At 37.9% G+C, this 102,572-nt stretch carries 101 protein-coding genes and 3 pseudogenes; 57 read left to right on the top strand and 47 right to left on the bottom strand.

Annotation, left to right across the window (positions count from 1 at the left end; translation table 11 throughout):
• Positions 1-198: 198 nt before the first annotated feature.
• Positions 199-1,005, bottom strand: a complete 807-nt coding sequence (locus HT99x_RS15915) for a TipAS antibiotic-recognition domain-containing protein (RefSeq protein WP_075067740.1) — start codon at positions 1,003-1,005, stop codon at positions 199-201.
• A gap of 151 nt (positions 1,006-1,156) precedes the next feature.
• Between HT99x_RS15915 and HT99x_RS15910 the strand changes: the two genes are divergently transcribed.
• The 7 genes from HT99x_RS15910 (at position 1,157) to HT99x_RS15880 (ending at position 7,453) form a co-directional block, all read left to right on the top strand.
• Positions 1,157-1,681: a methyltransferase domain-containing protein gene (locus tag HT99x_RS15910; RefSeq protein ID WP_075067741.1), complete on the top strand. Its 525-nt coding sequence runs from the start codon at positions 1,157-1,159 to the stop codon at positions 1,679-1,681.
• A 216-nt stretch (positions 1,682-1,897) separates the two neighbouring features.
• The gene (locus HT99x_RS15905; RefSeq protein ID WP_259567180.1) at positions 1,898-3,781 is read left to right on the top strand and encodes a serine hydrolase domain-containing protein; all 1,884 of its coding nucleotides are present in this window, start codon (positions 1,898-1,900) and stop codon (positions 3,779-3,781) included.
• 105 nt (positions 3,782-3,886) lie between these two features.
• Complete coding sequence (locus tag HT99x_RS15900) at positions 3,887-4,249, top strand: DUF2089 domain-containing protein (RefSeq protein ID WP_075067779.1); 363 nt, start codon at positions 3,887-3,889, stop codon at positions 4,247-4,249.
• Between the two features lie 8 nt (positions 4,250-4,257).
• Positions 4,258-4,968 (top strand): hypothetical protein, encoded by a 711-nt coding sequence (locus HT99x_RS15895; protein ID WP_075067778.1) that lies wholly within the window; start codon positions 4,258-4,260, stop codon positions 4,966-4,968.
• 89 nt (positions 4,969-5,057) lie between these two features.
• Positions 5,058-5,666: a GNAT family N-acetyltransferase gene (locus tag HT99x_RS15890; protein ID WP_075067777.1), complete on the top strand. Its 609-nt coding sequence runs from the start codon at positions 5,058-5,060 to the stop codon at positions 5,664-5,666.
• A gap of 21 nt (positions 5,667-5,687) precedes the next feature.
• Positions 5,688-7,166, top strand: coding sequence for an alpha/beta hydrolase-fold protein (locus HT99x_RS15885; RefSeq protein WP_075067776.1), 1,479 nt, complete (start codon positions 5,688-5,690; stop codon positions 7,164-7,166).
• Positions 7,167-7,195: 29 nt separating this feature from the next.
• On the top strand, positions 7,196-7,453 hold the full coding sequence (locus HT99x_RS15880; protein WP_139016672.1) for a hypothetical protein: 258 nt from the start codon (positions 7,196-7,198) through the stop codon (positions 7,451-7,453).
• On the opposite strand, the gene HT99x_RS15875 is transcribed toward HT99x_RS15880, so the two are convergent.
• Complete coding sequence (locus tag HT99x_RS15875) at positions 7,450-8,004, bottom strand: GNAT family N-acetyltransferase (protein ID WP_083483012.1); 555 nt, start codon at positions 8,002-8,004, stop codon at positions 7,450-7,452. The genes HT99x_RS15880 and HT99x_RS15875 overlap by 4 nt on opposite strands.
• A 123-nt stretch (positions 8,005-8,127) precedes the next feature.
• On the opposite strand from HT99x_RS15875, the gene HT99x_RS15870 reads away from it, so the two are divergent.
• The 18 genes from HT99x_RS15870 (at position 8,128) to HT99x_RS15785 (ending at position 21,395) form a co-directional block, all read left to right on the top strand.
• Positions 8,128-8,823 carry a cyclase family protein gene (locus HT99x_RS15870; RefSeq protein WP_259567175.1) on the top strand — a complete coding sequence of 232 codons (696 nt, stop codon included), beginning with the start codon at positions 8,128-8,130 and terminating at the stop codon, positions 8,821-8,823.
• Between the two features lies 1 nt (position 8,824).
• Positions 8,825-9,388: a DUF6933 domain-containing protein gene (locus HT99x_RS15865; protein ID WP_075067456.1), complete on the top strand. Its 564-nt coding sequence runs from the start codon at positions 8,825-8,827 to the stop codon at positions 9,386-9,388.
• A gap of 104 nt (positions 9,389-9,492) precedes the next feature.
• Entirely contained in the window at positions 9,493-9,897 is a 405-nt protein-coding gene (locus HT99x_RS15860) for a GNAT family N-acetyltransferase (RefSeq protein ID WP_075067455.1), read from the top strand.
• Between the two features lie 18 nt (positions 9,898-9,915).
• Positions 9,916-10,281 (top strand): VOC family protein, encoded by a 366-nt coding sequence (locus tag HT99x_RS15855; RefSeq protein WP_075067454.1) that lies wholly within the window; start codon positions 9,916-9,918, stop codon positions 10,279-10,281.
• A gap of 11 nt (positions 10,282-10,292) precedes the next feature.
• Entirely contained in the window at positions 10,293-10,859 is a 567-nt protein-coding gene (locus tag HT99x_RS15850) for a hypothetical protein (protein WP_075067453.1), read from the top strand.
• 7 nt (positions 10,860-10,866) lie between these two features.
• Entirely contained in the window at positions 10,867-11,292 is a 426-nt protein-coding gene (locus HT99x_RS15845; protein WP_083482987.1) for a GNAT family N-acetyltransferase, read from the top strand.
• A gap of 7 nt (positions 11,293-11,299) precedes the next feature.
• Positions 11,300-11,740: a GNAT family N-acetyltransferase gene (locus tag HT99x_RS15840; RefSeq protein WP_075067451.1), complete on the top strand. Its 441-nt coding sequence runs from the start codon at positions 11,300-11,302 to the stop codon at positions 11,738-11,740.
• A complete protein-coding gene (locus HT99x_RS15835) occupies positions 11,737-12,303 on the top strand; it encodes a hypothetical protein (RefSeq protein ID WP_083482985.1) in 567 nt (188 codons plus the stop codon). The genes HT99x_RS15840 and HT99x_RS15835 overlap by 4 nt, the downstream gene beginning before the upstream one ends.
• Before the next feature lie 21 nt (positions 12,304-12,324).
• Entirely contained in the window at positions 12,325-13,326 is a 1,002-nt protein-coding gene (locus tag HT99x_RS15830) for a phosphotransferase (protein ID WP_075067450.1), read from the top strand.
• On the top strand, positions 13,326-14,222 hold the full coding sequence (locus HT99x_RS15825) for a phosphotransferase (protein WP_075067449.1): 897 nt from the start codon (positions 13,326-13,328) through the stop codon (positions 14,220-14,222). The genes HT99x_RS15830 and HT99x_RS15825 overlap by 1 nt, the downstream gene beginning before the upstream one ends.
• On the top strand, positions 14,222-14,635 hold the full coding sequence (locus tag HT99x_RS15820; RefSeq protein WP_075067448.1) for a GNAT family N-acetyltransferase: 414 nt from the start codon (positions 14,222-14,224) through the stop codon (positions 14,633-14,635). Before HT99x_RS15825 ends, HT99x_RS15820 begins: the two co-directional genes overlap by 1 nt.
• A gap of 326 nt (positions 14,636-14,961) precedes the next feature.
• Positions 14,962-16,752, top strand: coding sequence for an ATP-binding cassette domain-containing protein (locus tag HT99x_RS15815; RefSeq protein ID WP_075067447.1), 1,791 nt, complete (start codon positions 14,962-14,964; stop codon positions 16,750-16,752).
• 1 nt (position 16,753) lies between these two features.
• A complete protein-coding gene (locus HT99x_RS15810; protein ID WP_075067446.1) occupies positions 16,754-17,221 on the top strand; it encodes an AAA family ATPase in 468 nt (155 codons plus the stop codon).
• Between the two features lie 17 nt (positions 17,222-17,238).
• On the top strand, positions 17,239-18,111 hold the full coding sequence (locus HT99x_RS15805) for a GNAT family N-acetyltransferase (protein WP_075067445.1): 873 nt from the start codon (positions 17,239-17,241) through the stop codon (positions 18,109-18,111).
• A 13-nt stretch (positions 18,112-18,124) separates the two neighbouring features.
• Entirely contained in the window at positions 18,125-18,544 is a 420-nt protein-coding gene (locus tag HT99x_RS15800; RefSeq protein WP_075067444.1) for a GNAT family N-acetyltransferase, read from the top strand.
• A gap of 217 nt (positions 18,545-18,761) precedes the next feature.
• Positions 18,762-20,138, top strand: coding sequence for a glycine--tRNA ligase (locus HT99x_RS15795; protein WP_075067443.1), 1,377 nt, complete (start codon positions 18,762-18,764; stop codon positions 20,136-20,138).
• A 107-nt stretch (positions 20,139-20,245) separates the two neighbouring features.
• On the top strand, positions 20,246-20,629 hold the full coding sequence (locus HT99x_RS15790; protein WP_139016647.1) for a hypothetical protein: 384 nt from the start codon (positions 20,246-20,248) through the stop codon (positions 20,627-20,629).
• A 112-nt stretch (positions 20,630-20,741) separates the two neighbouring features.
• The gene (locus HT99x_RS15785) at positions 20,742-21,395 is read left to right on the top strand and encodes a DJ-1/PfpI family protein (RefSeq protein WP_075067441.1); all 654 of its coding nucleotides are present in this window, start codon (positions 20,742-20,744) and stop codon (positions 21,393-21,395) included.
• A 53-nt stretch (positions 21,396-21,448) separates the two neighbouring features.
• Here the strand turns inward: HT99x_RS15785 and HT99x_RS15780 are convergent, their stop codons facing one another.
• The 7 genes and pseudogenes from HT99x_RS15780 to HT99x_RS15760 form a co-directional block, all read right to left on the bottom strand.
• Positions 21,449-22,711, bottom strand: a complete 1,263-nt coding sequence (locus HT99x_RS15780) for an Hsp70 family protein (RefSeq protein ID WP_075067440.1) — start codon at positions 22,709-22,711, stop codon at positions 21,449-21,451.
• 402 nt (positions 22,712-23,113) lie between these two features.
• Entirely contained in the window at positions 23,114-23,494 is a 381-nt protein-coding gene (locus HT99x_RS15775; RefSeq protein WP_075067439.1) for a DUF1232 domain-containing protein, read from the bottom strand.
• 63 nt (positions 23,495-23,557) lie between these two features.
• Positions 23,558-23,815, bottom strand: a pseudogene (locus tag HT99x_RS16025) (universal stress protein); the annotation flags it as partial.
• Between the two features lie 89 nt (positions 23,816-23,904).
• On the bottom strand, positions 23,905-24,030 hold the full coding sequence (locus tag HT99x_RS16020) for a DUF1289 domain-containing protein (RefSeq protein WP_083482982.1): 126 nt from the start codon (positions 24,028-24,030) through the stop codon (positions 23,905-23,907).
• Positions 24,031-24,068: 38 nt separating this feature from the next.
• The gene (locus HT99x_RS15770) at positions 24,069-26,024 is read right to left on the bottom strand and encodes a heavy metal translocating P-type ATPase (RefSeq protein WP_083482981.1); all 1,956 of its coding nucleotides are present in this window, start codon (positions 26,022-26,024) and stop codon (positions 24,069-24,071) included.
• Positions 26,025-26,040: 16 nt separating this feature from the next.
• A pseudogene (locus tag HT99x_RS15765) lies at positions 26,041-26,257 on the bottom strand (metal/formaldehyde-sensitive transcriptional repressor).
• Between the two features lie 345 nt (positions 26,258-26,602).
• Complete coding sequence (locus HT99x_RS15760; RefSeq protein WP_235528490.1) at positions 26,603-27,994, bottom strand: HlyD family type I secretion periplasmic adaptor subunit; 1,392 nt, start codon at positions 27,992-27,994, stop codon at positions 26,603-26,605.
• A 948-nt stretch (positions 27,995-28,942) separates the two neighbouring features.
• Between HT99x_RS15760 and HT99x_RS15755 the strand changes: the two genes are divergently transcribed.
• The 3 genes from HT99x_RS15755 (at position 28,943) to HT99x_RS15745 (ending at position 31,039) form a co-directional block, all read left to right on the top strand.
• Positions 28,943-29,296 (top strand): hypothetical protein, encoded by a 354-nt coding sequence (locus tag HT99x_RS15755; RefSeq protein WP_075067438.1) that lies wholly within the window; start codon positions 28,943-28,945, stop codon positions 29,294-29,296.
• Between the two features lie 31 nt (positions 29,297-29,327).
• Entirely contained in the window at positions 29,328-29,621 is a 294-nt protein-coding gene (locus HT99x_RS15750; RefSeq protein WP_075067437.1) for a hypothetical protein, read from the top strand.
• Between the two features lie 1,070 nt (positions 29,622-30,691).
• A complete protein-coding gene (locus tag HT99x_RS15745; protein ID WP_075067436.1) occupies positions 30,692-31,039 on the top strand; it encodes a four-helix bundle copper-binding protein in 348 nt (115 codons plus the stop codon).
• A 224-nt stretch (positions 31,040-31,263) separates the two neighbouring features.
• On the opposite strand, the pseudogene HT99x_RS16060 reads toward HT99x_RS15745, so the two are convergent.
• The 8 genes and pseudogenes from HT99x_RS16060 to HT99x_RS15710 form a co-directional block, all read right to left on the bottom strand.
• A pseudogene (locus HT99x_RS16060) lies at positions 31,264-31,384 on the bottom strand (multicopper oxidase domain-containing protein); the annotation flags it as partial.
• Positions 31,385-32,003: 619 nt separating this feature from the next.
• Positions 32,004-32,369, bottom strand: a complete 366-nt coding sequence (locus HT99x_RS15740; RefSeq protein WP_235528488.1) for a DUF305 domain-containing protein — start codon at positions 32,367-32,369, stop codon at positions 32,004-32,006.
• A gap of 307 nt (positions 32,370-32,676) precedes the next feature.
• On the bottom strand, positions 32,677-34,083 hold the full coding sequence (locus tag HT99x_RS15735) for a multicopper oxidase domain-containing protein (RefSeq protein ID WP_075067435.1): 1,407 nt from the start codon (positions 34,081-34,083) through the stop codon (positions 32,677-32,679).
• A 9-nt stretch (positions 34,084-34,092) separates the two neighbouring features.
• Positions 34,093-35,475 (bottom strand): TolC family protein, encoded by a 1,383-nt coding sequence (locus HT99x_RS15730; protein ID WP_075067434.1) that lies wholly within the window; start codon positions 35,473-35,475, stop codon positions 34,093-34,095.
• A gap of 6 nt (positions 35,476-35,481) precedes the next feature.
• The gene (locus HT99x_RS15725) at positions 35,482-35,790 is read right to left on the bottom strand and encodes a hypothetical protein (protein WP_075067433.1); all 309 of its coding nucleotides are present in this window, start codon (positions 35,788-35,790) and stop codon (positions 35,482-35,484) included.
• Positions 35,787-36,314 carry a DUF2231 domain-containing protein gene (locus HT99x_RS15720; protein ID WP_075067432.1) on the bottom strand — a complete coding sequence of 176 codons (528 nt, stop codon included), beginning with the start codon at positions 36,312-36,314 and terminating at the stop codon, positions 35,787-35,789. The genes HT99x_RS15725 and HT99x_RS15720 overlap by 4 nt, the downstream gene beginning before the upstream one ends.
• An 8-nt stretch (positions 36,315-36,322) precedes the next feature.
• Entirely contained in the window at positions 36,323-36,670 is a 348-nt protein-coding gene (locus HT99x_RS15715) for a DUF6488 family protein (protein WP_075067431.1), read from the bottom strand.
• A gap of 367 nt (positions 36,671-37,037) precedes the next feature.
• On the bottom strand, positions 37,038-37,184 hold the full coding sequence (locus HT99x_RS15710; protein ID WP_158003421.1) for a hypothetical protein: 147 nt from the start codon (positions 37,182-37,184) through the stop codon (positions 37,038-37,040).
• A 134-nt stretch (positions 37,185-37,318) separates the two neighbouring features.
• Between HT99x_RS15710 and HT99x_RS15705 the strand changes: the two genes are divergently transcribed.
• The 4 genes from HT99x_RS15705 (at position 37,319) to HT99x_RS15690 (ending at position 46,609) form a co-directional block, all read left to right on the top strand.
• Positions 37,319-38,590: an efflux RND transporter periplasmic adaptor subunit gene (locus HT99x_RS15705; RefSeq protein WP_075067430.1), complete on the top strand. Its 1,272-nt coding sequence runs from the start codon at positions 37,319-37,321 to the stop codon at positions 38,588-38,590.
• 12 nt (positions 38,591-38,602) lie between these two features.
• Positions 38,603-41,791: a CusA/CzcA family heavy metal efflux RND transporter gene (locus tag HT99x_RS15700; protein WP_075067429.1), complete on the top strand. Its 3,189-nt coding sequence runs from the start codon at positions 38,603-38,605 to the stop codon at positions 41,789-41,791.
• Positions 41,792-42,029: 238 nt separating this feature from the next.
• Positions 42,030-43,478: an efflux RND transporter periplasmic adaptor subunit gene (locus HT99x_RS15695; protein WP_075067428.1), complete on the top strand. Its 1,449-nt coding sequence runs from the start codon at positions 42,030-42,032 to the stop codon at positions 43,476-43,478.
• Entirely contained in the window at positions 43,475-46,609 is a 3,135-nt protein-coding gene (locus HT99x_RS15690) for a CusA/CzcA family heavy metal efflux RND transporter (RefSeq protein WP_075067427.1), read from the top strand. The genes HT99x_RS15695 and HT99x_RS15690 overlap by 4 nt, the downstream gene beginning before the upstream one ends.
• Positions 46,610-46,679: 70 nt before the next feature.
• On the opposite strand, the gene HT99x_RS15685 is transcribed toward HT99x_RS15690, so the two are convergent.
• A complete protein-coding gene (locus HT99x_RS15685) occupies positions 46,680-48,143 on the bottom strand; it encodes an AAA family ATPase (protein ID WP_083482979.1) in 1,464 nt (487 codons plus the stop codon).
• A 72-nt stretch (positions 48,144-48,215) separates the two neighbouring features.
• On the opposite strand from HT99x_RS15685, the gene HT99x_RS15680 reads away from it, so the two are divergent.
• Positions 48,216-49,360 (top strand): IS3 family transposase gene (locus tag HT99x_RS15680; RefSeq protein ID WP_164468483.1). Its coding sequence is split into 2 segments (ribosomal slippage): positions 48,216-48,468 and positions 48,468-49,360, totalling 1,146 coding nucleotides; the frame shifts between segments, so codons are not numbered across the junction.
• Positions 49,361-49,628: 268 nt separating this feature from the next.
• Here the strand turns inward: HT99x_RS15680 and HT99x_RS15675 are convergent.
• The 21 genes from HT99x_RS15675 to HT99x_RS15585 all read right to left on the bottom strand — a co-directional run bounded on the left by HT99x_RS15675 (position 49,629) and on the right by HT99x_RS15585 (position 71,300).
• Positions 49,629-50,657, bottom strand: coding sequence for a hypothetical protein (locus tag HT99x_RS15675; RefSeq protein ID WP_075067425.1), 1,029 nt, complete (start codon positions 50,655-50,657; stop codon positions 49,629-49,631).
• Positions 50,644-52,893, bottom strand: a complete 2,250-nt coding sequence (locus HT99x_RS15670; RefSeq protein WP_139016646.1) for a hypothetical protein — start codon at positions 52,891-52,893, stop codon at positions 50,644-50,646. Before HT99x_RS15670 ends, HT99x_RS15675 begins: the two co-directional genes overlap by 14 nt.
• 607 nt (positions 52,894-53,500) lie before the next feature.
• Positions 53,501-54,589 carry an ATP-binding protein gene (locus tag HT99x_RS15665; RefSeq protein ID WP_075067423.1) on the bottom strand — a complete coding sequence of 363 codons (1,089 nt, stop codon included), beginning with the start codon at positions 54,587-54,589 and terminating at the stop codon, positions 53,501-53,503.
• Between the two features lie 349 nt (positions 54,590-54,938).
• Positions 54,939-57,500: a conjugal transfer protein TraG N-terminal domain-containing protein gene (locus HT99x_RS15660; RefSeq protein WP_075067422.1), complete on the bottom strand. Its 2,562-nt coding sequence runs from the start codon at positions 57,498-57,500 to the stop codon at positions 54,939-54,941.
• Positions 57,501-57,507: 7 nt separating this feature from the next.
• Positions 57,508-58,866 (bottom strand): conjugal transfer protein TraH, encoded by a 1,359-nt coding sequence (locus HT99x_RS15655; protein ID WP_075067421.1) that lies wholly within the window; start codon positions 58,864-58,866, stop codon positions 57,508-57,510.
• Positions 58,838-59,641, bottom strand: a complete 804-nt coding sequence (locus HT99x_RS15650; protein ID WP_075067420.1) for a conjugal transfer protein TraF — start codon at positions 59,639-59,641, stop codon at positions 58,838-58,840. Before HT99x_RS15650 ends, HT99x_RS15655 begins: the two co-directional genes overlap by 29 nt.
• Entirely contained in the window at positions 59,607-60,245 is a 639-nt protein-coding gene (locus tag HT99x_RS15645; RefSeq protein WP_075067419.1) for a hypothetical protein, read from the bottom strand. Before HT99x_RS15645 ends, HT99x_RS15650 begins: the two co-directional genes overlap by 35 nt.
• On the bottom strand, positions 60,242-61,759 hold the full coding sequence (locus tag HT99x_RS15640) for a conjugal transfer protein TraN (RefSeq protein ID WP_158003420.1): 1,518 nt from the start codon (positions 61,757-61,759) through the stop codon (positions 60,242-60,244). Before HT99x_RS15640 ends, HT99x_RS15645 begins: the two co-directional genes overlap by 4 nt.
• 185 nt (positions 61,760-61,944) lie before the next feature.
• On the bottom strand, positions 61,945-62,382 hold the full coding sequence (gene trbC / locus HT99x_RS15635) for a type-F conjugative transfer system pilin assembly protein TrbC (protein WP_083482989.1): 438 nt from the start codon (positions 62,380-62,382) through the stop codon (positions 61,945-61,947).
• Positions 62,345-63,313, bottom strand: a complete 969-nt coding sequence (gene traU, locus HT99x_RS15630) for a conjugal transfer pilus assembly protein TraU (RefSeq protein WP_075067416.1) — start codon at positions 63,311-63,313, stop codon at positions 62,345-62,347. The genes trbC and traU overlap by 38 nt, the downstream gene beginning before the upstream one ends.
• Complete coding sequence (locus HT99x_RS15625; protein ID WP_259567148.1) at positions 63,298-63,897, bottom strand: hypothetical protein; 600 nt, start codon at positions 63,895-63,897, stop codon at positions 63,298-63,300. The genes traU and HT99x_RS15625 overlap by 16 nt, the downstream gene beginning before the upstream one ends.
• On the bottom strand, positions 63,887-66,358 hold the full coding sequence (gene traC, locus HT99x_RS15620; protein WP_075067792.1) for a type IV secretion system protein TraC: 2,472 nt from the start codon (positions 66,356-66,358) through the stop codon (positions 63,887-63,889). Before traC ends, HT99x_RS15625 begins: the two co-directional genes overlap by 11 nt.
• Before the next feature lie 2 nt (positions 66,359-66,360).
• Positions 66,361-66,633, bottom strand: a complete 273-nt coding sequence (locus HT99x_RS15615) for a hypothetical protein (RefSeq protein ID WP_075067791.1) — start codon at positions 66,631-66,633, stop codon at positions 66,361-66,363.
• Entirely contained in the window at positions 66,630-67,865 is a 1,236-nt protein-coding gene (locus HT99x_RS15610) for a TrbI/VirB10 family protein (protein WP_158003434.1), read from the bottom strand. The genes HT99x_RS15615 and HT99x_RS15610 overlap by 4 nt, the downstream gene beginning before the upstream one ends.
• A gap of 4 nt (positions 67,866-67,869) precedes the next feature.
• Positions 67,870-68,502: a TraK domain-containing protein gene (locus HT99x_RS15605; RefSeq protein WP_259567145.1), complete on the bottom strand. Its 633-nt coding sequence runs from the start codon at positions 68,500-68,502 to the stop codon at positions 67,870-67,872.
• A 19-nt stretch (positions 68,503-68,521) separates the two neighbouring features.
• The gene (gene traE, locus HT99x_RS15600; RefSeq protein WP_075067728.1) at positions 68,522-69,091 is read right to left on the bottom strand and encodes a type IV conjugative transfer system protein TraE; all 570 of its coding nucleotides are present in this window, start codon (positions 69,089-69,091) and stop codon (positions 68,522-68,524) included.
• Positions 69,088-69,369, bottom strand: a complete 282-nt coding sequence (traL, locus tag HT99x_RS16010) for a type IV conjugative transfer system protein TraL (RefSeq protein ID WP_075067727.1) — start codon at positions 69,367-69,369, stop codon at positions 69,088-69,090. The genes traE and traL overlap by 4 nt, the downstream gene beginning before the upstream one ends.
• 6 nt (positions 69,370-69,375) lie before the next feature.
• The gene (locus HT99x_RS15595; RefSeq protein WP_075067726.1) at positions 69,376-69,648 is read right to left on the bottom strand and encodes a hypothetical protein; all 273 of its coding nucleotides are present in this window, start codon (positions 69,646-69,648) and stop codon (positions 69,376-69,378) included.
• A gap of 16 nt (positions 69,649-69,664) precedes the next feature.
• Complete coding sequence (locus tag HT99x_RS15590; RefSeq protein ID WP_075067725.1) at positions 69,665-69,862, bottom strand: helix-turn-helix domain-containing protein; 198 nt, start codon at positions 69,860-69,862, stop codon at positions 69,665-69,667.
• Positions 69,863-69,959: 97 nt separating this feature from the next.
• Positions 69,960-70,160, bottom strand: a complete 201-nt coding sequence (locus tag HT99x_RS16005) for a helix-turn-helix domain-containing protein (RefSeq protein ID WP_375338930.1) — start codon at positions 70,158-70,160, stop codon at positions 69,960-69,962.
• A 33-nt stretch (positions 70,161-70,193) separates the two neighbouring features.
• Positions 70,194-71,300 (bottom strand): helix-turn-helix domain-containing protein, encoded by a 1,107-nt coding sequence (locus HT99x_RS15585; RefSeq protein ID WP_075067723.1) that lies wholly within the window; start codon positions 71,298-71,300, stop codon positions 70,194-70,196.
• A 471-nt stretch (positions 71,301-71,771) separates the two neighbouring features.
• On the opposite strand from HT99x_RS15585, the gene HT99x_RS15580 reads away from it, so the two are divergent.
• Positions 71,772-72,443: an XRE family transcriptional regulator gene (locus HT99x_RS15580; RefSeq protein WP_075067722.1), complete on the top strand. Its 672-nt coding sequence runs from the start codon at positions 71,772-71,774 to the stop codon at positions 72,441-72,443.
• A 30-nt stretch (positions 72,444-72,473) separates the two neighbouring features.
• On the opposite strand, the gene HT99x_RS15575 is transcribed toward HT99x_RS15580, so the two are convergent.
• Genes HT99x_RS15575 through HT99x_RS15565 form a run of 3 tightly spaced genes read right to left on the bottom strand, consistent with a single transcriptional unit; the run spans position 72,474 to position 75,055 of the window.
• Positions 72,474-72,974, bottom strand: coding sequence for a hypothetical protein (locus HT99x_RS15575; RefSeq protein ID WP_075067721.1), 501 nt, complete (start codon positions 72,972-72,974; stop codon positions 72,474-72,476).
• A 14-nt stretch (positions 72,975-72,988) separates the two neighbouring features.
• Complete coding sequence (locus HT99x_RS15570; RefSeq protein WP_075067720.1) at positions 72,989-74,287, bottom strand: MFS transporter; 1,299 nt, start codon at positions 74,285-74,287, stop codon at positions 72,989-72,991.
• A 15-nt stretch (positions 74,288-74,302) separates the two neighbouring features.
• The gene (locus tag HT99x_RS15565) at positions 74,303-75,055 is read right to left on the bottom strand and encodes a methyltransferase domain-containing protein (protein ID WP_075067719.1); all 753 of its coding nucleotides are present in this window, start codon (positions 75,053-75,055) and stop codon (positions 74,303-74,305) included.
• A gap of 173 nt (positions 75,056-75,228) precedes the next feature.
• On the opposite strand from HT99x_RS15565, the gene HT99x_RS15560 reads away from it, so the two are divergent.
• Complete coding sequence (locus HT99x_RS15560) at positions 75,229-76,110, top strand: polysaccharide deacetylase family protein (RefSeq protein ID WP_235528514.1); 882 nt, start codon at positions 75,229-75,231, stop codon at positions 76,108-76,110.
• A gap of 262 nt (positions 76,111-76,372) precedes the next feature.
• Here the strand turns inward: HT99x_RS15560 and HT99x_RS15555 are convergent, their stop codons facing one another.
• The gene (locus tag HT99x_RS15555) at positions 76,373-77,128 is read right to left on the bottom strand and encodes a hypothetical protein (protein WP_075067717.1); all 756 of its coding nucleotides are present in this window, start codon (positions 77,126-77,128) and stop codon (positions 76,373-76,375) included.
• 1,030 nt (positions 77,129-78,158) lie between these two features.
• On the opposite strand from HT99x_RS15555, the gene HT99x_RS15550 reads away from it, so the two are divergent.
• The 11 genes from HT99x_RS15550 (at position 78,159) to HT99x_RS15500 (ending at position 86,845) form a co-directional block, all read left to right on the top strand.
• Entirely contained in the window at positions 78,159-79,190 is a 1,032-nt protein-coding gene (locus HT99x_RS15550) for an AAA family ATPase (RefSeq protein ID WP_075067716.1), read from the top strand.
• A gap of 26 nt (positions 79,191-79,216) precedes the next feature.
• Positions 79,217-79,801 carry a hypothetical protein gene (locus HT99x_RS15545; protein ID WP_075067715.1) on the top strand — a complete coding sequence of 195 codons (585 nt, stop codon included), beginning with the start codon at positions 79,217-79,219 and terminating at the stop codon, positions 79,799-79,801.
• A gap of 138 nt (positions 79,802-79,939) precedes the next feature.
• On the top strand, positions 79,940-80,335 hold the full coding sequence (locus HT99x_RS15540; protein WP_075067714.1) for a type II toxin-antitoxin system RelE/ParE family toxin: 396 nt from the start codon (positions 79,940-79,942) through the stop codon (positions 80,333-80,335).
• On the top strand, positions 80,328-80,729 hold the full coding sequence (locus HT99x_RS15535) for a hypothetical protein (protein WP_075067713.1): 402 nt from the start codon (positions 80,328-80,330) through the stop codon (positions 80,727-80,729). Before HT99x_RS15540 ends, HT99x_RS15535 begins: the two co-directional genes overlap by 8 nt.
• A gap of 400 nt (positions 80,730-81,129) precedes the next feature.
• The gene (locus HT99x_RS15530; protein WP_075067712.1) at positions 81,130-82,266 is read left to right on the top strand and encodes an ATP-binding protein; all 1,137 of its coding nucleotides are present in this window, start codon (positions 81,130-81,132) and stop codon (positions 82,264-82,266) included.
• A 303-nt stretch (positions 82,267-82,569) separates the two neighbouring features.
• Complete coding sequence (locus HT99x_RS15525; protein ID WP_075067711.1) at positions 82,570-83,445, top strand: GNAT family N-acetyltransferase; 876 nt, start codon at positions 82,570-82,572, stop codon at positions 83,443-83,445.
• A 30-nt stretch (positions 83,446-83,475) separates the two neighbouring features.
• Complete coding sequence (locus tag HT99x_RS15520) at positions 83,476-84,018, top strand: C39 family peptidase (RefSeq protein WP_259567130.1); 543 nt, start codon at positions 83,476-83,478, stop codon at positions 84,016-84,018.
• A gap of 4 nt (positions 84,019-84,022) precedes the next feature.
• A complete protein-coding gene (locus tag HT99x_RS15515) occupies positions 84,023-84,487 on the top strand; it encodes a GNAT family N-acetyltransferase (protein WP_075067773.1) in 465 nt (154 codons plus the stop codon).
• An 89-nt stretch (positions 84,488-84,576) separates the two neighbouring features.
• The gene (locus HT99x_RS15510; RefSeq protein ID WP_075067772.1) at positions 84,577-84,885 is read left to right on the top strand and encodes a hypothetical protein; all 309 of its coding nucleotides are present in this window, start codon (positions 84,577-84,579) and stop codon (positions 84,883-84,885) included.
• A 56-nt stretch (positions 84,886-84,941) separates the two neighbouring features.
• Positions 84,942-85,700, top strand: coding sequence for a methyltransferase domain-containing protein (locus HT99x_RS15505; protein ID WP_075067771.1), 759 nt, complete (start codon positions 84,942-84,944; stop codon positions 85,698-85,700).
• A gap of 173 nt (positions 85,701-85,873) precedes the next feature.
• On the top strand, positions 85,874-86,845 hold the full coding sequence (locus HT99x_RS15500; RefSeq protein WP_075067770.1) for a GNAT family N-acetyltransferase: 972 nt from the start codon (positions 85,874-85,876) through the stop codon (positions 86,843-86,845).
• Between the two features lie 25 nt (positions 86,846-86,870).
• Here HT99x_RS15500 and HT99x_RS15495 read toward each other — a convergent pair whose 3' ends face one another.
• Genes HT99x_RS15495 through HT99x_RS15485 form a run of 3 tightly spaced genes read right to left on the bottom strand, consistent with a single transcriptional unit; the run spans position 86,871 to position 89,301 of the window.
• Positions 86,871-88,694 (bottom strand): type IV secretion system DNA-binding domain-containing protein, encoded by a 1,824-nt coding sequence (locus HT99x_RS15495; protein ID WP_075067769.1) that lies wholly within the window; start codon positions 88,692-88,694, stop codon positions 86,871-86,873.
• On the bottom strand, positions 88,679-89,002 hold the full coding sequence (locus tag HT99x_RS15490; protein WP_075067768.1) for a hypothetical protein: 324 nt from the start codon (positions 89,000-89,002) through the stop codon (positions 88,679-88,681). Before HT99x_RS15490 ends, HT99x_RS15495 begins: the two co-directional genes overlap by 16 nt.
• Before the next feature lie 8 nt (positions 89,003-89,010).
• The gene (locus HT99x_RS15485) at positions 89,011-89,301 is read right to left on the bottom strand and encodes a hypothetical protein (RefSeq protein WP_075067767.1); all 291 of its coding nucleotides are present in this window, start codon (positions 89,299-89,301) and stop codon (positions 89,011-89,013) included.
• A gap of 316 nt (positions 89,302-89,617) precedes the next feature.
• Here HT99x_RS15485 and traA point away from each other — a divergent pair, with 316 nt between their 5' ends.
• The 11 genes from traA to HT99x_RS15430 all read left to right on the top strand — a co-directional run bounded on the left by traA (position 89,618) and on the right by HT99x_RS15430 (position 101,112).
• Positions 89,618-92,230 carry a Ti-type conjugative transfer relaxase TraA gene (gene traA, locus HT99x_RS15480; RefSeq protein WP_075067766.1) on the top strand — a complete coding sequence of 871 codons (2,613 nt, stop codon included), beginning with the start codon at positions 89,618-89,620 and terminating at the stop codon, positions 92,228-92,230.
• Between the two features lie 6 nt (positions 92,231-92,236).
• Entirely contained in the window at positions 92,237-93,742 is a 1,506-nt protein-coding gene (locus HT99x_RS15475; RefSeq protein ID WP_075067730.1) for a hypothetical protein, read from the top strand.
• Positions 93,739-94,197 (top strand): GNAT family N-acetyltransferase, encoded by a 459-nt coding sequence (locus HT99x_RS15470; protein WP_075067731.1) that lies wholly within the window; start codon positions 93,739-93,741, stop codon positions 94,195-94,197. The genes HT99x_RS15475 and HT99x_RS15470 overlap by 4 nt, the downstream gene beginning before the upstream one ends.
• A gap of 42 nt (positions 94,198-94,239) precedes the next feature.
• Entirely contained in the window at positions 94,240-96,063 is a 1,824-nt protein-coding gene (locus HT99x_RS15465; protein WP_158003430.1) for an ATP-binding cassette domain-containing protein, read from the top strand.
• A gap of 72 nt (positions 96,064-96,135) precedes the next feature.
• Complete coding sequence (locus tag HT99x_RS15460) at positions 96,136-96,945, top strand: methyltransferase domain-containing protein (RefSeq protein WP_075067732.1); 810 nt, start codon at positions 96,136-96,138, stop codon at positions 96,943-96,945.
• A 13-nt stretch (positions 96,946-96,958) separates the two neighbouring features.
• Positions 96,959-97,975 carry a phosphotransferase gene (locus HT99x_RS15455; protein WP_075067733.1) on the top strand — a complete coding sequence of 339 codons (1,017 nt, stop codon included), beginning with the start codon at positions 96,959-96,961 and terminating at the stop codon, positions 97,973-97,975.
• A 9-nt stretch (positions 97,976-97,984) separates the two neighbouring features.
• A complete protein-coding gene (locus HT99x_RS15450) occupies positions 97,985-98,572 on the top strand; it encodes a methyltransferase domain-containing protein (RefSeq protein WP_075067734.1) in 588 nt (195 codons plus the stop codon).
• A gap of 12 nt (positions 98,573-98,584) precedes the next feature.
• Complete coding sequence (locus HT99x_RS15445) at positions 98,585-99,472, top strand: phosphotransferase (protein ID WP_075067735.1); 888 nt, start codon at positions 98,585-98,587, stop codon at positions 99,470-99,472.
• Positions 99,473-99,651: 179 nt separating this feature from the next.
• Positions 99,652-100,158, top strand: coding sequence for a shikimate kinase (locus tag HT99x_RS15440; protein WP_075067736.1), 507 nt, complete (start codon positions 99,652-99,654; stop codon positions 100,156-100,158).
• A 22-nt stretch (positions 100,159-100,180) separates the two neighbouring features.
• Positions 100,181-100,648: a GNAT family N-acetyltransferase gene (locus HT99x_RS15435; protein WP_158003431.1), complete on the top strand. Its 468-nt coding sequence runs from the start codon at positions 100,181-100,183 to the stop codon at positions 100,646-100,648.
• A complete protein-coding gene (locus HT99x_RS15430) occupies positions 100,645-101,112 on the top strand; it encodes a GNAT family N-acetyltransferase (protein WP_075067738.1) in 468 nt (155 codons plus the stop codon). Before HT99x_RS15435 ends, HT99x_RS15430 begins: the two co-directional genes overlap by 4 nt.
• 29 nt (positions 101,113-101,141) lie before the next feature.
• Here the strand turns inward: HT99x_RS15430 and HT99x_RS15425 are convergent.
• Positions 101,142-102,572: ABC-F family ATP-binding cassette domain-containing protein (locus tag HT99x_RS15425; protein WP_075067739.1), on the bottom strand; the 1,431-nt coding region annotated here is incomplete at its 5' end.

Genomic DNA, 102,572 nt, shown 5'->3' with positions numbered 1-102,572 from the left:
AATCAAACTCTCAAGTAGTCAGGGCGATAGACTCATGTGGCTGCCCTAATCAAGGGCTTATTGAGAGATGATTTTCATTGCGGTGTATACCTATTGAATAGCCTACACGTATATTTAGATTATTTTTTAACTTAAATCAAGTATTTTAATTATCAAAAGAGATGAGCGGTCATTTTGCACTCATGACCGCTCTTAGGCTTAAGTCAATTCTCTTTCGGCGTAGATTTTCATCGCTTGGGCCAAATATACTGCTAGCTGCGGATGATAAGCATCATAATACTTTTTAAAATCCGCATTATCACAGTACATTCTTCCTAAACCAGTATATTTTTCCTTGTTTGGGATCCAAAATTGCGTGAGCCATTGGCAGTGCCGCTGAACTAAATTTTGCACCTCTGGAGATTGGGGTAGTAGATTTTTTTGAATCGCCAAAACAAATGATTTATTTAAATCATCAATATCGTTTTTGATGGTTTTCCACTTATCTTTGTCCCAATCTTTAATCTTTTTCCAGCCTTTATCAATTTCTTGTTGTGATGTATAGCCTTTAGCAATTAGAAATTTTTCATATTCCTTCTGCTGGGCCATATCAAAACCCCAGATTTTTTCGATTTCTTCAGTCATACGATAACCCTCTATGAGTTGAATGATATTATTCCAAGGGATCCTCTGTTTACTTTCCAATTTAGCAATAAGCCTATGTAAAGATCGCTTGGCTTTTTGCATTTGCGTAATTTGTTGCTCTAACACTTTCATTTGAGCTTGAAAATGCGTCAAATCATCCATTTCTTTTGCTAAGATATTTTTGATTTGAGCAAGCTCAAAGCCAAAGAACTTTAGGGCAATAATTTGTTGTAATTTCAACAGATCGCCTTCAGAGTACAAACGATAGCCATTAGGCTGGCGAACAGTGGGTATGAGTAGACCAATTTCATCATAGTGATGAAGGGTTCTCACCGATACGCCTGTTAAGCGACTAAACGCTTTTGGGTGCCATTTGGCCATTGTTTTCCTCCTTAGTACTAGGCTAAGGTATAACGTTACGTGAAGATCAAGGCTTATATACGTTAGTCCAGAGAAAATGTCAATTAACTTACCTATTTGTTTATATACCTCAAAGATCTCATGGAAAGCTTAGAGAGGATGATTTAAAGGCATGATTGAATCAAAAGAATTAGTTTCATATTGGGATAATGCATGGAATTCAAATGATTCGATAGAAGTTAATACCTTTGCAGAAGCAGCGCTCAAAATTGTAAAAAGTGAAAACAAAAATACACTTCTTGATTTAGGATGTGGGAACGGGATCGATTCACTTTTTTTTCATCATATGGGGTTATCTGCTACCGCAATTGATTTGGCGCAAAAGACCATTGATTCTCTAAAAAACGAGCATCCAGAAATTGCTTGGTATTGCCAAGATATTAAAGATCCCATTCATCATATTTCTAAACAAGATGTAGTCTATGCCCATCTTAGCTTGCATTATTTTGAAGATGACGTAACAGCTAAAATATTTCGCAATATTGCTGAGATTTTAAATGAAGATGGATTGTTATTTGTAAAATGTAAATCGACAAAAGATCCGCTTTTTGGGATGGGTAATCACCTCGGAGGCAACCGTTATCACCATGGGCATACTCGAAATTTTTTCACGGTAGGCTACATGATGCAGAATTGAAAATGTTTTAGGATAATTTCGATTCGAGAAACCAGTCACCACTACCATGGCGAGGAAAGCGCTTTCGTAGAAGCGATTGCGCGAAAGAAGTAATTTGGATAACAAATAATATAATTAAATATATCTTTAATAAAATTAAAATTAATATTGATATTATTAAAATCATCATTATACTTTCGAGTATGAAACCAGATAGGTTAATGATGAGGTTAAAAAATGCCGCAAGTTCTTCTTAACAATGGCAGTACGTTTTCATACCCCGATACTTGGAAGTGTGAAGAACTTGAAGGGCGAGTAAAATTACTTGGCCCAGAATCGGATTTTAAAGTGAATTGTTTAGTCCTTCCCGCCGTTGAGGGCGCCTTAGCGCAAGCTTGGCAACAAATAAACCCCAATTTTGATTTAAAGATTGCTCAACAATTTTCTCTTCCACCAGCCTGGTTGGGTGGATTTTGGGAAAGTGGGCAGCAGATTGTTTATGACCTTCCACTCAGTGAATCTAGAACAGTGATGGCGCTTGTTCGAAATTATCAAAATCAAGCTTATATCTCTCTGATTGAAGCAACCAATTCAGCATTACAGCGCCGTGGTGCTGAATTAGGGCAAATGATGGAAAGCTGGAAACCAAAGGGTGCTCAAGAGCAAAATTTAAAGGATCAAGAAGTGCGACAATGGAGCGAAGAGCAATTCCAGGATTTTGATAAATTTATCGAATCAGGTATGGATAAATTAAAAATTCCAGGTTTTGCCATTGCAATTATGCATAGAAATGGCAAAACAATGTTGAGCAAGGGCTATGGGGTGAAAAAGTTAGGCTCATCAGAGTCCGTAACCCCTGATACGCCCTTTATGATTGGTTCAACAACCAAAGCTTTAACGACATTCATGATGGGTACGATGGTTGATCAAGGAACCATAAAATGGGATACACCTGTATGTGAAGTGCTAGATAGCTTTAAACTCAATGATCCTCTGCTTACACAACAAATGAATGCCAGATTAACGGTAAGTGCTTCAACGGGTATGCCACGTCGTGATTTTGATTTTATATTCAATTACAGTACCCCTGAAGAAAGGCTAAAACAAATGCAGGAAATGAAGCCTACAACAGCATTGGGTGAAACCTTCCAATATTCGAATTTACTATTTATGGTGGGTGGCTATATGGCAGCTCATGCCTATGCGCCGTCTAAATCCTTAACAGATGCTTATACCTATTCGATGGAAGAACTTGTCTTTAAACCATTAGAAATGAATCATACAACCCTCAAGGCAAGAGAGGCACAAGCAAATGGTGCTGCTTCTCCGCATTCATTTGATATTAATGGCGAACTTACTGAGATCCCAGTAAATATAGAGCAATCTTGTGGCAGTATTGCACCCAGTGGCGCAATTTGGTCCACCGTGAAGGATATGTCGCAATACTTGCTTGCAGAGCTTAATCATGGTGCCTTAAATGGCAAACGTGTTATTAGTGAAAAAGCACTTCTTGAGCGACGACGGCCCGGTATAAAAATGGGCGATAAGTCACATTATGGTTTAGGGCTTATCATAAACGAAGAACAAGGCTTACAAGTTATCAGCCATGGTGGTGGCACCATGGGCTTTGCTTGTGATCTCTTCTTTTATCCAGAAAAGGGGATTGGTGTGGTGATGATGGCAAATAGCCGTTACGGTCATACCTTTTTGAGTGCGGTTAAGCAACAGTTTTTAGAGTTAACCTTCGGGGCAAAGGTTCAAGCTGAAGAAATTATTAATATCAGCATGAGTCAACAGGCTGAAATATTAAGAAAAGTGAGAGCAGATGTGTCACTTGAATGTGATAAATTGCAATGGATCAAACCCTATGTAGGAGAATATTCTAATCCCCATCTTGGCAAGACGAAGATAACGCAAACACAAGAGGGTTTTGAAATAACCTGCAAAGAATGGAAATCACGCCTTGGGGCGCAAATAGATCAAAATGGGGCACGATATTTAGTCTTAATTGATCCGCCATTTCCAGGGTTATTGAAATTACAGGAAAAGGATTCGGGGGATCTATTTTTAGATGCGGGGCAGGAACAATACCAATTTAAAAAAAAATCTTGTAGAGAATGAATTTAGCCGGGGTATTTTGATTGCAAAACAACACTATGATAATGAAAAACAAATCAAAACTAAAAATAATGAAGAAAAAGATCATGAAAAACCAAGGAATAAAAGATGGGTAAAATAATCACCCAATGTCCTTCATGTGGTAGTGCCTCACCAGAAGTCGTCAAGATTTGTTGTGCTGATTGCCATACCACTTTTGAAGGCAAGTTTGAGATCCCCTCTCTATTGAAGCTTTCTGAAGAAGAACTTGCCTTTATTATCGATTTCGTGAAGTGTTCAGGTAGCCTCAAAGAAATGGCAGCGAGATTAAAGATTTCATATCCCACCTTACGCAATAGGCTAAATGAATTGATTGAAACTCTTGAAAATGTTGATATGAAACCCCATGGATCAAAAGAAGAGATCTTAAAGCTTTTAGAAGAAGGTAAAATTTCAGCGAAGGATGCAGCAAAAATGCTGCATAAACTATGAGGTTAATCATGACAAGTGAAAATGCAAGACTGGTAACTTTGCTGAAAGAGAATAAAATTACTCAAGATGAGTATAAGCTATTATCTAAAGCACTTGATAAACCATCTGGCCTTCGATTTGTTTTATCTTTGTTGATTAATCCTTATCAAAAAATAGCAGGGCTCTCGGCCTTTATCATAGGGATAGGGATCATTTTCACTATTAGCTACTTAGGCACTATCGCCAAAATATATTTTCCAGGATTGTTGGGGATTTTAAACGCATCCATGATCAAAAATCCGAAAATGGGCACGGATTTTCTCTTTTTGCTTTATCAAAATGCGGTGATCTGGGCTGTTTTGACGGGACTTTTTATCTTGACAGCCAAGTTGCTACAGCAAAAAGGAGTCAGAATCATTGATTTTATGGGAACAGTGGCTTTATCGCGGTTTCCTTACTTAATCTTAACGGGGTTTCTTGCACTGATGCGCACAGTCAACCCACGATTCATGGATGTAGGCATGGAGCAGGGGTTGCAACTGACGCCATCCATTCTTGCTGTTGTATTTAGCTCTGTTGTGATTATTTGTGCAGTTTGGCATATCGTTACCTATTTATATGCATTGAAAGAATCATCTGGCTTGAGTGGTAAAAAGTTATGGATAAGCTTCATTGCTTGTATTTTGATAGGGGAGATCATCACCAATTTTATTACGATGATGCCGGTTTCAAACTCATGATAAAAATGTGTATGCACGCGTATTAACCGGGCTTAAGAATGATAATATAATGGGTATGATAGCTAAAACAATTTTCAGGATTATGTGTAATGTCATCAATTATACTTGAAACTGATAGGGCTGTAGTAAGAAAGCTTGTATCCAGCGATGCCCAATCGCTAGCAGAACTAATGAAGTGCCCTTTAAAAGAAGCCAGCACTTATATCAATGAATGGTCTAAGCATGACGAAGAACATGGCTTTACCATATATGGTGTGATATTAAAGAAAAAAATGGCCTTGTTTGGTTATTGCGGTTGCAGGGAAATTATTCTTCATGATAGGCCGGAATATGAATTGGTATGGTGTATTCAAAGGGAATATCCAAATGATCCTAACGATGATTTAGATATTGAAACGGCCTTTTACATTCGCAATTTCCTTATAAAAAAATTTAATATCAAAAGCCTTTTTGCTTTCGTAAGTGATAAAAATGCAAGAGATCAGAATGTTGCTGAAGAAATTGATATGGTAACGGATGAAAGTTATCAACAAAATGGTGAGAAATGGCTTGTCTATTATGTTAATAAAGATTCCCCGAAATTATTAGGTTCATTAGGCAGTGATGACGTTGAACCAGTGAGGACATCGATTCGTAATCGAAGAGATGTGATGAATCCTGCAGCAAGAGGCCGAAAACCAAGATTGATGCCTGGTTAATGAAAGTTAATAGGATGATATATGTTAAAGTCAGGAACCAGTGTTACTAAAGATAGCGATGTTGAAGCAAAGCCACATCCCTTGTTACAGGAATTAAAAAGTAGTCAAGATGAAGAAATGTTTTGGGAAAATGTGTCTGCTAAGGGTGGTTCGCCTTTAATTCAAATGCAGGAAAATGGCCAATATCAAGTAACCTTCTTATATCGTTCTAAAGTTGCCAAAAGGGTGGAGTTAGAAAGCGAAGATTTATATGAAAGAATGCTTGACGAGAATGATAATCCTAAATGTTTTGAAAAAATATCTGGAACCGATACATTTGTGTTGCAATTGGATAATATACCCGCAGATGCTTTTTGTTTTTACAACATTAAGGTTGATGGAAAGGTAATATTTCCTGAGCATGAACCCAAAGGTATCTTGCCAGTCTATAGCATCGAAGATACAACTCAAGTAAGTGAAAAAGCAACTATAGTTTCTCATGAATCAAAGTATTTACAATTACCAGAAGCATCAGTTCCTAAATGGACAGTATTAAATCCTGCCGATGTAACACATGGCACAATAGAAAGAGATAGTATTGAAGATCCAACAAACGCATTAGCTAAGCGTGACATCTGGGTCTACAAACCACCTGGTTATAATGAAAATGATGCGAAAGTAATATTTATATTAGATGGCGAGCACTTTTTAAAATCATTAACTCCGTATATTGACTCATTGAATCAAGATGAAGCTAATCCATTAGCTAATGCAGCTATTGTTTTTGTTGACTCAAACATGAGAGCCTCAGGTCACTATGGCTCTTCCCCAATACCAGATAGAGTGCATGAATTTTATTATCAAACAGAAAAATTTTCCAAATTTATGACAGATGAAGTTATTCCTAAATATTGCCAAAAATTACAGGGAGAGAAATCAAATCCCAATAATGTGATCCTTGCGGCACATAGTTTGGCAGCTTATCCTGTAATCAATGTTGCTAAAGAAAATCCAGGCAAGATAGGTGGCGTTATTTTATTATCACCAGCGCTCAATCAAAAGAAAGAGCATGACTTACCTGAAAATCCGCCTATGGCACTTCGCGAGCTACCAATTTATATGCAAATAGGACAACTTGAAAGTGCAAAGCCTCCTGAAATTTGTCAAAGACCAGATTATAAAGATATGACGGACCAATCTCGAATAGATTCGAATCGTATATTTCATGAAAAGCTAGAAGATAAAGAGTACAAAGTATCACCTTTAAGAGTTCATTCATCTGGACATGGTGGTATACATGTCGTTGATGGATTGGTTGAAGGACTTCAATTTTTGAATTCTTGTCGTAAAGAAGAAACAGTAGTGTTTGAGCAGGAAGCGGAACAACAGCCTGTTAAAACACTTGTAAAGCAATATCAAACCTATATAGATCAAAATAAGCAGGATCAGCGTAAACAAAAGACCGAAGATGTTAGAGATGACATTCGACACGATACGGGCAGTAAAAGAAAATTTGATTAATAACCGAATTAATAGGGATTGAGTTACACATGGATCTCATAATGGTATTTAGTTTTGTAATGGCGATTTGTGCAGCGCTTTATATTTTTGATAAATTTTTTCTCTGGTTAGAAGAAAAAGGTCTTTTATATTATCGAAAGCGTAAACCCGATCGCTCTGGTCTTATTGGCAACACGCTGCTTGAGCTGCAAAATATCTTTAATCCAAGCACTCAAAATGTTATTGAAATGAAACAAAATAGTGAAGTTAGGCAAACCAAGAACGATAGAGATAAAAATGATAATTAAATGCCAGATTTAAATCGAAACATGATCATGGGATAGGGATCTGGATGCTCAGACGTTTTAAGTTGTTCCTTAGTCATTTTTAGTTCTTTAAAGTTGTTTTGCGTAAATTCGCTAATCACTTTTCGCCAAAATTCAACGGCTCTAGAATTTTGTGGGATAGCGCCAACCGACCATTCACCTTCGAAGCGATCAAAGATCTGCTTGGCAACTTTTGCGCCTATGCCACTGTGCTGATATTTGGCAACTATAAAAAATTGTCCCATATTCCAATCGGCTTCGGGTAAAACTTCCAATTGATCGATTAAAGCAAAGCCGACTAATTCTTCATTGATTTTAATTAGAAATGCATGATTATTCTTTGTTTCAAAATAAGACTTCAAATCGCGGCATTCATAGAGGCCATCTTTTGGGAATTCCCAGCCATCAAATGCTTGACCACAATAGCGGGACATATCATAGACATAAAAGCGTGCCATGTTTTGGATCACGGGATAATCTGCAATAGTTGCGGGAATAAGTTCAGGCTCAATTTTCGAATAATAATCAGTCATATAAGTTGAATAACTTCTTTTTGAACTGGTTGTTGAAAGCACGTTGTTAAATATTAGCCAAAATCAGTATATCATCGGCATAAAAATATCTAAATTTCAGAATTTGTAAGTAAGGCCAAGACTGTGTCTATTGCATTAAAGCAGATCCCATTTAAGTTGATAGACTTAACGCATTCCTTAAGTCCTGAGATCCCTAGCTGGGATGGCGGCTGCGGTTTTGAGCATCAACTACATCATGATTATGAACCTGAGAGTTTGTATCAATTTCGTACCCATAAAATCCAAATGAATGAGGGGATGGGAACCCATATTGACGCTCCTGCACATTGCATTGTCGGTGGAAGAACCATTTCTGATCTCGAAGTGAATGAACTTATTGCGCCATGTGCGGTAATTGATGTTTCAAAAGAGGCACATGAAACGTATATTGTATCTCTTGCGGATGTAAAAGCTTTCGAGGATAAGTACGGATTAATTGAAGATGGGAGCTTTGTCATCTTTTATACAGGGTGGGACAGATATTGGCAGCAACCAGAAAAATATAGAAATAGTTTATTGTTCCCAAGTATTTCTTTTGAAGCGGCACAGTTCTTATTAAATGAGCGGAAAATCGCTGGCCTTGGCATCGATACACTTTCACCTGACAATCCCAAAAATGGCTATCCTGTGCATAAAGCAGTTCTTGGTGCAAATAAATATATAGTCGAAAATGTTGCAAATGCAGCGAGTTTGCCGCCAAAAGGAAGCTATAGTTTGTGTTTGCCAATGAAGATTAAAGATGGCACGGAAGCACCGATGAGATTAATTGGAATTGTATAAAATGCCACAATTTAGGATAACTCAGAAATTTTCCAAAGATTTAAAGATCAAAACCCTTGAGGAGCCATCAAGCAATTTATCTTTTTTGGACGATTGGTTTATTGATGTTATCCGTATCGATCGAAAAAAGGTTGCATTTATTACCCATGCAAATACTTTGCTATCCTTTTTGATTCCTTATAGCCATGTTGGTGGTGCGAGTAAAGTAGCATTAGCAATAAAAGATAAATTAATTAAATTTATTTTTGATAATAAATTTCCTCAATATCAAGAACAAATAGAGGCGATTTTTGTTAAAGATACCCTATACTGCAAAACAAAAGATCGTAGTGTTTTGGGGCATATGAACGATTTTAAGGTTTTTATAGAAGGTTATACGTATAAAGTACCTTTTGATAAAATTGATTGGGATGCGATGATGGTTCAATTAAATAATACACTAGCCGGTGATTCAAAAGGTGGATATAACAGACCTATTGATTTGATGCTGGACTTTTTAAGAAGGAGTGTCAAATCACCTTATGATGCTTCTAATGTTATTATGTTCCCCAAAAAAGTGAAGTAAGGGCAAAACAAATTATGTTTTTCTATGCATCATCGAATTGATTCACTGGCAATTTAAAAATACAGCCATTTTCTGATACAAAAAATCCAAAATGGTTAGAACAAATGGCTAAGTGGGTAGAAGACAAGTGGGGCTATATCAGAGGATTCCCAGGTTTGGAGTATAGGAAGGATGCAATTGCCGCCATTCAAGATCATTTTTATGTAATTACCTATGGAAAGCCGCCACAATTAATAGGAATGTTTGCCTTATTTGATTATCACTCGTTTAACCCGAAAATAAATGCTAAAGAATTGATGTATGTTTACCTTGAGGAGAGCTTTAGAGGACTTGGGATTGGAAAACGCATTATTGAATCGGCCAAGAAAATAAGTGAAAGCCAAGGTGCAAGTATGGTAGTGCTGGACACATTGAATCCGAATCTCAATCACTTCTATGAAAAATGCGGTGCTAAAGTGATTTGTGATGGGCAATTGTTAAAGCATCCTACATCAGTATTAAGAATATAACCATAAGGAATATATAACATGTTTAAAAAGGTCGCTTTTACAATGTATCCCGTTGAAAACATCGATCGGGCCAGAACCTTTTATGAAAAGACGCTTGGTCTTACTTTAAGCAAAGTATCAGCAAATGGCGCATGGATTGAATATGATTTGCCAGGTGGGGGCTGTTTTGCGATTACCACGTTGGCGCAAGGCGTGAGCCCAAGCCATAATGCAGGCGGTAGTATTGCTTTTGAAGTAGAAGATCTGGATGGATTAGTCGCTCGGCTAAAAAACGAAGATGTTAAATTCAAACTAGATGTTTTTGCATCACCGGTATGTCGAATGGCAGTGATTATCGATTCCGAAGGCAATGCATTAACGCTACATCAGCTTAAAAAAGCTTAAGGGTAAATTTTGTGTATGATTTAAAGCTTGGTGATACTGAAATTGGCCAAAAAATAAAAAGGTATGGAGTCACCACTTACCAGGGTGCTTTAGACTTTGTTAACCAATTGCCATATGGTCGAAATCAAAGCTCAACGATCACCTGCGTGCTTGAAGAAAAGAGGGGCACATGCAGCACCAAACATGCGTTTTTAGCTGCGCTTGCTCAGGATAATGAATTGCCTGTTAAACTGATGTTTGGTTATTATCACATGAATAAGCAAAACACACCTGCAATAGGTAACACCTTAGACGATCATGGTTTACCTTTTATTTTAGAAGGACATTGCTATTTAAAATATCGGGAGCAAATTTTAGATGTCACATTCCCAGAATCAATAAAAACGGAATTGGGCTTTGATATTTTTGATGAGCAAGAAATTTCACCGTTTGAATTATATCAAAAGCCATTAAATCATAAGGGAAAGCTCAAGACTTGGCTTAAAAACAATCCAAGCTATCCAGTGCAAGATTTAGATCAGCTATGGAAAATTCGAGAAGCTTGTATTAAAGCGGCGGCTGATCACTACTTAAAATGAGAAAATTATGGACTATGAATGTGCACAGAGCACTAAAGAAGAGCAAGAATACCTTGATAATCGATTAGGTGACTATAATGCTGAACAAGTTCCTACCACACAACAACCTCTTGTTGTGCCGCTGAATTATTGCCTTAAAGATAATGGCAAAATCATCGCAGGTATCAATGCGGATATGTATATGTGGAATCTGTTATATATTGCGATTTTGTTTGTTGAAAAAGATTACCGGCACCAACAGTTAGGATCTTTTTTAATAAATAAAGTGGAATCAGAGGCCAAAGCATTAGGTGCTAAATTAGCTCATACCGATACCTTTGACTTCCAAGCAAAGGAATTTTATCTCAAGCATGGGTTTGATATCTTCGGTATTCTTGATGATTGTCCAGAAGGGCATAAACGGTATTTTTTAAAAAAGAAACTAAAGGATTAGGAAAATAGTGGCGAATTTAGCTTCACAAGACTACAAAATTATCGAAAGTACAAAAGATGAAATTGACTGGGTAGAATCTCAAATTAACAACTATAATAGATCGCTGCTCGCTTTTTCCGGTGAACCTGAAACATCCTTGAACTTTTACGTTAAAGATAATGACGGAATTATTGCAGGTATTAATTGCTGCTTCTATTTTGGAGAATTTCTTTACGTCAATGTGCTTTACGTCAAAGAAGAATACAGAGGAAAGGGGTTTGGTAGCATATTGTTATCGAAAGTGGAAGAAGAAGCTAGGAAAAAAGGTGCCAAACTTTCTCAAATGCATGCATTTGAATTTGATAATGTGAAAGATTTTTATTTGCGGCATGGATATGAGATTTATGGCGTTATGGACGATTGTCCAGCAAAGTTTAAACAATATTACTTTAAAAAGCATTTAATATGATTAATAACACAATAATATATTTAATTGGCTTTGCGGGCACTGGGAAGCTGACAATTGCTAAAGAAATTATTGCGCAAACCAATATGAAATTAGTTTCAAATCACTTAAGTAATAATCCGGTTTTAAGCCTTATTCATGCCGATGGTAAAACGCCTTTGCCCTCTGAAGTTTGGAAGAACATAGCGATAATTAGAGATGTTGTATTTGACACCATAACCAACATATCGCCGGCAGATTACAGCTTTATTTTTACAAATGAGCTGATTGAAGGAAATGAAACAGACATGTTGATTTATCGAAAAGTAGAGAACGTTGCGGCCAAAAGAGGTAGTAAATATTTGCCTGTTAGACTTATATGTGAAGTAGATGAGTTATGCAAAAGGGTGATATCTGATGAACGAAAGATAAATCATAAAATGATTGATGCTGATGCAGTGCGGCAGCAATTTATCAAGTCTAAGGTTTTGACACCAGAACATCAAAATACGCTTACATTAGACGTCACACATTTAACGGCAAAGCAGGCTAGCGATATTATATTGAAAAAATTGAACGAGTTATAAGAAAAATATTGAGTAATTTACATGAACCAAGCGCACCTCCTAAAGCTACTAGAGCATTTTAATCTTGGCCAGCTTGTTCATGAACCTCTAAGAGTTCATGGCGGATTACTGCATATCATGTGGCGTATTGATACATCAAATGGTTCTTATGCTGTGAAGCAATTGTCTAAGAATATTAATTTGAAAGATGAGAAAATTATTCGTAATTATGAGCTAACGGAGCGTATTGCTAATCAATTTGCAAATAAGGGGATCCCAGCCATTTATGCTATAAGCAAGAATGAAAAGTATCTTTTTATTGTTGATAATACAGGTTATTTAACTTATTCCTGGGGTAATGCCAAAGTACTCGACAAGGATGCTATAAATCAAAAACGGGCTTTAGAAATTGCTCGAATTTTAGCAATGATTCATCATATTAATCTAAATTTGGCTGAGTTAGAAGAGCCTGAGTTTGATATTCATAGTAAACAATCATTAATTGAACTGGTTGACGAAGCTAAAAGAAACGATGTCGTTTTTTCAACTGAACTTCTAAAAAATATAGATATTTTATTAGATATAAATGAAAATTATATCAATGCTATTGATATTCTCAGAGGCAACATCGTCATTAGCCATGGTGATCTCGATCAAAAAAATGTTATGTGGACGGATGAAAATCAGCCTTTGCTTATTGACTGGGAATCCGCTCGAAAACTTAATCCAACCTATGAAATTATTAATGCCGCATTAGACTGGTCTGGCATTACAACGGGGTTTAATAAAGAACTATTTTGTAGCATGATATATGCATATAAGGAAGCTGGCGGCATCATAGACATGAGATATATTGACGCAGCTTTTTGGGGTGTTTTGGGGAATTGGATCAATTGGATGGTGTACAATATTAAAAGGGTAATTGAACCGCAAAATTTTGAAGAGAAAAAACTAGGTGAAGCGCAAGTACACCAAGTGCTTCCCACCATTTTAAATATTTATAAAGTTAAACATGAGCTCATCAATGTAATTAATGGACTTTAATGAATAATATTCAGATAAACATAGATACTAATCTCGTACATCGACTTGTGACATCGCAATTTCCGCAATGGAAGGACTTGCTAATTCAGCCCGTAGCGAAAAGTGGATGGGATAACCGAACCTTTCATCTGGGCTCGGAAATGCTAATTCGTATGCCGAGCGATGAAGAGTATGCCTTCCAGGTTGAAAAGGAACAATATTGGTTACCAAAATTGGCTCCATTACTACCTTTGGAGATCCCGAGCCCTTTAGCGATGGGTGAGCCTGGGGAGGGTTACCCATGGAAATGGTCTATCTATCGCTGGATTGAGGGAGAATCGGCCTCAAAAGGCCAAATAGACGATATAACCAAGTTTGCAGCTACGCTTGCAGGTTTTCTTCTTGCGTTACATGCTATTGATTCAACAAATGGACCAAAGCCTGGGCCACATAATTTTTATCGCGGCGGGGATCTGTCGACCTATGATGCCGAGACCAAACAGGCTATAAATGTCTTGAAAGGCAAAATCGATGTTGGTTTGGCAACTGAAATTTGGGAAAGCGCTATTGAAACAAGCTGGCAGGGAATGCCAGTGTGGATCCACGGTGACGTTAGCGTTGGTAACTTATTGGTGAAGAAGGGGCGTTTGAGCGCTGTAATTGATTTCGGTCAATTAGGCGTTGGTGATCCTGCCTGCGATCTTGCCATTGCTTGGACTTTTTTTAAAGGTGAAAGTCGCGAAGTTTTTCGCAAGAAGCTACAACTTGATGTTAACACATGGGCTCGTGGTCGGGCTTGGACCTTATGGAAAGGTTTGATTGTTGCAGCTGGGATAACTGATTCAAACGCAGCTGAAGCTGCAGAACCGCTGCGGATTATTGATGAAATAATTGCAGATCATGTTCTGGAGAAATAATGGATATTGTATACACTATTGATCAAGCCCCGAAGCCAGAAGATGACAAGGTATTGCGAGAAGGTATCGTTAATTTCAACAGAGAAGTGATAAAGGAAAAGGCAACTCATTTTAATGTATATGCTAAAGAAAATAACCAGATTGTGGGCGGAGCGCTTGTTTGGGAACACAGCGATGCTCTTTACATTGATGTTTTATGGCTCAATGAAAGTTATCGTAAAAGAGGAATAGGGACCAAAATTATTTCCATGATTGATAGAGTAGCTTTAGATAAAGGGATTCCAAAGATCTTTGTTGACACTTATGCGTTTCAAGCCCAAGAATTCTATCAAAAACATGGATTTAATGAGATTGGGATAATTCCAGGGTATCTATTAGGTTATGATCGGATCTTTTTGAGAAAAGATGTTTAATCTTAGCATTTCGACTCAATAACAGATTCTGAGCTGTGTTATAGGGGGGCCGCTTTATAACCATTTGTCAGCTTAAATACAAGGATTATCAATCAAATACATTATAATACTGGTCAATAAGCAATTTTATTGCTAATATCGCTAAAAATCATTTCAACAGCAACTCTCCAAGGAGTTCATACATGTTTTTAATTATCAGCCACTAAAGTTTTCGCACAGGTCGTGTATAGCTTTTGCTGATAGTTATCAGATTTCTTAAAAAACCGAGCACTTGTGTGATTACTAATCATAAATCTAGGCTCGGTTTTTTTATTTGGAGATTTGATATGAACTTTAAAAAATCATCTAAAATACCTTACATTAGCCTAATTCAGACCGTTTGGCATTATGGTGCATCGTTCCGACTTGCGATAATTGGTTATTATGTAGCTTTTATTCTCGCTCAAGTGAGCTTAAGCTTAAGCCCCTACGCTTTTGGTCGTGCGATTGATGTGCTGCAAAATTTTGCTCCAAATAGACTTAATGAGGTTATTTATTGGCTTTGTTTTGGTGTTGGTGTCTTATTGCTGTTTTGGTTGTTTCATGGTCCCGCACGAGTTATAGAACGAAAGATTGCTTTAAAAATACAGCAGGCCTTTAAGTTAAAGCTCTATGAAGATATGACGCATTTACCACTTAAATGGCACCAAGATCACCATTCTGGTAATACTATTACACGAGTAAACCGTTCCGCAGCATCACTTTATCGCTTCGCAGGCGATCAATTTATTTATATTGAAACGATTGTTCGGTTTTTAACTTCAATTGGATTTTTACTATGGATATCATTACCTATAGGACTAATTAGTTTGTTTAGTTGCGCTCTTGTATTAACAATGATTGTATTTTTCGATCGTAGATTAATACCGCTATATGATACTGAAAATGAAATCGAGAATCATGTTGGTGCAGTACTTTTTGATTACATAAGCAACATGACTACGGTATTAACATTGCGTTTGGGTGAGCTTACACACAGCAACTTGTTTCAACGCATGATGTCAATTTGGCCATTTTTTAACAAAGAAGTCGTGTTAAATGAAGTAAAGTGGTTTGCTATGATGATTTTATTATCCATAGTGCAAGCCGGACTTCTAATTGGATATGTGATCCATTCTCTAAATGCGACAGGCGCAATCATGATAGGTCTGGTTGTCATGATTTTTCGCTATCAATGGGAAATTAACTCTGTGTTTCAAGACTTAAGTATGCACTTGGGTGAAATAGTTCGAATGGATACGGACGTAAAAGGAGTACAGCCAATCCTTGATGATATTCAACGTTTAGCGCATCTACCTCAAGGCAGCGCAACTGCTAGACAATGGCATACAATTGAGGTTAATGATCTCGCATTTCATCATGCAGTCGGTGTTGGACGCGGCCAAATTTTCAATAAAATAGATTTTAAAATAAAGCGCGGAGAAAAAATTGCGCTCATTGGTTCAAGCGGAGGCGGTAAAAGTACTTTATTAAACCTATTATGTGGTCTTTATACGCCGTCTAGTATACAGCTTAAAATTGATGAAGTCGTATTTGATTCGCTTGAGCCATTGCAAACTATAACAACTTTGATACCTCAAGACCCCGAAATATTTGAAAATACAATAGCCTTTAATATTACCATGGACTTACCTGCAGATGCAGACGAGATTCAAAGAGTAGTAAAGCTTGCCGGTTTTTCCAAGGTTCTTAAATCACTACCCTCTGGCCTTGAAACAGATATCCGTGAAAAGGGGCTTAATTTATCTGTTGGTCAAAAGCAAAGGTTAGCATTAGCGCGCGGCCTATTTGCAGCTCGACTTAGTTCTTTAATACTGATGGACGAGCCTACTTCGAGTGTTGACTTACCAACTGAAAAAGAAATTCTATCGGGTGTGATTAATGCTTTCCCAGAGTCAGCAATGATAATCTCGCTACATCGTTTACATTTATTGCCCAATTTTGATAGCGTGATTATGCTTGAACAAGGGCAAATTATAGCCAGCGGGCCAATTTCAGTGCTATTGAATAATCCTGGACCTGTGCGAGATTTGTGGCAAAGTTACCAAGATGATTTCAATGGGAACGAGAGGGGATAATATGCAATCAAATAAGCCAACATTATATTTAATTTGTGGATTACCCGGTGCCGGCAAAACAACCTTTGCAAAAATGTTAGAAATTGAGAAAAATGCACTGCGCTTAACGCCCGATGAATGGATGTCAAGGATAGTGGGGGATGGGTATGACGAGGCTAAGCGGGCAGTTGTTGAGCAAATTCAATGGGAAATTGCTGCACGAGTATTAAGTCTTGGAGTAAATGCGATCCTGGATTATGGTTTCTGGGGTCGTTCTGAACGCGATGATTATAGAGCACGAGCAAAAGCGCACGGAGCTCGCACAAAGGTGTGCTTTTTAGATGTTTCAAGAGAAGAACTTCTGAAACGCTTAAGCGAACGTAATGCTAGTCTTCCAGAAGATACGTTTAAAGTTGATGAAGCACAATTGGATTTATGGTCCAGTTGGTTTCAGAAACCCACTCAAGACGAACTTGATGATTCTGATTAATAAGGTACTAAAGTAATATGATAGCTGATTATAGTAAAGACAAAGCGCTTTTTGAAAAGTGCATTACATTTGTTGATGAAATATTTCCGGGATGTAAGCAATTTGCCTTAAAAGGTATGCATTATGGTGCATCTTGGTCTGATGCATCAATTCCTTTTGTTATTGAGGACAAGGGAAAAATTGTCGCCCATGTTGGCGTATTACCTCTCACTGTTGTTCTGAATGGTAATATCCATCAGACCGCAGCCATACATGCTGTTGGTGTGAACCCAATCGATCGAGGAAAGGGATATTTTAAACAATTGATGAATGAAGTGATGGATTATGTCAAACAAAACTATGAATCTTCTTTCTTGATGACTCAAAAACCATATTTGTTTAGAAATTATCCATACACAATCATGCTGCCAGAGTATGATTTCGTATTAAAGGAAAGCGGCTTTTCCTCAAAAAAAGGCGATCTAAGGTATTTAAATTTAGATAATTCAGATGATTTCGCTTTACTAAATAAATTACTTCCTAAGAGCTTACCATTATCAAACCAATTTAGTTTCAACGGAAAAAATGCAATAACGCTTTTTATTCTTAATAGCATGTATGGCAAAATAGGGTATTCTGACAGGTTAGGTACGATTGTTTTACATCAGGTGATTGATAACACACTTTATTTGCGTGAAATCGTTTCTCAGAATGAACAGAAATTGAGTGATATTATTGAAATCATCCCTGAATCATTTAATAAAGTTGTTTTGCAATTTTGCCCAGATAGGTTCTTAAATGAAAATGAATATACTGCCATTTTAGCAAGACCAGAAAACTGTGTCATGGTGTCACCAGAGTTTAAGTTTAATGAGAAATACTTCCGTTACCCAGAAGTATATTCATGCTAATAGGAAAGTTACAATGGCGTTGAATCCAGTTGTTCATATTGAATCTCCTTCAGAAGACTTTTATACCATTATCCATCAAGGCATCAACGAATATGCTGCGAAACGTGGATTAGAAGGTACTGGTGGTTACTTTTACGTCGTTTATGATGAAAGTAAGGTAATTGCTGCCATTTCAGGATTTGACAATTTTGGCCCAGCAGAAATAGGTGGGTTATGGGTAGACGAGAACTATCGTGGTCAAGGTTATGGCAAATTATTAGTTGAGAAGGCTCAAGAATGGGCAAAACTAAAGGGTTGTAAGGCTATGACGGTCTTTACCCTTAAAGATTGGCCTGCTTGCGCATGGTATCAAAAATTGGGATTTAATATTGAATTCGAACGGCATGAACATCGTAATGGTACTGTTGGATGTTATTTAATTAAAAGGTTATAAATTGAAGTGGCTTATCTGATAGACGGTATTAACGGTTTATACGTATAAAAAGAAGAGACTTTATCTTTGGATTGTACGGGGCAGATATGAGCGATAGTTAGCCAGATAGATACCTTGAGGCCTTCTGTGAGCGTTGCCTCATCGTGCCAAAATATTTTGTGCTTAGGCTGCTAATTACTTACAATCCATGGCAATTTAATCGATTGGAATTCCTAACATGCCTGCAAAAAATCTGGATGAAATCATGTCTTTTTGTAAACGCCGCGGCTTTATTTTTCAAAGCGGTGAAATTTATGGTGGGCTGCAAGGCGTCTACGACTATGGTCCACTCGGGGTTGAGCTCAAAAATAACCTTAAAGCGGCCTGGTGGCGCGCGAATATCTATGAGCGTGATGATATGGTAGGTTTAGACTCCGCGATTTTATCGCATCAAATGGTCTTTAAATATTCGGGCCATGAAGATACCTTTTCCGATAACATGGTCGATTGTTACGATTGTAAAAAGCGTTGGCGGGTTGATCACTTAAAAGATGGTCAGTGTGAAGCCTGTGGCTCTAAAAACTTAACGGAGCCGCGTCCTTTTAACATGATGTTTAAAACACGGATTGGGCCTGTGGAGGACAATGCTTCATTTGCATATCTACGACCAGAGACTGCGCAAGGCATTTTTGTGAATTTTCGTAATATCGTGGACTCTACCTTTCAAAAATTACCTTTTGGTGTGGCGCAAATCGGCAAAGCCTTTCGTAATGAAATTACACCACGGAATTTCATTTTTCGCGTGCGTGAATTTGAGCAAATGGAAATCGAATTTTTTGTGAAGCCTGGTGAAGATGAGCAATGGCATGATGCATGGGTAGAAACACGTGTGGCTTGGTGGCAAGATCAGGGTTTATCTAAAGAAAATTTGAAATTGTTTGTGCAGCCAGAGGCTGAATTGGCGCACTATGCCAAGAAGACCGTCGATATTTTATACAATTTCCCCCATGGCTTAGAAGAGCTCGAAGGCATCGCGAACCGTACAGATTTCGATTTGGGTTCCCATTCTAAAGAGCAAGGCGCTTTAAATATCAAAGCCAAAGTGAATCCTAATGAACACAGTATAACCAAACTCCAAATTTTAGATCCGAAAACCAATGAAAATTGCGTGCCGTATGTGATTGAGCCTTCCGCCGGCGTTGACCGTGGTATCTTAGCGATACTCTCTGAAGCCTATACAGAAGAAGTCTTGGGCGACGGCAAAGAACGTATTGTATTGAAATTAAAGCCCCATCTTGCCCCAGTCAAAGTGGCGGTCATCCCATTAGCAAAAAATAATCCCGATATTGTGGCCAAAACTAAAGTTATCCGTAAACGCATTCAAGCTTTAGGTATTGGTCGGGTCTCTTATGAAGATACGGGAAATATTGGTAAGAGTTATCGTCGTCATGATGAAATCGGGACCCCCTTATGTATTACCATTGATTTTGAAACCATCGGTAAAGATGGGGATCCGGCGCTCTTTAATACGGTGACCATCCGTGAGCGTGACAGTATGACGCAAAAGCGAGTACATCTGGATGACATTGAAACCACCGTCAGAGGATATTTTTGATTCAAGACTACAACGCAAGGTAGTTGGAGTTTTATCAAGTGGATTTGAAAGAAGACAAACTAGAATTGGTTGTTAGGTATAATGCCCTGGCTACCTAGCTTAATGATGTGGCTGACGATACTAACGTTAAGACATCCGACAAAATGATGTCACAAATGGTAAAAAGCTTGCCTGAAGTCGATCAAGCTTTTTTTAAAGATGTTGAGCAAAGAAAAGCAATCATTGATAGCACAATTGAAGCATTTAGAAATGGTATTGCAGGCCCTAGTGATGAAATGAAATTGCTATTCAAACCATGGGGATTTGAATTAGAAAAAATTAAATATCCTATTCAAATTTGGCATCGCTCCTTGGATTCTCAATCTCCCATTTCTCATGCCAAAGTATACGAAAATACGATTCCTGGTGCGAAGCTAAACCTAATCGAAAACGAAGGGCATCATTCTTTATTGAGGAACAATATTAAAAGCATATTAAAGAGTATTGTTTAGTATACTTTTGATAAAGCGATCAACTTAAGAAATTAAACAATAAATAGACGTAGTGAAGAAGAAATGATGGAATTAATTCTGAAATTGTCTCGATTAATGAAGAGGGGTAATCATGAAAAAAATTGCGATAGTCATCTTTGATCATTTTACCGATATAGATCTATTTTTGATGTGGGATATTCTCTGCCGAAATAAAACGGATTGGCAGGTTAAAATATTAGGCACAAAAGAACAACACCAATCAACTCACGGTCTGCTTGTTACAACTCATGGAAATATTATGGAAGCGAATAATGCCGACGTTGTATTATTTTCAAGTGGAAAAATAGGCATAAGTACGGTTATAAAAGATAAGATATTTCTAGAGACATTTTCGTTAAATTCTCAAAAACAGCTGATTGGATCCATTTGTGCAGGCTCATTTATATTAGCTAAGTTAGGGCTTTTAAATAATGGTCCAGCAACAACGCATCCAGAAGCAAAATCTGAATTACAAGCTATGGGCGTTGAAGTAATTGACAAACCGTTTGTTTGTAATGGAAATGTTGCTACCGCAGGCGGATGTCTTTCTGCTCAATATTTAGTAGCTTGGGTGATTGAGCGTCTCTTTGGTATTGATAAACGCCTAGAATCCTTAAAAGTAATTTCGCCAGCAGGACAAAATGAAATTTACGAGCGACTAGTTACCGAAACCTTACATGGAAGTGGTGGTATCAAGGCGCCTGATCTTGTCGATAAAGGTGATTACGTCTATAACCACCTTTAGTGAAGATCGAACAATCGTAATTTGAAAAGGCCAAATTCGGTGTCATTGACGATTTATGCCCACAATTCTTCGGCAATGATAGCAAGTCCTTTCCCTACGCTTCCATATACATCACCAATCACAAATTGTGAATTTGGAAAAATACTTATTATCATCTGATGTACCACCGGGATTTGCGTGGTACCGCCGGTTAAAAATATTGAATCAATTTGGTTTGCATTGACCCCTGCTGTAGAAAGCGTGGTTTGTATCGTCTTTTGCAATATATTGATTAGATTATGGCAATAGGATTCAAAATCATTTCGAGAGACAGATACCGCAAGGCCATGCTCAACTTTGGATATATTAATGGTATCATTTAAAACGGTGCTTAACCTGATTTTTGAACTTTCAGATGCCTGCAGCAAATAATGGCCCAATTTTTTCTGTAGCACCGTTATGGCACGTTTGATTAAATGCTTTTGATCAGACACCAAGTATAAATCTTTAATGTTATTAATATTTTTAATGGAATATAAATTGTTTAGCAAATGCCATGATGTTAAGTCAAAATACAGTGAAGCAGGCATTTCAAGTTTTGCACCGTTCATCCCTCGAACGGTACTGCCTTTACCCAACAAAGGCATAATGGTATGAAAACTCAAATCTTTGTCAAAATTAGTGCCACCTATGTGTACACCGCAGTTGGCAAGAATATCTGTTTTTCGGTTTATTGTTTTATTTTTATTATTCAGCCTAATTATTGTAAAGTCTGAAGTACCCCCGCCTAAATCAATAATCAATGCTAGCTGCTCATTAGAAATGGTACTTTCATAATCTAAAGCGGCTGCTATTGGCTCAAATTGAAAGACAACTTCTTTAAACCCTTGCTCCTTCATGATAAGTTCCATTGTATCCTGTGCTAACTTATCTTTTGCATCGTTAGTATCATGGTAACGCACAGGCCGTCCTAATACGACTTGGGTGAGCTCCGTATTTAATTGATTTTCAGCAGTATCCTTAATATATTTGATTACTAAACCTATAATATCTCGGTATGTTATCCATTTTCCGCATACTGCAATTTTTTCATTTAATAAGGCAGAACCTAAAATGCTTTTCAAAGACAGCATTAATCTACCTTTACCATCGTCCAAATAGCGATCTATCCCACATTGCCCGATAAAGTGCTCTTTAGCTTCTGAATCAAAATAAATAGCTGATTTAAGGATAGGAGATCCCTCACTTAGAGCTATTAATGATGCTTTAGAATACGCAGATATTGCCAGTGTTGAATTACTGGTACCGAAATCTAAACCACAATGTGTTATTGCCATACTTAATTCTATTATTAAATTTTATGCTTTCGCAGTCCAAGCTAGATGTCCACTTCAGAAAGCGTGATAAATTTTATTATCATGCATTAGGTTTTCCGGAACATCCACTTCAAAACATCCATGCTCCAAACCTGATGAGCGCAGTTAAATCAAACACTTTGATCTGGGATGGCTTCAATTAGTATGGGGCGTTTATCTGAATCAATTGTAAAAATGACTTAGCTTGTTGATTATAACAAACTAACACTCAAGATATAGTATAATTTCAAAATATTTGCATAGAATATCTATTATATGCAATTTGATATTAAATATTTTTAAAGAAAATTTTGTGATTCCCGCAATTTTAACCGAAGGCACTATTTTGGCCCACTGAAATCTAAAATTTTTAGTTTATTAGCTCTATGATAGCAATTTAACAATTAAGTAGATTATTAAAATCCAAACTGTCGAAACAATGAGACCAAAATAACTGATAGGTTTTTTCTTCTTCTGAAGATATGAATCTGCTAGAGCCCGACATTCCTCAAGTACTTTATTGGGCACTAACCTAAACAATAGCCAAATACTTCCAAGAATGATGATCAGATCATCCAACAAACCAATCACAGGAATAAAATCCGGGATGAGATCGATTGGACTAAGTGCATACGCTACTACAAACATCGCAAGTAACTTTACATACCAGGGGGTATCGGGATGTTTTAAAGAAAACCAAAGCGTCATTACTTCTCGATCTAATTTTACATAAGCTAGTTTAATTTTCGCTAGAATATTTCTCATTTGAAGAACTTTTGCTAGATTGTAGTGCAAGTTTTTGCCACGATAATTCGTAAAGATAATTCATCATCTTACTATAGTTATAACGCAATGAGCATAAATCATGACTTGCTTCGCAACTGATCCCCATAAAAGCCGATGAAAAAAAGTATTACCCCCATGGCCCATAACAATGTGATCGATATCGTTATTTTCCGCGTAATAAATAATTTGCTCGGCTGGGTGACCTACTTTTACCTCAAAATTTAAATTTGAAACAGAGAGCGACTGTGATTTAACGGTTAACTTTTTAAATAATTCATTATAATGCTTTTGGGCGGCTTCTAGTTCTGCTTCCGTCTCTTCATCCTCTCAGGCGCCAAATTTAGCTTCAGAGCTGCCCGGCACGCAAACGAGTAACGCGATGTTCTAAATCAGCCAGCACAGATCGTTGCCGGTTGGGAGTCATTTTCTGCCACGCTTGTGCGGCCGCAGCCTGTACACCAATGTGTTCGTGTATCAATCCGGCAAGCATCGATACAGGGCGATTTTAGTTTCATCGACTCGCCTGCCTCCGTCTGGGCCACTACCCGCCCACTTAATGATTCGCACGCTTACCACCGACCCGGTTCGGCAGCAGCCGGGTCGAGTTAAGGATGAAGGCCATCTCAGAGGCGACGTGGATGAACGCGGCAAATAGCGGGTTCAGCAAGCCAAACGCGGCCAAGCCGACGCCCACAACGTCAACCACGACCGTTCCGATAAAGTTCTGCCAGATAATGCGACGGGTACGTAGGGCAAGTGCTAGCGTCTCGGTAAACTTGACTAAATCATTGCCTAGAAGCACTACATCCGCGCTGTCGCGCGCCACGTCGGTGCCCGAGCCCATCGCTACGCCTACGGTGGCTTCAGTCAAAGCCGGTGCATCGTTTACGCCATCACCCAACATCGCAACGACTCGACCCTTCGCCACCAAGCGCTTGACGTAGTTGAGCTTGTCTTCCGGCATGAGATCGGCAGCTACTTCGTCTATACCCAATTGCTGAGCCACGACATGCGCCACAACTTTAGCGTCACCGGTCAGTAGGATCGTCTTGATACCCATAAGATGGATTGCGTCGATGGCTTGCCGGGCTTCCGGCCGTACGGTATCGGCAACCGCGATCGCGCCCAGTAATTGCCCACCTCGTGCCACGTATATCTCAGATGCGTTCTTATGTCCCTTGAGCAGTGCCTGGGATACCGCAATGCCATTATCCTGCATCAATGCTTGATTGCCCACCAATACAAGCTCACCGGCAATCGCCGCATCAATGCCGCGCCCTGGGGTGTAACCGAAGCGTTCGGGTTCAGATAGGGGACGACCTTGCGCCCGCGCGCAGGCGACGATGGTTTTGCCAAGCGGATGCTCAGAGCGTAGTTCGGCAGATGCGGCAGCGTCGAGCAAGGCTTCCTCTGTCACGCCGGGGCAAGGAAGAACCTTTTGAACCTCGGGTTCCCCAAAGGTCAAGGTGCCCGTTTTGTCCAAGACCACCGTGTTCACTTTGCCTAGCTGTTCCAGGAACAATCCGCCCTTGATAATGACGCCGGCCCGCGCGGCTCGCCCGATTGCGCCGAGAATGGCAAGCGGGGTACCAGCCGCGATGCCACAGGCGCCGGCCACGATGATTACCGAGATGGTCGAGTAAATGTTCTGAGTGATGAGATAAGTCAGAATTGCGGCACCAAGCGCAAGGTAGACCAGATAGCCTGCCATTTGGTCCGCTAGGCGCTGCACTGGGGCGCGGGAACGCTCTGCCTGCTCGACCGCCTCGATGATCTTGCCGTAACTCGTGTCGCGGCCAATGCGCTCGGCGCGGATTTCCAGCGCCCCAGACTGGTTGATCGAACCCGCATAGACAGCAGCGCCTGCCGTCTTCTCGATCGGCAGCGATTCACCTGTAATACGCGCCTGGTCCACAAATGAATGGCCGGAAATCACCGTGCCGTCTACCGGAATGCGGCCGCCTGGATTGACCAGAACCGCATCGCCAACCGCGAGCGAATCGGCATCTACCTCCGTTATCGCACCGGCACGCCGGACCGCGACGGCGCGCGGCAAGAAATCCAGCAGATCCCGAATCGCACTGCGACCGCGAGAGACGGTCATGCCTTCCAGCACTTCTGCGACCAGCACGAAAAGCGTAATCACCAGCGCCGTGAAAAACTCGGAAATCGCGGCGGCCGACACGATGGCGATGGTCATGGATAGCTCCATCGTCATCCGCCGCGCGATGCTGTTTTCGAAAGCCTCCTTGAAAATTGGCCAGCCACCGACCAGTACACCGGCTACCCCGATCACGCTGACACCGGTAAAGGGTTCCCAAAGACGGAACCACACCGCAGCTGCAGCAAGGGCGACGAATAGGATGCGTAGCGCCTCTAGCCATTCGAATGCGTGCGCATGGTCGTGGTCCGCATGATCATCGTGCGCGGCAGGAACCGACGTACGGCTCATTGCTTGCTTGCCCAAGTCGCACTGGACCGTGTCATTGTCATCGTGGTGCAAAGTCATGTCGGTCTTCCTTCAGTTATTTAAGATAGGCACGAACGACGTCGATCAGCTCTTCGGCGCCTTTCGTGCGTTCGGCGTCGGTCTGACGGGTTGGCAGCGTGCATGTGGTCTTCGATCACTTCCGCCATCAGGCCGTTGATGGCGCCGCGAGCGCCAGCAATTTGCTGTAAGACTTCTGTGCAGTCTTTTTCACCCTCCAGTGCGCATTCGATAGCTTCAATTTGACCGCGAATTCATTTATAACGTATTTAATATTAGCTTTGGGAGTCCTTAACTGTTTAGCTACAAGCATGTAGGCGAAAAGCAAAGAATGGACTGCGGATATATCAACTCATTACAACAATTTTAATGTTTTAGTATTATATGCAATTAACACATGCATCGATCTCTTTTGGACTTACATCCAAAGGTTAACAGAATCTATTTCATTTTTGCTTGCGGCATGAGCTGGTTAAACATGGACTTTCATTGTTATTTTTCATCTCACTTAATTTTATTCGTCATTCATATTTATCTTTGAAGCGACATGTTATTAAGGCTTAATGACTTCGTAAATTTACTTATCAAATTAAAATCATTTACCTTTCCCTCATCGCACTTTGCTTTGCGTTTATGATGGGCTGGAGCAAATATTCTAATACTGTTTTATGTCCTGTCAAAACGTCAACAGTTACGCTCATGCCGGAGATAATATTTAATCTTTCACCATGCTTTCCTAATAAATAATTACGCCCTGAAGTTCGAACACGAATCACATAGAAAGGATTCTTTTTTTCATCTTTAATAGTGTCTGCACTAATGTGCTCCACTGTACCCTTTAAACCACCATAAATAGAAAAATCATAGGCAGACACCTTTATAGTAGCTGGTAATCCTGGTCTTAAAAATCCAATATCAACAGGGCGAATCTTAGCTTCAATCACTAAAGTATCATTCAACGGAACTATTGTAAGTAAGTCTTGTCCAGGTTGAATAATGCCTCCCACAGTTGTTACTTTAACTTGATTGATGATTCCTTTTACTGGTGAACGAACAATCGTCCGAGTAACTCGATCTGTGGCAGCTTTTGTCGTTTCCACTAACTTGTTATATTCTGCTTTTGCTTTATTCAGCTCGGTTAATGCTTCGGTCTTATCTGAAGCACGCAATTCATTCATCTTACTTTTAGCGCTAGATAAGCTTGCTTCCAATTTAGGAATAGATAGTTCAGTTTGCTGCAAATCTCCTTGTAAATCATTGACTGTTCTTTCAAGTCGTAAGACCTCAACTGGCGAAACAGCTCCTGACTTTGCTAGTGGTTGCGTTAGTTCAAATTCTTTCTTCACAAGCTCTAGGCTTCTTTGTATCTGTTCCTTTTTTCCTTTTGATGCAATTAATTCCTGACTTTTCTGTTTGACTTCGTCTTGAAGAATATTCAATTTAACTTCAAGTTCTTTTTCACTTGAATGATATAAATTTCTTTCGGAAGTTACATATTGAGGATATTTATCCTCTATGTCTTTAGGAAATAATAATTCAGCATCATTGGACTCAGCAGTTAATCGTGCGATTTTTGCTTTTAACCCATAAATTTGGGTTTCGCTTTCTTTAAGCGATGAGACAAACCTAGTATCATCAATAATCATCAACTCTTGTTCAGGCGAGACGACATCTCCAATTTTAACTAAGATATCTTTGATAATTCCGCCTTCTAGATTTTGTATAACTTGCATATTACTGGATGGAATGACTTTTCCTTGCCCGACAGTAACGACATCCATTACTGCAAAGTTTGCCCATATCCCAGCAACGAGCAAAAACAAGAGTCCACAAATCACAATAACATGGTAATTAATAATGGGAATCATGGATATATCGGAATTTTCATCCATACTAAAATTAACATCATTAGTTTTTATAATTACATTTTTACGGTTGATTTTAAAAATATTTCTTACGCTATGCTTAATTTTGTCGAGCATATTTTCCATAACAAATGTTACTCTTAAATTTATATTTTTAAGTTTGTATATAATTAGATTATTTGCTCGCTTCAGTGCATTAAGCAACCGACCGTATAATGTTGACTTCTCTTCTACAGCTTCCTACTTTTTAAATATCATTGACAAATGATTGGCATCCATCAATAAATTTTAAACAAGACATTTAGAAATCTCAGAACATTTTGCTTTAATCTCGAAGTAAATGAAAAAATAACTTCAGAGATATTTCCGGCTTTAGATAATAGTCATAGTACTAGCCGTTAATTAACAACTAAGTGGACCGGTTTAAATGAGGTGCACTACAATACTCACAGCTTAGTATAAAATTCATTGGCTATACTATTAACATTTTGAAAGTACTTTTATGTACCTAAATAAATAATATATAGAAAAAACAGATTTGTCTAAGAAAACACAAGGAGTTATCTAGCTTGCATGCGCGCTTTGTTAGATGTTATTAGCGCTTGAAGCTATCGAGAGCTTTAAATACCTGTCTTTGCTTTATGACGCTGACCTGCACCGGCATTTTTATCCAACCTGCTTTAGAGATAATGTAAAGCCCCCTTAAACGAGGGTAGAACATGAAAAGATACGATTAAACGACGAGGAAATGGTGATAGCTTTAGGCTATAAATTGCAGTGTATTATCAACTTGGTTGTAGGTCATGGATAAACTTTCAGCGTTATTACATACTTCTATGGAGGGTTACTTCCTTAAGTAAAAATGCACAAAAATTGCGGTCACACATTCGATCTTTTAAATAAAGAATATTTTAACTTAAAACGTTTTTAAGTTAAAAGTTATTTCAATCAAATTTAAAACTATCAGGTCGCTTTTTTTATAAAAGGGACAATTTTCATTAAACAGCTCAATTATGTGAGCCTACACAACAAAGGCATATCAAACGTGATAATGTAAAATTATGGGAGGAAGTTATGTGGCATAAAAAGCGTGCATCCTCATTGGTAGCATTAGGAATAGCAGTCCTGTTAATTAGTGAAAATGCTATTTCCTCTCATGTAACTTATTCCCTAGAATATTCAACTGCAAAAAAACCTGCTTTCGAAAATACTGAAATAAATGCTCAACTTTTTAGAGGCGGAGTACCAGCAGGTTATTTTAAAATTAAACCTAATTCTAGAAACGAATTCACGGTGCCAAATGATTCTGGGTCTAATATAGCTATTGCTGCATTTTCCGTCAAAGGACAGGATAAATTACATCTTGCATGCAGTGGAAATGCTTTTCCTGGTAAGCAAAAAATCGTGATGGAGTGCATACCAAAATAGGAATACCTTTGCTTTTATAAAGGGAGGTTTTATGGTTTTAAAAACAATTTTATTAAATGTATTATTGGTGCTAGGATTTGCTCTCTCTTCTGTCGCATATGGGGGGCCACACGGTGGACATGACGCAGGAAACCATGGTGGCGGCGGCGGTCATCATAATGGACACCATGCCACCCACGAGAATCGTGATGGTCGCAACAATTGGAATGAATGGTACGGATATGATTTAAATCATTATAAACACCAACGTTATGATTTTATAAATCACGACTATGATGAGCATTATTCAGGGCATCAACGCTCTAACGGCCACGGCAATCACTAATATCGTGATTGCTACTAGAGAGGAATTAACCCATACTTTTCCACGGGAACAGATTCACGCGTAATAATCGATTGTTCAACACTGCTCTCCCCGGTGAGCACACCATCGACAGTAACTTTTCACCAGGTCGAACTTTTAACATATCGCCAACTTAAACTTCAGGAAGAGGAATTGTCGTTCTATGCATATTTGAACGTGATCTATCCCTGAGCTCTAGTACCTGACCAAGTAAAACTAATAGGTAATAAGGGCAGCAGGTTTAAAATAACTTCAATTACTTTTCCCCCTATTAATCTACTCCATTAATATGTTAGACATCAGCATTACAATAACACTATAACTATAACCATAAACAATACCGACGCATAGTGCGATCAATGTGAACATGTGTAGACTACGATTTTGTAAAGAAGACCAAGCAGGTAAAAAAATGGTAAGCTACATCACAATACTACTGGTGTCGACAACTAAATTAAGCCCAATTAAAAAAAGGTTGCATTACAATGTAATTCTGCCATTTTTCATCCAAAAAATGATCATACTTATAATTAGTAAAGGAAGAGATAAAAACGCTGCAATCCAAAATCTACGATTCATATCAATCAATTCATCATCTTCTTTTATCAAAGAAGCTACTTTTTCAGGCTCTAAACTCATCCCACATATTTAACAAAATCCTGGTACTACTTGCCTGATTTATGGGTTGCGCAAGAGAAATTAGTTTCATTTAGAAAAAATAGGTTAAAATTTTTATTGTTAATCGATATAGTAAAAGCCTTACTTTTTCATTACTTTTACAATTATTACTCCTACAATAATAGTTAATAAAATTCCTAGCCCGAACCCTATATAATGACCCATATGCTCCATCATCATCTTATAACCCTCAAAATTGTTCCCAAATTCTAAATGAAAACAGATTTATTAATTTAAGCAACAATGCGATTTTTTTGCAAAGTTAAAATAACATTCAAGTGAGTTTTCCCTGTATATTTTTATAATGGTAATAAAATATACTTCTTTAAGTATGCTATCTTTATGTGACTATCTACCAAAGAAGGAGATAATATATGCCACACCAAGTAAGCAGCGAAATTCGCAGCTGCATTGACAACTGTTTAGAATGCCATACTAAATGCACGGAGACCATTAATCATTGTTTAAAAAAAGGCAATGAACATTCAGATCCAAAGCACATTAATATCCTGCTTGATTGTGCTCAAATCTGCCAAACTAGCGCAGATTTTATGCTACGAACCTCAAATTTACATCCTAAAACTTGCGATGTTTGTGCTCAAGCCTGTAAAAATTGTGCTGAGGATTGTGAAAAAATAGGTAAAGATGATGACTTGATGAAGGAATGTGCCAAAATTTGCTGGGAATGCGCTGAATCTTGCAAAAAAATGGCAAAACACTAAAAGCATAGACTCAGTAAACTTCATTCATGTTTATGAGAAAGGGGTTTACGGACTTTTAGTTCCACATCATTTTGCTTTTTAAAATCTAAATGAGCTCGATGTGGCTTATCAATGCTTCCTGTCCATTCATAAGCCACCGTACCTTTAGGGTTTGATACCAACGAGAATTACTTTAGTCTCCTGGTTTCTGATTTTATTAGGATCTTTGGGATGCCTACCATTGGATGTGGATGATACATGAAGCTTCCACTTTGCATAGCTTCAAATTCATACACAAAAGTTTTACCTGAGTTGATTTGAGGCTGATTTAAGCCATACTCCGTCTATGTCGTTAGGCAGGGGTTGCAGTAAACCGTTGTGTGCTCAGCTTTTTAGATGATTCATTTGATGCGCGTATTTTAATGTGAAATACCTTTTCAAACCTTATTTCAAATCTTGAGACACTGTCGCAACAATTCTGTGGGACACAATAGGGTGAAAATTTATACAAATCAGTATATTAGAGTACCAGAAGTAAGGTTACGATTGGGACAGGGTTAAGGAATATGTAAATGAATCATAGCAAACATAATTGTCGGCGTACAAAAGTCACACATTGAGTTTGGGCACTCATATGTTGTTTTGTGTTTTGCGCAACAATTATTTGTAGATATGGCCCCAGCATTCCCATAGACAAACGCGGTGACCCCGACATGCGCGACAAGTTATTCCTAGTAAGCGGACTTCTGATGAGACTTATCCAGCAGAGGCGCGATATTCCTATGTACTTACCGACTAAAGTTGATAAACTTAGTTAAGATCAGTTGAGTTATTTATATCTAGTGAGCGTAAAATTAACGGGGTTGGGTGGGCGCCATTTAAAATTTTTTAAAAACATACTGATATAGGCCTATCCCTGAGCTTTAAATGATTAGGCAGCCGCAAAGCAAGCAATCCCTTTCGCGGCCCCCATAAAAGTTTAGGATTATTCCTGATACCAAGACTTCTTCCACCCTTCCATTTGGTTTATTTCTTTCTTTTGAGTTTCAATTATTTTTTTAGCCATATCCTTTATTTCGCTCCTTTCTGAGTTATTTATTGCATCCTTAGCCATTTTAATTCCACCCTCATGATGTGAAATCATTAATTCCATAAAACGTTTATCATACATTTTATCTTTGTCCCCCATAGCATCCATCATTTTTTTATCCATCTCTTTCATTTCTTTTTGAACGGTCATCACTTTATGATCTGGTTTATCCATTCCTTGGTAATCCATTCCATTCACAGCATGCGCACCTAGTCCCAAGCTAACGAGCACTAGCAAAGTAATTGTCTTTCCATTATGCATTTTTTTACCCCTTTCAAGTTTAAAGTTACATTTTAAAAGTATAAGTACTCGTTTAAACAATCTATGTCTTAAATAATTGATTTACGAAAGTTAAAGTTATCATTGCATTTATAGGCAACAACAGTTTGTATTGTGTTGTTGTAACAAATCGGATCTATTTACAGTATTTGAACTTTTATAGTAAACACTCTACACACGATTAGGTAAGTTAAATAGCATGTTGCAAATGTATCATAATTTTTACTGGGTAATACACGCCTCCTAATCGATACTAAGTTTATGACATTCTATTAAGTGATCAGGTCAATCATTCGCATTTATGTTTATGCGAATGTGGTTTACGTACTTTTAGCTCCATGCTATTTGGCATTTTAGTGTCAGTATGAGCTCGATGTGGTTTATCGACGCTTCCTGTCCACTCATAAGCCACAGTTCCTTTAGGGTTTTGATACCAACCAGGATCACTATAGTCGCCTGGTTTCTGATTTTCACGTACTTTAACTACGGTAAACATCCCGCCCATTTCTATAGGCCCAAATTGACCATTGCCGGTCATCATCGGAAGTGTATTTTTTGGCAAAGGCATTTGCATCTCACCCATGCTAGCCATACCATTTTCGCCCATTGACATATAGTCTGGAATAAGATTTTTTATTTTATTGTTAATATCTTTCGTATCAACACCAATCATCGTAGGCACATCATGACCCATTGCATTCATGGTATGATGTGATTTATGGCAATGAAATGCCCAGTCTCCAGGTAAATATGCATCAAATTCTATAGCTCGCATTTGCCCAACAGCTATATCTGTTGTGACTTCAGGCCAACGCGCTTCAGGCCTAATCCAGCCACCATCAGTACCTGCAACAACAAATTCCATTCCATGTAAATGAATAGGATGGTTTGTCATTGTTAAATTACCAACGCGAATTCGCACACGATCATTTTGTCGACAAACCAGGGGATCAATACCGGGGAAAACGCGACTATTAAAAGACCATAAATTAAAATCGGTCATAGTAGCGATTTTAGGAGTATAGCTGCCAGGATCAATATCATAAGATGACAGCAGAAAACAGAAATCACGGTCAACTTTCATAAAATCTGGATCTTTGGGATGCGTTACCCAAAATCCCATCATGCCCATGGCCATTTGAACCATTTCATCAGCATGCGGATGATACATGAAGGTTCCACTTCGCATAGCTTCAAATTCATACACAAAAGTTTTACCTGGCTTGATTTGAGGCTGGTTCAAGCCCCCTACCCCGTCCATACCATTAGGCAGCGGCTGCCCATGCCAGTGGATAGTCGTGTGCTCAGGGAGTCGATTAGTCACAAAAATGCGCACCTTATCGCCCTCTACAACTTCTATAGTAGGCCCAGGTGACTGGCCATTGTAACCCCATAAGTGCGTTTTCATTCCAGGAGCAAATTCCCGTATCACAGGCTCTGCAACTAAATGAAATTCCTTCCAGCCATTTTTAATGCGCCAAGGTAATGACCAACCGTTTAACGTCACAACAGGATGAAAAGGGCGGCCACTATCAGGAAGCGCTGGAGGTAATGTTTTTGGACCATTAACAGTTGCTATTTCAGGTAAAGCAGCAAGAGCAACTCTGCTGACGGAGGTTGCGGCAAAAGCAACGCCTAACCCGACTGCTCCTTTTGCTGCATTTTTTATAAAATCTCGTCTACGACTTGAAACCATTTTATCCTCTTAATCCACTGCACTATGAGGTGATTTAACCATCAGGGCAGTTTGTAAATCTGTTTCTGCAAGCCAAAAATCACGCAAAGTTTCTATATAAGCATTCACACTCATAATTTGTTCGCGTTCATCAGCAAGCAATTCAAAAGTGCTTATTAACATGCCATTATAACGCAGTAAACTTTCATCAAGTATCAGCTTTCTTAAGGTAACCACATCATCTCTATAAAATTTTGCTTTATCATAATGAACACGATACACCTGATAAGCCTCACGTACTTCAGAGCGTGCATTGATTGCGATTTCTCTTAAATGCCATACGGATTGCATGTAAATTTGCTGTGCTTTTGCGACTTTTGCATCACCCCAATCAAATAAGGGGATTTCTAAACTTATTTCATACCCAGTTTGATGAGGTTCCTCATCTGAACTATTACGCACGTAACCTAAATCAAAGACATCGATAAAACGGGTTGCTTTGGTTAATCCTAAAGCTTTGCATTTACTCTCAATTTCATGCCTTATGGCTTGCACATCAAGACGTGACATAAGAGCTTGTTTCTCAAGCTCATGTGATTCGACAACTGATAAAGGCAAATCTGGTAAGCGCTCTGGAAGCTTATAATTAATCTGCTCCCCCCAAAGCCCCATTAAGCGCGTTAAATGCTCTCGTTCTTGCAAAGCTACCAATTTTGCATCAGCAAGTTGCAATGTTGTTTCCGTGTAAAAGGCTTGTTCTCTTGCTTGTTGCAAACGACTCCAATTCCCAACCTCAGCCATACGTAATGCTAATTGAGCACTGGCTTGCGATGCTTGGTTCACCTTTTCTAAATATTTCACCATCTGCTCTGCAGCAACTGCTGAATAATAGGCTTTTCTTGTTTTTGCTGCGATATCCATTATATCTATAGCAGCTTGCAATTTAGCCTGTTGAAAATATTGTTTTTCAATGGCAGAACGCATAGGCATTGTTAAAAGACTCATCACATCAAATAAAATCCTGCGCTCTATATCATATTCACCACTGACAGGTGATAGCTTTGTATAAGAAATACCAGGATTACGAACCCTACCTGCTTGCACCAACTCTGCTTCTGCAATGCCTAATTCAGTCAGCGATTTTTGCAATGACGGGTTATTGATAAATGCAACACGAACTGCTTCGTCTACAGATAAAGTTTCACATAAGATAGCGTTAACAGCTTGTTGATGCTGAGCCCTTTCTTCATCTGTACGCAGCCAAACCGGTTGTTGATGTAGTCGATCAGTAACAAATGAACTAACTTCGTTGAAGCCACCATCCTTGGAAAATGTACTGCAACCGCTTAAAAATAAATGGGGTAAAATTGTTAAAATGATTGGAATTTTAAAGTATCGATCCAGGTGCCCCATAATGTTTTATTCACTTCCTTTCATTTGATGATTTGAATGTGAATCAGCTTTAGATGGTGCGGCAGTGTCGCCCATCGGCATATTCATATGTTGCGTATGATCCATAGGTTGATTTGTCACTGATTCGTTTGCTTTAAACCACGATTGAAGTTTTATGGGACCTTGTGGTTGGTAATTTTGAAACGGTGAATGGTAAGATATAGTTGGAACACAAACATTTGGATCGTCGGGCTGCTCAAATCCACTGATTTGTTCTGCCATCGCGGTTAAAGACCAACATACCGTCAATATTAAAATAGGATATATATTTTTCATTTTGAAATTTCAGCATTGGGTTGAAAAATATTTTCTTGTTGCTGCTTTTGTTCATTTTGTTTTAACTCTCTTAATTCAGTATTTGATTTAACTGCTAAACCATAATGATAAACGAGTTCTCCACCTTTATAGGCTGTAGTACCTACCATACCAACCAAAACAAAAAAACCAACTGTAAGTGGGGCGCTATGAATTTTATTTTTAAAGTATCCTCTCAACGCGAATATCGTACAGCCTAATAAAGCAAGAGCAGTAGCAAGCGCCCAATTTCTATGGTCTAACATTGGCATGTGGACCAACATATCATGCTTAACTGTATTAAATTCCAGAAACCCAAAAGCGATAGTTAACAGGCTTGCCAAAAAACAAAAAGATAACATCCACACAGCTGAGACACTTAAATCATTTTTTAGTTTGCCATGCGGCAAAAGATAGGCAAGTACATAAGCGCCAAATGAAGTAAAGCTTAAAGCCACAGTAAAATGAACAAAAACAGGGTGAAGTGGAAAAGGAATATTGAGCATATTTTTTCCTATTTACCAGTGTGATTCATAGCAGCATACTTCCCGTCTAGCGAAAAGAAAATAAATAGATTTTTATTCTCGGCGTTAACGCTAGGATTATTATACTGAACTAGCCATTGCCCACCTTTTTCTTCTAACACTTTGGCCTCGACCATTTTGGCATCTTTCCATGTGGGTTCTAGTTTTTTCTGATCTATTGCCATCTCTATAACTTTGTTAGCTTTATCAATAATTTCTTGCTTTTCTAGCGGGTGAGCATGACTTTCATGCGCATGAGCGCTTATAGAGTATTGACACAAAAATAGCGTTAAAAAAGAAAAAATCATTGAACGAATTGTTAAATATCCATATTTCATACATTGCTTCCTCAAATTTAGCGAATTTAGCGAATTACACTTTTAACAAATTAGCATGTTATATGATAAATAGTAATTCAAAAAAAATATGTTATGCATGTTACAAAGAATGGATTTCGGAGTCTAGGTTTTTTTGTTCTAAACTTTCCAATGAATAATATTGTGATCAATCATCAAGGTAAGATGGTTTTCAAATATGAGTTTGTTTAAAACATACGCTCGCTACCACAAACTAAGCTAATATTTATTAAACCCTTTTTAAAAAGCATTTCTAACATGCCATCTATACAAAAGAATTCCGGGTTTTTATATGCCATTTTGGCAGCTATCCTATTTGGCTCGAGTATGCCATTTGCTAAAATCCTGCTTACCGAAATTCAACCATGGTTACTTGCCGGTCTATTTTACCTGGGTTCATCAATCGGGGTGTTCTTACTATAACACGAACAATTACTTGATGATTTAAATGAACCACATACTCACGTCCACAAGCATCGACCGATAAGACATTCACATCCTCATTATCCTGATATTCATCACATCCATAGCCATAAATAACGATTTCTTCAATTATTATTGATATCTATTCTATAGTTAAGTTAGATAAGCCAAGAATAGTAACTGTTGAAAATGACAAGGACGTTAATTATGCTTAAAAGAAAATACTTGACTGCATTATTAATATGTCATTTTGCGGGTAACCTGTATTTTTATCCAACCGAACATGCATTTAGATTTATTAGCTCTTCATTCGCAGCAGAGACCACTGACACCACTTCACTCAAACACGAATCCGAACGTGGCCCTCATAATGGCAAGTTACTCAAAAAAGATAATTTGGCAGCAGAAGTAACCATTTATGAAACGAATACCCCACCACAATTTAGAATATATTTATATGATAAAAACATCCCTATCAACCCTAGCGATGTAAAATTGAATATAGCTTTAAAACGAATTGATGGCGAAGTGGATAATTTCGATTTTACGCCTTCTCAAGACTATCTCAGTAGTGACAAGACGGTTGTAGAGCCGCATTCATTTGATGTTGAAATTAAAGCCACCTATAAGGGTGTCGATTATCTTTGGAATTATCCTTCTTATGAAGGTCGAGTCAAAATTTCACCGTCAGCAGCTAAAGCTGCTGGGATTGAAACAGAAAAAGCTGGTCCGATTTATATTAATGAAGTTGTAAGCTTGACAGGTCAAGTTGTGCTTAATGCAAATAAAACGGTGGATGTCAGAGCGCGATTTCCAGGTGTAGTAAAAGAGCTGTTTGCAAATGTTGGTCAGCCCGTGAAAAAAGATCAATCCCTTCTTAAAGTAGAAAGTAATGGCACTTTGGAACTCTATAATATCAATTCACCTCAAGATGGTATCGTTATTGCTCGCAATACGAATATAGGTGATTTGACAATGGATAAACCATTGGTAACTATCTCTGACTTGTCGACCATTTGGCTCAAGTTTCATGCCTTTCCAAAAGACATATCGAGAATAAAACTAGGAAACCCTGTAACAGTTCAAACATTAGATAAGAAGCACAGCGCTAATTCCACCATTAATTTTTTATCGCCTATCGTTGATGAAGCCACTCAGTCGACTTTTGCAATTGCTGAATTAACTAATAGTGATAATTTATGGAAAGCTGGAACTACCATAAAAGGAGATGTGCTCGTTTCAAAAGAGGAGGTCCCTGTAGCAGTAAAAACCTCTGCATTGCAAAAATTTAGAGATTTTACTGTGGTATTCGCTCAATACGGGGATGAATATGAAGTTAGGATGTTAGAGTTGGGAAAAAATGATGGTGAATGGGTGGAAGTTATCAGTGGCATTAAACCTGGAACTAGTTATGTCACCAAAAATAGCTTCATAATCAAAGCAGAGCTAGAAAAAGGTGGGGCAACCCATGATCATTAAAGAATTATATTTATGCTGAATTCAATTTTACATTTTTCGATTATACACCGCTGGTTAGTACTACTTGGCATCTTAGGTTTATCAGCCTTAGGTATATATAAATTTAATCAATTCCCTATTGATGCGGTTCCTGATATAACGAATATTCAAGTTCAAGTGAATACTGCGGCACAAGGATATTCGCCCTTAGAAGTTGAACAACGAATTACTTTTCCTGTTGAGACTGCCTTAGCAGGCTTGCCTAAACTTGAATACACTCGTTCAATCTCACGCTATGGTCTTTCTCAAGTCACCGTAGTCTTTAAAGAAAAAACGGATATCTATTTCGCTCGGCAACTTATTACTGAAAGACTACAACAGCTCAAAAATGAATTACCTACTGGCATTGAACCTACACTAGGCCCTATTTCAACAGGCCTTGGTGAAATATTTATGTATGTTGTTGAAGCATTGCCGAATGCTAAAAACGCTGATGGAAAGCCATATACTCCTATGGATTTACGAACACTTCAAGATTGGGTAATTCGTCCCCAGTTACGTAACGTTAAAGGCGTCATTGAAGTAAATACTATCGGTGGATATGAGAAGCAATTACATATTTTACCGGATCTCAACAAGTTATTGTCTTACGATTTAACAATATCAGATGTCATCAGCGCATTGGAAAAAAATAACAGTAATGTGGGCGCTGGGTATATTGAAAAAAATGGCGAACAGTATCTCATACGTGTTCCTGGGCAAGTAAAGAATATTGATGGAATTGAGAATGTTTCGATTGACAATCGGGAAGAGATCACTATCAAAATAAAAGATATTGCCACCGTTGAACTAGGATATCCTCTAAGAACTGGAGCTGCAACTCAAAACGGACAGGAGATTGTTCTTGGTACTGTAATGATGCTTATCGGCGAGAATAGCAAAGAAGTCTCAACTGAAGTGGCCGAAAAACTTAAACAAATTAATCGAAATTTACCTGATGGTGTTATCGCAAAGGAAGTTTATAACCGTACTATCTTAGTAGACAAAACGATTGGAACAGTCACCAAAAACCTAGTTGAAGGTGCAATACTCGTCATTGTTATTTTATCTTTGTTATTAGGGAATTTTAGAGCAGCATTAATTACTGCAGCGATTATTCCAATTTCAATGCTTATGACAATTACTGGCATGGTAGCAAATAAAGTATCAGGTAACCTTATGAGCCTTGGTGCATTAGATTTTGGTCTCATTGTTGATGGTGCAGTTATTATCGTTGAAAATTGTATACGTCGATTAAGTATCGCACAAAAGGACAGTGGCGCACCTCTTAGCAAACAACAACGATTTGATCTAGTTTCATCTGCTACTGCGGAAGTAATTAAACCAAGTATATTTGGCATCATCATTATTACAGTGGTCTATATACCGATATTTTCTCTAACAGGAATTGAAGGCAAGATGTTTCATCCTATGGCATTCACAGTTGTCATGGCTTTATTATCATCTCTCATTTTATGCCTTACTTTTGTCCCTGCAAGCATTGCTTTGTTTATGACAGGACGTGTCAGTGAAGAAGAAAATATTATTATTAAAAGTTTCAAGAAACTATATTCGCCAGCTTTACATTGGTCTTTGAAACGTCCGCTGAGTGTTATTCTAGCATCAGTCATTATTTTTATAATTAGTGTTTTTGGATTTTTAAGCTTGGGCAGAGAGTTTATGCCCAACTTAGAAGAAGGTGACATCGCTTTACATGCTATGAGAATTCCTGGAACGAGCCTATCTCAATCAGTTGAAATGCAGGCAAATGTCGAATTGGCCATCAAGTCCATACCGGAAGTGAAGGAAATTTTTGGGAAAATTGGAACAGCCGATATTGCGACTGATCCAATGCCACCTAGTGTTGCGGATACCTACGTGATGCTAAAGCCAAGAAATGAATGGCCCGATCCAAAAAAATCAAAAGAGCAGCTAATTAGGGAAATGGAAGGTGTTCTAAAAAATGTTCCTGGAAATAATTATGAATTTTCACAACCAATTCAAATGCGTTTTAATGAGCTTATTTCTGGCGTCAGAAGCGATTTAGCAGTAAAGATTTTTGGAGATGATACTGATGAACTTTTGCAACTTGCTAAAGATGTAGAAGCTTTACTCAAACTTACCCCAGGCGCAAAAGATGTTAAGATAGAGCAAACAACGGGTTTGCCTCTTCTTAATATTGTTCCTAATCCGATTGCTCTAAAACAATACGGAATAGATATAGCCACTATTCAAGATGTTGTAAGTACAGCAATGAATGGCCAAGTTGCTGGAAAAATATTCGAAGGCGATAAGCGATTTGACTTGGTTGTTAGGCTGCCTGATTACTTAAGATCAGATCTTAATGCTTTGAAACTTTTATCTATTCCTTTACCGTCAAAAACTAAAAATGAACAGCCTGATCGAATCCCATTAAAAGAAGTCGCAGATATTGATGTAACATATGGTCCAAATCAAATAAGCAGAGAAAATGGCAAACGAAAAATTATTATTTCAGCAAATGTACGAGATAGAGACTTAGGTAGTTTCGTAAAAGAAGTACAAGCACTCACAGAATCTAAAATTAAATTGCCCACAGGTTATTGGATTGATTATGGTGGCACATTCCAACAGCTAATATCCGCTCAGGAACGATTAATGATTGTTGTACCTATTGCATTATTGTCTGTATTTATTTTGTTATTTGTTGCTTTCAACTCTGCCTTAACTGCACTTATTATTTTTACGGGCGTTCCACTTGCCTTAACGGGCGGGGTGGCTGGTCTTTGGCTCAGAGGTATGCCATTTTCCATTTCCGCAGGCGTTGGGTTTATTGCACTTTCAGGTGTTGCAGTATTAAATGGTCTAGTCATGATTGCATTCATAAAAAAACTACAAAACGAAGGAAAAATGCTTGATGACGCTATAATTGAAGGCGCATTGACCAGAACAAGAGCAATTCTTACCACTGCATTAGTCGCGAGTTTGGGTTTTCTGCCTATGGCAATAAATATAGGTGCCGGTTCAGAAGTTCAAAAGCCTCTTGCAACTGTTGTCATAGGTGGAATCATTTCATCAACCTTATTAACACTACTCGTACTTCCAGCAATTTATAAAGTTTTAAATAAAACGCTTAAAAAAGGCACTGGCCTTGCTCGAGATTCTCATGCCAAGCTGCTTAAAGATAAATTTTCGCCTAAGTAACACGGTAGCATTTCACTCTCAGCTTCATTGGTAAATCAACGCCAAATCTAAACTAGATTCTGAGTATATTAACAATTCAATGAAGCGGTGTTGCCTGAAGAAGTACTGCTAACCCATGCAATTTTGTTATTTAACTGAACTTATCTATACTAAAATTGGATTATACTAAATCTAATTTGGAGCATGTATTGGCAAATCACATAATCACCGTAAATAACTGTGTTGAAAGGTACTTTTGATGAAAAAAGTGCTACTGGCCTTGGTAATTATTGCTGCCGTTTTACTGGGTATATTTTTAGGTCCGTATTTAAACCTATGGTCCCCCAACGCGCCAACACAAGTGGCAACTAAAAAGCCACTGTATTGGATAGATCCCATGGAGCCTCAAATCCACTATCCAGGACCTGGCAAGTCTCGAATGAATATGGATTTAGTTCCTGTTTTTTCTGAACCTGAAACCAAGGCAGAGGCCAATACTATTAAGATTTCCCCTACTTTAATCCAAAATCTTGGTGTGCGAACAGCTAAGGTTGAAAAAGGACCTTTAACTAGGCAAATTGAAACGATAGGATCTGTCGAACCAAATGAAAATAAAATTCATCATGTTCATACCTATGCCGAAGGTTGGATAAGAAATCTCACCGTTAAAGCAAATGGGGAAAAGGTAACTAAAGGCCAGCTGCTTGTTCAATTATATTCCCCGATTCTCATCAGCGCTCAAAGAGAATTCTTGCTTGCGCTCGAGGGCGGGAATAAAGAATTGATTGAAGGTGCGCGGCATAAGCTTCAATCTTTCAAAATAACGGATGAACAAATTGATCGAGTCCAAAAAACAAAAAAAGCAGATCAATTGATCGATATCTTGTCGCCTCAAGATGGGTTTATTGAGAAGCTGAATGTGCGAGAAGGGATGCGAGTTACACCAGATACGGAATTAATGAGCTTAGTAGATTTATCGAGCATATGGATTATTGCTCAAATATATGAACAACAAGCGGGATGGGTATCACAAGGACAGGAGGCTAATGCAAAATTACCTGCATTCCCTGAAAAAACTTGGAAAGGCAAAGTCGAATATATCTACCCTGAGCTGGATCCTAATACCCGCACTTTAAAAATCAGGTTTCTCTTCGATAATCCCAAAAATGAATTGAAACCAAACATGTACGCTAATATTACTTTATTTATCGATCCAAAGACCGATACTCTCAATATTCCTATTGAAGCTTTAATTCGTAGTAGCCAGGGGAATCATGTCATCGTCGCATTAGGAGAAGGACGTTTTCAAGTTCGCAAAGTAAATACCGGTATAGAAACGAACGAACGGGTTGAAATTTTATCGGGATTAGGCAAAGACGAACAAGTTGTAACATCAGGGCAGTTTCTAATTGATTCTGAAGCCAATTTAAGAACCAGCATTCAACGAATCGAAGGTGAGGCAGTCCAAATTAAAGGGATTGGGATCATAGAAAAAATTGATGATGAAAAGCATCTAATCACACTCAAACATGAAGCAATTGCTGAGATAAATATGCCAGCCATGTCCATGGATTTTGAGGTTTCAGATAAAATCAACCTAAAAGACTTCAAGTCTGGAGAGCACGTAAATTTTGTTTTAGAAAAGAAATCCGAACAAGAATTTGCGATTATCCAGCTTGAACAAACGCATCATGGGAAAAGCCAATGATCGAAAGTACCATTAAATGGTCGATAAAGAATCGCCATTTGGTGTTGCTTGTTAGTTTTTTGATACTATTGGCCGGTATATATGCGATTAAGAACACGGCAGTGGATGCTATACCGGATTTATCTGATGTGCAGGTCATTATCCGTACTACATTTCCCGGTCAAGCCCCGCAAGTAGTCGAAGATCAAGTCACTTTTCCTATTACTTCCGCGATGTTATCAGTTCCAGGCGCGGTAACAGTGAGAGGTGAGTCCAGCTTCGGTGATTCTTTTGTATATGTCATCTTCAAGGATGGGACTGATCTTTATTGGGCGCGATCTCGGGTGCTCGAGTATCTCAATCAAGCGTCAAGTAAACTGCCAGCTAATGCTCGTGCGTCCTTGGGACCCGACGCAACGGGAGTGGGTTGGGTTTATGAATACGCGCTTGTCGATCGAACAGGCAAACATGACTTATCACAGCTGAGAAGCATCCAAGATTGGTTTTTAAAATATGAACTTCAGAAAATTCCTGGAGTAGCAGAAGTGGCTCCAATAGGTGGTATGGTACGCCAGTATCAGATTTCCTTAGATCCAAATAGATTGCGTGCTTTCAATTTAACTTTACAGCAAGTCACCGACGCCGTACAAAAAGGCAACCAAGAAGTAGGCGGCTCATCCATAGAAATGGGCGAGGCAGAATATTTTGTACGCTCTGAAGGTTATTTAAAATCAATAAGGGACATCGAGCAACTTCCTATTAGCTTAAATAAAAATGGGGTTCCAATTCTATTGAAAGACGTTGCTACCGTGCAGCTTGGCCCTCAAATCCGTCGTGGCATTGCTGAGTTAAACGGGCAAGGTGAAGTCGTTGGCGGTATTATTGTGATGCGTTATGGCCAAAACGCTATGGAGACTATTCAAAACGTAAAAAAACGTTTGAATGAAATTAAATCAAGTCTTCCAAAAGGAGTCGAAATTGTCGAGACTTATGACCGTGCAAATCTTATTCAACGCGCCGTAGCAACTTTATATGACAAATTAATTGAAGAATTTGTTGTTGTTTCGTTAATTTGCATGATTTTTCTTTTTCATCTTCGATCTTCCTTAGTCGTTGTCATTAGCCTTCCTATGGGTATTTTGATTGCGCTAATTATTATGCATTTGCAGGGAATAAACGCCAATATCATGTCCTTGGGCGGAATTGCCATCGCGATTGGCGTGATGGTAGATGCAGCCATCGTCATGATTGAAAATGCACACAAACATCTTGAGCATGAGAAACAAATTCAAGATAGGTGGGAAATCATACAACAATCAGCCATAGAGGTAGGCCCTGCCCTGTTCTTTTCTTTGCTTATTGTCACTGTAAGCTTCTTACCAGTTTTTACATTGCAGGCACAAGAAGGTCGTTTGTTTATACCTCTTGCGTATACTAAAACTTACGCTATGGCAGGAGCAGCCATTCTGTCAATAACGTTAGTACCTGTTCTAATGGGTTATTTAATTAAAGGCAAGATTAAACCTGAACAATCAACCCCTCTCAATAAGGCATTGGCCACAGTATACAGACCTATACTACAAACCGTTTTAAAGTTTCCCAAAATGGTCTTGGGGATTGCCGTCATATTGCTCATAATCGGTTGTTGGCCTCTGTTGCATCTCGGTGGGGAATTTATGCCCGAAATGGATGAAGGTGATCTCTTGTATATGCCAACTACTTTTCCCGGTATATCCATTGGAAAAGCCCAACAAATTTTGCAGCAGACAGATAAGCTGATTGCAACTGTCCCTGAAGTAAAAACTGTATTCGGCAAGATTGGACGTGCAGAAACTGCAACAGATCCTGCCCCTTTATGGATGATTGAGACCACGATTCAATTCAAGCCTAAAAGTGAATGGCGTAAAGGTATGACAATCGATAAGCTACGTGCGGAGTTAGAAGAGCGCGTTAAGCTGCCTGGTTTATCTAATGCGTGGGTTATGCCCATTCGAACTAGAATTGATATGTTGGCCACAGGAATAAAAACTCCTGTGGGTTTAAAAATTGCAGGCCCTAATTTAAACGTCATTCAGTCCCTGGGCAAGCAAGTTGAAGATCTGCTTAAAGGTATACCTGGCACTGTTTCAGCTTTTGCGGAACGTGTAGCAAGCGCCCGCTACATTAATGTTGAAATTGACCGCCTGAAAATAGCCAGATATGGTCTTAATATTGAAGACGTTCAAAAAATAATCGAAATTGCGGTGGGTGGAATGGATATCGCTCAAACTATAGAAGGTAGAGAACGTTATCCTATTAATATTCGCTACCCTCGAGAAATTCGTGATTCATTAGAGGAACTGAGAGTACTTCCGATAATCACCTCTACCGGAGCAACGATCCCTTTGAGTGAAGTGGCGCGAATCAGTATTCAGGAAGGACCGGATACGATTAAAAGTGAAAACGCGAGGCTTAATGGGTGGATATATGTTGATATTGCGGATCGTGATATCGCTTCTTATGTAAGTGAAGCACAACAAAAAATACAACAGAAAATAAAATTTCCTGCGGGCTATTCCTTAATTTGGTCAGGCCAATACGAATATTTGGAGCGTGCAAAAGAACGCTTGGCTTTAGTGGCTCCCTTCACATTAGCAATCATTATTTTACTGCTTTATTTAAATTTCCGAAGATTTTCTGAGGTTATACTCATTGTGTCAGCGGTACCCTTTGCGCTAATTGGTGGAATTTGGCTTCTCTACATTTTAGGTTATCACCTATCCGTTGCCGCCGGAGTGGGTTTCATTGCGCTTGCTGGAATTGCCGCTGAAATTATGGTTGTGAAACTCATTTATCTGCATCAAGCACTTAAAAAACGTTTAGCCCTTGTGGAGGAAGAAAAAAGGGAATGTACCCTTGAAGATATTCAAGCGGCCATTACTGAAGGAGCTTTATTGCGCCTTAGGCCCATTATGATGACTGCATTAGCCATTATTGGTGGTCTATTACCCATTATGCTCATCGGTGGTACGGGATCAGAAGTTATGCGCAGAATTGCTGCCCCCATGGTTGGGGGGATGATTACCGCAACGCTATTGGCCCTTATTGTACTTCCTGCGATTTATTTGGTATGGCAACGTTATGCGCTTCGAATTTCAGCTTCTTCATTTTAATAAAATTTCTCTGAGCCCTAAATGGTAAATAAACTAATGCATCGCTTGAGGATATAATCAAAGAGACTTCTTAAATTTCAAGATCATTATCAATGAAAGCTTTACCAGATAAAACATAATCTTCAATTTTCAGATCAATCAAATTATATTGTTGTGTTTTTGTCACCCCCCCATCTAAGACATCATGTTGCTTCGATATACCATCAATTTTATCTATAACAGAGCATTTATTAATACCCCCTTTCTTATCAAGCAAAATATTCACCTCTTTTCCAAGAAAATTTTCTAGCTGCGAATGATATGGCACCAATTTCATATTATTATTTTTAGTTAAACACAGCATTTGGCGCTTATCGCTTAATTGAATAACCCCTTGTAACCACCCTCTAAAGCGTTCATAGGCCCAAGCAAAAGAAAATTCCTTGCTGGGAAAATATGATTTGAGATTTTTTATCTCAAGTCTTTCCTGTGCTAATTGTTTCTGTGAAATTTGATTAGTGTTTAATTTTAGGTCCTGTTTGTTTTGGGGCTTAATCCATCTAGCCTGGGCATAGTCTACTGCCATGCTCTTTGAGCACTCTCGACTTAATGTTTTCATCATCATGTCTCGGTTTTTAAACTCTTTTTGGTCGCCAAACACCATAAGCTTGTCTTTATGCCGTGTACAAGCAACATAGGTAGAGTGGCGATCAAAATAGTTTGAAGCCAATACATAAGCATTATTAACAGTGACACCTTGGGCTTTATAAATGGTCGCAGCATAACCGTGGTCTAGATGATTATAATGCCTGATATCTAATCCTATGACCCGGCCATCATCATTAGCCTTGATCTGAAAATGACTTCCCTCAATGGACTGAATCTTCCCAAGTGCACCGTTTTGAACCCCCAGGTGCTTGTCGTTCTTCAGAAAATAAACATCATCCCCCTTAGCAAAGCAGCGCTGACCTTTGGCTACTGTAAACGCCCTCCCCTCTTCTATTTCACCAGCAGCAATTCGAACTTCTCTGGCAGCCTGATTTAAAGCCTGAACGCTATCATTTGTATAGGCCAGCATTAATTGTGATTTGCCTTCCAACCGCTCACTGGCCCAGACCTCTACCATCATTCGCCTAGCAATTGGCTCATCCGCAGCGGTCATATTGAGTGCGCCCAGTTTCTCATAACGGGTTAAAGCTCTTTCAGTTTGCTGGGTCGCAAATTCATAAGTCGCACGGCTCATTTCTGGGTTTCGCTGACGAACCACTTCGGTTAATTCGGCTTCTCCAAATCGTCTAGCTATCGCCCGTGAAGGGGCGCCCGCTTCGATGGCGCCGAACTGCTCTGGATCGTGCACTAAGATGACTTTGGCACCTTCACTATTGGCGTGCCCTAATAGTTTATTCATCTTATCTGTGCCAAGCATGCCAGCTTCATCAATTACTAACACATCGTTTTTGTTTAATCGCTCCCTTCCCTGTTCCCATTGCAATAAGCATGCGTCCACGGTGGCACTTTTTATCCCTGCTTCTTTTTCTAAACCCTTGGTCGCTATACTGTAGTGGTCTAATGATTTTGGACACGCAAAAAGATGTTAAAATAGCGTGCTAAATCATGAGGTATAAAAATGGGAAGACGAGTATTTACGCCTGATTTTAAGAATAATTCAGCCAGCTTGGTTTTAGATGAAGGTTATAGCACCAAAGAAGCCTGCAAAGCGGTGGGTGTGGGTTTATCAACAATGGAACGCTGGGTGAGCCAACTTCGGCAGGAGCGTAAAGGTATAACGCCTGCAAAAGGCACAGCCTTAACGGCTGAGCAACGCAGGATTCAAGAACTCGAAGCTAAAATTAGAAAAATAGAGCGAGAAAAAGAAATATTAAAAAAGGCTACAGCTCTCTTAATGTCAGATTCTCTGAATCAGTGACTGTAATTGATAAGTTAAGGGAGCAATACCCAGTTACAGAATTATGTTCTGTGTTTGGGATTAATCGTAGCAGCTATAATTATCAGAGAGTAGCGAAAAAGCGAGCTCCCTGCTTTGAACGAGAAATGCTAAAAGCAAAAGTTGTTGATATACATTCTAAAAGTCGAGGTTCTGCAGGCTCAAGAACAATATCAAAACGGTTACAATTCGAGAATGTTTCAGTTGGCCGCTATAAAATCAGAAAATTAATGAAAGAAATTGGTCTTGTGAGCAAGCAACCAGGAGCGCACCGGTATAAACCAATAAGACAAGAAGCTTTAATAGCGCCGAATTTACTCAAACAAGAATTTAAAGTTCACAAACCCAATCAAGTATGGTGCAGTGATGTAACATTTATATGGGCAGGTAAACAATGGATATATCTGGCTGTGGTATTAGATCTTTATGCAAGAAGAGTTGTTGGCTGGAGCTTGTCAAAGCAAGCAGATTCAGAACTCACCAAAAGAGCGTTAGATATGGCTTACGAAAGTCGTGGACGGCCAGCGGGAGTTCTCTTTCATTCAGACCAAGGCTGTCAATATACTAGTCTGAGCTTTCGGCAACGACTTTGGCAATATCGCATGGTACAAAGTATGAGTAGGCGTGGTAATTGCTGGGATAATTCTCCAATGGAACGATTTTTTAGAAGCTTAAAATCTGAATGGTTCCCATCAACTGGTTATGAAAGCATTGAATATGCTAAAAGCGACATACTCCGTTATGTTGCACAGTATTACAACTGGAATAGAGTTCATAGTTACAATAATTACCTTACACCAGCAGCTTGCGAACAAGCTGCTGGGTAAGCTTTCTCTAACACAGTGTCCAAAATTACTTGACCACTACACTCGCATGTCAAATGGTGCTCTAAAGGATGTGGTTCAAGAGATAGGGTAAATAAAATGAGAAGCAAAAATGGGTGCTAATTTTGCAGAATTTGCAGAAATTTCGGGATGTATGGAATCATAAAAATTTAGATATCTTGAAATTTTATTTGTAAACCATGCGGTTCGTTATATGTCATTTTGAGCTTAGTCATTTCTAGCCGTATATACCGTTTATTTACAAATATTATTAGTTTCCAAGCCTTTTAGTTTGCTGTAAATCAGCAGTTGGCCTTTGTGTTTGATTTGGCTTATGAGATAAAATGCAATACAAATTGTAAGCCCCGTATCCTAAAAATATGGGCATCGTGATTGGTTTAGCTGGAAGAGCTACTATGAAACCTAAGCCGAAGCTTTTTGTGAAAATAGTTCTAAATGCTGCCCAATTGTCAACTTTAGGCGCAATTTGATTATCTCTTCTTGCCCTCCTATCCGTTTCAATACCCTTAAATTCATCAAATCTTTGCTTCAATTTTGGTAGTTCTTCTTTGATAAATTTAGCTTCTCTTGAATTTAAAGGAAGAGTATCAAAGAAATCTTGCCAATCTTTAGCAACATCTTTTCTTAGACTTGGGTGTTTATGAACAAAGTGACTACCAATTTCGAATCTTATATTGCTTGATTTAAGATCGATTAAAATAAATTCCGCAATCTCATGATTCTTGCCTCCTAAAAGTACGATATTATTAATGGGGAAAGACTCACAATCCTTGATATACCTGGTTAGATAACGAGAATTTTGCTCTGAACCACCCTCGTTCAGCAGCTTATAGCTAAATGATCCTTTCTCAAATGGATCTTTAAGTTTATTTTCATGAAGATGTTTTCGAATCAATGCAACTAGCACTTCGCGATAGAATTCGGATTTTTGCCCTTGGGCAACAAGATCATCAGCGTCAATATGTTTGAAAAAGGCAAAATCACGAATCATTTCATGCTTAAGGCGACGGATACCCCGCTTATGGCTATTGTCCATCAAATTCAATCGTTTACTGGGAATAGATGTAATAGTTTCCCATAAAGTCTGAATATGTTTTGGTCTTAGACTTTTTTTAGTATCAGTTAAGGTCGTTTTTGCTAAAACCAACTTATCTTCGCTAACATGATCCATTGATCGATACAAATTGGCGAGCATAAAAGCCGCTGCCATGGGGTTTTCATCCAACACAGCCAAGAACGTTTTGTCGATCTTTTTACATAAAATTTTAATGTCCAACATAAATACCACCTCTTTTTGATGGATTTGATAAATTTTCGGCCTCTTTGCGGCATATAGCCGCTTTCTTGCTACTGTGCTGATGAAGAATGAAAGGCTTAATTTTGTGATTCTTGTCCTTGTAATCTCTTACAAGCTTGCCTGTATCAAGTCCATTGCGGCGACTAGCATCCAAAAAACGCTCAACTTTGGGATCCCAGGGATTATTAAAGTATTCTGATTGACTAACAAAGGAGTTAAATTCAAATTTCTCTGACGCTTCAAGCAAGCGATAATCATGGAAAAGCTCGATATCAGCATCGTCAAAAGGCTTTGAAGGGTCTTTAAGCTTATCCAGATGCGCTAGAAGCCACGTTAACCGCTTTTTGGCAACTCCTATCAACACTTCGCTTTTTTGTTCCTCAGGAAGAAATCTAAGGAGCCGTATCGCACGCGAAGAGTCACCTTCATAGTTTTCAAAAAATTGACGAGCTAAATTCTTTCGTTGGGTTATGGTCTTATATTGTTTAGAAGAATAACTATATACATCTGCCCCATCGAGTAATTCGTAAATATCGCTCAGGACTTCATCGCCAATTTCATCAAGCTTTTGCAAAAGCTGATCATCCTTGTGAATCTTAAAAATACAGTTAATTTTCTCTTCAGCGCGTTTTATCTGCACTTTGTGACAACGATACCATTGTGAAACCAACTCTTTGTGACTTTGATGTAATAATCTTGCATTAATATGGTTATTAGAATTAAGGGTTTTGAAAATATGAGATTGTACTTTTCGAAGTAATAAATCGCCCTTACCCCCTATTTCAAGCTGCTTTATCCATTCCTTAACCTGATCTAATGTTGGGTATATTTTCCCTTCAAGCAATTCGTTTATATGTAATGCACCTTGTCGAGTTTCCTTTTTTAAGAGATAACCGCGTAAAATAGACTGCCATCCTTTTAAGTAGTCTTTTCGTAGTTCGTGGCCGCCCCAAGGTTGTTTAAATGAATACTCAATATCATTATTCACCCGACTACAACGCTCAATTTTGCTAAACCACTTATGAATAGGGTTCGCATTTTGTTCAAACTGATGGACAGCTAGTTCATCACCATAGGCAGCGACAAACTCCTTTAGTTTAGCCAATTGTGAATGCGGTATTGTAGGAACCAGCTTGTCTTTTGATGCAGATTTTTCTAATAATTCAATATCATCCCCTACCCGCAAAGCAATATGATTAGCAACTTGTTTTAAATGGGTTTTTAATTGCTTTTCTTGAGTATCAATTTTTGCTTTGACAGCATCCAACTGTAGATTAAAGTTTCCCCGACCAAATATCTTTTGTCCAGTGAAGGTTTGATTCAACTTTGATTTAAATTCGCCCAGATGATCAAAATGAATTTTTGATTGTTCACTCAAATACTTTATATCAAAATGCGAAATATCAACTATCACTTGACTCAAGTGATTCGCCATAAATTCTTGGATCGAGACTAACGTATCTAATGCCTGATATAATTCCTCGCGTTTCCAATGGGTAATATAATCCACTACACTTTGTTTGAATGTAGTAAGCATCATCCAACCAAAGATCCAAACTGGTGAAAGGGCAAAAGTATAAAACAGAACGCTGCTCAGCATCGCGAAAGCAGTTGCGCCAATTATCAGGCCTACTGGTTGTAAGATAATCATTAAATAATGATAACTAATGAGCGTTAAAGCAAGATAAAATAGATAGCGCAAGCTCCATAGCTTGGCGGCAAATGAAACTAAACCAAAAGTTTCTAATCCTTCTTTTGCTGCTTGTAAGATATTTTTAGTTGTCCTTTTAACGATTGACGGCACAATCTTTTTAAACCATGATGGAAACAGAAAATTATTTATACCATTATCAGATAATGCTTTTATTACCCTCTTGTTAAACTTTCTTATTTCCTCAAGATCCTTCTTAACCTGAGCGGCTGTTTTAAAAGCTGCATGGCCTTGCTTAGTAAGTGGTGAAAGTACTGCTGTTTGTAATTCATCTTTATCAACTGTTGATGCTTCTAAATAATCGTAAATAGCTAAACGCCTATCATCGTTTAACGTTGATGAATAAGGTTGCGGAATATCAAAAGGATGCTTGAGTAATTCAAGTTTATTGATTTTGATACATATCGCCGAAACAATATCATCAACATGTGGCACCGAGTTTAAAATTGAATGTGCCTGGCATCGCCATAATAACCCTTCAAATATGGCAGTTTTTAAATTAGTCAAACGTTCTTGATTTTTTCGAATCTTTTCTATTTGTTGATCGATTGCAGGGTGAAACCAATGCGACGGCCAAAAATCATTGCCCTCTATTGAGAGCTTTTCATTCTCTAATACACGGATTGCCTTTTTATATTCTTGTTCAAGTGGTAGCACTTTCTGCTGCAATAAAACTAACAATTGCTTTGTATTAAGATGAGCTAATGGCTTAATTTTTTTCCATAATTCATGGATCTCATCTACCTCATCTTTATTAGGAGAAAGCACTTTTAAATCTTCCCAAAAGGGAGCTGACTGTAACCGTTTAATTGAAGCAGCAGAGCTGCTCTTTAAATCGGTTAACACCTCTTCTTCATAGCGCTGAATATTTTTCTGGATGTGCTGTGAGTGATAACTTAAGAATCTATTTTTCCATGATTTCTTAGATTTAATCGGAATATAGTCCATCGTACTGCTTGAGGAATTACCCTCTCTCCTCTTTCAAGAAGCAATATATGGATAATATATTTAAAATTGATGCTTTTGCGCATTTTACAAACAGTATTTATTGTATTTTTCTTTATGTATTTAAAATAACAAATGGATATCAATCAATTTTTCATCATATTGATTATTATTTATGTTGAAGTAGCCAATTTTTAAAATTGGGATCATCAATATAATATCCTCTTTGCTCTGGGGTTCTGCCTATCAACCCTTTTCTGCTAAGTACACGCACGCTTGATTGAACTGAAGACAATTTAAGATCAGTCACACCAAGTTTCTTTTCAAGCCCCTTTATTGTTTCTGAGCTAAACAAACCACCTTCACCAACAGCTAGTTCTTTAAGGATTATCCTTTCTAAAGCGCTACATTTTTCCCAAATATTGATAAAAGCGCTATCCTCAAAAACTTGGGATAGTAATTGTTCTTTGGCCTCTTTTATTGGTAAATTTGGATTTAAAGCCATTCGTTCAACTAGTGCTCGCGCTAGTTGAGGGACCCTTTGCATCTCAATAAATGCCTTCCATAATTCATCTTTATCAATTTGTCGCTTTGTAGCAACATGAAACATTTGCGAAAGATGGTCTGTAAAATCCCGTTCTAGCTCCGGAAAAGGCAAATTTTGCCCAAAATGAAAAAATGGGGCTTTTGCTTGCGAAAACATTCTTCGTAAGCCTTCTTGTGAAGAACCAGTAAAAATCACTTTCACGTTACTTTTATTTAGATCCAACACTGTTCTAAATGACGCTATAAAATTAGCATTAGCAGGATCTTGAGCTAGTGTTTGTACTTCATCCATTAAGAGAAGAAGCTTTTGTTTCTTAGACAATTGAGATATTACATCTTTTAAGCTTTCTTGAGCTTGTTCTGGCTCACGTAACTCTAAATCAGCTTTTATCCCACCTGCTTCTCCGCTAATTTTGCTTACTCGTTTAAGCAATCCACCAGCTTTGCTCAACGCACCTTGATCTTTGGCAAGGTTAATTAATGCTCTTGTGAAATCTGTTGAAGCTGATTTTCCGACATCAAGAAAGCTAAAATAAAAAACACGCCATTTACGTTTTTCTGCTAAGGGTGTGATGTCTTTACACAAAAATTCTGTTTTGCCCATACGCCTAGGAGCAAAAAAGACTAAAGCGCTAGAAATCCCTGACTCAAACATACCCAGAACTTGTTCCGCAAGTATGTTTCTTGGAAAATGCCATGGATCTAGCGACATCTATTCCTCCCCCGGAAATAATTTTAGACCGTTTTGTACCTATATTGTACAATTGTACTTCATAAGTACAAAACAGTACAATATGAAATCAAGACAATTAACACCCACCTCTTCATTATAAATATAACATATTGATTATTATGGTTATTTTTCCATAAATCCAATAATTAGGCAGTTCCCTATTAGGGACTTGCCTAATTAAATTTTGTGCAGCATATACACGCAATTGCTGATCCCTAGTTTGCTAAAATTCTGCTATTGCATCGCGAATATCTTGGCCAATTCAAATTTCCGAATCAGTGCTTCGGAAATTATGAAATCCCAAATTTTATTGATTTATGCTGTCTTATTAAAGAACCTCTGTTAATTCTTCATAGTCATTCTTAATTTTATTCGCATTTTGTTGAAAATCATCTTTTAAATTCACTTTCTTTTGCTGATACATCGTATCTAGCTTTCCTTTTTCTTGGTTTATGTTGATCCCTTGTACTCGAGCTTTAACTTTCTCATCCAACATTTCTTTAATGGCTTTTGCTGAGTACTCATTTGCTAAATGAGGATTATTGAGCACCTGAGCTGCTTGCATTTCACCCATGGGTTCATTAGCACCAGGCGCAGGCATTTTGGCAACCCGCGTTAGCAACTCTTGATCCCAATTAAAGCTGGCACTAGAAGACAATTCTTTTTGTTGGGAAGCAAGCTCACCCCATGCTTGTGATTCACCTACTGACTGTTGCCACGAAATTGCGGAAGAATGGGCCTCTTGAAAGGCTGCATCTGCCCTATAAGCAAGATTTGCCCCATAGCTATCCCCTCTTCGCTGTAATTCTTCTGCAAGCACTCTGAAAGAGCTTTCCTGCGAACGACCCTGTCCTGAAGAATCCGATAAGTCATTACTCACCTGATCACTAACAGATGTACTTTGATCGTGGTAACTTCTGCTATTAGCCTCTGCCCCTAAATCAATCATCCCCTTTATCCCAAGTAATCCACTGCCGCCAACCCCCACACTGCCTCGTATAAATTTGGTTAAAGACTTTTGATCCCCCATTACATCACTCTTTCCCTCTGAGTGCGCTTGCCTTGCAACCTGCTCATGCGAATTTTTTGAATATTCAGCAATTGCATTTGCTTCATTAGTACTAAAACTGGTACTTGATGACGTTTCCTCGCTTAAATGTTTACCAAGTACAGCAGTAGCAGCGAGAGAAGCTGCTGCTCTTTCTTCGAATGAAACTTGTTGCTGGGATGCAATTTGCTGTGAAATAGTGCTTTGCTGACCCGTAATCATACGCATAGTTTCAGCTTCATTAATATGTGTTCCCATACGAGAAATAGCTCCGCTACTATCTGCAATTATTTCTCCTGATGGCGCAGAAGTATAATGAACCATATCAGTGCTCTGCATTCTAAATGCGCCAGCACTGTAAGAGGCGTTTGTATCATATTTATTAGCATTTAAGTTATTAAATGAATGATTGTTAATATCAGTATTTCCGTATCGTAAATTACCCGTAGTGGCCTCTTCTGCTGCCGCCATAGCTGAAGATTGATTAATCCCAAACAAACTAGCAGACATATTTGCTAAAACGCCTGGACCATTTTTAAATATGCTCCAGGTCAAGATTGGAATAAAGGAAGACATAAATCCAGCAAAAGCGGCAATCTTCGCATTAACATCATAAATCCCAGGTAACGTATCAAGGCAAATTCCCACCCCGCCAGAAGTCGTTGCAGCCGAAACTGTGGCAATTTTAGCTGCATAGCTAAAGAACACGTTCAATAAAGCAAATATCGGTCCCCAGGAATGCACCCAGAAAAGCGATTTGATATATAACAAACAGATACTGCCACCTTGTGGTAGCAATATCAGCAAAAATACGATGGGAAAAATGCCATACAATAAACACTCAAAGATCGCTCGCATCAAAGGAAGCTTTTCAAGTGCAAGCTGCCCTACAATAGTATAAGAAGCATGTTGCTGAATTTTCGCACGAGAAGCAGCAAATTGTTGTAAAGCGGCTGCTGAACCTGTTTCTGAAGCAAATGAATCTACGCCATCTATAATTGACTGCATCATCAACTGTTGGTGCAATATTTCTTCCGCTGTTCGAGAAATCCCTAATAGATAGTTGTATGCTCCAGGTAAATGCGATAGAAAAAGACCACTAGCTATCTGTGAGGTGTCGGCACTTCGATAATAACGATTGCTATAGATAGATTTAACCTTGCGGATCTGTTCATCCCATTCCTTTGAGAGGGTTTGCGCACCGGTATAGCAGGTGATAATTTCATTGTTATAGGGGAAAGCATGCGCTTTTGATGCATTTTTACTCACCAATCCCCAAATATCATTACTTTTTTTCAAATCATCAATTGTATACTTTTTACCCCTGATAGCTTCAAAAACAACACACTGATGAATAAAATTACGCATATTCTTTGAAAACTTTTCATCAGTAATAGGCATAAACGCTGTTTTTTCTATCATTGTCGAAGCCATCATCATGCCAGTGCGATGATATTTTACGTCGTCAGGTGCTGAAAAAGCCGATTCAAAAAGCCGAGTAATTGCATCACCTATATGGCTGCTAAAATGCGCCACACTGGCAACACCAAAAGGTACATTCTTAACAATCCTTGGGGTATCACCGTAAATTCTATCAATGATAACGATCTCCGCTTTTGGAACAAATAATAAAGAATATGCCAAGGTATAACCTAAAAACCATTTCGAGAGGATTACAACATTACCTTTGAGAATTGAATAATAAGCCACGGCAACTACAGCAAAAAGAACTGCAAAATTTAATATAGTGCCATAGTCATCGCTTTTAGCGATGCCTGCAATCCCATTAAATACATTATCTAAGTAAGGGCCCGCTCCATATGTGATAATCTCAAATGCCATAATGCACCTACCGCTGAATTACATTTGATGAATTTTTCATGCCCGAAGCATATTGGCTTGCAATTTCTTTTTCGACATTTTTCGCTTTTTCAATCAAAGAAAGAACTTGATTGGCTTGCTCAGCTGACTTTGCTCTTTCACGATCCACCTGCTCTCTGGCTTTTTGCATCTTAACGAAAAAATCACCTCCTATTTTCCCTAAATCATGCTCAGAGCGCGATATTTCTTCAACGGCTTTGATATTTTCAACTAAAAAAGCATAGAGCAAATCAAATGCAATTAATTCACTATAATAATGAATATCCATAAGCTTGGTTGCTGGTGCATAAGTCGTATACACATTTAGAATTCGATAAACAGGGATTGAAGTCGTATTTAATAATGCCTTATGTGAAGGCTTTAGTTCTTCGTCGTGCTCCATTGCATAAACCATTTCATTAAGCGCTTGCGTAATTTTTACACCTAATGCCTTGCTTGAACTTATTTTTAATGGTTTTAATTTAGGTCGTAAGCAGCCGTTTTTCTCATAGGTATCACATGCATAAACTGTAGCATCTCCACCATAAACTATGGCTTGCAGTAGATTGCTATGCGTTGATAATGATGGCAAATCTAAAATGCTCAAATTGCCATTTTCATTCCTCGAAAAAATAATTGTGCCAGATAAAGACATCATAAATTCAGCAAATTCATTATCATTGCCAAATATTTGTGAATTTTTAATCGCTTTCCATGCCATATTAAGGTTAGTGATTGGATTATTAGCATTTGATTTAGATGAAGAATTACCTTTAGCACTGCAATGAACCCGAGAATCAAAATATGACGATGACTCACCATTTTGATTTGCATTAGCTCGGCATAAAACATCTTGTGTCGCTTCTGTTTGCGGCCAAATCATTCCCAATCCCATTGCAGCGGTTTCACAACTATTAATATTGAATTGATTAATATTTTGAGCCCATTGATTTAATTGTTCCACCTCATTCGCCAACATTGGCATTACTGTTTTTAGTCCAATGGCAAAAGCTAGTGATTGTGCGTTATTACCAATGTTGCGCATCATATTCACCAATTGATCTGAATTAATATATGAAAACCCACCGGTAAATAGATCTATCCCTCCGCATCCTGCACTATAATTTGGTAATTGCATTGATACAGGATGAATAATACGAGGAGGGGTTCTAGCATAAATTGAACCCCCCGTATAATATCCTGCGCTTTGTCCTTTATAAGCATTTGGACCAGATACATTATTGATTTCAGCATAGCTATCAAAAAACTTTTCAAGCTCATGCTCCAAAGAAGCATTAGAAGCAGAACATAAGCAAACGCTAATGATTAACAGTACGTAGCGTAGCATGCTCTCTCCCCTTTAAATTTTCATAAAATAATAAGAATCTTTGTTCAAGCTCACTTCGACTAATCAAACCAAATGCAATCGGGATAACTTCATCTTGTAACGGGGACACTGCATAAATTGCAGGCACCTGGATGATACCCCATTTTTCAGCAATTCCGTTATCAGATTTAAATATGTTAAACCCTTTTGTTGCCTTGCCATCTAAGCTAATTGCTAATATTTTTATTTTGTATCTGTCACCAAAAGTCCTTAATATGGGCGAAAACCTTTCGCAATATGGACAACTTGACTTATAAAAGTAGAAAATTCCGTAATTTTGCGCAATATCACTGATAGCCATGTTAATTACTTGAGAATTTTCTTTTTGCTTAACTTGCTTTGCCAGTTCGCTTGTTGGAAAACGTAGGGAGTAGTTTAACTCGGGATGTTTAGCAATGACCCATTGCCATGTTTTTGAAAACTTTTCAGCCTGATCTGTCCATAATTCTTGTGTTTTTATATATTCATATACGTTTTTTTCATTTGGTTCCAAAAGTGCTTTAGCACGTTTTGTTTCAATCTCATTTTTAATGTTCTCTATTGTTTCAAGTGGAGACAAGGTAGATAATTCTGATATCACTTTGCCCTTGTCATCCTCTTTTGATGATTCATACCAATGCCAGCCATGTGCATGTGATTCATAATATCCTGCCTCAGCGAAAGATGAGGCAGAAATCAGCATTACACCGAAAAGGTATAAGCTAGAATTCTTGAGCAAATTTAAGATCGGGATCATGGGTTCTTTTAACTTCTTCCACAAGCTTGTTTTTATCTTCAATTAGCTTCTTTTTATCTTCACTCATATTGACATCTTTATAAGCTACAGTAGTGATATAATGCCAATTTAAAGGTTTAAGTTTGTTACGCCAAAGCTGCTTTGTTTGTAAATCTATCAGAACATTGCTCTCATCTTTAAATGTTCCATATCTAACGTTATCCCAGTCATTACCATTGGTGGTAGGATAGCGAAGAGTGTCATATTTTTTTGAAAAACCAGCGCATAAATTTCTAAATAAGAGAGGTTCTTTGCCTTCTTCCCACGAAGCAGAAAATGAATCAACTTTCCCGTTGATAAAATGCATTTCTCCTTCAACAAACTTTCCATGCTTTTGCCAATCTGGGAATTGTTTAAACGAAAGTGTAGGTAGATCTAATATATCTTTCCCATTGTCATCTTTATCAAATTTGACCGTATATTTTATATGTGCTTGATCTAGCTTTTGTTTAACATCATCAAAGGTAGTTTTTCCCAAATCGATGCCTATATACTCTTTACCTTGACAATTGAAGCTCATCAAAGCCATGGCGCTGAAAAAAAGAGCTAGTTTTGTATTCATCATTCATTTTCCTTAATCAAATGCGAATTAACTGCTTGGTGAATTTTTTTAGACAAATCCTGTTCATTTGGCAGTATAGTCTTGTTTCTGATCTCTACATAAATCTCAGAAAAATCTATTTTATTCCAATCAAGGGTCTGTAAATCTTGCGGGGTTAGCGGTAAACATACAGGATTGTCTGGCTCACCAAGCGATCTTCCCAACTGATTTATAGCACCTTGCTGGATTATTCTCGCAAGTTTAGAAGGATAAACACAGTAACTTTTTTTCTTTTCAACACATTCACCAACTATTTTCGAATCACAATACTCTCCTACTTCAATTACGCGTTTAGCCTCCTTTGCCATCCCTAATAGCTTTTCTTCTTCCTTACATGACGTTAAATGTAAATCCTGGCCCCAGCCCTTATCTTGGCAACAGTTGCTAAACTCAATGCCAAATTTACGGCAAGCCATTGCCTGCCCTTTAAAGATTTGGTTTGTATTCACATCATGCCCAGCAGCAGTAACCCCAGTTAAATGAGAAATCGCTTCTTCAAAGCTTCCTAGAGCCTCCTGTTGGGGTCCAAAGCAATCGCCCTCCTTGCAATAGGCGTCTATGTGTTCTTTCTTAGTTGCACAACTTGATTTTGGGCATTTGAAAGTGATCTCTTGCTGGGTGCATCCCATATCGTCTTCTTTTTTAATACATTCGATTTTTACTTGCTCACAACCTTTAGCCCTTAAAGCCTGGCATTGCGAAACTGATGGTGAACAATGAAACACTATCTTTCGCTTCCAACAGTCTCGCAAAACTTCAACGCCGCTTATATTTTTCTTACTGGGACCTTCAAGACAAATGCTATTTGAATTACAACCTTTTGGTGCCTTAACTTTGCTCATACAATTTTGAGTCCAATGATCATGCAAAACTAAAGGTGGCAGGTATGTTACTTTGAATAAATGCTTTACTCCCCTATTTTTCCATTTATTCTTCTTGTGATGAGTTTGGCTAATGCTAAAGGAAGTTGTTAAGCCATTTGAACATGTCGGCGTTGTGGGTGCATCATAAACAACATCTTCTGTTTGGAAGCTTCCACCAATTGTCGCATCATAAAATGCACTATATCCTACATGCGCAAAACTAAGTCTTTGACAATCATATGATGCTAAAGGCGGATTACTCCAGCCATGAGCACTATTAGCATCATTTTGGGCAGTCAAGATGCCTTTTTTGAGATCAATGTAAAATGTAGTCTTCTTTTCTGCATAACTGGAAGTATAAATTTCTAGATCAAATGTTTCTTTGGAAGGTTGCTCAACATCAACCATCAAATATTCAATACAGCCATCCATAACTTGGGTATCTTCTATACAAGTTTCCTGATGATAAGACAGATGACAACTTAAGTTCCCTTGCTCTCTTTCCCATAATCTATCTTTATCGCCAATAACCCACGCTGGATTTTGAAATCTTTGTTGATTGACAAATTGACCTATTTCTTGGTTTTGAAATTCAGTTATACCTTTTTCAGACAATGACTTTTCATCTGGCGCTCTAAAGGGATTCTTTTCTTGCAGCTCTCTTGCATATTCTTCTGCCTGAGTGTGGTTTGATGTCAAGAATATGCCTAATTCATTCACAGTTTTCTGAGAACTTTGCAATGCGTTTGCTTGGGTCATATTTGTCATCATAATAAATGCTAATAATATCTGTTTTTTCATTATGTAAGTTTTTCAATTACTTCTTTTGCTGCTTTTGATTCAGCACGTGTTGCTGCTAATTGAGCCGCTGGTAACAACCCAACATCCCCGTACACTGTTATAGACTCTTGATTATCATCAACAAAAACAACGGCAGGTACTTTTTCGATTTTATACCTCTCAAATTCTTTGGGATCTAACAAAAAGCCTTGCGAATTATCTTTAATAACCAACGTTGCTTGATTTATTGTTTTCTTAAATGAGTTATCGACAAATCCTCGCAAATACACTTGCGCATGTACTTTTTCAGCTTGCTGAAGCCATTGCCTAATACTCATTTCTGGCATCGAAAAAGATATAAATACTTTCGCAACATGTGCAAAACAACTGTTTGACATCATCATAATTAAAACAAATAGTTTACAACGCACAGCAATGTCGCTTACGCCACACCACATAGGCAAAATCCTCCCCTTTGACTGGATATTCCTTGCCAGATTCCCATAAAACCGTGCTTCTTCCGTAAGGATGGCATTGACTTGCTACTGGATAAGCCATCTGATATCGATATTGGGATTTTTTCCAAATTGGCATCGGGTATTTACCACACAACCCCTCTTGTCCAACCGTACCCCACAATAAGAGTTCTCTATGCATTTTGTAGGTCATCTTTTCAACTAATGATGTACTCGCTGCCACGCCACCGTAATGATTTGCCGTGTACGAAGTAAAGGGATAAACACTACCTTGACTGCCTGCGCACCAAAACAAAGCATCAATACCGGTATGAGCTGTTGCAGCCAAAGCATCGGCACTGCAAGCTGCTTGTGCGGCAATATTTCCGAATAGAATAGCTTCTGGGTTCAAAACAATACTCAGCGTCTCGTTCTGCCAAGTAGGATCAAATTCTGTTAAATACGCAACATCAAAATCTGAATTTTCAACACAGCCACCATCAACCAAGATTTCTAGTAGCTTTAACAAGGGATAATCGTACCAATGCAAATGATATTGGCTTTGTTTATTACTACCATTTAGGGATGGCCCCATTTGCCCCCCTTTCGCAGGGGCAGAAAGCTGCAATCCCCCCATGCTGACAAAACAAAGCGGTGTGCGAGTCACGTCTACAATTTGTACGGGCTCCCAAAAGCCAATACTTAGACCAACGCGTGGAATGGGATTTGAACAGGTGCAAATGGGTGATTTAGGATTAGCTGTATCAGGGTTCTTCCCTTTTGAAACCGGCACATTACCTATGGTTAAAGGGAACATGCATCTCCAAGCAATATCCGTAATAGGATTTAAAAATCTTCCCTGACAGATCGTACCAGCCATCCCTATTGAACAATGCCCTAAAGTAATGATAACTACCATCAGGAAGGTACGCATTCTTGGATCCTTAAGAATTTACCATCCTGTGTAATAACGCTTGGAACAGCTTTTAATGAAAATCGCGTTATAAATTTCCCATGTTGATCAAAATAGACTTTCTTTTGAAATTCTTCTTGTACTTTTAAGGGCTCACCCTTCACTAAAATCAAAATGGCATTTTTATAATGGCCCTTCACCCATTCTTTTTGAATAGAATCATCGCTATCAAAAAAAACGAGTGGCGTAGTCAAGCTAACAAAATCTAATGGGTTGACATGTTGGCCTGCTTTAATGACTTCATTCTGTTGATGATCTTTTACTGAATTTTCAAAATAAACAGCTGGATTAAATAAACGGCTATTGTTTTTTGTAACAACTGGCAGCTGAGTAGCAGTTGGTCGACTGATCTTGCTCTTGGTTATCTCTAAAAATTGATTTTCTAACCTAATTCTTTCATCTTTATTAACGCTATTAATCTTATTTTCAATTAATTTATCGGCAGGAAACTCTCTAATCGGATAAGTTTTACCAAAAGAACCTAAATCCAATGCATATACTGGCATGGTAAACAAATAAAACCCTAATATAGTTTTAACGACCATGAAATTTCTCTTTTGCAACGGTTCTAACCGCATCAATAAGCGAATATCCTTGCTTTTGCAGTTGCTGCACAGCTGAAAATTCATCGCCTTTGGTCGAATATAAAGCCAAAGTAAAATCATCTAAGATAAGCTGGGCAACGGTGTACCAATTTGGCGCTCGAATGAATATATCAGCGTACTCGCCTTCACTCATTCGAAGGCTCTTTATTAGCCTTTCCATATGCGGCTCTAAGGATAACTTCTCTTCCTTAACCAGCTTCTCGATCACACCCTCCTTTTGCATCATGATAATGGTATAATCTGAGTTATTATAGACCGCTTGCGCTGCTGAATTTTCGAAATAATCTTGAATCGATTGCGTTCCAGTAATGATTGAAGCATTATACTTTCTGGCTGTTCTGGCCATTTTTTCAATAAATACTTTTATCTTTTCCCCGTTCAAAAGTTGCCATGCTTCATCGATAATACAAGCATTTTTGGTTTCTCTATTACCTGCATAAATCGTATTGGTGATCTGGAAAATGATAAGCATTAAAACGATAGATTGCATATCACCTTTGTTTTTTAATTCTTCTAGTTCCATCACCAAAAATGGATTTTCAAATGAAATATTTGCCTTGCCATTAAAATAGCGTCCATACATCCCTTTCTCGGTGTAAGGGTATAAACGTTTACCTAGATCATTTGCGCGTAAATCAGAATGATTATGCAGCCATTTTGAGAGTTCTGTTATGCTATTATGGTTTCGAAATTGTGCCCACGTTTGCTGGATTGCCTCTTCAAGTAATACTCTGTCGATATCAGAAATCGGATCATGAGGCGCAACCATTTGTTCAACAATGGGTTTTAATAATGAAAGTTGATCTTCGTCCAATTCTTGAATATGCGTGAAAGGGTTTAAACAAATTTCTTTGTCTATCGAAAATTCAACAAATTCTCCACCTAGCAGCTTACATGTTTTCTCATAACTACGCCCCACATCAATAACCCATAACCTACCACCCGAGCCAACAATACTCGCAGCCAACTCCTGCATAAAAACGGATTTTCCTGAGCCTGATTTCCCAGTAACACAGACGTTGTAGTTTCCTGAATCATTTGAAAAAGGATCAAACCAAAATAGCTGCCCCCTCCTTCCTGTTAACATCAATCTAGGCACAGTCATGCCCTTTAACTCACCCTGCAATGGCGCTACATTGGCAACCACATGGGCAGGCTGAGTATGTACGACACCAAAGCGCTGTAGCGTGTTAAATAGCGCTTTATCTTGAGTCATAGGTAAACATGCATATAGCATAGGGACATGAACGTAACGATGCCGATATAAGTGCCATCCTTGGCTTATAAATAAACTTTCTAAGACAGACTCATCCTTTACAACTTGCTCAGGTTCACTAATCAAACCAATTTGGAATGATAACTTAACAAGTCTGCCATTTTTGTTTAGCATATCGATGATATATCGACGCTCTTGAGCGATTTGTGCTATCTCTGGCACATATTTCACTGCCGGTGAGTTCATAATCCGATTTATACGCATCGATTTCATGGCTGCTTGCGAACTCTCATAGGCTTGATACGGGATATGCACCGATAATGAAAGAAAAAACGGGCATCGATTACGTTGAGTTTCTAAAAATAGATCACCAATTAAACTTTGCATCGCCCACTGCGGCCAGCTATCAGGAAATTTAGCTACTGAATAAACACGAATTTCTGTTTCACCCTCATTTACTATCATTCCTTGTGGTGTTACTTGAAGAGAAGTATCATGAAAAGCGCATTGTTGATTGATATAATCATTTTTACGCCATGCTAATTTCCTAGATTCAGCAGACAAATCGGGACAAAACAACTCACCCACCAATTGAATTAAGTATTCAGGCTGTAAGTTCTCAGTATGAAGATTTAAACTTTTAAAAGAACGCTTTATACTATCTTTTAATTGATTAACTTCTAATATGGTTTTCTTTTCATCAAGCGTTATGCTAATAATCAAACGAAAATTTCTAACGGGACAATCACTGGCTTTAAACAAGCTACCCCTGGCACCTTTAGAAAGAAACTTTACACGCTCTTGCGCTAATTGAGCAAAGCGCTCCCCTCTTTCAGCTCTATAGGATGACCATGAATTTAAATATCCTGCAATTTTGGGAGATGCATATAGTAAAAACTGGATGCTTGAGCCTTCAGGAAGCAGGTGATTAATAATATTTGTCAATAAATTAATAGTTTGCTCCGTTGCGCCAACTAAAGGAGCCGCTTCGAATACAAAACCTTGTGTACCATCATTAAAATATAATTGTTCATGCTCATCATATAACCGATAAGGCAATATTTCACCCAAAGAATGTTGTGAGAGATAATTTTGTAACTCCCGAAATGTTGGCGAAACTTTAACCGCTCCACCAGTTTCAAAAGCCTTTTTAATCCATGATTTTGCTTGATCTAACATGGTCATACTTAGGTCTTAATGGTGACTTTTCGTGGATGATGATAAACATTATTCTCATCATGATATCCATCTAAATACACATCAATATGATCACTTTTGGCATAAATCGTATTCTGCGATAAATTATCGTTAGGCAACCCTTTTTTCTCATTATATTCTTCATTGATTGCCGATAAGCGTTTGCATCCCATTCCTTTTGCAGCTGGACAATCAAACTCACTATTAAAACTCGCACATCCTGTTGTCAGGCAGATTAAAAATAAGATTAAACACCACTTCATGATCGTCTCCATTCATCTTGCGCTAACTGTATAGGCTGTGATCCTTCCTGTAAGTGAAATCCTTTCTTAAATACGACATCGACCTCCCTCCCAGCTGAGATCTGGATCACTGGCTGAAATTGCTCGGCGCGCTCTATGTAGTATTTTGAAAGCCTGTCAAACGAATTACTGACACCTTCTGCTGCCCCTTTTTTAAAGACATCAGAACTGCGTGTTTCCGTCACAACGCCTAATGGGGAAACCAGATCCCGTTCAAATGATTCTGACAAACCTGAACCAAAACCTGATGCCAAACCACTTAAAAAGCTGTTGGCTAATAAATCTTTTTCCCGACGTACAACAACACCACGAATACCCGCTTTGCCATCCTCACCAACCACATAACCATCTACAATGTTTTCAAGAATATCTTTAGACTTTAAAGTGCAACTCATGCTTTCTAAACGAACAAAGGCACGTTCACTTGAAATGTCGCCATAAGCTGCCCCAATGATTCTGCAATCTTCAATATGAGTAGAAACTTCATTAGGTAAGCTACCATTCGAGACAAGGCGCATTAACACTGGCCGAGGATCAGACTGAGATGAAATTGAAGCTGAAGCATCTATCCCTTGAATAAGCAATGCTTTTACATAGGTTCCTGCTGGAATATAGTTGGTTGCTTTTTTAGATTTCGTTGCAGAACTCTTAAAATTTTCAATATTAATGCCAACCGGCATAGGATTAGCTTGATACTGATCACTTATCATTTGATATCCGTTATCATGAGCATTATATCCATCCATAGAAGGAAAAACCGTAGGCTCTATTGTTTTTTTAGCTTCATGCCAGGAGTTTGCTTTTGCGTGCGCACCCATTTCTTGCTCATATGTACCTATATTTTCAATCTTTTCTTCAAGTGCTCGTATCTTTTCTTCAAGATCGCTGATCGTTCGATTTGATTCTTGCAATTCCGGATCCTGATTAACCAATTCTTGTTGATTTACCTTTTTTTCATATTCATCAATTTTCTTCTCTAATCGTTGAAGAGCAATTGAACTGTCACTAATGTCATCACTTAATGCACTTACTTTGATCGTTTGTTTAGTTGTACCTTCATCATTAGCGTTAGCTGATTTAAATTTAACCAAATAATACGAAACAACTAAGAAAACAAACGCAATTAGGCCCCCCACAACCAAAATCAAATTTCTATTTTGATCTAATTTTGCTTTTAGGTTTGATGGCGTCACCTGGCTATCCATAGTTTTTAACCATAAAGAGTTTTGTCGTCTCTCCTTCTTTAAGTACCTCTTTTTCAAAAGCGACAGCTAACACCCCTTCATTCCAATACTGATGTTGATCAATTAAAATCTGCCCATTATTTTCATTTTTTAGCTCATATACTTCACCAACCAGCTTTCCATCACGTATGGTTTGTCGTTTTGCTACCCGCAATGATCCAACATGAGATATTTCTTCTGGTATAAGTTCCTGGGTGAGTTTCGAAGAAAAATCTAGTTCATTCATTTCTTTAACTAAGGTAATCAACTTTTCATCATTTATCTTTTGCTTTGGTTGTTCAAGCAATATTCCTATGTTCTGAGCTTTTACGGTGAGGGGTTTTAATGAAAGCGCAAAATGATTCCCCTTTTCAGTTGAGATAAAAATTTCTATTGGGTTTTCTCTTTGTTCATCTGTAGGTTTTACAAAAAACTGACCATTCTCTGTATCTTTTTGGATCACTAATTCCCCGTTAAGAGAAGTAATTTGAGCAACATGATCTTCATTCAAGTAAATTCTGTTTAAAGACGTTCTTGCAATCTGTGCCATCCCTTCCCCATTATTAGGAATAATAATCTCCTGGCCACTCCATGCTAAAGCTGGCATTATCGATAGCACGTAAAAACTAAGCTTCTTTAGTGACATCTTCAAAGCCTTTCACTAATAATTTTCCTGATTTTCCTGAAAAAGAAAATTTGAGTTTGTATGTTTTGTGATTATTTTTAACTTGTTGCTTACCCTGAAAAATAGATAACTCCCCTATTACTTCCACTGTCAATCGCTCAACATCAACATTAAATTGAGCTGGCGTGAACATGGTTATAAAGTTGTTTTTCTTAATTTGCTCTTCTTCATCCAGAAGTAAATGTTGAAAATTGGCGTATGACATATTATCAACTAAGCTAAGCACCGCTTCTCTACGACTATTAGCGCTCACGGCCGTGGTATTCAAAAGTAAACGACTAAAATAATCAGCCATTTGCTGCAAGTAGGAAGAGGATACTTTTCTATTCTCAATCCAAAATGATTCATCTATTACAGGCGGAGTAATCACAATGCGATACTGATCTGATAATTTGTATGATAAGCCCGCTAATCCCACATTCAACACCATTGAAATGATTATCCCAATTAACAGTAAATCTCTTTGCCTTCTAGTTTGTGAGAGTTGGAATGTGTAGGCTGTCAGCTTCATAGATATTCTCTAATAAATGAAGGCGGTATATTTTTGTTTCTTTTGCTGGGAAAGTGCCAATATATGAATGATTGAAATATATTTGCCCAGCGTGTTTTTCTGTATTTGTGCTTCAAACGTATACTGACCACTAATGCAACACAGCCTATAATCCAATTGAATAACAAGTAAAAAACAAAAAATGCAACACATCCCAATAACAGCTCATCCGTATAAAAAAAGAATATTTTATCTGGTTCGTCTAAATATTGCGGGATCTTATAAAGGCTGCTATCCATATCGCCTCAAGCAAACTTATGAATCAACGCCAATGCTGTACAGATACTAGGAATAATAATTCCAATGGCCGCTGCAAAAATGTTGGATTGAAAGAACCCTTTCCAAGCCACACCCCAAAATACACCTACCAACCATACAATGACTAGCCCAAAATCAACCATATCGTTGATCTCTTTTTTAACCGGATTAAGTGCCTCTGAAACGCTCGTGCCAGCAAAACAATCAACAAACACTAAGGCTGTTAATGCCCCTATCGCAAACATTGAAATCTTTTTCATAATTACTCCTGAACCATTAAGCATTGCTGGAACCAGTTTCTAATTGTTTTTCATATAGTTTTTTAATTTTTTCTACCGTATCGAATCGAGGTGATCGAACATCACCCACCTTAATTCGATGAATAGTGGATTGTGCTAATTTGACTTTTTTTGCTATCCAATGCTCAGTAAAGCCATTATTCAACAAAGCATAGATATATTTTTGTGGATGCATAATTCACTCCCTTGCAATGTATTTCCATTATTGCAAGTAGCGATCAATGACTTCAAGAAATTCCTTATGCTTTTAAGCATAATTTTCAGATAGACTTCTAAAGAGCGTTGTAGACACTTGATGTGCCAGGTATTGATTGGCAATGTTGCAAATATAGCATATGGATCCCCATCGCCAGTTTAAAATTCGAATTCTGGTATTTACCTGATAAAATCCGGCTTATAGTTGATTGGTTGACCTCAACTGCTAATGCTATTGCTTCCTGTGATAATCCCGCTTTGCACAAACTTCTAATCATGGATTTCAAATCAAGTTGTGATTTTATGTCCATCTATTTTCCCTCCGCCATTCCTAAGCTTCCTGCCATTTCTCTTTTTTTGCTTGTTTGCCATAATGCTTCACGTTTAGCGCCCTCTTCCCGCACTATCCCTCTAGGACACTCCCATTGACCTTTTTGCAAAATCTTACAAGCAATATGGTATCGCTTCAGTTGAATCACAGGCTTGTCTGTCAAGCTTCCAGCCTTAGTAACATAAAACAACACCTCCTTCATTATCGAGCTTAAGGTTTTGTTGGCTGCATCCCCTTTAATTTTTTTGCGTTGATGCAGAAGTGGGATCACGTGGATAATTTTGTCCTTGACTTTTTCCTCAATCAAAAACTGCAAACCTTCGAATTCAAAGTCAATAAGCTTTGATTTCTCTAATGGCTGCGCAGATATTGCTGGCTTCTCATTTCGTTGATTTTCTTCAATTTCAATGCACTTCTGCTTCGCATTAATTCGAGCGTGAATGATATGCATTTGCTCAGCAGTGAAATGTCCATTGATTCGTCGAACTCTCTCAGCAAGAGAGAAATTCTGAAATTCTTTTTGTAAGCTTTCAAATTCACAAACCAATGCGTCAGCATCATTCACAATTGCTTGCTGAGCCTGCGGTTGATTATGAATATTATGTTTATTATTTATATTATTATTTATTAATAGGATCGGATTTTTATCCGGGGGGGTACCGGATTTTTTTCCGGGGGGTGCCGGATTTTTATCCGGAGGGGTATCGGATTTTTTTCCGAACCCACGATTAGGCGCATTCGTTATCGCCTCAAGCCCTTCATCCGGTAACGTGATGGCATAGGTTGTAATTTGTAACTCAGCATCAAACTGTGCCTGTAGAAAGCCAAACTGTTTAAGCCTCTTCACTGCCCTGTAGGCAGTATCTTGCTTAATCCCTATCATCATCGCTATTTGCTGATGTGTTATTGCGCACGACAAATTAGGATCTCTTAAGCTCTTGCGAACCAAATTAAACCAAATCAATTTTTCATTAGCGCTTAACGCAGGATGGCTTGATACAAATTCAAATTCTTTGTCCGTAAACGTGACGTAATGTTTAGATTGGCGTGCTTGCAGAATGATGCACGCAGCAGCGTTCTCAATCATAGATCCCTCTTTTGCTAGAAAACAAACCAATTATCAAATGAAAATAATTGAAAATTTATGTCTGCAAAAGATATGGGAGGTTTATAACTGAAAATAGATCGATTAGAATTGTCGTAGCCATTTTTTGACCTCTGTCGTAGGTTAAATTTTGGTAAGTGCTTGCAAGGTGTGAACTACCTTGTAAGCACGCTATAAGATTACCGACTTTAGAAGATCGTGACAATCCCCTCTTTGGCTCAAATCTAGGGCAAAATTTAAACTGCTTCATTATTTATTCCCTATCTGCAATAACTTGCGGGCCTTTTCACTGAGCGATTAATTTACATTTAATCAAACCCAGAATACAACACATTATGTTGTATTTATGCAAATTGTCAAAAACAGATGTATTATTCTTTCTAACTTATTTTGTCTTGGTGTGTTTAGTAGTACAATTGCACGCTGATCATCTAAAAAGTTATGCATAGGCACATGGAAAAAGTTGTTACCCTTGATATGCTCGAGAGAGCTAAACGTGTTCGAAGCGCTCGGAAATTTGCAGGTGTTTCATTACAGCAAATGGATACAAGGCACGATATCCCCCTTTCAACACTACGAGGATGGGAGCGACCTGGTACGCTTAAAAACCAAGGATTAACGCTAAAGGGCGCACATAGGCTGGTTAAAGCCTTATTAAATGAGGGAATTGGATGCTCTGTTGAATGGCTTATGGAAGGCACTGGAGAAGGCCCACATTATCTAGACCTACCTAAAGATTCTCCTAAAAATAGAAAAGGTGCTTCACCTTGGAGCCAACAACTAGCCATTCAAAGTGAAATCAAATTTTTTGAAGAGATTAACCCTGATTCAATTGTCGTTATGATTACCGACGATGGACTTGCTCCAGTATTTGGATTAGGTGACTTTGTAGGTGGTATCAAAAAATTTGGCAAAGAGATGACTAAAGCTGTCGATCAATACTGTATTGTCGAGACAGCAAGCAAGGATCTCCTTGTTAGGAAAGTCATTCCAGGTAAAAAGCCTAAAACATTTTCATTACACTGCACTAATCCACAGACAAGAGCTTTGAATTCCACAAAAATTGATATTGCGCTTAAATGGGTCGCACCAATTGTATGGCATCGAAAGAATCACTCATCTTGATCCTTTCTACGCCATCTAATTAAATATGCGCTACGACAAGTAACATGCCTCTTTAAACATTGTCATGATGGTAGGCAAAGCAATTTGATACTTGTGCTCTAATTCGTGATCTTTTGGATCTGTTCCCAATCCCAGCATGAATTGTTTGCCACCCATCACTTTTGTGATACTTAGCCCATTTCCAATACCATGTTCTGCTCGTATTCCGGCTACCTCTTTTTGAGCTTTACCTTGGTTAGGAATTTGTTTCCATAAAAACATGAACTTATCAATCCCAGATTCTTTTGGAAAATTTACCGTGGCTGCATATAAAGCACACTTATTAATTAAGTTATAATCTATAAATGAGCGCTGCCAATCAGGATTTGAGCTATATGCTCTGCGTTTACCGGTCTGACTATCTTCAATGCAAAAAAACATATAATTACAATATATTTTACTTAAATACCTTTCTTTAAGTGCAATCATCTCTCTATCAAAGTCTTCATCGACTACTTTTTTATATATTAAACTTGCCTCTTGTAACGTCATGTTTTACTACTCCTTTAAAGAAATGAAGGCTCTTGAATAGTTTGGGCATACCCATTTATATTGGGCTGAGATCTTAAAGATATAGCTGCAAATAAAGCTATAAGCGAGAAAAATGATAGATATAAACCTGGAATTAAAGGATTATTAGTCTTAAGAAATAGGTAAGAAAGCACCATCGGAGCCGTTCCTCCAATCCATGCAACACCTGAGTTGTAAGCAATCGTTGAACCGGTATATCGATGGTTTTGGTAGAATATTTCTGTAATAAACGCTGGCAACCCACCTGCTGCAAACCCGGTATGCGCTGATAAAATCAATAAGCCCAAAACGATTAATGGAGTTGGAGCATATGCAATGAGCGCAATAGAGAAGATCGATACCAAAATCATTAGCGAAGATGAAAAAACCATAAAGTTTATCCGGCCAATCTTATCGGAAACCCACCCACCAAATGGAACAGCAACTAGCATCGCCAAACCACAAGCGCAACACATTTTGATTGACTCATTAATAGGATATTGACGTTGTATCTGTAAATAATTTGACATATAGCCAAGCGCTACATAGGCGGCAATACTGATGAATCCCGTCACAAAGACACCCATCAGCAGATGTTTCACTTGGAATTTAAAAAGACCACCTATTACCCTGCTGCGATCATTTTCTTTAGGTCGATTATCGCTATACATCCCTCTTCGCAAGTAGATGCCTACAAAACTAACGAAAATTCCACATATTATAAATGGGACGCGCCATTGCCAATCTGAAACATTTTCTATAGCTGATCTAGGCAAACATAACGCGACAATGAGGCCACCAGAAATCAAACCCGCTATTACCCCAACGGAGGTAAAGCTTGAATAGTACCCAAAACTGTTTTTGACATCTTTCCGATTTAATAGATAAACCCCAAGACTGTTATACTCAATGCTAACTGCAAAACCTTGCAGAATTCTTAAGAAAATGAGCATTAGAGGTGCATAAACGCCTATATGTTCATACGTTGGGATAAGTCCTATTGCGGCGGTTGATATCCCCATTAATGCCAATGAGAATATCATTACCTTTTTTATGCCGATTTTGTCCCCTAACGGACCCAATATAAAGCCTGAAATCGGCCTTGCTATGAAGCTTATTGCAAATATTGCCCAAGAATAAACAATTGAAATGTCATGAGATTCTTTTGGAAAGAATTTTAAAGCAAAGATTGGTGCTAAAGATGCATAAAGCGCGAAATCTAAAAATTCTAGATAAGTGCCTAAACTGCAGCCAAGAATAGGCCCGAGTAACCTTTCCCTTTGTTTTTCTACCATACTTCTAAACCTCAACTACGGTTTAATGGCGATTGTTCCTACGCTTTCCCTTCCATCCAGTCTCACTGTGTCCGGATAGTTTATTCTATTAATAAATTCTAATTTTTCAATAACAAATCCAGCTTCTTGAAGCTCTCTTCGTAAAACATCTAGATCCATAAAATTAAGCATATTGGGCAAATTAAAACCAAGATCGGTTATATATTCACCTGAATTTGTAACAAGACCTGGAAATTCAGCACCCTCTTTCTTTCTCTGTAGATAGATTGGTTGAAATTTAGCCCAATTCTTTTGAAAAGGTGTGTCAGCCACTAAAAATAATCTGCCACCCTTTTTTAATAGGTCGAAAAGTTTTTTAAAAGCTGCCTTTATTTCTTCTGGCGAAAAAAAGTGGATCACTCTACAAATCAATATCGCTGAAACTGAATCGTTCTCAATATCAATTTCATCAGGAAACTTCCCTGGTGCCAGCATAAGATTACATTTGTACTGCTCAGGGCACAGATTTTTAAGAATCTTTAGATGTTCTTGATCAAGATCGTTTGCAATTACCGTTGCTCCCCTTTTTAGAGCTTCGAGAGTTGCCACACCAAAAGCTGCCCCAATCTCTAACAAAGGCTTATCTGCTGAATTTGGATGATCAATGAACTTTAATGAGTATTCATCTAAGAATTGGGTCATATAACCCATTTTATTTAATGTAGGAATTAAACCTGAAGGCAAAGGTTTGGGTAGGATCGCATTTTCCTCAAAACTGCTAGAGTTCATGCTTTGTACTGCTTCGATACTGTTATTAAAACAGTTATCTTAAATTCAACAAGAGATTTAATCAAATATGCCAATTATGCAGATGACCAACTGTTGCGCTACCCTTAATGCTATCCTTATGGTATCCTAAACGCTATCCTTATAAAGTATATTGAGATTGCCTTATGCTCAGAATGAAAATTATAACCTCTGCCCTACTCATTGCTTTTACATGTGGGATGGCTTATGCAAAAGAGATAGCCTTAACGTTTGATGATCTACCTGCCCAAGAAGATGTATCAGCGCAAGAGCAAAAGGAAATTAATGATAGGATTTTAAATTCCTTACAAAGTTTTAACGCTCCTGCAATAGGTTTTGTTAATGAATCAAAGCTAACGAATAAAGGAGAAACATCAGAAAAAATTGCAATTCTCAAATCTTGGATTGATAAAAGACAATGCCTTGGTAATCACACCTATTCTCACAACGCCCTAAGCACTACAGATCTTGATGATTTTCAAAACGATGTTATTAAGGGGGCAATGATATCTAAAGAACTGATGCATAATGCAGGTTTAAGCTATCGATATTTTAGACATCCCTATCTTGATACTGGCGGCTCAAAGGAAAAACGAGATTTATTTGATAAGTTTCTTAAAATTCAAGGATATGTTATTGCTCCAGCTACAATAGATACCGACGATTGGAAATTTAATCGCGAATTGCATAAAAACCCGAACGCTAAAAAGCAAATCATTCAAAATTATCTTGAGCATACCAAAAGAAAGTTTCGCTTCTACGAGCACGCATCTCATAAAATGTTCGGTCGTAACATTAAGCATGTATGGCTTTTACATGCTAATTTGATCAATTCACTAGCCATGGATGATTTATTAAAATTAGCTAGTGAGTTTGGATATAAGTTTGTTAGTTTAGATGCTGTTCTAAATGATAAAGCTTATTCTGAACCTGATTATTATTATGATGCATTTGGCGTCTCTTGGCTTTACCGATGGGATTATACGCGTGGAAAAATTATTGATTGGTCACAAGAGCCAGAACCAAATTTATCTTGACTGCAAAGCAATTAACCAAAGTCTTTTGGCTGTAATCCTTCTTATATAATATGTATTCATATTTAAAAGATATTAATTATATGAATAGAAATAAGATAATACACACCATTAAAGCACGACAGTAAATAGGGATAAATTGTTAATGGACACCTTTCCTAAAGGACTTATCCACAATTGAAAGTGGTTTTCTATTCAAGATGCAGAATTAAACGTGAAAGTTTATTGTTTAAGCTTAGAATGGATATGATTTGAGGTAAATTCGTTAATTGTAGGTGCTAGGGTTTGGAAGCATTCTCTTAGCTTCTTCGAACGATAAATTAGGCATTAAATCCATTAATCTTTTTATTTTTTCTGTATAGATCTTGGTTGAGGCTTCAGGTTGAGATGCCTTTGGGGTGAGCATATTGGCAATATTGGATACGATGTTTCTGGTGGCTTCAAACGAGCCCCCTGCCCTGCTCTCTTCCTTTTTATCTTTATAAAATTTTGATAAGAATTTTTCCAAATGTTTGCGAGATTTGCTGCGAGCTCGTTGATAAGCAAGCTCTGTAATGCCTAGATCTTGTAATAAAGTAAATGCTACTTTTCTAATCGATGGCTTATACAGGAATTCATCGCTTTCAACATCATAATGTGATTGGCGGTAACCGATGATATATCCTGCATCGTATAACCATGCCATGGCCCTTTGGGTTCTTCTTAATGAAAGCCCAGCCTTATGGGCAAGATAATCTAAACTGAGATGGGTGAAAACATCCGTTTCTGGGTTGTAGATCCCGATTTGCATCGTTTTTAAATCAAGATGACTTAGTACAACTTTTAGTAAGGCTAGGATAGCTTCCCTTTGATCGATCCGCATCGTTCTAGTTGATAGGCGCTTTTCAAGATTTACACGCATCAATACAGCCACACGAAGCCGTGAAAGCCATTTCCAGGAATGAGAGTACCACTCCCCTACCCTGTTGGCAGCAAGCGCCAATATTTGTGGCACCTTCCTTTGGTCGATATAAGTATGCATCTTTGTGTCTCTTAATTTTTGACACAAAAAAGCCACTAACCTAAAATAATACATTAAAGGCATGTACGTGTCTTTTTTGTCCACAATAAAGCTCAGCTGCAATCTGGGCTTTATTTCTTTAAAGTACCCTACTTTTAATTATTCCCTGGTTTACATTTTCATCACCTATGCCTGCTTTAAGAAAAATGCACTTTTTGAACCAATTCATCAACTTCCCTTTTTCTTCATTAACTATAGCCATATGAAATCGGATGTCAATACCCTTTTTGTTCATAACACATTGATTTTAAATGAAAAAAGTAGCGATAAAGATAGCAAATAAATAGCGAATAGGATAGCAAATAGATAGCAGTAAGGAGAGCTTAAAGGTAGCGATAAGGATAGCAAAAGAGTAGCAAAAGGATAGCTAATAGGTAAGCAATAGGGTAGCGAAAAGAATATCAAAAAAATAGCGTAAAGGAGAGCGAAAAGGATAGCGCTCAGTGGGTTAAAAAAGTACAAAGGATAGCAAATGGGTAGCAAAAGGATAGCGTTACGAAAAGCAAATATTCATTGGGCTGAGCTTCGCTAAGGATAGCGATAAGGATAGCAACGCTAAAAAGCTAGAAAACAAAGGATTATTGGGGGCTCATCTTGGCAAATATGCAATATTAAAATATGGCCATTAATTCGGAGGTCCAAAAAGGAGAGCATATGAGTAGCAAAAGAATAGCGATAAGGATAGCATAACAAAACAAAGGATAGCGTAAAGGGTAGCAAAAGAGTAGCGATAAGAATAGCGCAAGGATATCGAAAAGAGTAGCAAAAGGAGAGCAATAAGGAGAGCGTATAGATAGCAAAAGGGTAGCGATAAAGATACACTATGAATAGCGATAAGGAGAGCAAAAGAATAGCACTTAACCTTCTAAATAAGGTTAGATCTTGCTACCAAAAATTTGAGATTTCTGAACTTCAAAGTCATTGTTTGTAGTTGCGCATGTTTAAGATTTGTATTAAGTTTAATATAAATCTTAAACAAACGAGGTAAGTTATGTCATCAAATGAACAAAACCAGGGCGGGTTAGATGTTCAACCTAAAATGTCTATTAATAAAGCGGCAGAATTTCTTGGCATTTCAGTACAAGCAGTTCATAGAAAACTGAAAGCTAAAAACCTTGTTTGCTCAAAGATTGGTAATAAAGCATTTATTACTCACGAAATTGCGCGACCATTATTTGAACTTAAATTCAAAAGTAAAATTGTCGCTGGCCAAATTGTTAAAGGTGGAACAGGGAAGACGACAGCTATTGATAACATTGCTTGTTGCGCAAATGCTTTTGGTGCAAAAGTATTATTAATTGACATCGATCCACAAGGAAATTTAACAGACGCCCATGATGTTGATGCTGATGAACTACCAGTTTTAGTAGATTTTATTGAGCAAGGAATTAAAGTTTCTAATGGAATTGTTAATATCAGCCCCGGTTTAGATTTAGTTGCATCAAGAATTGAAAATGTGGTGCTCGATAATATTTTGATGCTGAAAAAAATGAATTTAGAAAAAGTATTTCATAATATTTTCAAATCTGTCATCAAAGATTATGATTTTATTTTCATTGATTGTCCGCCAACAATGGGTGCTTCTGTAACTGCGGCAACTTTGTTTTGCGATACAATTCTTGCACCTTTAAATCCTGACAAGTTTAGTGCTAAAGGATTAAAGATTCTGAAATCAGAAGTCAAAAATATTGATGATCAATATGATAAAGATATTCCATACAAAGTCTTTCTAAATAAATTTAGTGGGAATACGATTTTATCTGATAAGGCAATTGCGACAATCATTGCTGATCCTGACATGGAGGGAAGGGCGCTTCAAACAGCCGTTAGATATGGACAAGAAATCCCAAATGCGACGGATGCAAGCAAGAGTTTGTTTAGCAGTTTGAAAAAGTCTACTTTAAGAGATGATTTCGAAGCGTTAACCATGGAATTACTTGAGATAAAAAGCCCTAGATCTAGTAGCAAAACTACTTCTGGTAAATCCTCGAGTAAAAAGCGCGCTATGGAAGAGGCAGTTTAGCAAGGCATTCAATAAGGAAAGGCTAAATGCCAAAGATATCGGATTTAATTAATCAGAAGGATAAAAAGAAAAAATTTACAAGGAAAGAATATCGTCCTTGGAATTTGAGTGAAACTTTATCTAAAGAAACCACAAATCAACAAATAGAGCCTGAGAATGATGTTGTAGAAGAGGTGGTTGAGAAGGTTCTAACCAAAGTTGAATCTGTTATACCAAGCAAAGTCGTTGGTAATAGCATTCCGCCATCTTTAGTTAAATTTGAAAAACAAACAGATCATAAAGAGCCGATCGCAAATTTTGTTAAACCAGAATCTATTGATTTAACAGTTGAAGATCATTTGATTCAATTATCAGGGCGTCAAAAAGAGCTACTAATATTAATTATTCGAAATTTAATTGATAATCATTCACTGATTACTTCTCCCATGTATGCTCAATCGTTAGTAGAAAAAATTAACACTAGCTTAGGCACTATAAAAAATGCTGTTCGAAGACTTGAAGCGAAAGGCCTAATAAAGTCCATATCAAAAAGGGCTAGGGGAGGGTACTATCGGTTTGAGGTCAGGGAAGAGGTTATACAAGCTGGGCAGCGGCTATTTTTTCGACCATAAAAGCGTGAATCATCACGTAATTTAATGAATTGAACTAATTTTTAGTAAAAACATAAACTTAACCAGACTATCTGGTACATATTCCAGGTAAATGGCATTATACACATCTTGAAACTGTGAGACTTAAGTCGTACACTTATGAGTAGGAAGAATTTTGATTATATAGTTATTGAAGGTAGTAAATTCACCATTGAATGGTACTACAACAAAAACTATAAAAGTGATGTTTTTGAGCATTATGAGTCGCTTAGTGCCTCTGAGCAAATGGATGCTTTGGTTTTATTTGAAATTATGGCAAAGGAAGGGAAGATTTTAAACACAACAAAATTTAACTCAGAAGGCGATCAAATTTATGCTTTCAAACCTGGTCAGGAAAGATTTATATGTTTTTTCTGCCATGGTAAAAAAATAATTGTGACAAATGCGTATAGAAAGAAAACTCAAAAAATGCCCCCAAGAGAAAAAGATAAAGCGAAAAAACGTCGCAAAGATTATTTAGATAGGGTGGCAAAAGGAGAGTATTACGATGAATAAAAAATTATCTACTTATGAAAAGGCAATGCAAGATCCTGAATTCAAGAAGGAATATAAAAAACGATACAAAAATTTTGTTCTTTCTGAGTTGATTATTGCGTTGATGACAAGTAATGAACAATCCATTCGCTCTCTTGCAAAGGAGTGTGGGATTTCAGCATCAATTATTAATAAAATTCGAACCGGTAAACAAAGTGATTTAAAGCTTTCAAATTTTATTAATTTAATGGATGTGTTTGGCTATGATTTAGTGCTTGAAAAAGGAGATGAAAGAATTACTCTCTCGCAAGAACTGGAAGAGTTGCCAAGCGTAAAGGGAAGATCTTCTGTAGTTCATAGAAGAGTAGCCGTTCCGAAACATAAAACACATCATGTTCGCAAAGCTGCGGGGTAGTATAATTGTCTGCATAACGTTCGAAAATTTAGGCGCCCTTGATTATCAGTTCTTTATTACGATGATTCGGCAGCGATTCGGCAGCGATTCGGCAGCGATTCGGCAGCGATTCGGCAGCGATTCGGCAGCGATTCGGCAGCGATTCGGCAGCGATTCGGCAGCGATTCGGCAGCGATTCGGCAGATTTGGAATTGATTGCGAGTGAATAGTCGTGACACTGTCACCACTATTGGGTAAAGACCGATATCCTTATGTAATGTTGTATCTGCAACTATTCCTGCCTACAAAAACCCATTATATTTCAGATGCTTATAATATTCTCCTTTAACTCGTAATTTTGCGACTCGTAAACTTGCGACACGTAAGATTACGAGTTAGAATTCTCGTAGAGGTGAATATTATGAGATTGAGAGATTATTTCCCATTAGGTTTGGCCAAAGGTGACGCTTTTTGCAACCGCGAAAATGAAACAGAATTACTTGTCGATAATTTAAAAAACGGCAAGCACACGCTATTAGTAGCGACTAGAAGATATGGTAAATCAAGTTTAGCATTACATGCCATAAAGCTAAGTGGTTTGCCATATGTTGAAATTGATTTCTATATGGCAAGCAATGAAAAGGCCGTAGAGAAATACATTTTAGATGGGGTAGTGGATCTAATAGGAAAATCATTCGGTTCCGTAGATAAAATAATTAATTCAATTAAAAGGTATCTAAAAAACCTTAAACCCAAGCTTGATATTGGGCCATCGGCGTTCAAATTGGAATTAGCAGTTGATAATGCTGTGGATCCAGCAACCAATGTAAAAGAAGCATTATTATTATTGGAGAAGCTCCTTGAAGAAAAGGGCATGCAGGCAGTTATGTTAATGGATGAATTTCAAAGTGTAGGAAGCATTGCAAAAGGATCGGGAATAGAAGCTGCGATTAGGCATGTTGCGCAAAAAACCAAACATCTAACGATTTTATTTTCTGGAAGCAATCGAAAACTACTTACAACAATGTTTGAAGATGAAAACAGGCCACTGTATAAATTATGCTGGAAAATGCAGCTTAAAAGAATCGATCAGAAGCACTATCATGATCATTTACAAAAAGCTGCCATATCCGCATGGAAAAACAGACTTGAAGATGAAATTTTGAATGAAATATTATCCATAACAGAGCGGCATCCCTTTTATGTTAATAAATTATGTGATCGCGTTTGGTCTTTAAACAAAAAGTCACCACCTTCTTTGTTGGCGGTATCTCAAGCATGGATAGAGATAATTGAAGAAGAGAAAAGCGATGCCATAAAAGATATATTACAGCTTTCAGCAGGGCAAAAAGCAGTACTAACACAAATTGCCAAAGGGGCAGCACAGCTTACGAATAAAAAAACAATCTTGCGTTTGGAAATGAGCAGCAGTTCTATCATCACCGCAATTGAAGGTTTAGAAGAAAAAGACATAATAGAAAAGCAAGGCAATAAATATCAAGTAATCAACCCGGTATTAAAGCATTTTGTTTTAAAAAGTAGTACTGAAGAACTTTAGAAGAATAAAATATGAATGGTGTGTTATCCTTCACTTTGGAAAGGTGTTCCAAAGTGAAGGATAACACAACGTATTAATTTATAACGTTAAAAATCCAGTTGATTTACCACATACGAATAGCTAATTGACCCTATTTGGTATTTTAGTAGTTGACGCCCATGAAAGCTAGTCAACTTATAAGCCATGGATTTAGTCTTGCCCCATTAGAAGATCGGCCTAATCTATACCGAATTATTTAAAGAAAAAAAGGCAGATTAAATATATTATTAAAATGACATGGCGGAAAAGTACGGGATTTCATAAATGCTTGAGTTTAAATATCACCCATTTAGCAGAGTGAAAGAAAGTGAAGTACTCCAGTTTGTGGGAAGATACCCTTGGAAGCCACACTGGTTAAGCGAACATATCAAAGAATTTATACAACTTTTAACATCATCTACTGATTTAATATTTGATCTACATAACAAAAATGATCGAATTGCCATAGCAGTGCTGATAGACAAAATTAAGAACAAGGGGAATAATGCTTGTTTAGAAGTACTGGCACTTGATCAAAGATATGATGTTTATATGATTTATCAGTATTTGATTGAGAGCGCCAAACAAAAACTACCTATAACTCGTTCGGGTATAGAAGTTACTATTCATGAATCGTTGACTAAATTAAATGATTTATTAGTACAAGAGGGCTTTAATTCATATTACGATATTTTTGAAATGATGGTAGATTTGTCGACGCTAGAACACATTAAAATTAATGAAATTTCCTTATTACAACCAGAAGACTTTGTTGAATGTTATGATGTCATTGGATTAAGTTTTAAAGATAATCCTGAAATGGCAATTCCTGACTATGAAGAGTGGGAAAAATCAAGAAGGACATCAGATTCACAAATATGGGTTTATAAAGATAATAGAAAAATTGTTGGTTTTGTGAATAACATGATTGATGTACAGGATCAAAAAGCTGAAATCCGAAGCGTTGGGGTATTGCCTAGTTATCGCGGCAAAGGACTTGGTCGAAAACTATTACTAAACAGCTTGAGTTATTTTGTTAATAAAGGAGTATCCACCTGTCATTTAACGGTTGCTACTAAAAATAGAAAAGCGCTTCATCTCTATGAAGATATTGGATTTCAAGTAAATGATATTTTCAAAGTTTATTATTGGAACCGATAGTGAACGCTGATGGGTAGGAAAATTGATAAAATGAAATGCGAACCGAAAACAATATTTGTGTCCCAGCAAGGGCAGGAACTTCATCCTGAATCAGGTTGCGGTGTGGCATCTTTTTTAATGTTACTTAAGTATATAAACTTTAAACCGCTTCCAAGTTGGAATAATCTTTGTGGTGAATTAAGACTCGATTTACCACCCATAGAAAAAGGCTATAGCAAAAATGATCCGGAAATAGGGTTGTATCCAGAAGATATATTTAGATTTGTGGTTAAGGAAAATTTGTTATTTCGAATGCACTTTTTTGATAATGAATGGCAAGAAAGTTTAGATAACGGCCCAATAATGGTTCTGTTACATGGGGTGCTAAATGAATTTCCAGATGAATCCCATTGGGTAGTTTTAACATCTTTTGATGGACAAATATTTTCCTATCTAGATCCCTGGTCAAAAGATGATGAAGAAATTACCAAAATGATTTCATTTGCTGAATTTAAAAAATATTATACCGGGGTGGCTTGCCAGCTTTTAATGAGTCAACAAGTTGATTCCCAACTTGTTGATGAAAAAGAGTAGGTATATGCCTATAACAATCGATATCCTTAAAAACCACCCTGAATCCATCTCTACATTAGCACAGCAATGGCTACTAACGATTGGTAAATGGGAGCCAGACGCTTCTCATGAGGATATTAAAAAATGGCTTCATGAATGGTTGAATGAGAGTACCCCCATGGCCTTTGTAGCTTTTGACAGTGATCACCCTATTGGCATGTGTTCGTTACAATTTAATGATGGTTTGCCTTCCACTTTAATGCCTTGGCTTGGCGATTTGTTTGTTTTTCCTGAATATCAACGTAGAAAAATATCAGTACAGTTAATGGAAGCTGCTAAGTATCAAGCAAAATTACAAGGCTTTCATTCATTATATTTATTTGCTCCTGATCAAACTATTCCAAATTACTATATGCGATTGGGTTGGCAAAAAATGAGTGAAGATCGCTATAATGGTCAGGTGGTGACGGTAATGTCGTGTGAGCTTTGATTTTTTACGTTTAAAATTATACCTATAGGTAGAGAAGCATTACTGTTATTATTGAGTTACCTAAGAGCTAACTATTAAGAGCAGCCATTTTGAATAACAAAATTTCAATCCCAAATATTGAGTTTAGAAGACGTCTGAATAATTTGGTTTATATTTTTCGTCCTTGCGGTTCTATTAATAAGATGCCAGCCTGGAAGCGAGAAGATATAGATTTGTGGGTCAAATACTCTACGGAATATGGTTGGGTGTGTGTGGATACTAATGAGACAATTATGGCTATGCCATGGCCCTGCAAGCGTAGTGAGCACATCAGTTTACCACCAGCAGGTGAGTGGGTTAGTAAAAAGGAAGACAAATCCTATGTCTATGATTTGGTTTTTACCAAATCTGATATTTAAGGTAACCAACGGATAGCCTTAGGGGCTATTTTCAAGAACTAATATGGAAGATTTAAATGAATGATTCTAATGACTTCTATAAAACCTTATCGTCATTTTACCATCTAATTTTTGAAAACTGGGATACATCTATAAATCAACAAGGAAAGATATTATCAGCGATATTGCCTAATGCTATAAAGGAGTTCCCTGTGCTTGATTGTGCATGTGGAATAGGAACCCAAGCATTATCATTAGCAACAATAGGTTATCAAGTTGTAGGTTCTGATATATCTGAAGATGAAATCAAAAGAGCTAAAGAAGAGGCCATAAAACGCAACTTGTCAATTGAGTTTCGAGTAGATGATATGCGTAATCTTTTGTCTGCCCAATTGAATCATTATGGTGCTGTAATAGCGATGGATAATTCTTTGCCTCATTTAAAATCTGATGAAGATATTATAAGTGCATTGACTTCAATGTGCCATCGTTTGAGAAAAGGTGGGGTACTTCTTTTAAGTCTAAGAGATTATGAGAAGTTGATGAGGGAACAGCCAACATTTACTGAACCAAAATTCTATCAAGATGGGCCATATAAAAGAATAGTTCATCAAGTTTGGGATTGGCAAGATGAACGTCATTATACCTTGCATTTGTATATTACAATTGATAGCAAAGAAGGTTGGAAATCTTTTCATTTTGTGGGGAACTATAGGGCCGTCACGCTTGAGGAAGTACTAAATTTTGCAAAAAATGTTGGTTTAATAAAGCTGAAAGTATTGAATCCATCTGAAACAGGGTTTTATCAGCCAATAATTTATGGTGAAAAAAAGTGACTACCGCTGAGCATGTATTTTACAGTAATTCAGCAAAAAGCTTATATGAAAGTATGGGATTTAAATTATGGGGAAATGAACCCAAGGCAAAGTGCTGGAACGGAAAATATTTTGATGAATATCATCTTTCGTTAATACTTCGAGATACTATCTAAATTGTAGAGGTTCTTTTTATGTCAGTTATTCCTCACATCCGTATTGCTGCACTTAAAGAGGAAGATTTTCCAGTTTTACACCAATGGCTTCAGAACAAGCACGTGCGAGAGTTTTGGGATGATGGTGATCGCACATTGGACCAAGTAAAAAATCACTACAAACCGGCTGAGGGGATTAAGAGGTATATCTTCTATATTGGGGATCAACCCGCTGGCTATTTTCAATCTTACTTAGTAGATGAAGAAAACGAGTATTGTTCTTTTTTAATGAAAAACACACTAGGCGTTGATTTCTTCATAGGCAATGAAGATTTGTTGAATAAAGGGTATGCAATACATGTTTTGTCGTGCTTTATCAAAGAATACTGTGAAGAAACTGATCGGATCCTGGTTGATCCACAGCCATCTAATGCAAAGGCCATTCATCTATATAAAAAATATGGTTTCACTCAAATGGCGGAGCAGATCATTGATGGAAGATCACATATAATTATGGCAATCAACTTACGTCGAACAGTAAGGGCTATAATTTTTAATTCTGAAAATAGTATCTTGTTGATGCATGTTTCTACTTGGCCTGATTTAGAAAATAAAACAAATAAACATCGTTCTTTTTGGTGTACCTTAGGCGGTAGAATTGAAAAAGGTGAGCCAATCGAGACGGCTTTAGCAAGGGAGTTGTATGAAGAGGGTGGGTTTACTAATTTTCAAAAGTCAGAATTAGGCTATGGAGAGCTGGTTTTAAACTTAAACGGCTTTCCAACAAGGCTCATTGAGATTTATTATGCTGTTCATGTAAGTACAAATGAAATAATAACCACTAATTTAACCCAAGAAGAAAAGGAGGTTTTTAAGGAGCTTCGCTGGTGGTCTTTAGAGGACTTAAGTCGCACACAGGAAACAGTCTTTCCAGGATGTATAGCAGATCTTGCGGCAAGCTATCTTAAGGCTCCTTCACATTGGCAATTTAAAGAAATTAACCTTGATTGAAAATTGAAGATTAAACTAACAGTATCTAAAACAAATCAATTGACTCGGATTCTTCTAAATTAGCAGCTTTTGATTGATTGGTAACATTGCTTATTGCTTCCATGTTATTATCTATCTGTGAAATTTTTTGGGCAATACCTCGAAGATCTCGCTCAATTAAAGCAGGGTACCATGATGGGCGTTTTTTCAAATTAAATATTAGCTTTGTGATGGGCCATCCTCCAGCAGTAACCATAAATGCTTCTCGTTTTTTAAGGTGTCGAATTTCAGAATCCATAACAAGTAATTCCTGCCGACGTTGATGATTAAGGGTGACCCCGTCGCGCATATGGGATCCCAGCGAGAAGCCTTCTCGAGCTTCTAAAAATTCAGATCTACCAAGTTGTTCAGCAGCCCATTTTGCAGAATGGTTGTTATTGGTTGAAAAGAAAAGGGAAGTACCAAAGAGCGAAACCAAAACTTCAGCTGCTTTATCGCCATATAAATCCTTTAACTGATGTATATCTTGAATGGCACCTACAAAGCAGGCGCCATAACCGCGACCACGAGAAAGGATAGGCTCTAAACTGGGTAATCGTTGTAAGCTGGCCAGCTCATCAAAGAAAAACCATAGTCTACGGTTCCGATCTTCTTCAAGGCTAAGTAAGGAGTTGACTGCCAGTTCAAGCCACAAAGAAATAATCGGTTTTAAGGCGTCTGCCATGCGCTGGTTTGAGCTTATGAAGAGCCAGGCATCATCTGCCTCATTTTTAACCCAATCGCGAATGCAAAAGGCTGGTGTTTTTGGCTCATCGCGTAAGTAGAGAAGTGATTTACAGTAAGTTACCAACGTTAATATGACTGAACGCGTGCCTTTCTCTAAATCTTTTCCAACCATGGCATGGCCGAGCGTCCCCTCAAGAAGAGATTCAACCTCTTTGAGATCGCTGCAAAACAAATGATGAATTAAATCTTTCATTCTGGGATCAGGTTTATGCTGAAATTGAGAAGCGGAAATTGACAAAAGTGTTCTTGCTGCTTTTAACCAAAAGGTGTCACCAATTGAGCTATCGGGTACGATTGCAGCGGCTATTGCATCGTAATCAGTCAAAGAAGAGCATTCCTGCCATAAGTTCCAAGAAGGGCTTCGTTCATCTAATGGATTTAAAATAATATCTTTGCCAGGTCGGTAATAATGGGGAATAAAAGCGCCTTTAATGTCATATACCAATGCCTTTTGCCCAGCCTTTCTGACTTGCGTAAGAAGCTCATGGGTACAAACGGATTTACCACCACCTGGTGAACCACAAAGCAAGATGTGCTGGGTTTCTGCCTCAAGGGGTAGAGGGACATCACCCAAAATCCATGGGGAGGCTTTTTTTGCTCGCTTTACAATGCGTTTGAATTCATTTGGCGTGGCAAAAGTTGCTCCTCTAAGAGGTTGTTGTTGGTTTTTTTGTTCACCATAACGAGAAAAAAGGTAGGCTGCTATGATGCTTAATGCCATTGAAATTGATCCTGCCAATTTAAGAGCAGAAAAAAGTCGAGATTGCGCTTGGATTTTTTGCCGTTTTATAATTGGTAGAGACAATATTTGCTTTGGCATTAATCGATAAATGCGTCCATTGGGATAACGAAACTGAGTTGCTTTTGATGGATGCACCCATGGGCCATTTAAGAGAGTGGCATACCCCCATTGTGCTAGCAGATACAATTCATATGGCTTAGTTTTAGAATACCAAATGACAGCCGTTGATAAGATAAAAACAAAAAAACCAATTTTAAAAAAGCGAACAAAGACTTGCCAGAATCGATATATGCCGTGAAACTGTACTTGCCCACCACGGGTAAAATTTATGAAGAAAGACATTCGGATTCTGGATTGCCTAAGGTTTTACGAATAGCTACTTTAGCATTTTCACTAATAGCTTGCCGTTGTTGTGGTTCTCGTAAATAGGCTTCTCTTAAAATCAATAAAGATTCCATGACACATTGAATAACTAATTTTTGCGCCTTTGGAAGTTCGAAAGGTGTTTTTTCGTTTTCAGCAACTTGACGACCTATGTCTAAAATAAGATTTAAGGCTTGGGAGAAGGGAAGTTCATTCTCATGGCAAAACCATTCGAGCCATTTTCTCATTTCAGGTTCAAACTCAACAGTTTCGAGTATATAGCTCATGCTATTCCTTAAATTGTTTCTGGTTGTGTTTGGTAGAGCGCTTTTTCGTCATGTGGAGTGAGGCCAAATAAAGCGCGATCATTGGGTTTAGATAAAAACTTGTCCAGCTCCTGTATAATTTTTTCCATCGCGCCTGACTTTTGGTATTTATCGAGAATATAAGAGCCAACTAATATCTTTCGCCTGGTATCATCTTTTCGTTGTTGAGATGCTTCTTTTGCTTTGAGATTTTGAATTCGTGCATCAAGCTGAGCGCGCTTTTTCATTAATGCCTCTAGCTCGGGGGTTGATTGCGACATAGCGATTAAGTCCTTTCATGAATATTATCAATAATTTTCATTGATGAGATCTTTGAAGACAAGAAAATCCTTATGCTTATAAGCATAATTTTCATTTAAATTTCTGAATAACGTACTTGGTCTGATAAAAAGCCGAGCACAGCGAGGGAAAAGAAGCTAGATTAAGAAGTGAGGAAAAGGAAGATTAGTAATATCAAGCTAAGTGGCAAAAACACCTGAGAGAAGCGAAGGGCGCACACTATACGTTGCGAGCAACGTGTGCTTGCAAAACACTTGATGCATGTTTTAGAGTGCTTTGACAAGTTTAAGGAATGATATGGCTATCTTTCATCTTGATGTTAAAACTATCTCGCGATCACAAGGGCGCTCTGCCGTAGGGGCAGCAGCCTATAGGGCGGGTGAGCGTTTATTAGATGAGCGGTTGGGGGTTGAATATGACTACTCAAACAAGAAAGGGGTAGTGTATTCAGAAATCATGGCGCCGCTAAATGCGCCGGAATGGGTTAAGGATCGTAAGCGTCTTTGGAATGAGGTAGAAGCCACAGAAAAAAGAAAAGATTCACAATTGGCAAGAGAGGTACTAATTGCTTTGCCCAAAGAGTTATCTCAAGATGAACGAGTAGATTTAATCCGTGAGTATTGCGATAAGCAGTTTGTTAGCAAAGGGATGATTGCCGATATCAATATCCATGAAGACAATCCTGAAAACCCCCATGCCCATATTCTGCTTACCATGCGAGAAGTCAACGCTAAAGGCTTTGGTTTAAAAAACCGAGATTGGAATAAACGAGAAAACGTATTTGAGCAGCGCCGATTTTGGCAAGACGTAGCTAATGCTCATCTACATTTAGCAGGACATACCACCAGAATTGATTGCCGTAGCTTGCAAGAACGCGGTATTGATTTAGAGCCAGGACTCCATCTTGGCCAAGCGCCTCACCATGCCATGAGCAGGGGGGAAGGGGATGATTTTGGCAAATATGTTGATCATATCGAAATCATTCGTGCTAATGGGGAGCGTTTAATCAAAGATCCATCTTCGGCAATTGAAAAACTCACCCAGCAACAAGCCGTATTTAATGATTACGATATTGCAAAACTAGCAAATCAATATAGTGCTGATTTAAATCAGTACCAAGATGTTTTATCCGCTATTAAAAGCTCAAAGCAAATTGTGACTTTGGGTGAAAATGAGTATGGAAAAACGGTTTATAGCACCATCAAAATGATTACACTTGAGCATGAAATGATTAACCAAGCTTATGAGCTAGATGCTAAAAGAGCACATCAAGTTGATCTAAAGGCTGCAAACCAAGCGTTGAGTGGCAAATCCTTAAGTGAATCTCAACGACAGGCCTTTTCTCATGTTATCAATGCGGGTGATTTAAAAATCGTTTCTGGTTTGGCGGGAACTGGTAAGAGTTACTTAATGGGGGCTGTAAAAGAAGCTTTTGAAGGATCAGGATGTAAGGTTTCGGGGATATGTTTAAGTGGGATAGCAGCTCAAGGCCTACAAGAGGGGGCAGGGATCCCCAGCATGACGGTGGATTCACGGTTACTGCAATGGGAACAGGTTAGGGAAGGGCTAACAAAGCAAGATATCTTGGTGATTGATGAAGCAGGCATGTTAGGTACACAAAAGCTTGAGAGGATATTGCGTTATGCAAATGATACTGGTGCTAAGGTTATTCTGGTTCATGATACGGAGCAACTAGGGGCAATTGAAGCAGGTGCGCCGTCAAGAGCGCTGGCTGAAAGATTTGGGCAAGCTTCTTTAACAGATGTGATGCGGCAGCATTCCCCTGAAATGCGTAAAGCAACCTATGAATTTGCAACAGGGAACACAACAAAAGCCTTAGAGCGATATAAAGCTATGGGCGCAATCCATAGCCATGCGGTAGATGAAAAGGTTGCAGAACGATTAATGTTAGAAGCCTGGGCAGCAGATCGACTTGAGGGCAAATCGCAACTGATGTTGGCTTATACCAATGAGAGCGTTAAATCGCTCAATGAGCAGGCTAGGGAGGTGCGAATTGCTGCGGGCGAAATCGAGAGAGGGGAGAGCTTTACAGTAGCAAAGGGTGAACGACATTTTGCGATAGGAGATAAAGTCTATTTTCTCAAAAATGATAAGACCCTTGGGGTTAAGAATGGTTCGTTGGGTACAATTGAATCAATTGGCAAACACCAATTTAACATTAAGTTAGAATCCAAAGATAATAAATGTGTCAATTTCGATATTCGAAGCTATCAAAATCTGGATCATGGGTATGCAGCAACAATCCATAAAGCGCAGGGTGTAACAGTTGATAAGACTTATGTGTTGGCATCGAAACATTTTGATCGGCATTTAACCTATGTCGCGTGCACGCGACATCGAGAAAGTTTGGCTTTGTTTGCACATCACAAGGATTTTAAAAATGAAGAAGTGCTGTACAAAACGCTGAGTCGTGAGCGATCGAAATCAATGGCAGTGGATTTTGCTCAGGCAAGATGGATTGAGCCTAGAAACATGCGTGAGGCCAGTTTAAATAAGCTAAAAATTTCAGAGCAACAGTTGGCTAGAGAAAGGCTAGAAATAAAACAATTGAACAAGCAATTTCCTGATAGAGTATTCTCTTTTGCTCGAGCCTTTGAACAAGTCAAAGGGATCGTACAGGGGATGGTAAACTTAAGTGATAATCGCAAGATGCTTAGTGTAGGGAAGAAGAATCAGACTAAACTTGTTGCAATGAGCCATGATTTTGAGAACCACCTGGGTAAGCAAGTTAGCATACATTTAGATAAAGAAGGCAAAATTTTTAATTGCTTTGTTAATGGGCAAGAAAAAACCAGGATGGTTTCTTTTGACAAAGCTGCAACTAGCCTGGATTGTCCTTCTCAGCATATTGGTCAAAGATCATTTGATGATTCTCAAGAAAGAGGATAGAAAAAAATGTTTCAGCTTCAAGTAAAAGATCTTGCAAGAATAAAATCACTTGCTATAGCAGCAAAATATGACCAAGAGATAAATAATTTAATTGATGATTTCATGCACAATGTTGCTGATAAATCAAATATTGCGCGTGATTTGACAAAAAATGAAATAGAGCAGTTATCAAGTAACAAACAGATTAAAAAATTAATGATTTTGTTATTTCTAGTTGAAAATGTGACGCTTTCCTTTTTAAAGACAAGGAACGAGCCATATGCTAATAATAAGGTGCTGGTCCAAGATTGTTGGAATCAAATCGAAGATGTATTGATCAAACGACTCAAATTGTCCAGAGAATTTATGCCATTGTTTGAATCCAAGAACGAACATGATGTAAATGAACTAAAGAGCTTATTTATTGCTGCTAAAACAATAGTAATATCAGATCTTTGCTCAGAAGAATTTGTGAGCAGATCTCAAAATATTAGGATACGTTTAAATATAACTGGAAAATATGATATACAAGTCATCAAAACTGATGAAAAGCTACACAATCAAACTCAAGAGGAGTTTGACTTGTATGAACGGCAAATGCATATTCATGTTGGAATATTTGATGCATTTAAATTTGTTGAGCCTGATTTAGTGACTGCATTTAGATATTTAAATAGTAGTCCCACTAAACAACGAATTCATTCGTTAATTACATTGAAATTCCAAAACCCTTTGCTTTTTGTGTTAAATGAGGATGGTACATTTACAAAAATAGCATATGATGAAATTCCTTCATTCATAGAGAGTAATTATAAACATAAAGAGATTGATGAAGGGTTATATAATGCAGTTAAGAAGGATTATTATCAGTTATTTCAGCCGTCACTAGATGCTGATTCCATTGAAAAAATAAGCCAGAGGATCTCACATTTAATTGAAGCTGCTTTAGTAGAGGCAGCAAAACAAAAAAAACCACTGCTCATTGTTCTTTCAGAAGTGCATGGATCAAAAGGGTCATTTCTTTTACATGTAATTACTTTAATTGCTGCACACAGAATGGGCATAAATCATTTATTAGCTGAGACTATTAATATATATCATAAGAAATGGGGCGGAGATCCGCTAGTTGAAGAAATGCTATGCTTATTATCCTTTGCTGAAAAGGAACTTAGTATTCAAGTCAAAGATCTTGAAGGAAAGCTCCATTATAATAATATTTTATCTCGATATCCTTACTATGAAATCCCGCTTGATGCCTTTGGTATACCGGTTCGTGAAGCAAGTTGGATTATTGATGTAAAGGCCGTAAAAGAGGGCTCAGTCCTAATTGTAGGTACTGCACATATGAATAATATGATAAACAGCGAACTTCAAGAAATGTATTACATACTACCCATTGATTGTACATGTGATAAAGCTTTTAGTGATATGCTTGGGGTTACTCAGCACAATCATATTGATTTAGATAAGAGCTTAGCTGGCATTAAGCTGGATGATATCATAAATATGGTACAAAGTGACTTTCAAAAATGACAATGAATATACGACTAGCTACGCGTGAAGATGTAAGTGAGATCGTTCGTCTTTTAGCTGATGATGATTTGGGTAAAAAGCGAGAACAATATGAAGATCCATTACCGAAAGCATATTATTCAGCTTTTGAAGCTATTGATTCCGATAGGAATAACTTATTAATTGTTGCAGAAATTGGAGATAATATTGTGGGCTGCTTACAGCTTACCTATATTACTTATTTAACTTATCAAGGTGGAAAGCGTGCGCTAATTGAAGGAGTTCGGATCGACAGCAAATATCGTGGTAAAGGGGTTGGAAAAATCATGCTAAATTGGGCAATTGCGAAATCGAAAGAAGACGGTTGTCATCTTGTACAATTAACAACGGATAAAAAGCGTCCTGAAGCGTTGGAATTTTATAAGCAGTTGGGATTTGTTCCATCCCATGAGGGCTTAAAATTGTTTCTTGAGTAGAAAATAGATTTTAATTAAAAAATTTAATATTGAGATATGATTATGAGTATTGATCTGGCTAAAACACAAGTAGTAGCTGAAGGCAAAGCAATTCCTAAAAGGCTTGGGCCATTTATAAGAATGTTTTTAAAAAGGCATCCTTGGTCGTTGATGACTTTTATAATTTTCATTCTTTTTGAGGCATGTCTTACCCCAATTAATGCTTATTTATTAAAAATGATTGTGAATGGTGCGGCATCAACAAGCGGCAAGGCTAATTTAATTTTGGCAACATTATTAGTGCCAGCTATTATCTATGTTTGCGTTAATTTGATGCTGAATGTTGTTTATAGCTTACATCGCTATGCGCAATTGAAATTCTATCCGAAGATAAAATCAGATATTGCAGGAACCATGTATCATTACTTGGTTCAACACTCTTATCATTATTTCAGTGAACATTTCTCAGGAAGCTTGTCAAAAAAGATATTTGACTTATTAGGCGGGGTGGAATCCTTAATCCAAATATTTACCCATAATCTGATGCCACGATCACTTTCAGTCGTGATTTCATCAATCGTGTTATATCTAGTACACCCATTTTTTGGTTGGATGTTATTTATTTGGGCACTTGCTTATGTAGGAACATCTTATTTAATGGCTGAGAAGTCCGAAAAGCTTTCTTATGCATTAAGTGAAGCTGGCAACGCGATGAGTGGAAAATTAGTTGATAGCATAGTTAATATCATGAGTACCAAATTGTTTGCAAACCGCAAATATGAAGAAAATGTGGTTTTCCAATCCATCAATAATTTGATGGCGAAAGACAGGGCACTTTTGTGGTATTTATTAAAAGCTTATTCCATACAAGGGATTTGGATTGCAACTTTGCTTGCAGCCATGCTCACAGGATTGATTTATGGTAGATTACATGAATTGGTGACGGTAGGTGACTTTGCGCTAATAATAACTATAGCATTTAGCATTTCCGGTGATATTTTCAATATGGGCGAACAGATCTTAAGGTTTTCCAAAGAAGTGGGAAACTGTCGCCAAGCACTTAATATCATTGTTGAACCTCATGAAATTGATGATCTTCCTAATGCTACAGCACTTAAAGTAACACAAGGGCAGATTGTATTTGACAACGTTCAGTTTCAATACCCAAATGCAGAGGCATTATTTGAAAATAAGACGGTCACCATTTTATCTGGACAAAAAGTGGGATTAGTTGGTCATTCTGGTGGCGGGAAAACTACATTTGTTAATTTGATACTAAGGCTTTTTGATGTTAACCAAGGAAGAATTCTGATTGATAGCCAAGATATTAAGAGGGTCACACAAGATAGTTTGCGTGAAAATATAGGAATGATCCCGCAAGATCCATCATTATTTCACCGAAGTTTACATGAGAATATTCAATTTGGACGATTGGATTCAACAAATGAAGAAGTGATCGAGGCAGCTAAACGTGCTCATGCTCATGAGTTTATTGTAAGTTTATCAAAAGGCTATGATGCTTTAGTGGGTGAAAGAGGCGTGAAGCTATCGGGGGGGCAGCGCCAACGTATTGCGATTGCCAGAGCATTTTTGAAGAATGCGCCGATTCTCATTTTGGATGAAGCAACTAGTCAATTGGATTCGATTACTGAAAAATATATCCAGGAAAGCCTTTGGGAGTTAATGCAAAACAAAACAACCATAGTGATTGCTCATCGACTTTCAACGCTATTACATATGGATCGTATCTTAGTATTTGATAAAGGCAAAATCGTTGAAGACGGTACTCATCAGGAATTATTAGCAAAGAAAGGGTTATATTCTGAACTTTGGCAATCACAAGTAGGTGGTTTTTTGTTAGATACAGATGACGGAATATTAATATAATCTTTCAACGCCAGCCTTCTGGGGTCATCAATGTAGTATAACCTTGGAAGAGAAACATTAAGGTAAAGCATCATGAGAGAAGATAAGTATGAGTTTGAGGTTGGAGAAAAAGGGCAGGAAGGACTCGACATATTAGATGTCATGTTTAATGCGAATACAAAGCAACATATATTATCAGCAGGTATACGGCAAGGGATGCATGTTTTGGATATTGGCTGTGGGCGCGGCGCTATGAGCGTTTGGTTGGCTGAGCAGGTAGGTAATAAAGGTAGTGTTATAGCGATTGATAATAATGAAAACCAAATTAAGGCAACTATAGAGTTAACGAAATCAAAATCTCTATCTTGGTTAAAATTTAGAGTTCTTTCTGCCTATGATATCAATAAATTAACAGAATCCCTTGATTTAGCCTACTGTCGCTTTATTTTGCATCACATAAATAATCCAACCAAAGTAATAGAGCAAGTATTTCAGATTTTACCTAAAGGCGGTATTTTTATTGCTGAAGAAGGCATTGTCAGTGCTGCCTTTTCTTATCCAAAGGTGAAGGCTTGGGGAGGCGAACGAACTGATCATCGTTTTCCACTTGAAAAGGAGGGGGAAGATAGGGACGGTAATTTTGGTATGAAATTGTTGCACCAAATGAAACAGGTAGGATTTGATATTCAATTCGCCGGACTTTATCAACCATTACTCTATACCAAACAGCAGAAGCAACTTCTAGCTGGCCCTGCGAGAGAAGGATATAAACAATATGCATTATCACATGGGATAAGTGATGAAGAATGGCAAATACAAGCGCAAGAACTTGATGACTTGATCGCTAACCCTGCGGGGTGTATTGGGTTTTATCAGTCCTGTTTGGTTATTGGTAAAAAATAAGCGATAGTTCTTTATGCATGACAAACTAATTGAAAGGCTGCAATTAATTTTTGATGCAAAATTGCTAGAGGCACGTAAAATCGTTCCTGGGCATGATAGTACAAATGAAATATTTGCTGTGAAGACTGAAAAAGGCAAATACATCGTCAAAGTTGTCAAAGATTCACTTATGCACGGTGTTTTTTGGAAGGGCTTACATTTGTTATTTGGTGCTACGCATGAGATTTCAATTAAAAATCAGGATAATTTAAGCAAACACATTAATCAGTTTGGACTTATTCCCGCGCCTATAGTATACAGATCAGAAAGTGATTTAAATAATCCACTTAAAAAGCCCTATGTCATTTTGGAAATGATGCATGGTAATCCTATAATATCTGAAAGCGAAATTGCTGAAGAAATGATGAAAAGCCCCGATGTGGCCCTACAATTGGGAACGTTATTAGGAAATATTCATAGGCAAACATTTTCTTTTTTTGGCAATCTTGATAAACGGGGATATCCGCTTTCTGAATTTCCAACGAAATTGGCAGCTACAATCAAAGTATTAGCAAGCACGAAAAAAGCCTTAAGCGATCCTTTAGTGCAAAAAATGCTCCCCTATTACTTGTCTAGGGCTCGGAGCATAGATCCACCTAAGGTATCAAGTTTGATTATGCTTGATTTATGGCCTAGCCAATTTTTAGAGGACAATGGTCATTTGAGATCATTGGTTGATATTGAAAGCTATTGCATAGGGCCAATTGAGCTTGAGCTTTGTTTACTCGAACTATGGTTAAAAAAGCGTAGTAAATTTAAGGAAGCTTATTTTTCTGTAAATACATACTGGCCGGATTACGAAGAAACAAGAGAAATTTATCGTTATTTTTTATATCTACTCTATGATTGCCCTTCAGAAGGTCTGCAATCTTGTATAGATGCTAGAGGTAAATTTGCGCAAGGTGATAGAATCAAAAGCCGGATTTCAGCACCACGACTGAGAATGGGGCCAAAATTTAATCCCTTTAGCCCATATGATGAAGACGATTAGGAAATTATTATGGATAATCAAGGTAAAAAATATGATTTAATCGCGGAAGGTTTTGCGAAAATGCGCGATTCCTTTTATAAGGAACAAAAATACCTTGATAAATTGATAAAACTGATCCCAAGTCAATCAAGCGTTCTTGATGTCGGTTGTGGTTCTGGATACCCAATTGCTTCATATTTAATAGAAAAGGGGTTTGAAGTAACGGGTATTGATGGTTCTCAAAAATTATTGGATATAGCTAAAGAAAAGTGTCCGAAAATGAAAGGTGTTTTAGGTGATGTTCGATCTGTCACATTGGCTGAAAAATTTGATGCAGTAATTGAGTGGTGGTGCCTGTTTCATATACCAAAACAGGAACATGAGATGATGATACATCGTTTTTCTGAATGGCTAAAACCAAATGGTATTTTAGAATTCACATCAGGAGATGCTGCCTATGAAGCAGCAAGTTCAGAAATGTTGGATCAAGAATTACACTTTTATAGTTTAGATCCATCTGAATATGAAAAATATCTTAAACACCATAACTTTAAAATTATATTAAAAGAGAGCGACCAACCTGAACATTTAGTTTGGATTGCGCAGAAATTGAATTAAGATGAATTTTGAATGGATAGCTTAATTAAATTGTATCAGCAACGTTTAGGGCTTCAAGATGCGACATTTTCACGCATTGATCATGAAGAGGGTATTGTTGCTACTGTTTATCAAGTAATCCTACCATCAGGCAAGAAAAGAATATTAAAAGTCTGCCAGAAACCAGTTGATTATTTCAATGAGATCTATTTTTTGAAAAATCTAGTTAATTTACCTGTACCAAGAGTATTTCAGGAATTACCACCAGAGAATGAGATCAATGGTGCCATTTTGATGGAACATTATTCAGGTAATTTATTGCAAAAGGAAGATTTTACTCATTCTCTGATTTACGAAATAGGTCGCCAACTTGCGTGCATTCATCAGCACAATGCTACCGGATATGGAGATCTTACAAGGTCAAATGAATTAGAAGTAGATCCTTTGCAGTATTTCGCCATTAAATTTGAAGAAGTATTTCATGAATGCAACGTTCATCTACCCAAACAACTAAGTGATAAATGCTATCAATATTATAGTGCTTATCAACATCTTTTAAGAGCAGTAGATGGCCCCTGTTTTACCCATCGGGATTTTCGACATGGTAATTTAATTGTTAAGGACAACAAGCTTCAAGGTATTATCGATTGGTCTGCAGCTCGAGGAGGATTCGCGGAAGAGGATTTTTGCCCAATTGAGCATGGAGAGTGGCAAATCAGTTCTGAGGACAAAAATGCCTTTTTGAATGGATATTCAAGTGTTCGTCCCGTTCCAAATTATAAATCTATAATGCCGTTGCTACGGTTATGCAGGGCTCTAAACGTGATTGGATTTACACTAAAAAATGGTTCTTGGAATGGCAAAAATGAGAAAATATACTCTTTCAACTATGACTTTATAAAAGCATTTCCAATTAAATAAGAATGTATACTAACATATTTATGCCGGGTATGAAGTAGAATGGCAGCATAGCTACATTTCCTTTAGGAGCATTGGTCACTCCATTCGTCTGATTGTAGCTAAAATCTGTCGTATATTTGAATTTAGCCCCCACCTTCTGTAATGTTTGTTAAATTAACTATCTTGGAGGAGATTTTAAAATGAGTAAATCTAAACGAATATTTATTGTTGGGCATAGTGGTGCTGGTAAAGGTGTGTTCGCTCAAGCGATTGCAAAAAAGTTGGGTTGGAAATATGTTGATGCAGATTTTAGTTTGGCCCCCTCAATCGGGCGTCCCTTAAAAGAGATTTTAGGTGAACAGGGAGAGAAAGCATTTCATAAAACGCAGACTGATATTTTATCTAACCTTGCAAATCAAGATAATATTGTCGTGACGACTGACGATAGTATTGTATGTGACAGTAACAATCGAGATTTATTATCGGCTGAGTTTACCGTTTACCTACAAGTAAGTCCTAAGGTTCAATTAGAAAGAATTTCGCACAACCGACCATTAGCTAAGGTTAATGATTACAGTGCGTTTCTCAACACATTGCGTACTGAGCGGGATGCTTTTTATGAACAAGTTGCGCGCTTTTCATTGAGTTCTGATGATGGTGATATTGATGGCCATGTAAATAGCGTTGTTAAAGCGTTCGAGTCCTAGATAATAAATGATTAGGTGATTGTTGAATATAAATGTGGACATTCAAAAGATAGATCCTGTAGTTGCCGAGAAAATATGTCGGCAACTAACTGCAGGATTGCCAGAATGGTTTGGGATCCCAGAAGCGAATGAGCGCTACGCTAATGGATGTTTGGAGCGCACTTCATTTTGTGCAAAGCTAGATAATAAAATCGTTGGCTTAATTGTACTTGAATTTCCATTTCCAAATAATGCCAATATTTATTGGATGGCGGTTGATAAATCTTATCACCACCAAGGCATCGGGGCATTATTGATGAAATTTGCAGAAAATTACTGCTTCGAACATAAAATTTACACAATGACCGTAGAAACATTAAGCCCGAAGCATAATGATCCTCATTATTTAAAAACGTATCAATTCTATGAACATAATGGCTTTAAACCACTTTTTGAGCTTCAACCTTACGGCCCAGATCACACCATGTGTTATCTACTGAGAAAAATATGAATATCGATATTGCTTATCTTAAAGACCACCCACAGTATCTACCATTAGTGGCAGAGTGGGTATTTAACGAGTGGGGACATTATAATCCTGGCTCAACCCTAGACAGAGCTAAATCAAAACTGAGTGAACATTTGAATAAAGATAGCTTGCCAATCACATTTGTTGCATTAGAAAATAACCAGGCAGTAGGAACCTGTTCACTTAGAGTAAATGATGGCATACGCCCTGATTTAACACCATGGTTAGGATCTTTGTATGTGGAGCCTAACGCTAGGAGTAAAGGGATAGGTGAAAGATTAATAGATGCGGCTATCAGTAAAGCGCGCAGCATGAAATACCCAAAGCTCTATTTGCTTGCTTTTGACCCTACATTACCGAATTGGTACAGAAAACTAGGATGGCAAGGGATCGGTGAAGATGTGCTAAATGCTCATCCTGTAAGTCTGATGCAAAAAGTAATCTAAAAATTTCGACTATTATAGATTAGCCCAGTTTATCCTAATAAAAGGCCATTGTTAATTTTCAAGTAAGTTTCAATACTAATTTGATCTAAGAAATCAGCATCATGCGAGATAACGATCATCGCGCCAGGGTATGCCTTGAGCACCTGCATTACATGCTCTTTTGTTTCTAAATCAAGGTTATTTGTAATTTCATCAAGGATAAGTAGCTTAGGTGTGCGAGCAGCTATTTGTGCAAGCGCTAGGCGCGCTTTTTCGCCTCCCGAAAGTTGCGAAACGCTGTTATTGACTTCTTCATTTTTATGAAATAGAAAATCGTTTAAATGGCGACGCACTTCAATATGAGACCAGGTTGGCATAAGCGTAACAATCGTTTCTAATACTGTCATTTGGGCAGACAAGGTACTGTAGTGCTGATCCAAATACCCAACATCCTCGAGCTTTGGAGTATGCCAATCACCCGATTTAATCACACGACTATCATCTAAAATTGCTTTAATCAATGTTGATTTTCCGCTGGCATTATCACCTTGAATACTGATGCGATCTCTTGAGCCTATTGATAGACTGATTTTTTGCAGCAGGGGTTCAAATCCTACATATCCTGTGCATCCATTTCGAATTGATAGAATATTTCGTTCACCAATTCTTGTGCTACTTAAAGAAAATTTAGGTACAATGATTTCAGGTAGGTGTAGATTCGATAGTTGCTCGCTTAAATCTTGTTTTTTCTCTTCTATGGCAGATTTTTTGCGACCTGAGGTTTCTTGCGCCCTACTTACTTTGGTTGGGCTTAAAATCGTAGGCCATTTTCTTTGATGAATGCTTTTCGTGCCTTTGGCTTTGCTTTTAGCGGCGCGAGTTTGCTCTTTCATTAAAGCATGATGGATGTCCTTCTTTTGGCGTTTAAGAAGGGATATTTTTTGCTCAATAGATGATCGGCGGTTGCGTAATTCTCGGATGTAATCATCATATGCGCCCGTGAATACGTGGATTTGACCATTATCGATGTGCCATAGGGTATCAATACAAGTTCTAAGTAGTTCCGTATCATGCGTTACGACAATTAGGGTGCCAGGATAAGACTGTAACATACGCAAGAGGCTTTTACGGTTGTGTCTGTCTAAATGATTTGTTGGCTCATCAAGCAACAAAATGTTGGGATCAAGGCTCAACGCCCTTGTAACAGCCTTATTGAAACGCTGTCCTCCGCTTAATGAAGTATCGTTTTCAATAATTTGAGGTACATAACCAATACGGGTATTTTGGGGTAACTGGACTAAACCGCTGGTTGGCCTCATTGTACCTTGAAGACATTTCAATAATGTCGTTTTCCCGCATCCATTTCGACCAATAATAGCAATGCGGCTGCCATAGTTTATATGAATGCTAAAGTCTTCAAAGCAAATTTTATGTGAGAAAGAAATTGCAATATCTTTCAAAAGTATTGGGGAATGTATCAT

The sequence above is a fragment of the Candidatus Berkiella aquae genome, from assembly GCF_001431295.2.
Lineage (GTDB): Bacteria > Pseudomonadota > Gammaproteobacteria > Berkiellales > Berkiellaceae > Berkiella > Berkiella aquae.
Note: the sequence above shows the minus strand (reverse complement) of the source record. Positions and strands in the feature narration are given on the sequence as shown.

Excerpts from the sequence above, each read along its gene's own strand:
- HT99x_RS15700 (WP_075067429.1), top strand. The coding sequence starts at position 38,603 with ATGCTGAATTCAATTTTACATTTTTCGATTATACACCGCTGGTTAGTA.
- HT99x_RS15595 (WP_075067726.1), bottom strand. The coding sequence starts at position 69,648 with ATGAAAAAGATTTCAATGTTTGCGATAGGGGCATTAACAGCCTTAGTG.
- HT99x_RS15540 (WP_075067714.1), top strand. The coding sequence starts at position 79,940 with ATGAGTAGGAAGAATTTTGATTATATAGTTATTGAAGGTAGTAAATTC.
- HT99x_RS15555 (WP_075067717.1), bottom strand. The coding sequence starts at position 77,128 with ATGCATACTTATATCGACCAAAGGAAGGTGCCACAAATATTGGCGCTT.
- HT99x_RS15500 (WP_075067770.1), top strand. The coding sequence starts at position 85,874 with ATGTCAGTTATTCCTCACATCCGTATTGCTGCACTTAAAGAGGAAGAT.
- HT99x_RS15725 (WP_075067433.1), bottom strand. The coding sequence starts at position 35,790 with ATGAAAAATATATATCCTATTTTAATATTGACGGTATGTTGGTCTTTA.
- HT99x_RS15690 (WP_075067427.1), top strand. The coding sequence starts at position 43,475 with ATGATCGAAAGTACCATTAAATGGTCGATAAAGAATCGCCATTTGGTG.
- traE (WP_075067728.1), bottom strand. The coding sequence starts at position 69,091 with ATGAAGCTGACAGCCTACACATTCCAACTCTCACAAACTAGAAGGCAA.
- HT99x_RS15880 (WP_139016672.1), top strand. The coding sequence starts at position 7,196 with ATGGATCTCATAATGGTATTTAGTTTTGTAATGGCGATTTGTGCAGCG.
- HT99x_RS15865 (WP_075067456.1), top strand. The coding sequence starts at position 8,825 with ATGCCACAATTTAGGATAACTCAGAAATTTTCCAAAGATTTAAAGATC.
- HT99x_RS15715 (WP_075067431.1), bottom strand. The coding sequence starts at position 36,670 with ATGAAATATGGATATTTAACAATTCGTTCAATGATTTTTTCTTTTTTA.
- HT99x_RS15655 (WP_075067421.1), bottom strand. The coding sequence starts at position 58,866 with ATGCTACGCTACGTACTGTTAATCATTAGCGTTTGCTTATGTTCTGCT.
- HT99x_RS15495 (WP_075067769.1), bottom strand. The coding sequence starts at position 88,694 with ATGTCTTTCTTCATAAATTTTACCCGTGGTGGGCAAGTACAGTTTCAC.
- HT99x_RS15475 (WP_075067730.1), top strand. The coding sequence starts at position 92,237 with ATGTTTCAGCTTCAAGTAAAAGATCTTGCAAGAATAAAATCACTTGCT.
- HT99x_RS15530 (WP_075067712.1), top strand. The coding sequence starts at position 81,130 with ATGAGATTGAGAGATTATTTCCCATTAGGTTTGGCCAAAGGTGACGCT.
- HT99x_RS15590 (WP_075067725.1), bottom strand. The coding sequence starts at position 69,862 with ATGCATCCACAAAAATATATCTATGCTTTGTTGAATAATGGCTTTACT.
- HT99x_RS15445 (WP_075067735.1), top strand. The coding sequence starts at position 98,585 with ATGGATAGCTTAATTAAATTGTATCAGCAACGTTTAGGGCTTCAAGAT.
- HT99x_RS15820 (WP_075067448.1), top strand. The coding sequence starts at position 14,222 with ATGGATATTGTATACACTATTGATCAAGCCCCGAAGCCAGAAGATGAC.
- HT99x_RS15450 (WP_075067734.1), top strand. The coding sequence starts at position 97,985 with ATGGATAATCAAGGTAAAAAATATGATTTAATCGCGGAAGGTTTTGCG.
- HT99x_RS15800 (WP_075067444.1), top strand. The coding sequence starts at position 18,125 with ATGGCGTTGAATCCAGTTGTTCATATTGAATCTCCTTCAGAAGACTTT.
- HT99x_RS15900 (WP_075067779.1), top strand. The coding sequence starts at position 3,887 with ATGGGTAAAATAATCACCCAATGTCCTTCATGTGGTAGTGCCTCACCA.
- HT99x_RS15440 (WP_075067736.1), top strand. The coding sequence starts at position 99,652 with ATGAGTAAATCTAAACGAATATTTATTGTTGGGCATAGTGGTGCTGGT.
- HT99x_RS15860 (WP_075067455.1), top strand. The coding sequence starts at position 9,493 with ATGGCTAAGTGGGTAGAAGACAAGTGGGGCTATATCAGAGGATTCCCA.
- HT99x_RS15875 (WP_083483012.1), bottom strand. The coding sequence starts at position 8,004 with ATGACTGATTATTATTCGAAAATTGAGCCTGAACTTATTCCCGCAACT.
- HT99x_RS15910 (WP_075067741.1), top strand. The coding sequence starts at position 1,157 with ATGATTGAATCAAAAGAATTAGTTTCATATTGGGATAATGCATGGAAT.
- HT99x_RS15430 (WP_075067738.1), top strand. The coding sequence starts at position 100,645 with ATGAATATCGATATTGCTTATCTTAAAGACCACCCACAGTATCTACCA.
- HT99x_RS15750 (WP_075067437.1), top strand. The coding sequence starts at position 29,328 with ATGGTTTTAAAAACAATTTTATTAAATGTATTATTGGTGCTAGGATTT.
- HT99x_RS15625 (WP_259567148.1), bottom strand. The coding sequence starts at position 63,897 with ATGGTCGTTAAAACTATATTAGGGTTTTATTTGTTTACCATGCCAGTA.
- HT99x_RS15605 (WP_259567145.1), bottom strand. The coding sequence starts at position 68,502 with ATGCCAGCTTTAGCATGGAGTGGCCAGGAGATTATTATTCCTAATAAT.
- traC (WP_075067792.1), bottom strand. The coding sequence starts at position 66,358 with ATGACCATGTTAGATCAAGCAAAATCATGGATTAAAAAGGCTTTTGAA.
- trbC (WP_083482989.1), bottom strand. The coding sequence starts at position 62,382 with ATGTGGTGTGGCGTAAGCGACATTGCTGTGCGTTGTAAACTATTTGTT.
- HT99x_RS15740 (WP_235528488.1), bottom strand. The coding sequence starts at position 32,369 with ATGCATAATGGAAAGACAATTACTTTGCTAGTGCTCGTTAGCTTGGGA.
- HT99x_RS15915 (WP_075067740.1), bottom strand. The coding sequence starts at position 1,005 with ATGGCCAAATGGCACCCAAAAGCGTTTAGTCGCTTAACAGGCGTATCG.
- HT99x_RS15885 (WP_075067776.1), top strand. The coding sequence starts at position 5,688 with ATGTTAAAGTCAGGAACCAGTGTTACTAAAGATAGCGATGTTGAAGCA.
- HT99x_RS15855 (WP_075067454.1), top strand. The coding sequence starts at position 9,916 with ATGTTTAAAAAGGTCGCTTTTACAATGTATCCCGTTGAAAACATCGAT.
- HT99x_RS15780 (WP_075067440.1), bottom strand. The coding sequence starts at position 22,711 with ATGGCAATAACACATTGTGGTTTAGATTTCGGTACCAGTAATTCAACA.
- HT99x_RS15815 (WP_075067447.1), top strand. The coding sequence starts at position 14,962 with ATGAACTTTAAAAAATCATCTAAAATACCTTACATTAGCCTAATTCAG.
- HT99x_RS15460 (WP_075067732.1), top strand. The coding sequence starts at position 96,136 with ATGAGAGAAGATAAGTATGAGTTTGAGGTTGGAGAAAAAGGGCAGGAA.
- HT99x_RS15795 (WP_075067443.1), top strand. The coding sequence starts at position 18,762 with ATGCCTGCAAAAAATCTGGATGAAATCATGTCTTTTTGTAAACGCCGC.
- HT99x_RS15675 (WP_075067425.1), bottom strand. The coding sequence starts at position 50,657 with ATGTTGGACATTAAAATTTTATGTAAAAAGATCGACAAAACGTTCTTG.
- HT99x_RS15585 (WP_075067723.1), bottom strand. The coding sequence starts at position 71,300 with ATGATTGAGAACGCTGCTGCGTGCATCATTCTGCAAGCACGCCAATCT.
- HT99x_RS15730 (WP_075067434.1), bottom strand. The coding sequence starts at position 35,475 with ATGGGGCACCTGGATCGATACTTTAAAATTCCAATCATTTTAACAATT.
- HT99x_RS16005 (WP_375338930.1), bottom strand. The coding sequence starts at position 70,160 with ATGATTAGAAGTTTGTGCAAAGCGGGATTATCACAGGAAGCAATAGCA.
- HT99x_RS15735 (WP_075067435.1), bottom strand. The coding sequence starts at position 34,083 with ATGGTTTCAAGTCGTAGACGAGATTTTATAAAAAATGCAGCAAAAGGA.
- HT99x_RS15705 (WP_075067430.1), top strand. The coding sequence starts at position 37,319 with ATGCTTAAAAGAAAATACTTGACTGCATTATTAATATGTCATTTTGCG.
- HT99x_RS15550 (WP_075067716.1), top strand. The coding sequence starts at position 78,159 with ATGTCATCAAATGAACAAAACCAGGGCGGGTTAGATGTTCAACCTAAA.
- HT99x_RS15525 (WP_075067711.1), top strand. The coding sequence starts at position 82,570 with ATGCTTGAGTTTAAATATCACCCATTTAGCAGAGTGAAAGAAAGTGAA.
- HT99x_RS15890 (WP_075067777.1), top strand. The coding sequence starts at position 5,058 with ATGTCATCAATTATACTTGAAACTGATAGGGCTGTAGTAAGAAAGCTT.
- HT99x_RS15545 (WP_075067715.1), top strand. The coding sequence starts at position 79,217 with ATGCCAAAGATATCGGATTTAATTAATCAGAAGGATAAAAAGAAAAAA.
- traL (WP_075067727.1), bottom strand. The coding sequence starts at position 69,369 with ATGGATAGCAGCCTTTATAAGATCCCGCAATATTTAGACGAACCAGAT.
- HT99x_RS15580 (WP_075067722.1), top strand. The coding sequence starts at position 71,772 with ATGGAAAAAGTTGTTACCCTTGATATGCTCGAGAGAGCTAAACGTGTT.
- HT99x_RS15665 (WP_075067423.1), bottom strand. The coding sequence starts at position 54,589 with ATGTCGCTAGATCCATGGCATTTTCCAAGAAACATACTTGCGGAACAA.
- HT99x_RS15650 (WP_075067420.1), bottom strand. The coding sequence starts at position 59,641 with ATGATCCCGATCTTAAATTTGCTCAAGAATTCTAGCTTATACCTTTTC.
- HT99x_RS15565 (WP_075067719.1), bottom strand. The coding sequence starts at position 75,055 with ATGAACTCTAGCAGTTTTGAGGAAAATGCGATCCTACCCAAACCTTTG.
- HT99x_RS15660 (WP_075067422.1), bottom strand. The coding sequence starts at position 57,500 with ATGGCATTTGAGATTATCACATATGGAGCGGGCCCTTACTTAGATAAT.
- HT99x_RS15775 (WP_075067439.1), bottom strand. The coding sequence starts at position 23,494 with ATGAGAAATATTCTAGCGAAAATTAAACTAGCTTATGTAAAATTAGAT.
- HT99x_RS15760 (WP_235528490.1), bottom strand. The coding sequence starts at position 27,994 with ATGGAAAATATGCTCGACAAAATTAAGCATAGCGTAAGAAATATTTTT.
- HT99x_RS15505 (WP_075067771.1), top strand. The coding sequence starts at position 84,942 with ATGAATGATTCTAATGACTTCTATAAAACCTTATCGTCATTTTACCAT.
- HT99x_RS15645 (WP_075067419.1), bottom strand. The coding sequence starts at position 60,245 with ATGATGAATACAAAACTAGCTCTTTTTTTCAGCGCCATGGCTTTGATG.
- HT99x_RS15745 (WP_075067436.1), top strand. The coding sequence starts at position 30,692 with ATGCCACACCAAGTAAGCAGCGAAATTCGCAGCTGCATTGACAACTGT.
- HT99x_RS15905 (WP_259567180.1), top strand. The coding sequence starts at position 1,898 with ATGCCGCAAGTTCTTCTTAACAATGGCAGTACGTTTTCATACCCCGAT.
- HT99x_RS15830 (WP_075067450.1), top strand. The coding sequence starts at position 12,325 with ATGAACCAAGCGCACCTCCTAAAGCTACTAGAGCATTTTAATCTTGGC.
- HT99x_RS15810 (WP_075067446.1), top strand. The coding sequence starts at position 16,754 with ATGCAATCAAATAAGCCAACATTATATTTAATTTGTGGATTACCCGGT.
- HT99x_RS15695 (WP_075067428.1), top strand. The coding sequence starts at position 42,030 with ATGAAAAAAGTGCTACTGGCCTTGGTAATTATTGCTGCCGTTTTACTG.
- HT99x_RS15755 (WP_075067438.1), top strand. The coding sequence starts at position 28,943 with ATGTGGCATAAAAAGCGTGCATCCTCATTGGTAGCATTAGGAATAGCA.
- HT99x_RS15535 (WP_075067713.1), top strand. The coding sequence starts at position 80,328 with ATGAATAAAAAATTATCTACTTATGAAAAGGCAATGCAAGATCCTGAA.
- HT99x_RS15570 (WP_075067720.1), bottom strand. The coding sequence starts at position 74,287 with ATGGTAGAAAAACAAAGGGAAAGGTTACTCGGGCCTATTCTTGGCTGC.
- HT99x_RS15615 (WP_075067791.1), bottom strand. The coding sequence starts at position 66,633 with ATGAAGTGGTGTTTAATCTTATTTTTAATCTGCCTGACAACAGGATGT.
- HT99x_RS15785 (WP_075067441.1), top strand. The coding sequence starts at position 20,742 with ATGAAAAAAATTGCGATAGTCATCTTTGATCATTTTACCGATATAGAT.
- HT99x_RS15520 (WP_259567130.1), top strand. The coding sequence starts at position 83,476 with ATGAAATGCGAACCGAAAACAATATTTGTGTCCCAGCAAGGGCAGGAA.
- HT99x_RS15845 (WP_083482987.1), top strand. The coding sequence starts at position 10,867 with ATGGACTATGAATGTGCACAGAGCACTAAAGAAGAGCAAGAATACCTT.
- traA (WP_075067766.1), top strand. The coding sequence starts at position 89,618 with ATGGCTATCTTTCATCTTGATGTTAAAACTATCTCGCGATCACAAGGG.
- HT99x_RS16020 (WP_083482982.1), bottom strand. The coding sequence starts at position 24,030 with ATGAAACTAAAATCGCCCTGTATCGATGCTTGCCGGATTGATACACGA.
- HT99x_RS15485 (WP_075067767.1), bottom strand. The coding sequence starts at position 89,301 with ATGTCGCAATCAACCCCCGAGCTAGAGGCATTAATGAAAAAGCGCGCT.
- HT99x_RS15560 (WP_235528514.1), top strand. The coding sequence starts at position 75,229 with ATGAAAATTATAACCTCTGCCCTACTCATTGCTTTTACATGTGGGATG.
- traU (WP_075067416.1), bottom strand. The coding sequence starts at position 63,313 with ATGCGTACCTTCCTGATGGTAGTTATCATTACTTTAGGGCATTGTTCA.
- HT99x_RS15895 (WP_075067778.1), top strand. The coding sequence starts at position 4,258 with ATGACAAGTGAAAATGCAAGACTGGTAACTTTGCTGAAAGAGAATAAA.
- HT99x_RS15720 (WP_075067432.1), bottom strand. The coding sequence starts at position 36,314 with ATGCTCAATATTCCTTTTCCACTTCACCCTGTTTTTGTTCATTTTACT.
- HT99x_RS15515 (WP_075067773.1), top strand. The coding sequence starts at position 84,023 with ATGCCTATAACAATCGATATCCTTAAAAACCACCCTGAATCCATCTCT.
- HT99x_RS15490 (WP_075067768.1), bottom strand. The coding sequence starts at position 89,002 with ATGAGCTATATACTCGAAACTGTTGAGTTTGAACCTGAAATGAGAAAA.
- HT99x_RS15805 (WP_075067445.1), top strand. The coding sequence starts at position 17,239 with ATGATAGCTGATTATAGTAAAGACAAAGCGCTTTTTGAAAAGTGCATT.
- HT99x_RS15455 (WP_075067733.1), top strand. The coding sequence starts at position 96,959 with ATGCATGACAAACTAATTGAAAGGCTGCAATTAATTTTTGATGCAAAA.
- HT99x_RS15470 (WP_075067731.1), top strand. The coding sequence starts at position 93,739 with ATGACAATGAATATACGACTAGCTACGCGTGAAGATGTAAGTGAGATC.
- HT99x_RS15575 (WP_075067721.1), bottom strand. The coding sequence starts at position 72,974 with ATGACGTTACAAGAGGCAAGTTTAATATATAAAAAAGTAGTCGATGAA.
- HT99x_RS15835 (WP_083482985.1), top strand. The coding sequence starts at position 11,737 with ATGATTAATAACACAATAATATATTTAATTGGCTTTGCGGGCACTGGG.
- HT99x_RS15465 (WP_158003430.1), top strand. The coding sequence starts at position 94,240 with ATGAGTATTGATCTGGCTAAAACACAAGTAGTAGCTGAAGGCAAAGCA.
- HT99x_RS15825 (WP_075067449.1), top strand. The coding sequence starts at position 13,326 with ATGAATAATATTCAGATAAACATAGATACTAATCTCGTACATCGACTT.
- HT99x_RS15770 (WP_083482981.1), bottom strand. The coding sequence starts at position 26,024 with ATGACTTTGCACCACGATGACAATGACACGGTCCAGTGCGACTTGGGC.